The organism is Streptomyces sp. NPDC047043 (assembly GCF_040644055.1).
In the GTDB taxonomy this organism is placed as follows: domain Bacteria; phylum Actinomycetota; class Actinomycetes; order Streptomycetales; family Streptomycetaceae; genus Streptomyces.
On the sequence record NZ_JBEYVO010000031.1, the window covers coordinates 1 to 112,870 of the forward strand.

At 70.4% G+C, this 112,870-nt stretch carries 104 protein-coding genes, 6 tRNA genes, 1 other RNA gene and 2 pseudogenes (1 of these 113 cut by a window edge); 56 read left to right on the plus strand and 57 right to left on the minus strand.

Annotated elements, in window-relative coordinates; all coding sequences use genetic code 11:
* Positions 1–88: 88 nt before the first annotated feature.
* The gene (locus ABZ880_RS39320) at positions 89–463 is read right to left on the minus strand and encodes a cyclophilin-like fold protein (RefSeq protein WP_361273549.1); all 375 of its coding nucleotides are present in this window, start codon (positions 461–463) and stop codon (positions 89–91) included.
* A gap of 232 nt (positions 464–695) precedes the next feature.
* On the opposite strand from ABZ880_RS39320, the gene ABZ880_RS39325 reads away from it, so the two are divergent.
* The 5 genes from ABZ880_RS39325 (at position 696) to ABZ880_RS39345 (ending at position 9,684) form a co-directional block, all read left to right on the plus strand.
* Positions 696–2,204: a cytochrome ubiquinol oxidase subunit I gene (locus ABZ880_RS39325; protein WP_361273552.1), complete on the plus strand. Its 1,509-nt coding sequence runs from the start codon at positions 696–698 to the stop codon at positions 2,202–2,204.
* An 18-nt stretch (positions 2,205–2,222) separates the two neighbouring features.
* Positions 2,223–3,227: a cytochrome d ubiquinol oxidase subunit II gene (gene cydB, locus ABZ880_RS39330; protein ID WP_361273555.1), complete on the plus strand. Its 1,005-nt coding sequence runs from the start codon at positions 2,223–2,225 to the stop codon at positions 3,225–3,227.
* 71 nt (positions 3,228–3,298) lie between these two features.
* Positions 3,299–6,799, plus strand: a complete 3,501-nt coding sequence (gene cydD / locus ABZ880_RS39335) for a thiol reductant ABC exporter subunit CydD (RefSeq protein ID WP_361273557.1) — start codon at positions 3,299–3,301, stop codon at positions 6,797–6,799.
* 62 nt (positions 6,800–6,861) lie between these two features.
* Positions 6,862–8,547 (plus strand): GAF domain-containing protein, encoded by a 1,686-nt coding sequence (locus ABZ880_RS39340; protein ID WP_361273560.1) that lies wholly within the window; start codon positions 6,862–6,864, stop codon positions 8,545–8,547.
* A gap of 78 nt (positions 8,548–8,625) precedes the next feature.
* On the plus strand, positions 8,626–9,684 hold the full coding sequence (locus ABZ880_RS39345) for a peptidoglycan DD-metalloendopeptidase family protein (RefSeq protein WP_361273562.1): 1,059 nt from the start codon (positions 8,626–8,628) through the stop codon (positions 9,682–9,684).
* 33 nt (positions 9,685–9,717) lie between these two features.
* Here the strand turns inward: ABZ880_RS39345 and ABZ880_RS39350 are convergent, their stop codons facing one another.
* From ABZ880_RS39350 to ABZ880_RS39380, 7 genes are all read right to left on the minus strand, one after another.
* The gene (locus tag ABZ880_RS39350) at positions 9,718–10,605 is read right to left on the minus strand and encodes an HAD hydrolase family protein (protein WP_361273565.1); all 888 of its coding nucleotides are present in this window, start codon (positions 10,603–10,605) and stop codon (positions 9,718–9,720) included.
* A 76-nt stretch (positions 10,606–10,681) separates the two neighbouring features.
* Positions 10,682–11,584 carry an LLM class flavin-dependent oxidoreductase gene (locus tag ABZ880_RS39355; protein WP_361273568.1) on the minus strand — a complete coding sequence of 301 codons (903 nt, stop codon included), beginning with the start codon at positions 11,582–11,584 and terminating at the stop codon, positions 10,682–10,684.
* Positions 11,585–11,636: 52 nt separating this feature from the next.
* Positions 11,637–12,095: a hypothetical protein gene (locus tag ABZ880_RS39360; RefSeq protein WP_361273571.1), complete on the minus strand. Its 459-nt coding sequence runs from the start codon at positions 12,093–12,095 to the stop codon at positions 11,637–11,639.
* Between the two features lie 7 nt (positions 12,096–12,102).
* Entirely contained in the window at positions 12,103–12,651 is a 549-nt protein-coding gene (locus ABZ880_RS39365) for an RNA 2'-phosphotransferase (RefSeq protein ID WP_361273573.1), read from the minus strand.
* Positions 12,652–12,773: 122 nt separating this feature from the next.
* Positions 12,774–13,712, minus strand: a complete 939-nt coding sequence (locus tag ABZ880_RS39370; RefSeq protein WP_361273939.1) for a MerR family transcriptional regulator — start codon at positions 13,710–13,712, stop codon at positions 12,774–12,776.
* Between the two features lie 130 nt (positions 13,713–13,842).
* A complete protein-coding gene (locus tag ABZ880_RS39375; RefSeq protein WP_361273575.1) occupies positions 13,843–15,618 on the minus strand; it encodes an SDR family oxidoreductase in 1,776 nt (591 codons plus the stop codon).
* Positions 15,615–16,457: a M24 family metallopeptidase gene (locus ABZ880_RS39380; protein ID WP_361273577.1), complete on the minus strand. Its 843-nt coding sequence runs from the start codon at positions 16,455–16,457 to the stop codon at positions 15,615–15,617. Before ABZ880_RS39380 ends, ABZ880_RS39375 begins: the two co-directional genes overlap by 4 nt.
* Before the next feature lie 236 nt (positions 16,458–16,693).
* On the opposite strand from ABZ880_RS39380, the gene ABZ880_RS39385 reads away from it, so the two are divergent.
* From ABZ880_RS39385 to ABZ880_RS39410, 6 genes are all read left to right on the plus strand, one after another.
* Complete coding sequence (locus tag ABZ880_RS39385) at positions 16,694–17,659, plus strand: ABC transporter ATP-binding protein (protein WP_361273942.1); 966 nt, start codon at positions 16,694–16,696, stop codon at positions 17,657–17,659.
* A complete protein-coding gene (locus ABZ880_RS39390) occupies positions 17,649–18,557 on the plus strand; it encodes an ABC transporter permease (RefSeq protein ID WP_361273580.1) in 909 nt (302 codons plus the stop codon). The genes ABZ880_RS39385 and ABZ880_RS39390 overlap by 11 nt, the downstream gene beginning before the upstream one ends.
* Positions 18,554–19,465 carry an ABC transporter ATP-binding protein gene (locus ABZ880_RS39395; RefSeq protein WP_361273582.1) on the plus strand — a complete coding sequence of 304 codons (912 nt, stop codon included), beginning with the start codon at positions 18,554–18,556 and terminating at the stop codon, positions 19,463–19,465. The genes ABZ880_RS39390 and ABZ880_RS39395 overlap by 4 nt, the downstream gene beginning before the upstream one ends.
* 10 nt (positions 19,466–19,475) lie before the next feature.
* Positions 19,476–20,195, plus strand: coding sequence for an ABC transporter permease (locus ABZ880_RS39400; RefSeq protein ID WP_361273584.1), 720 nt, complete (start codon positions 19,476–19,478; stop codon positions 20,193–20,195).
* 126 nt (positions 20,196–20,321) lie between these two features.
* Entirely contained in the window at positions 20,322–20,522 is a 201-nt protein-coding gene (locus ABZ880_RS39405) for a hypothetical protein (protein ID WP_361273586.1), read from the plus strand.
* Positions 20,523–20,804: 282 nt separating this feature from the next.
* A tRNA-OTHER gene (locus ABZ880_RS39410) sits at positions 20,805–20,909 on the plus strand.
* 40 nt (positions 20,910–20,949) lie between these two features.
* Here ABZ880_RS39410 and ABZ880_RS39415 read toward each other — a convergent pair.
* From ABZ880_RS39415 to ABZ880_RS39455, 9 genes are all read right to left on the minus strand, one after another.
* The gene (locus ABZ880_RS39415) at positions 20,950–21,768 is read right to left on the minus strand and encodes an HAD family hydrolase (RefSeq protein ID WP_361273589.1); all 819 of its coding nucleotides are present in this window, start codon (positions 21,766–21,768) and stop codon (positions 20,950–20,952) included.
* Positions 21,765–23,042: a serine--tRNA ligase gene (serS, locus tag ABZ880_RS39420; RefSeq protein ID WP_361273592.1), complete on the minus strand. Its 1,278-nt coding sequence runs from the start codon at positions 23,040–23,042 to the stop codon at positions 21,765–21,767. The genes ABZ880_RS39415 and serS overlap by 4 nt, the downstream gene beginning before the upstream one ends.
* Positions 23,043–23,573: 531 nt before the next feature.
* Entirely contained in the window at positions 23,574–24,506 is a 933-nt protein-coding gene (gene pheA / locus ABZ880_RS39425; protein WP_361273595.1) for a prephenate dehydratase, read from the minus strand.
* Between the two features lie 84 nt (positions 24,507–24,590).
* Positions 24,591–25,889: an iron uptake transporter deferrochelatase/peroxidase subunit gene (gene efeB, locus ABZ880_RS39430; RefSeq protein WP_361273597.1), complete on the minus strand. Its 1,299-nt coding sequence runs from the start codon at positions 25,887–25,889 to the stop codon at positions 24,591–24,593.
* An 8-nt stretch (positions 25,890–25,897) separates the two neighbouring features.
* Complete coding sequence (locus ABZ880_RS39435; protein ID WP_361273600.1) at positions 25,898–27,880, minus strand: copper resistance protein CopC; 1,983 nt, start codon at positions 27,878–27,880, stop codon at positions 25,898–25,900.
* 11 nt (positions 27,881–27,891) lie between these two features.
* Positions 27,892–28,314 (minus strand): copper chaperone PCu(A)C, encoded by a 423-nt coding sequence (locus ABZ880_RS39440; protein ID WP_361273944.1) that lies wholly within the window; start codon positions 28,312–28,314, stop codon positions 27,892–27,894.
* 26 nt (positions 28,315–28,340) lie between these two features.
* Positions 28,341–28,994, minus strand: coding sequence for an SCO family protein (locus ABZ880_RS39445; RefSeq protein WP_361273602.1), 654 nt, complete (start codon positions 28,992–28,994; stop codon positions 28,341–28,343).
* A gap of 80 nt (positions 28,995–29,074) precedes the next feature.
* Entirely contained in the window at positions 29,075–29,815 is a 741-nt protein-coding gene (locus ABZ880_RS39450) for a YcnI family protein (RefSeq protein ID WP_361273605.1), read from the minus strand.
* A 150-nt stretch (positions 29,816–29,965) separates the two neighbouring features.
* Positions 29,966–30,802: a hypothetical protein gene (locus tag ABZ880_RS39455; protein WP_361273608.1), complete on the minus strand. Its 837-nt coding sequence runs from the start codon at positions 30,800–30,802 to the stop codon at positions 29,966–29,968.
* 246 nt (positions 30,803–31,048) lie between these two features.
* Between ABZ880_RS39455 and ABZ880_RS39460 the strand changes: the two genes are divergently transcribed.
* From ABZ880_RS39460 to ABZ880_RS39470, 3 genes and pseudogenes are all read left to right on the plus strand, one after another.
* Positions 31,049–31,495 carry an ATP-binding protein gene (locus ABZ880_RS39460; protein WP_361273611.1) on the plus strand — a complete coding sequence of 149 codons (447 nt, stop codon included), beginning with the start codon at positions 31,049–31,051 and terminating at the stop codon, positions 31,493–31,495.
* A gap of 130 nt (positions 31,496–31,625) precedes the next feature.
* Positions 31,626–32,563 (plus strand): annotated as a pseudogene (locus ABZ880_RS39465) (intradiol ring-cleavage dioxygenase).
* A gap of 9 nt (positions 32,564–32,572) precedes the next feature.
* Complete coding sequence (locus ABZ880_RS39470) at positions 32,573–33,412, plus strand: triphosphoribosyl-dephospho-CoA synthase (protein WP_361273615.1); 840 nt, start codon at positions 32,573–32,575, stop codon at positions 33,410–33,412.
* Here ABZ880_RS39470 and ABZ880_RS39475 read toward each other — a convergent pair.
* The 4 genes from ABZ880_RS39475 to ABZ880_RS39490 form a co-directional block, all read right to left on the minus strand.
* Entirely contained in the window at positions 33,381–34,613 is a 1,233-nt protein-coding gene (locus ABZ880_RS39475; RefSeq protein ID WP_361273618.1) for an MFS transporter, read from the minus strand. The genes ABZ880_RS39470 and ABZ880_RS39475 overlap by 32 nt on opposite strands.
* 136 nt (positions 34,614–34,749) lie before the next feature.
* The gene (locus ABZ880_RS39480; protein WP_361273621.1) at positions 34,750–36,117 is read right to left on the minus strand and encodes a PLP-dependent aminotransferase family protein; all 1,368 of its coding nucleotides are present in this window, start codon (positions 36,115–36,117) and stop codon (positions 34,750–34,752) included.
* A gap of 151 nt (positions 36,118–36,268) precedes the next feature.
* Positions 36,269–37,735: an aminopeptidase P family protein gene (locus ABZ880_RS39485; RefSeq protein ID WP_361273624.1), complete on the minus strand. Its 1,467-nt coding sequence runs from the start codon at positions 37,733–37,735 to the stop codon at positions 36,269–36,271.
* 82 nt (positions 37,736–37,817) lie between these two features.
* Entirely contained in the window at positions 37,818–39,329 is a 1,512-nt protein-coding gene (locus ABZ880_RS39490) for a PP2C family protein-serine/threonine phosphatase (RefSeq protein ID WP_361273947.1), read from the minus strand.
* Between the two features lie 495 nt (positions 39,330–39,824).
* On the opposite strand from ABZ880_RS39490, the gene ABZ880_RS39495 reads away from it, so the two are divergent.
* Together ABZ880_RS39495 and ABZ880_RS39500 are read left to right on the plus strand one after the other, a co-directional pair.
* Positions 39,825–40,490: a bifunctional DNA primase/polymerase gene (locus ABZ880_RS39495; RefSeq protein WP_361273627.1), complete on the plus strand. Its 666-nt coding sequence runs from the start codon at positions 39,825–39,827 to the stop codon at positions 40,488–40,490.
* A gap of 56 nt (positions 40,491–40,546) precedes the next feature.
* Complete coding sequence (locus ABZ880_RS39500; RefSeq protein WP_361273630.1) at positions 40,547–41,110, plus strand: hypothetical protein; 564 nt, start codon at positions 40,547–40,549, stop codon at positions 41,108–41,110.
* Positions 41,111–41,354: 244 nt separating this feature from the next.
* Here the strand turns inward: ABZ880_RS39500 and ABZ880_RS39505 are convergent, their stop codons facing one another.
* The 3 genes from ABZ880_RS39505 to ABZ880_RS39515 all read right to left on the minus strand — a co-directional run bounded on the left by ABZ880_RS39505 (position 41,355) and on the right by ABZ880_RS39515 (position 44,043).
* Positions 41,355–42,320: a DUF5926 family protein gene (locus ABZ880_RS39505; RefSeq protein ID WP_361273633.1), complete on the minus strand. Its 966-nt coding sequence runs from the start codon at positions 42,318–42,320 to the stop codon at positions 41,355–41,357.
* A gap of 91 nt (positions 42,321–42,411) precedes the next feature.
* Positions 42,412–43,059, minus strand: a complete 648-nt coding sequence (locus tag ABZ880_RS39510; protein ID WP_361273635.1) for an ATP-binding protein — start codon at positions 43,057–43,059, stop codon at positions 42,412–42,414.
* A gap of 156 nt (positions 43,060–43,215) precedes the next feature.
* Entirely contained in the window at positions 43,216–44,043 is an 828-nt protein-coding gene (locus ABZ880_RS39515; protein ID WP_361273637.1) for a glycerophosphodiester phosphodiesterase, read from the minus strand.
* Positions 44,044–44,300: 257 nt separating this feature from the next.
* Between ABZ880_RS39515 and ABZ880_RS39520 the strand changes: the two genes are divergently transcribed.
* Positions 44,301–45,776, plus strand: a complete 1,476-nt coding sequence (locus ABZ880_RS39520) for a trypsin-like peptidase domain-containing protein (RefSeq protein ID WP_361273639.1) — start codon at positions 44,301–44,303, stop codon at positions 45,774–45,776.
* Between the two features lie 94 nt (positions 45,777–45,870).
* On the opposite strand, the gene ABZ880_RS39525 is transcribed toward ABZ880_RS39520, so the two are convergent.
* A complete protein-coding gene (locus tag ABZ880_RS39525) occupies positions 45,871–47,085 on the minus strand; it encodes an acyltransferase (RefSeq protein ID WP_361273641.1) in 1,215 nt (404 codons plus the stop codon).
* Positions 47,086–47,351: 266 nt separating this feature from the next.
* Between ABZ880_RS39525 and ABZ880_RS39530 the strand changes: the two genes are divergently transcribed.
* Positions 47,352–47,438: transfer RNA gene (locus tag ABZ880_RS39530), tRNA-Ser, on the plus strand.
* 80 nt (positions 47,439–47,518) lie between these two features.
* Here the strand turns inward: ABZ880_RS39530 and ABZ880_RS39535 are convergent.
* The 4 genes from ABZ880_RS39535 to ABZ880_RS39550 form a co-directional block, all read right to left on the minus strand.
* Positions 47,519–47,863: a hypothetical protein gene (locus ABZ880_RS39535; RefSeq protein ID WP_361273643.1), complete on the minus strand. Its 345-nt coding sequence runs from the start codon at positions 47,861–47,863 to the stop codon at positions 47,519–47,521.
* Positions 47,864–47,886: 23 nt separating this feature from the next.
* Complete coding sequence (locus ABZ880_RS39540; RefSeq protein ID WP_361273646.1) at positions 47,887–48,453, minus strand: DUF6232 family protein; 567 nt, start codon at positions 48,451–48,453, stop codon at positions 47,887–47,889.
* A gap of 215 nt (positions 48,454–48,668) precedes the next feature.
* Positions 48,669–49,100 (minus strand): hypothetical protein, encoded by a 432-nt coding sequence (locus tag ABZ880_RS39545; RefSeq protein ID WP_361273649.1) that lies wholly within the window; start codon positions 49,098–49,100, stop codon positions 48,669–48,671.
* A 63-nt stretch (positions 49,101–49,163) separates the two neighbouring features.
* On the minus strand, positions 49,164–50,030 hold the full coding sequence (locus ABZ880_RS39550; RefSeq protein WP_361273652.1) for a bifunctional DNA primase/polymerase: 867 nt from the start codon (positions 50,028–50,030) through the stop codon (positions 49,164–49,166).
* Positions 50,031–50,408: 378 nt separating this feature from the next.
* Here ABZ880_RS39550 and ABZ880_RS39555 point away from each other — a divergent pair, with 378 nt between their 5' ends.
* The 6 genes from ABZ880_RS39555 (at position 50,409) to ABZ880_RS39580 (ending at position 55,988) form a co-directional block, all read left to right on the plus strand.
* Positions 50,409–50,720 (plus strand): hypothetical protein, encoded by a 312-nt coding sequence (locus ABZ880_RS39555; protein ID WP_361273655.1) that lies wholly within the window; start codon positions 50,409–50,411, stop codon positions 50,718–50,720.
* 262 nt (positions 50,721–50,982) lie between these two features.
* Positions 50,983–51,903: an OB-fold domain-containing protein gene (locus tag ABZ880_RS39560; protein WP_361273658.1), complete on the plus strand. Its 921-nt coding sequence runs from the start codon at positions 50,983–50,985 to the stop codon at positions 51,901–51,903.
* Complete coding sequence (locus ABZ880_RS39565; RefSeq protein WP_361273660.1) at positions 51,900–52,304, plus strand: MaoC family dehydratase; 405 nt, start codon at positions 51,900–51,902, stop codon at positions 52,302–52,304. The genes ABZ880_RS39560 and ABZ880_RS39565 overlap by 4 nt, the downstream gene beginning before the upstream one ends.
* Positions 52,301–53,467 (plus strand): lipid-transfer protein, encoded by a 1,167-nt coding sequence (locus ABZ880_RS39570; RefSeq protein WP_361273663.1) that lies wholly within the window; start codon positions 52,301–52,303, stop codon positions 53,465–53,467. Before ABZ880_RS39565 ends, ABZ880_RS39570 begins: the two co-directional genes overlap by 4 nt.
* A gap of 159 nt (positions 53,468–53,626) precedes the next feature.
* Positions 53,627–54,187 carry a SigE family RNA polymerase sigma factor gene (locus ABZ880_RS39575; RefSeq protein WP_361273665.1) on the plus strand — a complete coding sequence of 187 codons (561 nt, stop codon included), beginning with the start codon at positions 53,627–53,629 and terminating at the stop codon, positions 54,185–54,187.
* Between the two features lie 124 nt (positions 54,188–54,311).
* Entirely contained in the window at positions 54,312–55,988 is a 1,677-nt protein-coding gene (locus tag ABZ880_RS39580; RefSeq protein ID WP_361273668.1) for a long-chain fatty acid--CoA ligase, read from the plus strand.
* Positions 55,989–56,064: 76 nt separating this feature from the next.
* Here ABZ880_RS39580 and ABZ880_RS39585 read toward each other — a convergent pair whose 3' ends face one another.
* The gene (locus ABZ880_RS39585; RefSeq protein WP_361273670.1) at positions 56,065–57,264 is read right to left on the minus strand and encodes an MFS transporter; all 1,200 of its coding nucleotides are present in this window, start codon (positions 57,262–57,264) and stop codon (positions 56,065–56,067) included.
* A gap of 126 nt (positions 57,265–57,390) precedes the next feature.
* Here ABZ880_RS39585 and ABZ880_RS39590 point away from each other — a divergent pair, with 126 nt between their 5' ends.
* Positions 57,391–57,969, plus strand: a complete 579-nt coding sequence (locus tag ABZ880_RS39590; RefSeq protein WP_361273673.1) for a TetR family transcriptional regulator — start codon at positions 57,391–57,393, stop codon at positions 57,967–57,969.
* 13 nt (positions 57,970–57,982) lie between these two features.
* On the opposite strand, the gene ABZ880_RS39595 is transcribed toward ABZ880_RS39590, so the two are convergent.
* Together ABZ880_RS39595 and ABZ880_RS39600 are read right to left on the minus strand one after the other, a co-directional pair.
* On the minus strand, positions 57,983–62,101 hold the full coding sequence (locus ABZ880_RS39595; protein WP_361273675.1) for a PAS domain-containing protein: 4,119 nt from the start codon (positions 62,099–62,101) through the stop codon (positions 57,983–57,985).
* 267 nt (positions 62,102–62,368) lie between these two features.
* The gene (locus tag ABZ880_RS39600; protein ID WP_361273678.1) at positions 62,369–62,857 is read right to left on the minus strand and encodes an SSI family serine proteinase inhibitor; all 489 of its coding nucleotides are present in this window, start codon (positions 62,855–62,857) and stop codon (positions 62,369–62,371) included.
* A 167-nt stretch (positions 62,858–63,024) separates the two neighbouring features.
* On the opposite strand from ABZ880_RS39600, the gene ABZ880_RS39605 reads away from it, so the two are divergent.
* From ABZ880_RS39605 to ABZ880_RS39615, 3 genes are all read left to right on the plus strand, one after another.
* Positions 63,025–63,115: transfer RNA gene (locus ABZ880_RS39605), tRNA-Ser, on the plus strand.
* 320 nt (positions 63,116–63,435) lie between these two features.
* A tRNA-Arg gene (locus ABZ880_RS39610) sits at positions 63,436–63,508 on the plus strand.
* Positions 63,509–63,841: 333 nt separating this feature from the next.
* Positions 63,842–64,708: a hypothetical protein gene (locus ABZ880_RS39615; protein WP_361273680.1), complete on the plus strand. Its 867-nt coding sequence runs from the start codon at positions 63,842–63,844 to the stop codon at positions 64,706–64,708.
* A gap of 107 nt (positions 64,709–64,815) precedes the next feature.
* On the opposite strand, the gene ABZ880_RS39620 is transcribed toward ABZ880_RS39615, so the two are convergent.
* The 3 genes from ABZ880_RS39620 to ABZ880_RS39630 form a co-directional block, all read right to left on the minus strand.
* Positions 64,816–65,085 (minus strand): hypothetical protein, encoded by a 270-nt coding sequence (locus tag ABZ880_RS39620; RefSeq protein ID WP_361273682.1) that lies wholly within the window; start codon positions 65,083–65,085, stop codon positions 64,816–64,818.
* A 130-nt stretch (positions 65,086–65,215) separates the two neighbouring features.
* On the minus strand, positions 65,216–65,725 hold the full coding sequence (locus tag ABZ880_RS39625) for a hypothetical protein (protein ID WP_361273685.1): 510 nt from the start codon (positions 65,723–65,725) through the stop codon (positions 65,216–65,218).
* A 248-nt stretch (positions 65,726–65,973) separates the two neighbouring features.
* Positions 65,974–66,180, minus strand: coding sequence for a hypothetical protein (locus tag ABZ880_RS39630; RefSeq protein WP_361273949.1), 207 nt, complete (start codon positions 66,178–66,180; stop codon positions 65,974–65,976).
* 170 nt (positions 66,181–66,350) lie between these two features.
* Here ABZ880_RS39630 and ABZ880_RS39635 point away from each other — a divergent pair, with 170 nt between their 5' ends.
* Complete coding sequence (locus tag ABZ880_RS39635) at positions 66,351–67,082, plus strand: aminoglycoside phosphotransferase family protein (protein WP_361273688.1); 732 nt, start codon at positions 66,351–66,353, stop codon at positions 67,080–67,082.
* On the opposite strand, the gene ABZ880_RS39640 is transcribed toward ABZ880_RS39635, so the two are convergent.
* Positions 67,037–67,567: a hypothetical protein gene (locus ABZ880_RS39640; RefSeq protein ID WP_361273691.1), complete on the minus strand. Its 531-nt coding sequence runs from the start codon at positions 67,565–67,567 to the stop codon at positions 67,037–67,039. The two genes, ABZ880_RS39635 and ABZ880_RS39640, sit on opposite strands and share 46 nt — an antisense overlap.
* A gap of 146 nt (positions 67,568–67,713) precedes the next feature.
* The gene (locus ABZ880_RS39645) at positions 67,714–68,190 is read right to left on the minus strand and encodes a MarR family transcriptional regulator (protein WP_361273693.1); all 477 of its coding nucleotides are present in this window, start codon (positions 68,188–68,190) and stop codon (positions 67,714–67,716) included.
* A gap of 127 nt (positions 68,191–68,317) precedes the next feature.
* Between ABZ880_RS39645 and ABZ880_RS39650 the strand changes: the two genes are divergently transcribed.
* From ABZ880_RS39650 to ABZ880_RS39695, 10 genes are all read left to right on the plus strand, one after another.
* Complete coding sequence (locus ABZ880_RS39650) at positions 68,318–68,707, plus strand: HGxxPAAW family protein (RefSeq protein ID WP_361273695.1); 390 nt, start codon at positions 68,318–68,320, stop codon at positions 68,705–68,707.
* 59 nt (positions 68,708–68,766) lie between these two features.
* Positions 68,767–69,651: a DUF2797 domain-containing protein gene (locus ABZ880_RS39655; protein ID WP_361273698.1), complete on the plus strand. Its 885-nt coding sequence runs from the start codon at positions 68,767–68,769 to the stop codon at positions 69,649–69,651.
* Between the two features lie 102 nt (positions 69,652–69,753).
* Entirely contained in the window at positions 69,754–70,110 is a 357-nt protein-coding gene (locus tag ABZ880_RS39660; RefSeq protein WP_361273700.1) for an antibiotic biosynthesis monooxygenase, read from the plus strand.
* On the plus strand, positions 70,103–70,996 hold the full coding sequence (locus tag ABZ880_RS39665) for an amidohydrolase family protein (RefSeq protein WP_361273703.1): 894 nt from the start codon (positions 70,103–70,105) through the stop codon (positions 70,994–70,996). The genes ABZ880_RS39660 and ABZ880_RS39665 overlap by 8 nt, the downstream gene beginning before the upstream one ends.
* 199 nt (positions 70,997–71,195) lie before the next feature.
* Complete coding sequence (locus tag ABZ880_RS39670) at positions 71,196–71,936, plus strand: response regulator transcription factor (protein ID WP_026179246.1); 741 nt, start codon at positions 71,196–71,198, stop codon at positions 71,934–71,936.
* The gene (locus ABZ880_RS39675; protein ID WP_361273706.1) at positions 71,933–73,555 is read left to right on the plus strand and encodes a HAMP domain-containing sensor histidine kinase; all 1,623 of its coding nucleotides are present in this window, start codon (positions 71,933–71,935) and stop codon (positions 73,553–73,555) included. The genes ABZ880_RS39670 and ABZ880_RS39675 overlap by 4 nt, the downstream gene beginning before the upstream one ends.
* Before the next feature lie 14 nt (positions 73,556–73,569).
* A complete protein-coding gene (locus ABZ880_RS39680) occupies positions 73,570–75,096 on the plus strand; it encodes a glycosyltransferase (RefSeq protein ID WP_361273708.1) in 1,527 nt (508 codons plus the stop codon).
* Positions 75,093–77,342 (plus strand): glycosyltransferase family 39 protein, encoded by a 2,250-nt coding sequence (locus ABZ880_RS39685; protein WP_361273710.1) that lies wholly within the window; start codon positions 75,093–75,095, stop codon positions 77,340–77,342. The genes ABZ880_RS39680 and ABZ880_RS39685 overlap by 4 nt, the downstream gene beginning before the upstream one ends.
* Positions 77,343–77,411: 69 nt before the next feature.
* On the plus strand, positions 77,412–78,824 hold the full coding sequence (locus ABZ880_RS39690; RefSeq protein ID WP_361273713.1) for an MFS transporter: 1,413 nt from the start codon (positions 77,412–77,414) through the stop codon (positions 78,822–78,824).
* Between the two features lie 153 nt (positions 78,825–78,977).
* Positions 78,978–79,736 carry a TetR/AcrR family transcriptional regulator gene (locus ABZ880_RS39695; RefSeq protein ID WP_361273716.1) on the plus strand — a complete coding sequence of 253 codons (759 nt, stop codon included), beginning with the start codon at positions 78,978–78,980 and terminating at the stop codon, positions 79,734–79,736.
* Positions 79,737–79,745: 9 nt separating this feature from the next.
* Here ABZ880_RS39695 and ABZ880_RS39700 read toward each other — a convergent pair whose 3' ends face one another.
* The 4 genes from ABZ880_RS39700 to ABZ880_RS39715 form a co-directional block, all read right to left on the minus strand.
* Entirely contained in the window at positions 79,746–80,216 is a 471-nt protein-coding gene (locus tag ABZ880_RS39700) for a PPOX class F420-dependent oxidoreductase (RefSeq protein ID WP_361273719.1), read from the minus strand.
* A 61-nt stretch (positions 80,217–80,277) separates the two neighbouring features.
* Entirely contained in the window at positions 80,278–81,099 is an 822-nt protein-coding gene (locus tag ABZ880_RS39705) for a YceI family protein (protein ID WP_361273722.1), read from the minus strand.
* A 117-nt stretch (positions 81,100–81,216) separates the two neighbouring features.
* The gene (locus ABZ880_RS39710) at positions 81,217–83,751 is read right to left on the minus strand and encodes an MFS transporter (RefSeq protein WP_361273725.1); all 2,535 of its coding nucleotides are present in this window, start codon (positions 83,749–83,751) and stop codon (positions 81,217–81,219) included.
* Positions 83,752–83,764: 13 nt separating this feature from the next.
* Entirely contained in the window at positions 83,765–84,268 is a 504-nt protein-coding gene (locus tag ABZ880_RS39715; RefSeq protein WP_361273728.1) for a MarR family transcriptional regulator, read from the minus strand.
* Positions 84,269–84,463: 195 nt separating this feature from the next.
* Between ABZ880_RS39715 and ABZ880_RS39720 the strand changes: the two genes are divergently transcribed.
* Positions 84,464–84,661 (plus strand): hypothetical protein, encoded by a 198-nt coding sequence (locus tag ABZ880_RS39720; RefSeq protein WP_361273731.1) that lies wholly within the window; start codon positions 84,464–84,466, stop codon positions 84,659–84,661.
* A gap of 6 nt (positions 84,662–84,667) precedes the next feature.
* On the opposite strand, the gene ABZ880_RS39725 is transcribed toward ABZ880_RS39720, so the two are convergent.
* The 9 genes from ABZ880_RS39725 to ABZ880_RS39765 all read right to left on the minus strand — a co-directional run bounded on the left by ABZ880_RS39725 (position 84,668) and on the right by ABZ880_RS39765 (position 89,819).
* Positions 84,668–85,378, minus strand: a complete 711-nt coding sequence (locus ABZ880_RS39725; protein ID WP_361273734.1) for a hypothetical protein — start codon at positions 85,376–85,378, stop codon at positions 84,668–84,670.
* Positions 85,379–85,432: 54 nt separating this feature from the next.
* Positions 85,433–86,323, minus strand: coding sequence for an RNA polymerase sigma factor SigF (locus ABZ880_RS39730; RefSeq protein ID WP_361273736.1), 891 nt, complete (start codon positions 86,321–86,323; stop codon positions 85,433–85,435).
* Positions 86,324–86,637: 314 nt separating this feature from the next.
* A complete protein-coding gene (locus ABZ880_RS39735; RefSeq protein ID WP_361273739.1) occupies positions 86,638–87,477 on the minus strand; it encodes an RNA polymerase sigma factor SigF in 840 nt (279 codons plus the stop codon).
* A gap of 169 nt (positions 87,478–87,646) precedes the next feature.
* Positions 87,647–87,940 (minus strand): Dabb family protein, encoded by a 294-nt coding sequence (locus ABZ880_RS39740; RefSeq protein WP_361273742.1) that lies wholly within the window; start codon positions 87,938–87,940, stop codon positions 87,647–87,649.
* 31 nt (positions 87,941–87,971) lie between these two features.
* Positions 87,972–88,148: a hypothetical protein gene (locus ABZ880_RS39745; RefSeq protein WP_361273744.1), complete on the minus strand. Its 177-nt coding sequence runs from the start codon at positions 88,146–88,148 to the stop codon at positions 87,972–87,974.
* Positions 88,149–88,231: 83 nt separating this feature from the next.
* Positions 88,232–88,316: transfer RNA gene (locus ABZ880_RS39750), tRNA-Ser, on the minus strand.
* A 58-nt stretch (positions 88,317–88,374) separates the two neighbouring features.
* Positions 88,375–88,800, minus strand: a complete 426-nt coding sequence (gene tadA, locus ABZ880_RS39755) for a tRNA adenosine(34) deaminase TadA (RefSeq protein WP_361273747.1) — start codon at positions 88,798–88,800, stop codon at positions 88,375–88,377.
* A 47-nt stretch (positions 88,801–88,847) separates the two neighbouring features.
* Positions 88,848–89,384: a hypothetical protein gene (locus ABZ880_RS39760; protein ID WP_361273952.1), complete on the minus strand. Its 537-nt coding sequence runs from the start codon at positions 89,382–89,384 to the stop codon at positions 88,848–88,850.
* A gap of 249 nt (positions 89,385–89,633) precedes the next feature.
* On the minus strand, positions 89,634–89,819 hold the full coding sequence (locus tag ABZ880_RS39765; RefSeq protein ID WP_361273750.1) for a hypothetical protein: 186 nt from the start codon (positions 89,817–89,819) through the stop codon (positions 89,634–89,636).
* Between the two features lie 95 nt (positions 89,820–89,914).
* Between ABZ880_RS39765 and upp the strand changes: the two genes are divergently transcribed.
* Positions 89,915–90,550, plus strand: a complete 636-nt coding sequence (gene upp, locus ABZ880_RS39770; protein ID WP_361273753.1) for a uracil phosphoribosyltransferase — start codon at positions 89,915–89,917, stop codon at positions 90,548–90,550.
* A gap of 86 nt (positions 90,551–90,636) precedes the next feature.
* Here the strand turns inward: upp and ABZ880_RS39775 are convergent, their stop codons facing one another.
* The 6 genes and pseudogenes from ABZ880_RS39775 to ABZ880_RS39800 all read right to left on the minus strand — a co-directional run bounded on the left by ABZ880_RS39775 (position 90,637) and on the right by ABZ880_RS39800 (position 93,791).
* Positions 90,637–91,278 (minus strand): LytR C-terminal domain-containing protein, encoded by a 642-nt coding sequence (locus ABZ880_RS39775; protein ID WP_361273756.1) that lies wholly within the window; start codon positions 91,276–91,278, stop codon positions 90,637–90,639.
* Positions 91,279–91,377: 99 nt separating this feature from the next.
* The gene (locus ABZ880_RS39780; RefSeq protein WP_003999914.1) at positions 91,378–91,674 is read right to left on the minus strand and encodes a type II toxin-antitoxin system VapB family antitoxin; all 297 of its coding nucleotides are present in this window, start codon (positions 91,672–91,674) and stop codon (positions 91,378–91,380) included.
* Positions 91,675–91,830: 156 nt separating this feature from the next.
* Positions 91,831–91,953 carry a hypothetical protein gene (locus ABZ880_RS39785; protein WP_361273759.1) on the minus strand — a complete coding sequence of 41 codons (123 nt, stop codon included), beginning with the start codon at positions 91,951–91,953 and terminating at the stop codon, positions 91,831–91,833.
* Between the two features lie 58 nt (positions 91,954–92,011).
* Positions 92,012–92,326: a hypothetical protein gene (locus ABZ880_RS39790; protein ID WP_361273761.1), complete on the minus strand. Its 315-nt coding sequence runs from the start codon at positions 92,324–92,326 to the stop codon at positions 92,012–92,014.
* A gap of 112 nt (positions 92,327–92,438) precedes the next feature.
* Positions 92,439–93,138, minus strand: a pseudogene (locus ABZ880_RS39795) (HdeD family acid-resistance protein).
* A gap of 59 nt (positions 93,139–93,197) precedes the next feature.
* Positions 93,198–93,791, minus strand: a complete 594-nt coding sequence (locus ABZ880_RS39800) for an HhH-GPD-type base excision DNA repair protein (RefSeq protein WP_361273764.1) — start codon at positions 93,789–93,791, stop codon at positions 93,198–93,200.
* Positions 93,792–93,914: 123 nt separating this feature from the next.
* Between ABZ880_RS39800 and ABZ880_RS39805 the strand changes: the two genes are divergently transcribed.
* The 11 genes from ABZ880_RS39805 (at position 93,915) to ABZ880_RS39855 (ending at position 107,278) form a co-directional block, all read left to right on the plus strand.
* Positions 93,915–95,990, plus strand: a complete 2,076-nt coding sequence (locus ABZ880_RS39805) for a penicillin acylase family protein (protein WP_361273766.1) — start codon at positions 93,915–93,917, stop codon at positions 95,988–95,990.
* Positions 95,983–96,555: a GNAT family N-acetyltransferase gene (locus ABZ880_RS39810; RefSeq protein WP_361273769.1), complete on the plus strand. Its 573-nt coding sequence runs from the start codon at positions 95,983–95,985 to the stop codon at positions 96,553–96,555. Before ABZ880_RS39805 ends, ABZ880_RS39810 begins: the two co-directional genes overlap by 8 nt.
* A 9-nt stretch (positions 96,556–96,564) precedes the next feature.
* Positions 96,565–97,032, plus strand: coding sequence for a cupin domain-containing protein (locus tag ABZ880_RS39815; RefSeq protein WP_361273771.1), 468 nt, complete (start codon positions 96,565–96,567; stop codon positions 97,030–97,032).
* Positions 97,029–97,784, plus strand: a complete 756-nt coding sequence (locus ABZ880_RS39820; protein WP_361273774.1) for an SDR family NAD(P)-dependent oxidoreductase — start codon at positions 97,029–97,031, stop codon at positions 97,782–97,784. Before ABZ880_RS39815 ends, ABZ880_RS39820 begins: the two co-directional genes overlap by 4 nt.
* 146 nt (positions 97,785–97,930) lie before the next feature.
* Complete coding sequence (locus ABZ880_RS39825; protein WP_361273776.1) at positions 97,931–99,667, plus strand: copper resistance protein CopC; 1,737 nt, start codon at positions 97,931–97,933, stop codon at positions 99,665–99,667.
* Between the two features lie 240 nt (positions 99,668–99,907).
* The gene (locus ABZ880_RS39830) at positions 99,908–101,218 is read left to right on the plus strand and encodes an extracellular solute-binding protein (protein ID WP_361273779.1); all 1,311 of its coding nucleotides are present in this window, start codon (positions 99,908–99,910) and stop codon (positions 101,216–101,218) included.
* Positions 101,218–102,198 (plus strand): sugar ABC transporter permease, encoded by a 981-nt coding sequence (locus ABZ880_RS39835; protein ID WP_361273782.1) that lies wholly within the window; start codon positions 101,218–101,220, stop codon positions 102,196–102,198. Before ABZ880_RS39830 ends, ABZ880_RS39835 begins: the two co-directional genes overlap by 1 nt.
* Positions 102,195–103,079: a carbohydrate ABC transporter permease gene (locus ABZ880_RS39840; protein ID WP_361273785.1), complete on the plus strand. Its 885-nt coding sequence runs from the start codon at positions 102,195–102,197 to the stop codon at positions 103,077–103,079. The genes ABZ880_RS39835 and ABZ880_RS39840 overlap by 4 nt, the downstream gene beginning before the upstream one ends.
* 56 nt (positions 103,080–103,135) lie before the next feature.
* Complete coding sequence (locus ABZ880_RS39845; RefSeq protein ID WP_361273788.1) at positions 103,136–104,449, plus strand: glycoside hydrolase family 36 protein; 1,314 nt, start codon at positions 103,136–103,138, stop codon at positions 104,447–104,449.
* Positions 104,446–106,452 carry a beta-galactosidase gene (locus tag ABZ880_RS39850; RefSeq protein ID WP_361273791.1) on the plus strand — a complete coding sequence of 669 codons (2,007 nt, stop codon included), beginning with the start codon at positions 104,446–104,448 and terminating at the stop codon, positions 106,450–106,452. The genes ABZ880_RS39845 and ABZ880_RS39850 overlap by 4 nt, the downstream gene beginning before the upstream one ends.
* A gap of 37 nt (positions 106,453–106,489) precedes the next feature.
* Positions 106,490–107,278, plus strand: coding sequence for a DNA-formamidopyrimidine glycosylase family protein (locus tag ABZ880_RS39855; protein ID WP_361273793.1), 789 nt, complete (start codon positions 106,490–106,492; stop codon positions 107,276–107,278).
* A 95-nt stretch (positions 107,279–107,373) separates the two neighbouring features.
* On the opposite strand, the gene ABZ880_RS39860 is transcribed toward ABZ880_RS39855, so the two are convergent.
* Positions 107,374–107,461 (minus strand) — tRNA-Ser (locus tag ABZ880_RS39860).
* A 73-nt stretch (positions 107,462–107,534) separates the two neighbouring features.
* Between ABZ880_RS39860 and ffs the strand changes: the two genes are divergently transcribed.
* The 4 genes from ffs to ABZ880_RS39880 all read left to right on the plus strand — a co-directional run.
* An RNA gene (gene ffs / locus ABZ880_RS39865) (signal recognition particle sRNA small type) lies at positions 107,535–107,631 on the plus strand.
* Positions 107,632–107,865: 234 nt separating this feature from the next.
* The gene (locus ABZ880_RS39870; RefSeq protein ID WP_361273796.1) at positions 107,866–110,190 is read left to right on the plus strand and encodes a DNA polymerase III subunit gamma and tau; all 2,325 of its coding nucleotides are present in this window, start codon (positions 107,866–107,868) and stop codon (positions 110,188–110,190) included.
* Positions 110,191–110,361: 171 nt separating this feature from the next.
* Complete coding sequence (gene purD, locus ABZ880_RS39875; protein ID WP_361273798.1) at positions 110,362–111,612, plus strand: phosphoribosylamine--glycine ligase; 1,251 nt, start codon at positions 110,362–110,364, stop codon at positions 111,610–111,612.
* 357 nt (positions 111,613–111,969) lie between these two features.
* On the plus strand, positions 111,970–112,870 hold the beginning of the coding sequence (locus ABZ880_RS39880; RefSeq protein WP_361273955.1) for a hypothetical protein. 926 nt of this gene lie beyond the right edge of the window; the window shows 901 of its 1,827 coding nt (coding positions 1–901); the start codon lies at positions 111,970–111,972; its stop codon lies beyond the right edge, outside the window.

The following is a 112,870-nucleotide window of genomic DNA, read 5'->3' on the forward strand; positions in this document are numbered from 1 at the left end:
CTACGAGAAGACAGCCACCATCTACCTGGCCGGACTCCACATCGCAGGCATCTTCCTCTGGTCCGCCCGATGATCCAAACGAAACCGCCTAGCCGTCAATCAACTCCACGCGCACGGGGTCGCCGTCGCGGACCGTGGCGAGGAGCCGTGGGTCGCCGTCGAGGCGGCCCAGGAGGTTGCACGGGCTCGCGAGGCGGCACTCGTCGCCCCGCGAGATCGGCGTGGGCCCGTAGGGGAGTGCGAGGGCGTCGCCGTCCGTCCAGAAGGCCACGGTGCCCGGCTCCACGACCTGTTGGGCGGTTGTTTCACGTGGAACCGAGACACCTACGTCGAAGTAAACCTCCTCGCCCCAGGTGCGGGCGGTGGAGGCGAGAGGAAGCGCCTTGGCGAGGGCCTGGGCGGTCGTGGTGTCGTCGAGGGTTGCGGCGAGGTGGCCGGCGGGCCACGAGATCCGTATCTGCACGGCAGGCAATTCAACAAGATGTTGAAGCCGTCGCCAAGAGGAGTGCCGAACGGCCCAAGCGGGACGTCCTTGAGGCCTATGGGGGACCCCCCTTCGAGCTTCGACAATCAGTGCGTCATAATTGCTTGTGAATGTGAACGCGTTCACAAGCGTGTCCCGGTTGCTCCAATGATGTGTGTGACATAAGGGGCAAACTGCCGCTGTATCACGGCGACCGAAGGAGACTGACGACGTGGACCTGGCTCTGGCGCCGGAGACACTGGCGCGATGGCAGTTCGGCATCACCACCGTCTACCACTTCCTCTTCGTCCCTCTGACGATCTCGCTGGCAGCCCTCACGGCCGGCCTGCAGACCGCCTGGGTGCGTACGGAGAAGGAGAAGTACCTCAGGGCGACCAAGTTCTGGGGCAAGCTCTTCCTGATCAACATCGCCATGGGTGTGGTCACCGGCATCGTGCAGGAGTTCCAGTTCGGCATGAACTGGTCCGACTACTCGCGCTTCGTCGGTGACATCTTCGGTGCCCCGCTCGCCTTCGAGGCCCTGATCGCCTTCTTCTTCGAGTCGACCTTCATCGGTCTGTGGATCTTCGGCTGGGACAAGCTGCCCAAGAAGATCCATCTGGCCTGCATCTGGATGGTCTCGATCGGCACGATCCTGTCGGCGTACTTCATCCTCGCGGCCAACTCGTGGATGCAGCACCCCGTCGGCTACCGGATCAACAAGGCCAAGGGGCGTGCCGAACTCACCGACTTCTGGCATGTGTTGACCCAGAACACGGCGCTGGCCCAGGCGTTCCACACGCTCACCGCGTCCTTCCTGACCGGTGGCGCGTTCATGGTCGGCATCGCCGCCTTCCATCTGTTCCGCAAGAAGCACATCACCGTGATGAAGACCTCGCTGCGGCTCGGTCTGGTGACCGTGGTCATCGCCGGCCTGCTCACCGCGATCAGCGGCGACACTCTCGGCAAGGTCATGTTCAAGCAGCAGCCCATGAAGATGGCCGCTGCGGAAGCCCTGTGGGACGGTCAGGACTCCGCGCCGTTCTCGGTGTTCGCATACGGCGACGTCAGCAAGGGGCACAACACGGTCGAGCTGTCTATCCCCGGGATACTGTCGTTCCTCGCCAACGACGACTTCAGCTCCTACGTCCCCGGCATCAACGACACCAACAAGGCCGAGCAGGAGAAGTACGGCCCGGGCGACTACCGGCCCATCATCCCCGTCACCTTCTGGGCGTTCCGCTGGATGATCGGCTTCGGCATGGCGTCCTTTGCGATCGGCATCGTCGGACTCTGGCTGACCCGCAAGAAGTTCATGCTGCCGCAGCATCTGAGGGTGGGTGAGGACGAGGTGCCGCATCTGGTCCTCTTCCGGAACAAGGCCCTCAACCCCAAGCTCAGCAAGCTCTACTGGCTCGTGGCGATCTGGACCCTGGGCTTCCCTCTGATCGCCAACTCGTGGGGCTGGATCTTCACGGAGATGGGCCGACAGCCGTGGGTCGTCTACGGCGTTCTGCAGACGCGTCAGGCGGTCTCCCCCGGCGTATCGCAGGGCGAGGTCCTCACCTCGATGATCACCTTCACCGCCCTGTACGCCATCCTCGCCGTCGTCGAGGTGAAGCTGCTCGTGAAGTACGTCAAGGCCGGCCCGCCCGAGCTCACCGAGGCCGACCTCAACCCGCCCACGAAGATCGGCGGCGACGACCGTGACGCCGACAAGCCGATGGCCTTCTCGTACTAGGCCGAGGGAGATCGAGTCATGGAACTTCACGACGTCTGGTTCGTGCTCATCGCCGTCCTGTGGACCGGCTACTTCTTCCTGGAGGGCTTCGACTTCGGGGTGGGCATCCTCACCAAGCTGCTTGCCCGCGACCGGCTGGAGAAGCGCGTTCTGATCAACACCATCGGACCCGTCTGGGACGGCAATGAGGTCTGGCTGCTCACGGCGGGCGGTGCGACCTTCGCCGCCTTCCCCGAGTGGTACGCCACGCTCTTCTCCGGTTTCTACCTGCCGCTGCTGATCATCCTGCTCTGCCTGATCGTGCGCGGTGTCGCCTTCGAGTACCGGGCTAAGCGGCCCGAGGAGAACTGGCAGCGCAACTGGGAGACCGCGATCTTCTGGACCTCACTGATCCCGGCGTTCCTGTGGGGCGTGGCGTTCGGCAACATCGTGCGGGGTGTGAAGATCGACCGGAACTTCGAGTACGTCGGCAACTTCTGGGATCTGCTCAACCCGTATGCGCTGCTCGGCGGTCTGGTGACGCTGACGCTGTTCACCTTCCACGGCGCGGTGTTCACGGCGCTCAAGACGGTCGGTGACATCCGGGAGCGGGCGCGCAAGCTGGCGACGGTGGTCGGTCTTGCCAGCGCCGTGGTGGCGCTGATCTTCCTGCTGTGGACGCAGGTCGACAGCGGCGACGGCAAGAGCCTGGTCGCGCTGATCGTGGCCGTGGCCGCATTGGTCGCAGCCCTGGTGGCGAATCAGGCCGGACGCGAGGGATGGTCGTTCGCACTGTCCGGAGTCACGATCGTGGCCGCTGTGGCGATGCTCTTCCTGTCGCTCTTCCCGAACGTCATGCCGTCGTCGCTCAATGAGGACTGGAGCCTCACGGTCACCAACGCCTCGTCGAGTCCGTACACCCTGAAGATCATGACCTGGTGCGCGGGGATCGCCACGCCGATCGTCCTGCTCTACCAGGGGTGGACCTACTGGGTGTTCCGCAAGCGGATCGGTACGCAGCACATCGCCGAAGCCGCTCACTGAGTCCGAGAGGGAGGGTGGTTCACGGTGATCCACGCTGTTTCACGTGAAACACCCTCCCTGGGCCGAAGGGCATGTTTCACGTGAAACCAATCGATCCACGACTGCTCCGGTACGCCCGAGCCACCCGCCTCTTCCTGGTAGCGGTCGTCGGCCTGGGTGCCGTCGGCGCCGGACTGGTCATCGCCCAGGCGATGCTCATTGCCGAAGTGGTCGTGGGCGCCTTCCAGCACGGTCTGTCCGTTGCTGAGCTCGGCACTCCCCTGCTGCTGTTGACGGCGGTCGCCTGTGGCCGCGCGCTGGTCTCCTGGCTCACCGAACTCGCGGCGCACCGGGCGAGCGCGGTGGTGAAGTCGGAGCTGCGGGGGCGCTTGCTGGAGCGTGCGGTCGAGTTGGGACCCGGATGGCTGAGCGGGCAGCGGACCGGATCGCTCGTGGCCCTGGCCACCCGTGGTGTCGATGCCCTCGACGACTACTTCTCGCGCTATCTGCCGCAGTTGGGGCTGGCGGTGGTCGTGCCGGTGGCGGTGCTGGCCCGGATCGTCACCGAGGACTGGGTCTCCGCGGCGATCATCGTGGCGACCCTGCCTCTCATCCCCGTCTTCATGGTCCTGATCGGCTGGGCAACGCAGTCCCGAATGGACCGTCAGTGGCGGCTGCTGTCCCGTCTGTCCGGCCATTTCCTGGACGTCGTCGCGGGACTGCCGACCCTGAAGGTGTTCGGGCGGGCCAAGGCGCAGGCCGAGTCGATCAAGCGCATCACCGGCGAGTACCGGCAGGCGACCATGCGGACGCTGCGGATCGCCTTCATCTCGTCCTTCGCGCTCGAACTGCTCTCCACGCTCTCGGTGGCGCTGGTCGCCGTGACGATCGGCATGCGGCTGGTCCACGGGGAGATGGACCTGTACATAGGCCTGGTCATCCTTGTCCTCGCGCCCGAGGCGTATCTGCCGCTGCGCCAGGTCGGGGCGCAGTACCACGCGGCGGCGGAGGGGTTGGCGGCGGCCGAGGAGATCTTCGCCGTCCTGGAGACGCCCGTGCCGGCGTCGGGTACGGCGGCTGCACCGACGGGGCGCATCGCATTCGAGGGGGTGACGGTCCAGTATCCCGGGCGCTCCGAGGACGCCGTGGCGGATGTGTCCTTCGCCGTCGAGCCCGGGGAGACTGTCGCGCTGGTCGGGCCGAGCGGTGCGGGCAAGTCGACTCTGCTGAGTGTGCTGTTGGGGTTTGTGCCGCCGACCGCGGGGCGGGTGCAGGTCGGCGGAGCCGATCTCGCGGACGTCGATCCGGAGCAGTGGCGGTCTCGGATCGCCTGGGTGCCGCAACGGCCGCATCTGTTCGCCGGGACGATCGCCGAGAACGTACGGCTCGCGCGTCCCGACGCCGATGACGCTGCCGTACGGAAAGCACTCGGGGATGCCGGGGCGCTGGAGTTCGTGGACGCGCTGCCCGACGGGGCCGGTACGGCGCTCGGTGAGGACGGTGCCGGGCTGTCGGCCGGGCAGCGGCAGCGGCTTGCGCTGGCCCGGGCGTTCCTCGCGGACCGGCCCGTCCTGCTCCTCGACGAGCCGACGGCCGCGCTGGACGGGGCCACCGAGGCCGAGGTCGTGGAGGCCGTGCGGCGGCTGGCGGTGGGGCGGACGGTGCTGCTGGTGGTGCACCGGCCGGCGCTGTTGGGAGTGGCGGACCGGGTGGTGCGGCTGGAGGAACCGACGGTTCCCGCTACTGCCGTGAGCAGGACGCCTGCAGTGCATCGGGCCGCACTGGAGGCGCTCGGGGGCGCCGCTCCGCGCGAGTCCGCAACCACTGGGCTCGCGCAGGGCGGCGGCAGTGTCCTCGCCCGGGTCCTTGCCATGTCCGGGCCCCGCCGCAGCCGTCTCACCCTTGCCCTGCTGCTCGGCAGCCTCGCGCTCGGGAGTGCCGTCGGGCTCATGGCCACCTCCGGGTGGCTCATCTCGCGGGCCTCGCAGCAGCCGCCCGTGCTGTATCTGATGGTGGCCGTGACGGCGACGCGGGCCTTCGGGATCGGGCGGGCCGTCTTCCGGTACGCCGAGCGGCTCGTCTCGCACGACGCCGTGCTGCGGATGCTCGCCGACACCAGGGTCGCCGTCTACCGGCGACTGGAGCGGCTCGCGCCCGCCGGACTGCGCAGTACCCGCCGGGGCGACCTGCTGTCCCGGCTCGTGGCCGACGTGGACGCCCTGCAGGACTACTGGCTGCGCTGGCTGCTGCCCGCCGGCGCCGCCGCGATCGTGTCCGCGGGATCCGTCGCCTTCACGGCGTGGCTGCTGCCCGAGGCGGGCGCCGCCCTCGCGGTCGGCCTGGTGGCCGCCGGCGTCGGTGTCCCGCTGGTCACCAGCGCCGTGGCCCGGCGGGCAGAGCACAGGCTGGCCCCCGCCCGAGGGGTGCTGGCGACGCGCGTGACCGACCTGCTCACCGGCACCGCGGAGCTGACCGTCGCCGGCGCCCTGCCCGCCCGTACCGCCGAAGCACGGCGCGCCGACGGCACACTCACCCGGATCGCCTCGCGGGCTGCCACCGCCACCGCGCTCGGCGACGGACTCACCGCGCTGATCTCGGGCCTGACGGTCGCCGCCACGGCACTCGTGGGCGCCCAGGCGGTCGCCGACGGGCGGCTGGGCGGCGTGACGATGGCCGTCGTCGTCCTCACCCCGATGGCCGCCTTCGAGGCCGTACTCGGGCTGCCGCTCGCCGCGCAGTACCGGCAGCGGGTGCGCAGGAGCGCGGAGCGCGTGTACGAGGTCCTGGACGCGCCCGAGCCGGTACGGGAGCCGGAGCGGCCGCGGCAGGCGCCCGCATCCCCCTTCCCGGTCGTCCTCAACGGCCTGACCACCCGGCACGCCGGGCAGGACCGGGAGGCGCTCGCCGGCCTCGACCTGACGCTCGACCAGGGGCGACGGATCGCCGTGGTCGGGTCGTCCGGGTCCGGCAAGACGACCCTCGCTCAGGTGCTGCTCCGCTTCCTGGACGCGGACGCGGGCTCGTACACACTCGCCGGTGTGGATGCGTACGCGCTCGACGGCGACGACGTACGACGGCTGGTCGGGCTGTGCGCGCAGGACGCGCACCTCTTCGACAGTTCGGTGCGGGAGAACCTCCTGCTGGCGAAGAAGGACGCCACCGAGGACGAGTTGCGCGACGCGCTGAAGCGGGCCCGGCTGCTGGACTGGGCGGACAGCCTGCCCGAGGGGCTCGACACGCTGGTCGGCGAGCACGGGGCGCGACTGTCCGGCGGGCAGCGGCAGCGCCTCGCGCTGGCCCGCGCGCTGCTCGCCGACTTCCCCGTCCTCGTGCTCGACGAGCCCGCCGAACACCTCGACCTGCCCACGGCCGACGCGCTCACCGCCGACCTGCTGGCCGCCACCGAGGGCCGTACGACACTGCTCATCACCCACCGGCTGGCCGGTCTGGAGGCGGTGGACGAGGTCGTCGTACTGGACGAAGGAACTGTCGTGCAGCGCGGGACGTATGCGGAACTGGCCGCGGTGCCCGGGCCCCTGCGAGGCATGGTGGAGCGGGAGGCGGAAGCGGAGTCGCTGGTGGCAGCGGGGTAGCGGCAGCACACGCCGACGGATCTCAAGTTTCTGTATCAAAAGGGACTAATTACGCTCGGAGTATGTCCGGCGCACCGCTCTCCGGCCCCGAGTCGCCCGCCACGGGTGTCTCGGCCGAACTGGCCGCGCACGTGCCGCAGCTGTTGGAGGCGGTGCGGTCCCTCGGCAGCGGTCTGGAGCTGCACTCCACGCTGGACCGGATCTGTGAGATCGCAGCGGCCCTGACGGGTGCCCGGTACGCGGCCATCGGAGTCGTCGACGAGGACGGTGACGGACTCGCCGACTTCGTCTACCACGGCCTCGGCGAGGAGACCGCCCGCAGCATCGGACGGCTGCCGGATGGACGCAAGGGGCTGCTCGGTGCGCTGATCCGCGACCCGGAGCCGGTCCGGCTCGTCGACCTGACAGAGGACTCGCGTTCTTGCGGCTTCCCCGCGGACCATCCGCCGATGCGGGGCTTCCTCGGGCTGCCCATCCGGGTCCAGGGCCAGATCTTCGGGAACCTGTATCTGACGGAGAAGCGCGGCAGCGAGCCGTTCAACGACCACGACCTCGACATGGCCCGGGTGCTGGCCATCGAGGCGGGCATCGCCGTGGGCAATGCCCGCCTGTACGAGGCCGCCAAGCAGCGCGAGCGCTGGATCGACGGATCGGTCGCCGTCACGACCGCCCTGCTGTCGGGCGGCGACGCCGACGACGCCCTGCAGGTCGTCGCGGAACAGGCCCGTCGGCTGTCCGGATCGGCGGCCGGGATCGTGCTGCTGCCCGCCGACGAGGGTGGTCTGGAGATCGTGGCCGTGGCCTCGGACCGGCCCTCGCACATGCTCGGCGCGGTGATCCCGCCGGAGAGCGAGATCGTGGCCGAACTCCTCGGCGGACAGGCCGTGTTCGTCGATGACACCGCCGACGACCTGCGCATGATCACCCAGCAGGTGCACGAGTACGGCCCGACCATGATGCTGCCGCTGCAGAGCGACGGCCGCGTCCTGGGCGCCCTCGTCACGCCGCGCAAGTGTGGGGAGCGACCGTTCACGAGGACGGAGCGCACGCTCGCCGTCCAGTTCGCCTCGCAGGCCGCGCTCGCCCTGATGATGGCGGAGGCGCAGCGCGACCGGGAACGGCTCGCGGTGTACGAGGACCGCGACCGTATCGCCCGTGACCTGCATGACCTGGTGATCCAGCGGCTGTTCGCCACCGGGATGATGCTGGAGAGCGCCCAGAGCAGACCGGTCGTGCCCGAGGTGCGGGACGGCGTCGGCAAGGCCGTCGACGAACTCGACGTCATCATTCAGGAGATCCGTACCGCGATCTTCGCGCTCCAGCAGGGTCCCGCCGAAGTCCCCTCCGGGCTGCGTACGCGCGTGCTGCACGAGATCAACACGGCTGCCGTGCCGCTCGGCTTGAAGCCCTCGCACCGTTTCGTCGGCCCGGTCGACGCCCTCGTTGGCGACCTCACCGGCAAAAACCTCATCGCCGCGCTGCGGGAGGCCCTCTCCGACGCCTTCCGGCACGCGGAGGCGTCACGGATCGACGTCGTCGTCGACGCGACCGCGACCCTGCCGGACGGGCGCCCCGGTGTACGGCTGACGGTCGCGGACGACGGTGTCGGCATCCCCGAGGGTGGCCGGCGCAGCGGCCTGAAGAACCTCCAGCGGCGTGCCGAATCCCTCGGCGGCGACAGCCGGCACGGCCCGGGCATCGGGGCAGGCGGCGGTGGCACGACGGTGGTGTGGCAGGCGCCGTACTGAGCCATCCGTGGCAACGGGTCCCCCAGCCGAATGACTTGAACAGGACTGTGGCAGCAGCACCGGGCCAGGATCGCTGACATGCGCTCATCCCGCCGACGTCGGCTGCTTGTTCCGGTGCTGTTGTGCGCGCTCGCCGTGTTCGCCACTGTGCCGACCGACGCGATGGGCGACGACGACGGCAGCGGCGCCGGCTCCGGGATCAGTGCCCAGGTCGCCAGCCTCTACGAGGACGCGGCCCTGGCGGCGCAGCAGTACGAGGCGGGCCGGCAGGAGGCTGATGTGCAGCGGGCTCGGGCCGAGCGGACCGAGGCGTTGCTGAACCGCCAGCGGCGGGAGATCGCCGTTCTGCACGAGGATCTGGGCCGTATCGCGCGTGCCCAGTACCGCGACGGCGGCGGCCTTCCGGTGGCCGCGCAGCTCGTCCTCGCGGACACTCCGGACGCGCTGATGCGCGGTCAGCACATCTTCTCGCAGGTGAATCTGGGCCTCGCCAACTCCCTCGGCAAGAACCGCCGGGCCGAAGCACGGCTCGCCGCGGACGAGTCGAAGGCCTCGGCGGCATGGCAGGCGCTGGAGCAGCGGAACAACGAACTCGCCACCTTGAAGGCCACCATCGAGCAGAAACTCGAGGAGGCACAGGGCCGACTGCAGGGTGAGGCGAACGCCTCGGTCGCGGCCGGCAGTTGCCGCGGCGCGGTCCGGCTCGACCAGCCGCAGACCGCCTTCACGCAGCCGTGGGTCGCTCCAGTGGAGACGTACCAACTGTCCGCCGGATTCGGCAGCGGCGGCGAACGGTGGGTGAACCGGCACACCGGGCAGGACTTCGCGGTGCCCATCGGGACGCCGGTGCGCGCGGTCGGCGCTGGACGCGTGGTGAGCGTGGCGTGCGGGGGGCCTTTCGGCATCGCGATCGTGATCCAGCATGCGAACGGCTACTGCACGCAGTACGCCCATCTCGCCGCCGTCACCGTCGACCAGGGAGAACAGGTGCGCACCGGGCAGTGGATCGGCCAGTCGGGCACCACCGGCAACTCCACCGGGCCGCATCTGCACTTCGAGGTGCGGGTCACGCCGGAAGCGGGCTCCGCGGTGGATCCGGTGCCGTGGCTGGCGGCACGAGGCGTTCCCGTCGGATGACCGTTACCGTCGGACGACCGAAGGGCCGGCGGACTACAGCCGCTCGGCCAGCATCCGCTCGATCACGACCGCCACACCGTCGTCGTTGTTCGCGACCGTCCGGCCCGAGGCCGCGGCGATGACGTCCGGGTGCGCGTTGCCCATTGCGTACGACTGGCCGGCCCAGGTGAGCATCTCGACGTCGTTCGGCATGTCTCCGAACGCGACGACCTCCTCGTGCGAGATACCGCGCTCGGCGCAGCACAAGGCCAGCGTGCTGGCCTTGGAGACGCCGGGGCCGCTGATCTCCAGCAGCGCGCTGGGGCTGGAGCGGGTCACGTTGGCGCGGTCGCCGATGGCGAGACGGGCGGCGGTGAGGAAACCGTCCGGGTCGAGCGAGGGGTGGTAGGCGAGGATCTTGAGCACGGGCTCGGCGGAACCGGGGCCGTCCGGCGCCAGCAGCTCCTCGGCCGGCGCGAGGTTGTCCGGGATCTCCATGTGCAGCTTCGGATACTCCGGCTCCTGATGGAAGCCGTATGTCTGCTCCACCGCGTACACCGTCCCCGGTGCCGCGTCCCGCAGCAGCCGTACGGCGTCCAGCGCGTTGTCCCGCGCCAGCTCCCGCACCTTCACGAACCGGTGGGCTCCGGGGCCGCCGTGCAGGTCGACCACGGCCGCGCCGTTGCCGCAGATCGCAAGCCCGTGGCCGTGCACGTGGTCGCTGACGACGTCCATCCAGCGGGCCGGGCGGCCGGTGACGAAGAAGACCTCGATGCCCGCCTCCTCGGCGGCGGCGAGGGCGGCCACCGTGCGCGGGGAGACCGACTTGTCGTCCCGCAGCAGGGTGCCGTCGAGATCGGTGGCTATGAGCCGAGGGGGGACGGCGGCGGCCGGGGTCTCGGGCTGTCGAGTCGCTGAGGTCACCCGGCCATTCTCCCGCATATGCCCGCACGGCCGTGCAGGAGTCCGCGCATGTGAGTGGCTGCCGTCCTCATCTGCATGATCGCTTCCCTCCGGCTCAGTCGAGCTGGACCGGGGCCTCCATGGCGATCTGCTCGAAGACCTTCTCGTCGGCGGCGAAGGGCGAGTCGGGGATCGGCCAGTGGACGACGATCTCGGTGAAGCCCAGTTCCCGGTGCCGGCCCGCGAAGTCCACGAACGCGTCGAGCGACTCCAGCGGCCGGCCGCGGTCCGGCGTGAAACCGGTCAGCAGGATCTTGTCCATCGCGGCCGCGTCCCGCCCGATCCCGGCGCAGGCGTCGGCCAGCTTCTCGGCCTGTGCGCGAATGGCTTGAATCGATTGTTCAGGAGTGCCGTTCTCGTACAGCTTCGGATCGCCGGTGGTCACCCACGCCTGTCCGTGCCGTGCCGCGAGCCGCAGCCCGCGCGGACCGGTCGCAGCGATGGCGAAAGGGAGGCGGGGGCGCTGCACACAGCCGGGAATATTGCGTGCCTCATGCGCTGAGTAGAAATCGCCCTCGTACGACACCGAGTCCTCGGTGAGCAGCCGGTCGAGCAGCGGTACGAACTCGGCGAGCCGGTCTGCCCGCTCGCGCGGCGTCCACGGCTCCTGGCCGAGCGCGGTGGCGTCGAATCCGGAACCACCCGCGCCGATGCCGAGCGTGACCCGGCCGCCGGAGATGTCGTCGAGCGAGATCAGCTCCTTGGCGAGCGTCACCGGATGCCGGAAGTTCGGCGAGGTCACCAGCGTGCCCAGGCGCAGATGGTCGGTGACGGCCGCGGCGGCGGTCAGCGTCGGCACGGCACCGAACCACGGGCCGTCCCGGAAGCTGCGCCAGGACAGGTGATCGTAGGTGTACGCGGTGTGGAAACCGAGTTGCTCCGCGCGCTGCCATGCCTCACGCGCCCCCTCGTGCCATCGGCGGTACGGGAGGATCACAGTGCTCAGACGCAGACTCATGCCCTCGAGCGTAAGCGGCCGAATGGGTTTCACGTGAAACAGTCACCGACGGTCATCGCACACGGCCGCTGAGCCACGGGGTGAGGCTCAGCATCGGCATGTACTCCCGGTGCGTACGGTCCTCGGGCAGCGGCACGATCAGGAAGCGGCCGGGCGGGAAGCGGCGTGCCTTCACGAAGGCGCGGTCGTCGAAGACGGAGCGAACGAAGGCGAGCACGTCGTCACGTGCGACGTCGGGGCACTCGACGCCCTCGACGGTGATCAGCGCGTCGTCGTCGGGGTAGAGGCGGACGCTCACCCGAGGCAGGCCGCCGAACTCGACGTAGGCCTCGTGCGGGAGGGAGCCGTCCGGGTCGGCGGTGACGCCGACGCCCGCGGCGCTGCGGCGGGAGGTCTGGTCGGCGCCGATGTCGTGGGTGACCTCGATCTCGCGCGCATACTCCGCAGCGATGGCGCGCAGGGCGGTGACTGCGGCCTCGGTGGTGGGCAAGTGGTCCATACCACTGATCATGCCTGGGTCAGTGCGACTCGGGGAACCGTAGGTACTGCGGCGGTACGGCCTGCGTCAGCCACACCCCGTTCGCGCTGACGTGGAAGACATGGCCGTCGCGGTGCATGGCGCCCGCGTCGACGGAGAGCACGACCGGGCGGCCCCGGCGGGCACCGACACGTGTCGCGGTCTCACGGTCGGGCGAGAGGTGCACGTCGTGCCGGTTCATGGGGCGCAGCCCCTCGGTACGGATCGCATCCAGGTTCCGGATCACGGTCCCATGGAAGAGGTACGCCGGTGGGGTCGCCGGGGGCAGTCCGAGCTCGACCTCGATGCTGTGGCCCTGGCTGGCGCGGATCCGGGTGCCCTCGATCGCGAAGCGCTTCTTGTCGTTGGCGGCGACCACGTGGTCCAGCTCGTCCCGGGTGATGCGGAAGTTGTGCGCGGCGGTCGCGGCGAGCAGTTCGTCGATCTCGACCCAGCCGGCCTCGTCGAGCGTCAGCCCGATCCGCTCGGGCTGGTGGCGCAGGTGCTTCGAGAGGTATTTCGACACCTTCACGGTGCGTCTTTCGTCCATCCGATCAGCATGACGGGCGAGACGGGGATCACGCATTTTGTTTTGGTGCGGAGGTTTGATCCACAACCAACTATAGTTATCCACAGGCTAGTTGGCGGTTCTGTGGACAACTCCCCGACATGTCAGCCCCGTTCGTCAAGGTCGCCCGGGGGCACCTCTCTTGACGTGAGCGCGTCCAACGCCCTTGCCCGTACCTCCCGTTCAGCCGCCAGCCCGATGAACTCCCCCGCCCGCTCCGGCCCAACCAGCCGCTCCACTTCCCGCATTGTCTCCTCGGCCACGGACACGGAGCGTGACTTTTGGCGGGTTTGTGACGGATCCCCGGTGCCAAGGTGCTGCCTCAGCTGCCGGACCGCCAACAGCCGCATCGCCCGCGCCAGTTCGGCGTCCACCGTCTTCTGCGCGAGCGGTCGCAGCCGGCGTACGAGTGCGGCCGCTTCGGTCGCTTCCGCGTCGCTCGGACGGTGCGGTCCCTCCAGGTAGCGGGCGAAGACGTGCTCGGTGGTGAACTCCAGGAAACGGGCCGCGATGTGCTCGACCTGGCCCCTCAACTCCCGCAGATGGCCTGAGATCGCGGACAGCGGGACGCCCGCGGAGTGCAACTCGACGGCCACGGCGAGCTCTTGGGGGCTCGGCACGAGGAAGGAGTCCGCGTCGCCGGGCACCGGCTCGAGCACGCCGAGCTCGACGGCATCGGCGACCGCCGCGTCGTCGGGGGAGCCGCCGAAGCGCTCGTCCAGCTCGGCGCGGGAGATCCGTACCGCCTCCTCGTCGGTCCAGGGACCGTCGACCTCGACGACCAGCCCGAGCACCCCGCCGAGGCCGCGGCCCGCGTCCCAGGCCTCCAGGAGCTCCTTGATGGAGGCCAGGGTGTAGCCGCGGCTGAGGAGGTCGGCGATCCGGCGCAGGCGGTCGAGGTGGGCGTCGGAGTAGAGGTTGGCGCGGCCGCGGCGCTCGGGGCGGGGGAGGAGGCCGCGGTCCTGGTAGGCGCGGATGGTGCGGACCGTGGCGCTGCTGAGATGGGCCAGGTCCTCTATCCGGTAGGCGGCCGCCTCGCTCACGCGGCTGCCCTCGCGGCCGGTGAGCTGCGTCGATGGGAGTCCGCCGCCGACCTGGGCCACCGGAAGCAGCGGACCGCGCCGCGGTCGCAGCGCTGCTCCCGTGCGCTCACGACGGCGACCCCTCGCGCGTTCACAGTGGCGGCTCCAGCCGTGCGATCGCCCGCAGTGCGCGCGGAGTGAAGCGTGACATGAGGTGGGCGCTGCGGGCCTCCGGAGTGACCGGTACGACGGCCTCGTTGCGCACGACCGCCCGCAGGATCGCGTCGGCCACCTTCTCCGGCGGGTAGTTCCTGAGGCCGTACAGCCGCGCCGACTTCTTCTGCCGCCGCTTCTCCTCGTCGGCGTCCACGCCCGCGAAGCGTGCGGTCGAGGTGATGTTGGTGTTGACGAAGCCGGGGCATATCGCGCTCACGCCTATCCCCTGCCCGGCCAGCTCCGCGCGCAGGCACTCGCTGAGCATCAGCACGGCCGCCTTGGACGTGCTGTAGGCGGGCAGTGCCTTGGAGGGCTGATAGGCCGCCGCGGACGCGGTGTTGACGATGTGGCCGCCCTGTCCCCGTTCGGCCATCTGCTTGCCGAAGAGGCGGCAGCCGTGGATGACGCCCCAGAGGTTGACGTCGAGGACCTTCTTCCAGTCCTCCGGGCTGGTGTCGAAGAAGGAGCCGGACAGGCCGATGCCGGCGTTGTTCACCAGGACGTCCACCACGCCGTACTCGGTGGCGACCTTGTCGGCGAGCTTCTCCATGGCCTGCTCGTCGGAGACGTCGGCGGTCTCCGCCCAGGCCTCGGGGGCGCCGAGCAGGCGGGACAGCTCGGCGGTGCGGGCCGCGGCCTCGGCATCCCGGTCGACGGCCACCACGCGCGCGCCGGCCTCCGCGAAGGCGAACGCGGTGGCCCGCCCGATGCCGCTGCCCGCGCCGGTGACCAGGACGAGCTGCCCGCCGAACCGGTCGGCGTACTTGCCGGTGGCCGTCACCTCGCTCTTGCCTCCCTCGACGGATGTCACGAACTCGGTGATCCAGGCGGCCAGTTGGTCGGGCCGGGTGCGCGGTATCCAGTGCTTGGCCGGGAGGGTGCGGCGGGTCAACTGCGGAACCCAGGACTCCAGTTCGTCGTAGAGCTTCTCCGACAGGAACGCGTCTCCCAGGGGCGTGATGAGCTGCACGGGCGCGTGTGCGTACGCGTCCGGGCGCGGTCGGCGTAGCCGCGCGCGTACGTTGTCCCGGTACAGCCACGCCCCGTGCGCCGCGTCCCGGGGCAGTGAGGCGGTCGGGTAGCCGCCGCCGGGGACCTTCTCGAAGCGCTGCAGGATGCGCGGCCAGCGCTTGCCCAGGGGGCCGCGCCAGGCCAGTTCGGGCAGCACGGGCGTGTGCAGGGCGTACACGTACCAGGACTTGGCGCCCTGGCCGAGGAGTTGGCCGACGCGGCGCGGGGTGGGCTTCTTCAGGCGCCCGTTGATCCAGTGACCGAAGTGGTCGAGGGACGGCCCGGACATCGACGTGAAGGAGGCGATGCGCCCTTCGGTGCGTTTGACCGTGACGAACTCCCAGGACTGCACCGAGCCCCAGTCGTGCCCCACGACGTGCACGGGCCGGTGCGGGCTGACCGCGTCGATCACCGCAAGGAAGTCGTCCGTCAGCTTCTCCAGGGTGAAGCCGCCGCGCAGGGGCTGCGGCGCCGTCGACCTGCCGTGCCCCCGGACGTCGTACGACACGACATGGAAGCGGCGGGCCAGCCGCGACGCGACCTCGGACCACACCTCCTTGCTGTCCGGGTAGCCGTGCACCAGCACCACCGTCGGTTGCCCGGGGTCGCCCAGTTCGGCGACGCACAGCTCGATGCCGCCGGTCCGCACCCGGCGCTCCCGCGCGCCCGTCAACCCGTCGTCCTCCCGCGCCACCGTCACTTGTCCTCCGCCCAGCGCCGCACGTGCGGCAGATCGTCGTCCAGCCAGAAGGCGCTCTCCCCGGGGTCCTTGGAGTCGGTGACGACCAGGATCTCCTCGAACTTCGCACCCGTGCCCCGGAAGCCGAGGTGGGGTTCGACCGCCCACAGGCCCGGCTGCGGCGGATGGTCGGAGAAGCGGTAGGGCGACCACAGCGGGGACCAGCCGTCGCGGTGGCCGTGGAGAGCGTCGCTCGCGAGCCCCTTCAGGGACTGGGCGCCGAATCCGAACAGGTGGGGTGACCAGCGGCGTTGCCTGATCCGGTCGACCTTGTGGGCGATCACGCCGAAGGGGTAGGCGCGGTGCCGGTTGGCGTATCCCTGGCGGACCATGAGGCGGTCGACGTCCTCGTAAACGGACCGCAGCGGACGCCGTTCGCGCACCTCGCGGAGGATCAGCTCGCGGTGTGCCTCCAGGTCCGCCATGAGCTTGTCCTGTACGGGGTTGATCCCCAAGGACCCCGAGTAGCCGATGTCCGCCGTACAGCCCTCGTGGACAGGGGCCATGTCGAGGATGAAGGGCATCCCGGGCTCGAGGCGCCGGTTCGTCGGGAAGAACTGGAGCGGGATGCGGAAGTTCACGAACGCCGTACGGTCCCCGAACCAGGCGAAGGGCAGATGGAACCAGTCCCGCACGCCCCGCTCGCGCAGCCAGGCCCGCTGCATTCCGGCGGCTTCGCGCTCGGTCACGCCCGGTTGCAGCTGGGCGGCGACCGCCTCCGCGCACTCGTAGGCGAGGCGTTGCACCTGCCTGAACCCCCGCAGCTGCGCGGAGAGTTCACCTGCCACTGCCGTCGTCATGCCACCGCCCCACCCTCGTCCACGTCGACTGCGGTACGTGCCCGTAACTTGACACTGGCGAATGTGACAGTTGTTAGAGGCTGCGTCAATAGGCGGGGTCCGGGCTGTGGATAACTCTGCGTAGCTCTCAGGTAGGGGTTTCCCCTACGGACCCGTACATCTGGAGTCTGAGGAGAAGACAGCTCTGCGGTCTGACGACTGGCGTGGTCCAGGTCACTACCTTCGAAGACGTGACTGTGATCGCGACCGAAAGCCTGAGCAAGCGGTTCCCCAGGGTGACCGCGCTTGACCGGCTCTCCGTGGACGTCGGGCCCGGTGTGACCGGACTCGTCGGAGCCAATGGAGCCGGCAAGTCCACACTGATCAAGATCCTGCTGGGTCTGTCCCCCGCCTCCGAGGGCCGCGCCGAAGTGCTCGGACTCGATGTCGCCACCAAGGGCGCCGACATCCGCGAGCGGGTCGGGTACATGCCGGAGCACGACTGCCTGCCGCCGGACGTCTCGGCGACCGAGTTCGTCGTCCACATGGCGCGCATGTCCGGCCTCCCGCCCACGGCCGCCCGCGAGCGCACCGCGGACACCCTGCGCCACGTCGGTCTGTACGAGGAGCGCTACCGCCCCATCGGCGGCTACTCGACGGGCATGAAGCAGCGAGTGAAGCTTGCGCAGGCCCTGGTCCACGACCCGCAGCTGGTCTTCCTGGACGAGCCGACCAACGGCCTCGACCCGGTCGGCCGCGACGAGATGCTCGGCCTGATCCGCCGTATCCACACGGACTTCGGCATTTCGGTCCTGGTCACCTCGCACCTGCTGGGCGAGCTCGAGCGCACCTGCGACCACGTCGTCGTCATCGACGGCGGCAAGCTCCTGCGCTCCAGCTCCACCACGGACTTCACGCAGACCACGACCACCCTCGCGATCGAGGTCACCGACACCGACGAGCACCCGGACGGCACGCGCGCGGTGCGCGAGGCGCTCGACGCGCGCGGGGTGGAGGTTCTCGACGGCAGCAACGGCCTGCCGGGCGCCGGACACATCCTGCTGCTCACCGCGCAGGGCGACCAGACGTACGACCTCGTGCGTGACGTCGTCGCCGACCTGGGTCTCGGCCTGGTGCGCATGGAGCAGCGCAGGCACCACATCTCCGAGGTCTTCAAGGACAGCGACGAGCAGCGGAAGGAGGCCGTCGGCCATGGCAGTTGAGCACCCGGTCACCGCCCCCTCGGGCGACCAGACCCGCATCCACAACATCGGCTACCGCAACTACGACGGGCCTCGCCTCGGCCGCTCGTACGCCACCCGCTCCCTCTACTCGCAGTCCCTGCGCGGCTCCTACGGCCTCGGACGCTCCATCAAGTCCAAGGTGCTGCCCATGCTGCTGTTCGTGGTGATGTGCGTGCCGGCGGCCATCATGGTCGCCGTCGCGGTCGCCACGAAGGCCAAGGACCTGCCGGTCGACTACACGCGCTACGCGATCATCATGCAGGCCGTCATCAGCCTGTACGTCGCCTCGCAGGCACCCCAGTCCGTCTCGCGCGACCTGCGCTTCAAGACCGTGCCGCTGTACTTCTCGCGGCCGATCGAGACCGCAGACTACGTACGCGCGAAGTACGCGGCGCTGGCCTCCGCGATGTTCATCCTGACCGCGGCCCCGCTGCTCGTGCTCTACGTGGGCGCGCTGCTGGCCAAGCTCGACTTCGCCGACCAGACCAAGGGATTCGCGCAGGGACTCGTCTCCGTGGCACTGCTGTCACTGCTCTTCGCCGGCATCGGCCTGGTCATCGCCTCGGTGACCCCGCGCCGCGGCTTCGGCATCGCGGCCGTCATCGCCGTCCTGACCATCTCCTACGGCGCCGTCTCCACCCTCCAGGCCATCGCCGAGAACCAGAACAGCTCGAGCGCCATCCCCTGGATCGGCCTCTTCTCGCCCGTCACGCTCATCGACGGAGTCCAGTCCGCGTTCCTCGGCGCGAGCTCGGCGTTCCCCGGAGCGGTCGGCCCGAGCAACGGCGAGGGCGCGGTCTACGTCCTGGTCGTCCTGGGCCTGATCGCCGCCGGCTACGGCCTCCTGATGCGCCGCTACAAGAAGGTGGGCCTGTGACCACGCTCTCCATCGACCACGTCTCCCGCTGGTTCGGCAACGTGGTCGCCGTCAACGACATCACCATGACGATCGGCCCCGGCGTCACCGGCCTGCTCGGCCCGAACGGCGCCGGGAAGTCCACCCTCATCAACATGATGGGCGGCTTCCTCGCCCCCTCCACCGGCACCGTCACCCTCGACGGCCGGCAGGTGTGGCGTAACGAGTCGATCTACAAGCACATCGGCATCGTCCCCGAGCGCGAGGCGATGTACGACTTCCTCACCGGGCGCGAATTCGTCGTCGCCAACGCCGAGTTGCACGGCCTGGGCGCCAAGGCTGCCCAACGTGCCCTGGCCACGGTCGAGATGGAGTACGCGCAGGACCGCAAGATCTCGACGTACTCCAAGGGCATGCGCCAGCGCGTGAAGATGGCGTCCGCCCTGGTCCACGACCCCTCGCTGCTCCTGCTGGACGAGCCCTTCAACGGCATGGACCCGCGCCAGCGCATGCAGCTCATGGAGCTGCTGCGGCGCATGGGCGACGAGGGCCGCACGGTCCTCTTCTCCTCCCACATCCTCGAAGAGGTCGAGCAACTCGCCTGGCACATCGAGGTCGTGGTGGCCGGACGGCACGCGGCCAGCGGCGACTTCCGCAAGATCCGCCGCCTGATGACCGACCGCCCGCACCGCTACCTGGTGCGCTCCAGCGACGACCGCGCCCTCGCGGCCGCGCTGATCGCCGACCCGTCGACGTCGGGCATCGAAGTCGACCTCGCGGAGGGCGCGTTGCGCATCCAGGCCGTCGACTTCGGCCGCTTCACGGTCCTGTTGCCCAAGGTCGCCCGCGACCACGGCATCCGGCTGCTGACGGTCTCGCCGTCCGACGAGTCCCTCGAGTCCGTGTTCTCGTATCTGGTCGCGGCGTAGGAGGCCGAAGATGTACGACCCCACAGTCGCCCGACTCACCTACCGGGCTTTGCTCGGCCGTCGCCGGGCCCTCATCCTGGGCGCCCTGCCCCTGCTGCTGATCGCGATCTCCGTGGTCGTACGCGGCCTCGCGGGCGCCGACGACCAGACGGCCTCCGACCTGCTGGGCGGGCTCGCGCTCGCCACGATGGTGCCGATCATCGGCGTCATCGCCGGCACGGGCGCGATCGGTCCGGAGATCGACGACGGCTCGGTCGTGTACCTGCTGTCCAAGCCGCTCAAGCGGCCGACGATCATCTTCACCAAGCTGATCGTGGCGATCGCGGTGACCATGGTGTTCTCCGCGCTGCCCACCCTGATCGCCGGCTTCATTCTCAACGGCAACGGCCAGCAGATCGCCGTCGCCTACACGGTCGCGGCGCTGGTCTCCTCCATCGCCTACGCGGCTCTGTTCCTGCTGCTGGGCACGGTGTCCCGGCACGCGGTGGTCTTCGGGCTCGTGTACGCGCTCGTCTGGGAGGCGCTGTTCGGCTCCCTGGTGCCCGGTGCGCGCACGCTCAGCGTCCAGCAGTGGTCGCTGGCCGTCGCCCACAAGGTCGCCGGCGGGGACCTGGTCACCTCGGACGTCGGACTCACCACCGCGACCGTGCTGTTGGTCGCGGTGACCGTCCTGGCCACCTGGTACGCGGGACAGAAGCTGCGGTCGCTGACGCTGGCCGGGGAGGAGTGACAGTTCCTGAGGGGGGCGCCCGGTTCCTGTGAGGGCGCCCCCGGTCTTGACGGAGGCTTCACCCCTGTACGGGCACACTGGGCAAAACGGAATGCTGGGCTGAGAGGAACGCTGAGAGGAACGGGGATGGAAGACGACTTCGACGACCTCGTCCTGGACGAGGACTTCATACGAGGCGCCGAGACCTCCGAACCGTCCGCCCGGGCCCGCATGCTCGCCGCCCGCTGGCGCAACGAGGAGCCCGAGCCTCAGCCGTGGCGCTCCGACGAGCCGCCCGCCGGGTGGTTCTTCAGCAAGGGGCGCCGCCGACGGTGGCGGCGCCGCTGACCTCGTACGGCCGATTTATTCGGTGGCGTCCAACTCGTCGTACAGGCACAGTGGTTGTGTCCACACCGCCGGACGCCCGTACTTTCGGATGCTGCTCCGGCGCCACGTTCTGGGAGAGGAGCCGGGCGATGTCCATGCACGACAGTACGTCCAGCTCCCGTCAGGGCAGCCCGCGGCGGGCTCCGGTGTAGTTACCCCACCGTCGAACCCGCTCCGCACCCGGAGCTGCCCGGGGCGACCGCTTCGAGCACGCGATGTCGCTCTCGCGTGGGTCGCCCACCCGGAGGATTGGCCGAGTGGCAAGGCACTGGCTTGCGCTGTGTTCGATTCAAAGCGAGCCATGGTCGGGGGTCGCACCCCGCGCACGTTCGATCCGTGCATCCTCCGCAAGTAGTCCCGAGCGCTCAGGCACAGAGAACCGCGAAGCTCAGGCGAGCAACCGCTCCAACACCACCGCGATCCCGTCCTCCTCGTTGGACGACGTCACCTCGTCCGCCACCGCCCGCAGTTCCTCGTGCGCGTCGGCCATCGCCACGCCCCGGGACGCCCACGCGAACATCGGGATGTCGTTGGGCATGTCGCCGAAGGCGATCGTGTCCGCTGCCTTCAGCCCCAGACGGCGGGCCGCCAGGGAGAGGCCCGTCGCCTTCGACAGGCCCAGCGGCAACAGTTCGACGATGCCCTCGCCCGCCATGGCGACCGTGACGAAACCGCCCGCGGCCTCGCGGGCCGCGTCCGCGAGCTCGTCGTCGGACAGCTGAGGGTGCTGAATGTAGATCTTGTTCAGCGGAGCCGCCCAGAGGTCGGACACGTCCCTGAGCGGGGTCGACGGGAGCGTGCCGGTGACCGCGTAACCCGGGCCCACCAGCACCTCGCCCTCCAGGCCGTCACGGCCGGCCGCCAGGTACAGCGGGCCGATCTCCGCCTCGATCTTGGCCAGGGCCACACCCGCCAGCTGCCGGTCCAGGGTCACCGACGTCAGCAGGCGGTGCGCACCCGCGTCGTACACCTGCGCACCCTGACCGCAGACCGCGAGACCCTCGTAGCCGAGGTCGTCGAGGATGTGCCGGGTCCACGGGACCGCGCGGCCGGTGACGACGATGTGCGCGGCGCCCGCCGCGGTGGCCGCGGCGAGGGCGTCACGGGTGCGCTGCGAGACCGACTCGTCGGAGCGCAGCAGCGTTCCGTCGAGGTCGGTCGCGATCAGCTTGTACGGGAACGTGCCGGAGGGAGACGCGGCGCTCACTTGGCGACCGGCTCCAGGACCTCCCGGCCGCCCAGGTACGGGCGCAGCACCTTCGGCACGTACACGGAGCCGTCGGCCTGCTGGTGGTTCTCCAGGATCGCCACGATCGTGCGCGGTACGGCGCACAGCGTGCCGTTGAGCGTCGCCAGCGGCTGCACCTTCTTGCCGTCACGCAGTCGCACCGACAGCCGGCGGGCCTGGAAGCTGTCGCAGTTGGAGGCCGACGTCAGCTCGCGGTACTTGCCCTGCGTCGGGATCCACGCCTCGCAGTCGTACTTGCGGGAGGCCGACGCGCCCAGGTCGCCCGAGGCCACGTCGATGACCTGGAAGGGCAGCTCCAGGCCGGTCAGCCACTGCTTCTCCCACTCCAGGAGGCGCCGGTGCTCGTTCTCCGCGTCCTCGGGGGCGACGTAGGAGAACATCTCGACCTTGTCGAACTGGTGCACGCGGAAGATGCCGCGGGTGTCCTTGCCGTACGTGCCCGCCTCGCGGCGGAAGCACGGGGAGAAACCGGCGTAGCGCAGCGGCAGCTTCTCGGCGTCGAGGATCTCGTCCATGTGGTACGCCGCGAGGGGGACCTCGGAGGTGCCGACCAGGTAGTAGTCGTCCTTCTCCAGGTGGTACACGTTCTCCGCGGCCTGGCCGAGGAAGCCCGTGCCCTCCATGGCGCGCGGGCGGACCAGCGCCGGGGTCAGCATCGGGATGAAGCCGGCCTCCGTGGCCTGCGCGATCGCCGCGTTGACCAGCGCCAGCTCCAGCAGGGCGCCGACACCGGTGAGGTAGTAGAAGCGCGAGCCGGACACCTTGGCGCCGCGCTCGACGTCGATGGCGCCCAGCGCCTCGCCGAGCTCCAGGTGGTCCTTGGGCTCGAAGCCCTCGGCGGCGAAGTCACGGATGGTGCCGTGCGTCTCCAGCACGACGAAGTCCTCCTCGCCGCCGACCGGGACGTCGGGGTGCACGAGGTTGCCCAGCTGGAGCGCGAGACGCTTGGTCTCCTCGTCGGCCTCCGTCTGTTCGGCGTCGGCCGCCTTGACGTCGGCGGCGAGCTGGCTCGCCTTCCTCAGCAGCTCGGCCTTCTCGTCACCGGAGGCCTTGGGAATGAGCTTGCCGAGCTGCTTCTGCTCGGCACGCAGCTCGTCGAAGCGGACGCCGGACGACCTGCGCCGCTCGTCGGCAGACAGGAGAGAGTCGACGAGCGCGACGTCCTCTCCACGGGCGCGCTGGGACGCGCGCACACGGTCGGGGTCCTCACGGAGCAGGCGAAGGTCAATCACGCGGTCAAGGCTACCGGTGCGGGGATACGGCCCACGACTCACCATTCCCAGCCGTTCCGAAATGAGGCTTACGTTCAGTTATGAGGGAATTGCCGAGCGTGTCAATAAAAAGTGTCTCACTCCCTGGGACGAGGGAGGCTGCGGGCGCTGGGTTGACCCGATTCCCTTGTGGAGAACGGGACTTGGCGCCTGGTTGTCCACAGCGATCCACACCCTCTCAAGAGTTATCCACAGGGTGTGTGGATGATCTGTGGACTTCGGAATTGATCAATCCGAAACGTGGACGCGAACCCGAGGATTCCCAGGGCAAACCGTATTTACCCTCACTTTCGAGTGTAAATAGGTCACCCCAAAGGATTGCTCAAAGGAAAAGAGTGGACGAAGGGTGATGTGCACGCCGGTGAACCCGAGGGTGGGCTGGGGGCCGATTTGTCGACAGGGTCATGCTCCACTGTCGACTTGTCCCCAGGTCGAGAAGCAAACCTGTGGATAACTTCTGTGGATAACTAAAATCTGCAGGTAAGACCGGGGTCAGAACCGGCCGTCCTGGCAGCGCGCGACCCAGTCCGAGGCCGTGACGAACTCCTCGTCCGAGGTGCCGAGCCGCGGTGCGCTGACGTCCTCGACGCCCACGTCCGCGCGCGGGTACGAGCCGAGGAAGCGCACTTCCAGACAGATCCGCTTGAGCCCCATCAGGGCCTCGGCCACCCGGCGGTCGGAGATGTGACCCTCGGCGTCGATGCAGAAGCAGTAGTTGCCGATGCCGGCGCCGGTCGGGCGGGACTGCAGCAGCATCAGGTTGATGCCGCGGGTGGCGAACTCGCCCAGCAGATCGCGCAGACCGCCGGGGTGGTCGTCGCGCTGCCACAGCACGACGGACGTCTTGTCCGCGCCGGTCGGCGCCGCGGGCCGGGCGGGCCGTCCGACCAGCACGAAGCGGGTCTGCGCGTTCTCGGCGTCGTGGATCCCGGTCTCCAGCGCCTCCAGGCCGTAGCGGGCGGCCGCGAACTCGCCGGCGAACGCGGCATCGTACTGGCCCTCCTGGACCAGGCGCGCGGCGTCCGCGTTCGAGGCGGCCGACTCCCAGTGGGCGTCCGGGAGGTTGCTCTTGAGCCAGTTCCGCACCTGGGGCTGGGCGGCCGGGTGTGCGGAGACCGTCTTGATGTCCGACAGCTTCGTGCCCGGCCTGACCAGCAGCGCGAAGGTGATCGAGAGCAGCACCTCGCGGTAGATCATCAGCGGTGCGCCCGCGACGAGTTCGTCGAGGGTGGTGGTGATGCCGCCCTCGACGGAGTTCTCGATCGGCACGAAGGCGGCCTCGGCCTCGCCGGCGCGGACCGCGTCGAGCGCGGACTGCACGGACACGTAGGGGATCAGTTCCCGGGTGGCTGCTTCGGGAAGGGTGCGCAGGGCGACTTCGGTGAAGGTGCCCTCGGGGCCGAGATACGCGTAGCTCGCTGGCATGACCTCACCCTAATGGGCTTGCGGAACCGAGGCTCACGCATCTCACGAGAGCCCTCCCGACCGGCCCTGGCGAACGCCGGGGTCTCACGCCTCCAGCAGCTTCTGCCCCACGTACTCGCCCCTCGCGGCCCCGCCCGGCACCGCGAACAGGGCGCTCGCCTCGTGGCGGATGTACTTGGACAGGGCGTCGCCGCGGTCGAGCTTGCGCTGGAGCGGCACGAAGCCGCGCAGCGGGTCGGCCTGCCAGCAGACGAAGAGCAGACCGGCGTCCGGGACACCGTCCGCGTCGAAGCCGTCGTGGTACGAGAACGGGCGGCGCAGGATCGCGGCACCGCCGTTCTGGTCGGGCCGCGTGATCCGGGCATGGGCGTTGATGGGGACGAGGTACTCGCCCTTGGCGTCCGCCTTGTCGAGGTCCATCGCGGTCGTCTCGGAGCCGCCGGACAGCGGCGCCCCGTTCGACTTCCGGCGCCCGATGACGTTCTCCTGGGCCTGGAGCGACAGCTTCTCCCAGTCGTCGAGGAGCATGCGGATGCGGCGTACGACGGCGTAGGAGCCGTTCGCCATCCACGACGGGTCGTTCGAGCCGGTCGCGGGCACGAAGATCCGCTTGTCGAAGTCGGAGTCCGTCGGCTTCGGATTGCGGGTGCCGTCCAGCTGGCCCATGAGGTTGCGGGCCGTCATGGGGTGGGCCGTGGCGCCCGGCGTGCGGTTGAAGCCGTTCATCTGCCAGCGGATGCGGGCCGCGCTGCCTGCGTCCTTCTGGATCGCGCGCAGGGCGTGGAAGGCGACGAGGGAGTCATTGGCGCCGATCTGCACCCACAGGTCTCCGTTGCTGCGCGCCTTGTCGAGGTGGTCGGAGGAGAAGTCGGGCAGCGGGTCGAGGGAGACGGGCCGCTGCTTCTCCAGGCCGGTGCGGGCGAAGAAGCTGTGGCCGAAGCCGAAGGTGAGGGTGAGCGAGGACGGGCCCGCGTCCAGGGCGACGTCCGTGTCGTCGTGCGCGGCCGCCTCGCCCGCCATCAACCGCTCGGCCGTGGCCGACCAGCGGCGCAGCAGGGCGGCCGCCTCCTTGCGGCCGGCGCCCGCCGTCAGGTCGAAGGCGACGAGGTGGCCCTTGGCCTGGAGGCCGTCGGTGATGCCGGGCTGATGTTTCCCGTGAAACATTGCCATGTCCGCGCCGAGGGAGCTGAGCGGAGTGGCCTCGGAGGGTGCGGCGGCATAGCCCACGGCCCCACCGGCCGCGCCGAGCACGAGGCCGGTGGCGCCGGCGGTGCTCAGGAGCGTGCGGCGTGAAATGCCGTCCTTGGAGGGCGTGTTCGGGGGGACGGGCTCCTGCGAGGGCACCTCGGGACTGCGTGCCTCCGGGATGGACTGGTCAGCCATGGTGCGGTTCAGCCGATCTGCGCGTTCTTGGAGACGGTCACCTGGTCGATGTCGGAGGTCCGCACGGTCACGGCGACCTTCCAGTCGCCGGCCATGGGGATCTGGACCCCGTTCGCCGTCCAGTGTCCGGTGGTGACGTGGTCGGGGTTGACGGGCAACGGCCCGATCTTCTTGGCCTCGAGGGTGAAGGCGACCTTCACCTCGGGGACGTCGAAGGCGCGGCCGTTGGGCCGCTGGACGTAGACGTGCATCTCGTTGCCGCCCACGCGCGCGGGGTCGAGGTCGACCGAGACGACGCCCTTGCCGTCCGTGCCGCCCGTGTTGAAGGACATGGTCAGCGTGAGTGCCCCGGACGACGAGTCGGACGTGGCGGAAGAGGAGGACGAGGACGAGGTGGCCGCCTTGGCCTCCTGTTCGGTGCGTCCCGGCTCGGTCTGGGTCAGCACAGTGGTGACGGCGAGCAGCACGACGGCGACGCCGGCCTCGGCGAGCACGGTGCGGCGCAGTCCGAACCGGTCGGGGTCGGCGTCGCGCTGCCGCTTCTGGCGGGCGGTGTCGATCGCGGCCCGCTGCCGGGCGAGTTGGGCGGCGCGCTGGGAGCCATCGCCGGATGCCGGGCCGTCCGAGGTCTTGGCGGACGCGGACTTCTTGGCCGTTGCGGCACCGGTGCGCGCGGCGGCGTGCTCCTTCTCGCCCGGGGCGTCGCGCTCGGCCGAGTCCTGCGTCTCCTCCGTCCTCTTTGTCTTGTGCGGCTTCGCGACGGCCGTGTCCGCCAGCCGTCCCGTCCAGCGCCGCGAGATCGAGGCGATGCCCACGAGCAGCGCCACGAGCCCGATCTTGACGAGGAGCAGTTGCCCGTACGCGGTGTCGGTGAAGGCCGACCAGGAGCCGAGCTGCCGCCACGACTGGTAGACACCGGTCGCGACCAGCGCGAGGACGCTGTAGAAGGCGACCTGTGAGAAGCGTCGTACGGCTGCCGCCTCGATCGGGGCGTCGGACCGGTACAGGGCCACGAGGAGCGCGGTGAGTCCGCCCAGCCAGGCGGCGACGGCCAGCAGGTGGACGACGTCGACGGGCATGGCGATGCCCGGCTGGAGCCCGGTGGAGGCGTGCTCGGCCATGGCCCAGCTCGCCGCGAGACCGGCGGCCACGACGAATCCGCCGATCGCCAGCCCGAAGGTCAGGTCCCGCTTCTCCTCGTCCTCACGCTTGTCGTAGGCGCCGAAGAGCACGGCGATGAACAGTGCCGCCGCGGCGAGCAGCAGCAGCCGGGAGACGAGTGCCGCGCCCGACTTGGTCTGCAGCACCTGGCTGAGCAGGTTCAGGTCGAAGATGTCGCCGACCTTGCCGGTACTGGTGTAGGAACCACGCAGGAGCAGCAGCATCAGGGTCGCCGAGGTGAGCGCGAGCCACCCGGAGACGACGAGCCGCTGCAGAGCCTTGACGCCGGAGCCGCGCTGCCAGCAGGCCAGTACGAAGGCGGCGCCGCCGACCATGACGATGAAGCCGGCGTACGACACATACCGGCCGAATCCGTACAGCCAGCCGACGACCCCGCCGCCGATCTCCTGGCCGGAGGCGGCGACGGTGGTCTTGGAGGGGGCGCCGATCGAGAAGGTGAAGGCCCCGGCGACGGGGTGGCTGTCCGCCGACACGACCTGCCAGGCCACGGTGTAGGTGCCGTCGGCCAGGCCGCTCTTCAGTTGCACGGCGTACGTCGTGCCGCTGACGTCGGTCGGTTTGCCGTTGTCGACGCGCTTGCCCTTGGGGTCGAGCACGCGCACCGAGTCGCCCGAGGTGGCGACCTTCTCGGAGAAGGAGAGCGAGACCTGGGTGGGCGCCTTGTCGACCACCACCCCCTGTGCGGGGTCGCTGCCGGTCAGCGCGGCGTGAGCGGAGGCCGGTGCGGCACCGGCGAGAAGCGCTCCGACGACAGCCAGGAACAGCAGCACCAGGGTCCGCACACGGCGGGGGGTGATGGTCTGCGTCACGGTGGTCTCCCTCAGTGGCCGGTCGCGGGGTTGTACGTGGCCGACTTGACCGGCATCTCAACCTTGATCGGGCCCGACTTGGCGAAGTGCAGTTCGACGGTGACCGTCGCGCCCTGCTTCAGCTTCCGCTTCAGGTTCTCGAACATCAGGTGGTTGCCGCCGCTCTTGAACACGAGTTGACCATGTGCGGGGACGTCGAGGGACTCGACCTCCTCCATGGTCTGCCCGACGGTCCTGTGCATGGTGACGCTGCCCGCCGCGCCGCTGGTGACGGAGGTCAGCTCGTCCTTGGCGCCGCCCTTGTTGGCGACGGTGAAGAAGCCCGCGGCCATCTCCTCCGTCACCGGCTGGGGCATGTAGGAGGCGCTGACGGCCAGTTCGGGCCTGTCGTCGCCGGAGCCGCCGCAGCCGGCGAGGGCGAGGGCACCGGTCATCACCAGAGCTGTGGGGGCGAGCCGCCTCACGGGTTCTGCCCCTTGACGATCTTGGGGAGATCCTTGGTGTAGTCGTCGACGCCGGCGTCCTCGCCGTAGAGGACGTAACCGCCGTCGGTCTTCGGCGAGAAGGCGATGACCTGGGTGCCGTGCACCGAGACCGTCTTGCCGGTCTTCTTGTCCTTGTGGGTCGGCTCGATGGAGATGCCGAGGGTGCGGGCGCCGGCCTGGATGGTGGAGAAGTCGCCGGTCAGGCCGATGAACTGGGGGTCGATGCCCTTGAGCCACTTGCCGAGTTCGGACGGGGTGTCGCGCTTGGGATCGGTGGTGACGAACACCACCTGCAGCTTGTCCTGTTCGGCCTTGGGCAGCTGCTTCTTGGCGACGGCGAGGTTGCTCATCGTCGTCGGGCAGATGTCGGGGCAGTGGGTGTAACCGAAGTAGATCAAGGTCGGCCTGCCCGCCGTCTCCTTGCGGAAGTCGTACTTCTTGCCCTGCGTGTCGGTGAGCACGAGGTCCGGCTTCTCGAAGGGCCGGTCGAGGATCGTCGCGGCCTTCTGCGAGGTGTCCTCGGAGACCACGGCGACGGGCGAGTTGCTGTCGTCGCCGCTGCCGCAGGCGGAGAGGGTCAGGGAGGCTGCGGCGAGCAGGGCGGCCGCGGCGAACGTCTTCTTGCGCATAGAAAAATGTCCCAGATGTGAGAGCTCCGGTGTGCACCGGGGTCCTGCGACCCCGGTGCAGCACACGGAAGGAACGGTCCTCAGGCGTCGCTGCGTCGACGGCCGGCGAGCACGCCGTACGCCACGCCCAGCGCGCCGACGACGATGCCCACGACGCCCAGCACGCGCGCGGTGGTGTCGCTGCTGTCGGCGGAGACGGAGGTGTCGGCGGCGGTGTTCTCGGTGTCCTTCGAGTCGTCACTGGCCTCTTCGGCGCCCGACGAGCCGTGCGAGTGCTCGTCGTCGGAGGCGGCGGACAGGGCGAGGACCGGGGCCGGGTTCTCGGGCTCGTCCTGGCCCTCCTTCGTCTCCTCGATCCAGCGCACGACCTCCTTGTTGTCGTACGTCTGGAGCGCCTTGAAGACGAGCTGGTCGGCGTCCTCGGGAAGGGTGCCGACGGAGACCGGGAACTTCTGGAAGAAGCCGGGCTTGATGCCGTCGCCGCTCGCGGTCCAGGTGATCTTGGAGACGGCTTCGTTGATCTTCTCGCCGTGCATCTCGATCGGCTTGGCCAGCTTGGCCTTGGTGACCTTGATGTCCCAGCCGTCGATCGGCGCCGGCATCGCCGAGGCCAGCGGGTGGTCGGTCGGGAAGCTGACCTCGAGCTTGGTGGTCGAGGCGTTGTCGCGCTCGTTGGGGACCTTGAAGTCGACGACGGCGTAACCACCCTTGGCGGCCGTGCCCTCGGGCTGCACGCTGACGTGCGCGAAGGCGGGCGAGGACAGGACGACGACGGCAGAGGCGGCGACGGCGCCGGTGGCGGCGAGACGGGAAGCCTTCATGAACGGATGCACTCCACTTCGAGTGAGGTCTGGTGCTGAAGAGGGGTACGCGTGCGTGGAGATGACCTGTCGGTCGGCAACGGGCACGCGCGTGTGCCGCGCGACGGCGGCCCCTCGACCCCGGAATCACGGAGTGGCGGTCGCGTCGCGTCAGGCGGCGAGAACGAGTGCGGCGGCGGGCGGCGGGCCGCGCCTGATCACCGTGTGCTGGAGTGCGCAGCCACGGGGCTTCGGCGGTACGAACAGGGCGGTGCGCGGCGGTCGCGGGCCCGCCCCCGGCGCTCCCGGGAGCCCGGCACGCAGGGCGCGCACCAGCGCGAGCGCCCCGCGCAAGGACCGTACGAGCGCCCCTTCGGCGACCGAATGCGCCGACAGTGCGGACAGTTCGACGAGCCGCAGCAGCGCCAGGTCCCCGCGGCGCAGCAGCCAGCCGGCGGCGATCGCCGCGAGGACGTGGCCGAGCAGCATCGGCAGGGACGGCAGCAGCGAGGCCGGGGAAGTCGCGGTGGCGGAGACGGCGTCCGCCGAGTGGTGCATGGAGCCCATGTCCATGGCCGTGTCCGGGGAGAGCCGGGCGTCGGCGAGGATCCTGCGGGCCTGGGCGGGGCTGATCGCCGCCGCGGTGGTCCCGCACACGAGCCGCGCCGCCCGCTCGACCAGGGAGGCGTCGGACACCGACGGCATCGACATCGTGCCGGCCGACATCGTCGTGTGCTGCCCCAGCCCGAACAGCGTGTGCAGCACGGTCTGCCCGCCCGCGAGCAGCGCCGCGATCCCCGGCAGCGAGCGTGCGCGTCCGGCGAGCGGCACCACGACCAGGGCGGTCCCCGCGAATCCCGCGCCGAGCGTCCACAGTGGCACCGTGGCGCAGGAGGCGAGCGTGTGACCGGCCGCGGCCAGCACGACGCAGACCGCGGCGAACACCGCGGCCCTCAGTATCCGGAGATCCTTTCCGGAGCGCGCCGTGCGCTGGTGGGGGGCAGTCATGGCGGGCTCATCATCGCACTGGCCTTGTGGGTGCCATACGGCAGGTCCGCAAGATGCCGTACGAACCGGAAGATCACTTTATGGTGGGAACCACCCGCACATGCGCCGGTTCCGTTCCGGCGCATACACCGATTCCGTTCGGGACGCATCGCCCATATGGGCGGCATCACGTCAACTCCGTGCTTACACCCGGCCACTCGCGGCAATAAGAAACGGTATGTCGAGTCGCGGCCGGGAGGCTGGAGCATGAGCATCTGGTGGTCACTCCATCTCCGGCGTGAAGCTGCGAGCGTCCCGCTCGCCAGACGCCTGCTGCTCGGCACCATGGAGACGGCGGGCGTCGACCCCGACATCTCCTACGACCTCTCCGTCGCCCTCAGTGAGGCCTGTGCGAACGCCGTGGAGCATGGCGCGGTCGGCGCACACGGCATGCCCTCGGAGGCGTACCGGGTCACCGCCTACCTCGACGGCGAGAAGTGCCGTATCGAAGTCGCCGACTCCGGCCCGGGGTTCGCGGCCGCCCTGCCGCCGCGTCCCGCGCGCGCCGACGCGGAGCACGGCCGGGGGCTGGGCCTCATCCGGGAGCTCGCCGATCATGTCCACATCGGCAACAAGCCGGGGCGGGCCGGTGCGGTGGTGAGCTTCGACAAGATCCTCAAGTGGCGGGAGGACGCACCGCTGATGGCGGTGTGAAGCATGCAAAGGCAGGCAAGAGCTGCACAACGGTCCGACGGTAACCGGAACTTCAGCTTCCTTAGCATTCACAGCTCCTCCTAAGGCCCGCCATACACCCCTGACGGCCGGCGTCCATACGTTCCGGATCATGACGGGAAACCACAGAGACAAGTCGATCAGCCGGCGCCGCGCCATCGCGGTGACCGGCGGCACGGTCGCGGCGGGCGGGCTCGCCGTCGCCGGTTACCAGTCGGCGTTCGCCGACACGACCACGGACGCCGAGGCCACCGCGTCGGCGACCTCCACCAGCAGCGAGTGCATGACGCTGATGACCAGCGTCACCGAGGGCCCCTACTACCTCGACGGCGCGCTCGTGCGGAAGGACATCACCGAGGGCAAGGCCGGCGTCCCGCTGACGCTGCGTCTGACCGTCGTCGACGCCACCGACGGCTGTACGCCGGTCTCCGGCGCGGCCGTGGAGATCTGGCACTGCGACGCCTGGGGCTACTACTCCGGCTACACCACCGCCAACCCCGGCGGCTCCGCGCCAGCGGAGAGCGAGGAGGGCGACTCCGCCAACGACAACACCTACCTGCGCGGCTACCAGATCGCCAACGCCAATGGGGTCGTCAAGTTGAGACGATCTTCCCCGGCTGGTACACCCCGCGCACCTGCCACATCCACGTGAAGGTGCACACGGGCGGCGAGAAGGAGGACGGCACCTACGAGGGCGGCAAGGTCAACTACACGGGCCAGCTCTTCTTGGACGACGACATCGCCGAGGAGATCTTCACGCTCGAGCCGTACTCCAAGCACACCGGCAGCTACACCGTCCTCGCCGACGACATGGTCTACGACGGCGGTGGCGCCTCCAGCGGTCTGCTGACCCTCAAGGCCGTGCACAAGAAGGACCCGTCCAAGGGTTACAAGGGCTTCCTGACCCTCGGCATCGACCCGGACGCCGAGAGCACGGGCGCGGGCAGCGGCGGCGGTGGCACCCCGCCGAGCGACGCTCCGACGGGTACGCCGCCCAGTGACGCCCCGAGCGACAGCACCAGCCCCTCGGCCTCGGCGTCCTCCTCGTAGGGCGCGCCCATGAGCAGCCGAGAGGACGAGACGCTTGCGCAGGCCGCCGTGACGGCGCTGACCGGGCAGCTGGCCCTGGCTCCCAAGCCGGGCCTGCCCGACCCACGTGACCTCGGGGTACCCGCCGGACGTCGAGATCACTGTTCCCTGCGCTGGTCGGCCAAGGCGCTGGCCCCCGGCCTCGCGGCGATGGCCGCCGCCGCCCGCCGCACCGGCGAGCCCACCCCGCAGCTGCGCGCGGAGCTGGGCTCGATCGGGCGGTCCACCGAGCACTCGGTGGGCCTGGCGGGCGGCGGCCACCGGGGCGCCCTGTGGGCGCTCGGCTTCCTCGTCGCGGCGGCCGCGCTCAACCCCCGCGCCGGAGCGCGGGACGTGGCCGCCGCCGCGAAGAAGATCGCCGCCTTCAACGACAAGGGCGCTCCGCGCAGGCCCTCGCGCGGTTCGTCGATCTCCGCGAAGTACGGCGCCGCGGGCGCCCGCGGTGAGGCCCGCGCCGGATTCCCGCACGTACGGCGGGCGTTGGACGCGCTCGCCGCGGCCCGCTCGGCCGGCGCCACCGAGGCACAGGCGCGGCTGGACGCCCTGCTCACCGTGATGTCCACCCTCCAGGACACGGAACTGCTGTACACCGCGGGCCCGTTGGGGCTGCGGCACGTCCAGGCGGGCGCCCGGGGCGTGCTCGAAGCGGGCGGTGCGGCGACCGAGGCGGGCGCGCAGGCGCTGGTGGCCCTCGACGCCGACCTGCACGCGCGCGCGTGGAGCCCGCGGGGGAGTGCGGGCCTGCTCGCCGGAGCCCTGTTCCTGGACTCCCTCCCCCTCAGCGCACAAGCGTGGGCTCGGGCTGCCTGACGGCCCGGTCCGACCGGCCGGCGGCCCTGCGCGCCGCCGGCCCCATCGCGTACGACGCCACCACCGTGACGCCGCCCAGCAGGAGCCACCCCGGGGTCCCCCAACCCACCAGCAGCGAGGTCAGGACGAGCGGTCCCAAGGTCCGCGCCACCGTCACCCCCGTCCCGAAGAACCCCTGGTACTCGCCCACCCGGTCGGTGGGCGCGAGGTCGAAGGACAGCTGCCAGGAACCCGCCGACTGCCCCATCTCGGCGACGACCTGCAGCACCGCCCCGCCCCCCAGGGCGCCCACCGCCACCCACGGCGACACTCCGGCCGACAGCGCGAACACCGCGCACGCCGCGAGCATGACCCACCCCGACCGCCGCACCGCACGTGTGGCGGACGCGAGCCCGGTGACACCCCGCGCCATCCGCACCTGGAACAGCATCACCGCCCCGGTGTTGAGGACGAACAGCGCGGAGACCAGCCAGGCCGGAGCCGCGGTCCGCTCCGCGATCCACAGCGGCAGCCCCAGACTCAGCAGCGGCATCCGCAGCAGCAGAACGGTGTTGAGCAGCGCGACCACCGCGTAGGGCCGGTCGCGGAGCACTCCGCGCGTGTCCCGCTTCCGTACGGTGACGGGCGCCACCGCCGGCAGCCGCGACAGCACGCCCGCGCACACCAGGAAGCTCACGGCGTCCAACGCGAACACCCCGAGATACGCCGCCCGTGTCCCGGCCTGCAACGCCAGCCCGCCGAGCCCCGCGCCCACCGCCAGCCCGGCGTTGAGCGTCGACTGCAGATGCGCGAGCAGCCCCGTCCGCTCCCCGGCCGTCACCAACCCCGCCAGCAGCGCCTGCCGGGCCGCCGCCAGACCCGACTGCGCCGTCGCGTAAGCGCAGGCGGCGAGGACGAACGGAACGAACCCCCGCACCACCAGGAACGAACCGACCGCCGCCGCAGTTCCCAGCGCCAGCAGTACGGCCGTCCCACGCGGCCCGCGCCGGTCGGCGAGCCGCCCGAGCGGCACCCCCGCCACCGACCCGACCGCCCACGCGACGGTCAGCCCGAGCCCCACGTGCGCGGGGGCGAGTCCGACGACATGCGTGAAGTAGAGCGCCGAGGTCACGTAGTAGGCGCCGTCGCCGATGGAGTTCGTCAACTGGGCGAGAGCCAGGACGCGTTGTGGGCCCGCGGGCGGGACGAGGCGATTGGTCATGTCTACGACGCTAGAAGCACATTGGGTCGGTCGGCAGGCCCAATGGGTGAGCATTTCACTGGCCCAATTCAGCTTGCCGAGCATCTGATTCAGCGATCGCCCGGCCCCTGATTCAGCGGTCGCCCAGCCCCTTGGTTCAGCTGTCGGCCAGCACCTTCCCCAACACCTCCAGCGCCTCCGGATACGCCCGCTCCCGGGGTGTCCCGTACCCGACGACGAGCCCTTGCGGGCGTCCCTCGCCGGGCGTGTGCCAGTGGTCGCCCAGGTGTCCGACGGCGAGTCCCTCGGCCTCGGCCCGCTCCAGCACCGCCGCCTCGTCGGCGACCTCCACGAGCGCGTGCAGCCCGGCGGCGATCCCGCGCACGGTGCGCCGACCGCCGAGCCGGTCCAGGAGCTGGTCCCGGCGTCTGCGGTATCTGAGCCGGCACGCGCGCACGTGCCGGTCGTACGCATGGCTGTCGATGAGCTCGGCGAGCGCCAACTGGCCGATGGACTCGGTGTGGTGATCGCTGTGCAGCTTGGCGTCGGCGACCGCGTCGACCAGGTGCGGCGGCAGCACCATCCAGCCGAGCCGCAGCGCGGGCCCCAGCGTCTTGGAGGCCGTACCGAGGTAGACGACCTGCCCGGGCGCCATCCCCTGCAGCGCCCCGACGGGCTGGCGGTCGTAGCGGAACTCCCCGTCGTAGTCGTCCTCGACGATCAGCCCGCCACGCGCGCGTGCCCAGCCAGTGAGCGCCCGCCGCCGCTCGGGGTGCAGTGTCACGCCGGTCGGGTACTGGTGGGCGGGAGTGACGACGACGGCCCTGAAGTCGCCCAACTCCCCCGCGCACAGCCCCCGTTCGTCCACCGGGACCGGCACCGGACTCCCCCCGTTGCGCCGCACCACCTCCCGGTGGAACGGCAGCCCCGGGTCCTCCATGGCGATCTCGGCGCCGTCCAGCACGCGCGTGAGGAGCGCGAGACCCTGCACATACCCCGAGGTGATCACGATCCGCTCGGGCGGCGCGATGACGCCGCGCGCCCGCCCCAGATACCCCGACAGCGCCGTGCGCAGCTCGATACGGCCGCGCGGATCCCCGTAGTCGTACGCAAGCAGCGGTGCCGTGGCGATGGCCCGGCGCAGCGCCCGCAGCCAGGCCGCCGCCGGAAACGCCCCCACGTCCGGACTCCCGGGCCGCAGATCAAAACGCGGAGTACGCGCGCGTGCGGCCGCCTCCGGCGCATCGGCGTCAACGGACGGCAAGGAGGCGACCTGGGTCCCCGACCCCTGCCGAGCGGTCAGATACCCCTCGGCAACAAGCTGGTCGTAGGCGGCCTTGGCGGTCCCCCGAGAGACGCCGAGTTCGGTGGCGAGCCGCCGGGTGGCGGGCAGCCGCGTCCCGGGCGCCAGCCTCCCGTCCCGCACGGCATCCCGAAGGGCCCGCTCGAGCCCGACCCGGCGCCCGTCTCCGGGATCCGGCTCCAGATGCAGATCGACACCAACGCCGGACCAGAAGTCGTTCACGAATCTCCCCCGTGAGTGGACGCGCCCCGAAGGGGCGCGGGGCTGCATACATGTGCGGCTCCGCCGCGCGGGCGCGACCAGCCCCCCACCTACCCGCAGACCGCAAACCAATGGCCGGGCACCCACTTCGTACCCGGCCATCGATCCGACGTCAGCTCTTCAAAGAAGCCATCCAGCTCTCGACTTCGTCGGACCGCCGAGGCAGCCCCGCGCTGAGGTTCCGGTTCCCGTCCTCGGTCACCAGAATGTCGTCCTCGATCCGAACGCCGATCCCCCGGTACTCCTCCGGCACCGTCAGGTCATCGGCCTGGAAGTACAGACCGGGCTCAACCGTGAGAACCACCCCCGGCTCCAGCGTCCCGTCGACATACGACTCCACCCGCGCGGCAGCGCAGTCGTGCACGTCCATCCCGAGCATGTGCCCGGTCCCGTGCAGCGTCCACCGCCGCTGCAGCCCGAGCTCCAGCACCCGCTCCACGGGCCCCTCGACCAGCCCCCACTCGACGAGCCGCTCGGCCAGCACCCGCTGCGCGGCGTCGTGGAAGTCCCGGTACTTGCCGCCCGGCTGCACGGCCGCGATCCCGGCCTCCTGGGCGTCGTACACGGCGTCGTAGATCTTCTTCTGGATCTCGCTGAAGCGCCCGTTGATCGGCAGCGTGCGCGTGACGTCGGCGGTGTAGTACGTGTGCGTCTCGACGCCTGCGTCCAGGAGCAGCAGTTCACCGGAGCGCACCGGCCCGTCGTTGCGCACCCAGTGCAGCGTGCACGCGTGCGGTCCGGCGGCGGCGATCGTGCCGTAGCCGACGTCGTTGCCCTCCACGCGCGCGCGGAGGAAGAACGTGCCCTCGATGTAGCGCTCGGAGGTCGCCTCCGCCTTGTCGAGGACCTTCACGACGTCCTCGAAGCCGCGCACGGTCGAGTCGACGGCCTTCTGCAGCTCGCCGATCTCGAAGTCGTCCTTGACGAGACGCGCCTCGGAGAGGAAAACGCGCAGCTCCTCGTCGCGCTCGGCGGTGACCTTGTCGGTGAGGGCCGCCTCGATGCCCGCGTCGTAGCTGCGCACGACCCGCACCGGACCGGTCGCCTCGCGCAGTGCATCCGCCAGTTCGCGCACGTCGGAGGCCGGGATGCCGTACAGCTTCTCCGCCTCGGTGAGCGAGTGCCGGCGGCCGACCCACAGCTCGCCCTGGCCGGAGAGCCAGAACTCGCCGTTCTCGCGGTCGGAGCGCGGCAGGAGGTAGATCGTCGCGTCGTGGCCCTCGGCGTTCGGCTCCAGGACGAGGACGCCGTCCTCGGTCTGGTTGCCGGTGAGGTACGCGTACTCGACTGACGCCCGGAAGGGGTAGTCGGTGTCGTTCGAGCGGGTCTTGAGATTGCCCGCCGGGATCACCAGACGCTCACCGGGGAAGCGCGCCGACAGCGCGGAGCGCCGTGCGGCGGTCTCGGCGGCCTGGGCGATCGGCTGCAGGTCGTGCAGCTCCGTGTCGGCCCAGCCGGACTTCATGCTCTCGGCCAGCTCGTCGGACACGCCCGGGTACAGGCCGTTCTTGCGCTGCTTGATCGGCTCTTCTGCGCTCTCTTCCGGGGTCTCCGGGGTGAGCTCGTCGGCCACGGTCATCCTCCTCGATACGGCACTGGACCCCCTCCATCGTACGGTCGTACGGAAGGGGGCCCTGGGGCGGAAGACCTGTTACCGGTTCCTACTCGAAACGCGCCGCCAGCAGGACCACGTCCTCCTCGCCGTCGGCCGCGTCGAGCCCGTCCGGCAGCACCGTCCGCAGCACGTGGTCGACGATCGCGTCGGGGTCGTGCCGCAGCGCCCTGGGCACTCCGGCCGCCGCCGCGTGCAGCCGCGCGAAGGCACGGTCGGTGGCGTCGCCGGTGCGGTGCAGCAGGCCGTCGGTGTAGAGCAGCACCGTCTCGCCGGGCTCCACCTGGAACTCCACGCTCGGCGCCTCCCAGCAGGCGAGCATGCCGAGCGGCGCGGACACGGACGTCTCCACGAACTCGATGCGCCGATCGCCGATCAGCAACGGCGGGCTGTGCCCGGCACCGGCCAGCGTGATCTTGCGCAAAGAAGGCTCGCAGTAGGCGAACAGGGCGGTCGCGGAGCGGGCGGGCTCGGTGAGGCGGAGCAGCAGCTCCAGGTCGGACAGGACCGCAACCGGATCCTCGCCCTCCATCACGGCGTACGCCCGCAAGGAGGCCCGCAGCCGTCCCATCGCGGCGACCGCGCTCGGCCCGGAACCGGTCACCGAGCCGACCGCAAGGCCCAGCGCTGCGTCCGGCAGCGGCAGTGCGTCGAACCAGTCGCCGCCCCCGCGCGGGCCGGTGCGGTGCCGGGCGGCGAGCTGCACTCCGGCGACGCGGGGGAGCCGGGACGGCAGCAGCTCCTCGGCCATCGTCGCCATGCACGCGCGCGTACGCTCCAGTTCGACCAGCCGGGCCAGGTGTTCACCGGCGTAACGGGCGTACAGCCCGACCAGGTGCCGCTGGCGCTCGACCGGCTCGGCGGGCTCGTCGTACAGCCACACGGCGGCGCCGAGACGGTCCGCGGACTCGGTGGCCAGGGGGAGCGCGTAGCAGGCGGCGTAGCCGAGGCGGGCGGCCACCTCGCGGTGCCGGGGATCGAGACCGTCCTCGGCGAACAGGTCCGGCTGTGCGATCTCGCCGTCCGCGCCCGGCAGTCCGTCCAGGATGCGGCCGTACGACATGGCACTGCGCGGCACGGTCTCGATGTGACCGAGGTCGGCACGGGCGAGGCCCAGGCCGATCGTCGTGTCCGGACCGAGCCCGTCGCCCGGTTCCAGCACGACGAGACCGCGCCGGGCACCCACGAGGGCGGCTCCGGCGTGCAGCAGTTCCGTCAGGGCGTCGGCTAGTGAGTCCGTGCGGGCCAGACGTTCGGTGAGTTCGTGAAGTGTCGTGAGGTCCGAGACCCAGCCGGCGAGCCGGTCCTGGAGCAACGCCCCCGGTGGATGCGGCGGGGAGACCGGAGAGGAGCCCGAGGCGGGGGGCGCGGGCGCGACAGTGTGTGCGGGCGATGGAACCGTTGAATCGATTCCGGCCACTTTCGGAGCGTGAGGGGCGTTCATGGCGTCCGGCTTTCCGACCGGTGCGTATTGCTCAAAAGCATCGCAAACCCCCATGTCATTCTGCGCCGCTAGCAGTGTCTCCACATGTACACGCACTCGTGAGGGGATGTCCAGCATTGTCCTGCCGGGATTCCTGGTGTCCATGGGTTACCAGTGGTCCCCTTGCCAAAAGGCAAAGTTGGCTTAAAACTGACTCGGGTAACGGGGTATTGCGGTCGACTGGGCTTGCTCCACAGAGCGTCACAGCGGTCGTGATGGGTACGTACTCGGAGAAGACCAGGGGTGGTTGACAGCCACCCGGAACCTGGTGACCGACCCGGGCGTCTTAGCCACCGACGACCGTGCCCCATCCTCCCGTGGCGGAGGCGAAGAGAAATACGCGGGACGGCAAAACGCCAGACTTCGCCACCCCCACGCCACGCCCATGCTTTTGATGGATGCAGCATGGACGAGGCTGCCGCGGATGCAGTCAACGTTCGACCCATAGGGGTTCCCCTTGCCTCCGGCAGGGGTGTGATGCGCCAACAGGTACGCACAGTGAAGTGATCGACACATGGTGTGATGTGGCCCCCACGGTGTTGCCAGCGGTGCAACGGAAAGGAACGAGCGCTCATGCGCGAGATCCTCGGAAGGCGACGCAGGCTCCTGTCCAAGCGCAGCGACGGAAGGCCTGAGTTGATCAGCGCGGCCCTGACCTTCGCGACGGAATGGCAGTGGCCCGTACTCCCGGGTGTGGCGGCGGACCCGCAGGGGCGTTCCCGCTGCGGCTGCCCCGACCCCGAGTGCACGGTGCCCGGCGCGCACCCCTTCGATCCCGGCCTCCTCGCGGCCACGACCGACGCCCGCATGGTGCGCTGGTGGTGGGCCAACCGGCCCGCCGCGCCGATCGTCCTGGCCACCGGCGGCAAGGCCCCCTGCGCGGTGAGCCTGCCGGCCCTCGCCGCCTCGCACGCGCTGACCGCGCTCGACCGCATGGGCATGCGCCTCGGCCCGGTCGTGGCCTCGCCCAGCCGCTGGGCGATCCTGGTGAAGCCGTACTCCATGGAGCAGTTGGGCGAGCTCCTCTACGCCAAGGACTTCGTCCCCGGTTCCCTCCGCTTCCACGGCGAGGGCGGCTATCTGGCCCTGCCCCCGTCCGAGACCGGCGAGGGCGAGATCCGCTGGGAGCGTGCTCCGCTGCCCGGCTCCGCCTCCCCCTGGGTGCCCGACGTCGAGCCCGTGGTGGACGCCGCCGTCGAGGCCCTCACTCGTACGGGTGTGAGCGCGCCCGAGTTGTAGGGGTGTCGGGCGCGCACGGAACGGCGCGCCCGGTTGCGGTCGTTATCTTCCGGAGTATGAACCTCCGTCTGCCCGCTCTCGCGGGCATCGTGGTGTGCGCGGTTGCGCTGCCGCTGGCCGTGGCATCCGCGGGACCGGTGGGTGACGAAGGCCGCGTCGTCGTACGTGCTCCCGCTCGCGAAGCCGTACGTGCCTCCCCGCGCGACGAGGACGCCAAGGCACCCTCCCTCACACCCACCGCCTCCGCCGCCCTGCAACTCGGCCTGGGCCTGGCCACCGCCGCCCGCTGCGGCCCCCAACTCACTTCCCCCGACGGCATCGAGGCGCAGACCTGTGTGCTGACGCAGGGTGAGGAAACCTGGGCGCGCACCTACTACCGCAATGCGACCGGTGGCGCTCTGGACTCCGCACTGAGCCTCATGGGACCCGGTGGCCGCACCCTGCAGATGAACTGCGACGTGAGCGCCGGGGACGAGCCGGAGATGTGCGAGACACCGCGCAGGCGCACCCAGGGTTCGCTGGACGCCTACACGGCGGTGGCGGAGTTCGCGGCACGGGGCGGGAGCGGGCCGCTGCTGCTGCGATCCGGGAGCAACTCCGGGGAACCCGGGGGCAGTTGACGGACGGCTGCGTTCCGTCAAGGGACCGTGCACATGAAAAGACCCGGTTGCTGGCGACGGGGGATGCACCAGCAACCGGGCTACTGGAACGGTAACAAGAGATCGGCGGTTCGCAAATTCGATCCGGTCTTTCCAGTCACGTATTTGCTTGTTCCCAGCGGGACTTGTGACCGGACCCACCGATTCCGCAAGATCCGGTTCGGCTGACCGGTCGGTCAGCCGAACCGAGTCGCGTCACCGTCTGTCAACTGAGCGTGACCTGGCGGTTGGTGAGACCGCCGCGCGCGCGGCGCTCGTCGGGGGTCAGCGGCGCGTCCGAAGCGAGGGCCGCGGCGAGGCGCTCGGCGAATTCGGCCGCCGGCTTCTCGATGTCCTCCGCCGAGACCCCGCTCGGCAGGTCCCAGACCGGGACGGTGAGCCCGTGAGCGCGGAAGGAACCCACGAGGCGCGTTCCTTCACCGAGGTTCGACCGGCCCGCCGCGTGCAGTCGCGCAAGGGCGTCCAGAAGCTGCTCCTCCGGGTGCGGCATGACCCAGCGCAGGTGGTTCTTGTCCGGCGTCTCGCACCAGTACGCGGCGTCCACGCCCGTGAGCTTCGCGGTCGGGATGGCCGCGGCGTTGGCCCGCTCCAGGGAGGCGGCCACTTCCGGGGTGGCGTTCTCGGAGTCCGGGACCCAGAACTCGAAGCCGCTGTGCACAACTGGCTCGAACGCGCCTTCGGGGTCGAGCAGATCCTGCAGTCGCGGACCGTCGGCGGGAGCGCGGCGGCCCTCGACCGGGGTGCCCGGCTCGGCGGTCAGTGCGCGCTGGAGGGTGTCGGCGAGGTCGCGGCTGATGTCTCCGGACGCCGTGTCGTTCTGCAGGCCCAGCAGTACCGAGCCGTCGTCACGGCGCAGGGCCGGCCAGGCCATCGGCAGCACCGTCGCAAGCGTGACCGAGGGAACGCCCTCGGGGAGCCCGCCCTTCAGCGGCAGCTCGACGGTCGCCGCCGGCACCAGCTCACGCAGCGCCACCCAGTCGCACTCGCCCGCAAGTCCCTCGAAGGGGCGGTGCACCAGCTCGGTCACGGCGTGCGCGGCGGCCCGTCCATGACAGGCCTTGTAACGGCGGCCGCTGCCACAGGGGCAGGGCTCACGTGCGCCGACAACCGGGATCTCTCCATCCGTGATCTGCGGGCGCTTGGCCTTCGTCTGAGGTCGCTTCTTGGCCATCGTGGGTGTCTCCCGGTTACGGCTCGTCTCGTACGTCGGGAGCCTAGCCGTTCACGCCGTGACCCACGGGGACCTGTGGACAGCCAGGTGTTCAGTCCAGATCGTCGAACGCGTCCGCGAAGTCCAGGCCCGGCATGGCCGGAATCCTCGAGACCGACGGGGTCGTGACGCGCGTAGCGAAGGTGTCACGGATGCGCCCGGCGTCCGGATCATGAACGTCGTCGTGCACGACGACCCATACCGTGACCTCGCCCCGGGTGTCGTCGCGGACGCCCCAGTCGTCGGCGAGCGCGGTGATGATGTTCAGCCCGCGGCCGCCGTGCGCGGTGACCGAGGGCGTGGCCGGAGCCGGGCGGGTGGGCCCGCCGCCGTCCGTCACCTCCACCGTGAGCCGACCGCCCACGTCCACGCGCCACGCGGCCCGTACGTCTCCGTCCCCGGCGAGGGCGTCGCCCAGTGGCCGGCCGTGCTTGCACGCATTGCTCAAGAGTTCGGAAAGAATCAGTACGGCATCGTCGATGACCGCTTCCGAGACGCCGCCCGTGCGCAGTTGCTCGCGCATACGGTGTCTCGCCTCCCCCACGCCCGCAGGGCCATGGGGTACGGCCATGCTCGACGACGTGGGCACCTCCTGTGCCACCACCAACGCCACCCCCGAGACCTCCTTTGCCCCACGCCACGGTGTGGATGCCCCATTGGCCTGTACCGGAAACCGGCCAATCCAGGTCCGGTGACGCATTCGCAACGATCGAATACGGACCGAACGCGCCGGAGCACTCCCTGTAGTCGTGTGGCTGGTTTTCGACGGTGTCCGGAATCGGAGGATGATGCCAGTGGGGTGGAAGGGTCAAGAGTTCTTCACAGGTCTTTACCAGTGACACATGTCAATGACCGGTCAACGGCCGAGTTGGCGCAGCACCGCGCGCGGGCGGTTGGTGATGATGGCGTCGACGCCCAGGTCGACGCAGAGGTCCACGTCCTCGGGCTCGTTCACCGTCCACACGTGCACCTGGTGGCCGGCCCGTTTCAGACGCTCGATGTACGCGGGGTGATTGCGCACGATCCGGATCGAGGGGCCCGCGATCCGGACACCGGCCGGCAGTCGCCCGTCGCGCAGCCGGGGCGAGACGAACTGCAGCAGGTAGACCGTCGGCAGCGTCGGCGAGGCGGCACGCACGCGATGCAGCGACCGCGCCGAGAAGCTCATCACGCGCACGGGCGACTCGGCGGCGGAGGCCGGGGCGTCCAGCCCGAACCGCTTGAGCAGCATCATCAGCCGCTCCTCCACCTGTCCCGCCCACCGCGTCGGGTGCTTGGTCTCGACGGCCAGCTCCACCCGCCGCCCCGCGTCCGCGACCAGCTCCAGCAGCCGCTCCAGGGTCAGTACGGAGGTGTCCTCCCGGTCCTCGGGCCGGAACTCCCAGTCGGGCTCCTCGTCGCGGTTGCGCCAGAACTCCCGCGTCTTGCGCGAGCCGAAGTCCAGGGCGGCGAGTTCGGCGAGCTCCAGCGCCGAGACCGCTCCCCGCCCGTTGGACGTACGGTTGACGCGTCGGTCGTGAACACAGACGAGATGGCCGTCCGCCGTCAGACGTACATCGCACTCGAGGGCATCCGCACCGTCCTCGATCGCCTTCTTGTACGCGGCCAGGGTGTGCTCGGGGGCCTCTTCGGAGGCTCCGCGATGGGCGACGACTTGAATCCGGTGCTGCCGTGCGTGGGTCACCGCGTCATGGTGCCACCGCGAGGGGGTAGTCGTGCGACCGGAGGAGCAGAGGTTGCGTCCCTTTTGCCTGTCATGGCCTATATAAGGAAAGGCCCCGGACCCACAGGCACCGCTTATGGTGCCCTGACGGCGCATGGGAAAAGCTGACGGCATACAAAGGGAACATGCACAGCTGCAGCGCACGGACCGTCGACCAACGTGAACGGGCGTGACGGAGTGCGACCGAGAACAACAGCCGTGGATCGAGGAGAGAAGCTGTGAGCACCGAGAACGAGGGCACCGCGGTACCCCCGGCCCCGTCTGCACCCCCCGTGCCGGTGGACGCTCCCGCTCCCTCGGCACCCGCCGCCCCCGAGGGTGGCGCGCCGACCACCCCACTCCCGGCGACGCCTCCGGGCGCCCCCGGCGCCCAGGAGCAGGAGCTGGTACACGCCGGGCACGCGCCCGCGTACGCGTCGACGGAGTCCGGTGGCGCCCAGCAGGGCTCCGGCGGATCGGCCCCGGACGCCTCCTGGCCGCCCCCGCCGCCCGCGACCCCGTCGTACGCCGACGGCGGCGGCGGCTCGAACTCCGGCTGGGGCTCCTCGTACCAGCAGCAGCCGTCCTCCCCGAAGTCCGGCCGCGGCGGTCTCGTCGCCGCGATCCTGGTGGCCGCGCTGGTCGCCGGCGGCCTGGGCGGCGGTCTCGGCTACACGCTGGCCAAGAACAACGACAACAACACCGGCTCGACGACCGTCTCCGCGTCCGACAGCGGCGGCTCCGTCAAGCGCGACCCGGGCACGGTCGCGGGTGTGGCCGCCAAGGCGCTGCCCAGCACGGTGACCATCGAGGCCGAGTCCAACAGCGGCGAGGGCGGCACCGGCACGGGCTTCGTCTTCGACACCCAGGGCCACATCGTCACCAACAACCACGTCGTCGCGGACGCGCTCGACGGCGGCAAGCTGACGGCGACCTTCCCGAACGGCAAGAAGTACGACGCCGAGGTGGTCGGCCACGCCCAGGGTTACGACGTCGCGGTCATCAAGCTCAAGAACCCGCCGTCGGACCTCAAGCCCCTCACCCTGGGCGACTCCGACAAGGTGGCGGTGGGCGACTCGACGATCGCCATCGGAGCCCCCTTCGGCCTGTCCAACACGGTGACCACGGGCATCATCAGCGCCAAGAACCGCCCGGTGGCCTCCAGTGACGGCACCGGCAGCAACGCGTCGTACATGAGCGCCCTGCAGACCGACGCCTCGATCAACCCGGGCAACTCCGGCGGCCCGCTGCTCGACGCCTCGGGCAATGTCATCGGCATCAACTCCGCCATACAGTCGACCAGCAGCGGCGGCCTCGGCGGCACCAGCCAGTCCGGCTCGATCGGCCTGGGCTTCGCCATCCCGATAAACCAGGCCAAGTACGTGGCCCAGCAGCTGATCAAGACCGGCAAGCCGGTCTACGCGAAGATCGGCGCGTCCGTCTCCCTGGAGGACTCCTCCGGCGGCGCGAAGATCACCGACCAGGGCACCGGCGGCGCCTCCGCGGTCGAGTCCGGCGGCCCCGCCGACAAGGCCGGCCTCAAGCCCGGCGACGTGATCACCAAGCTCGACGACCATGTGATCGACTCCGGCCCGACCCTCATAGGCGAGATCTGGACCCACAAGCCCGGCGACAAGGTCACGATCACCTACGAGCGCGGCGGCAAGACCCACACGGTCGAGCTCACCCTGGGCTCGCGCACGGGCGACAGCTGACCCGCCCGCGGATCGATCCGGCACGTCCCTCCCCGCGCCGCCGATCAGTCGGCGGCGCGGGTGCGTTGCCCGAGCCCCCCCGAGGCCGGGCCTGTCACCTTCCCGCTCCTGCACCTGCGCGCAAGTAATGCTCGCTCGCCGCAGCCGAGTCCGGCATCGGCGTCTGCGGGGACCGGTTCACCCCGGGGCTCGTCGCCCACTCGGCACGCGCGCCTGTACGGCCCGCCGAGAGCATCGACTTCCAGGACCTGTTTCGCTTGAACGGCATCTCGAAGATCTCGGCGAACAGCCATGCCGCAAAGACCGATGCGGGCAGCGCCAGAATCAGCGTGAAACAGAATGTGGGCAGTCCGGCCGACATGTAGTCCGGGGCGATTTTCCGGACGACGATCATGACGATCGGCAGGTGGATGAGATAGAGGCTGTAGGAGAAGTTGCCGAGGCTGCGCATGGGCCGGGTGGCGAGGAACCGCATCAGAAAGGCGGGGCGCCCGGTGGCGACCGCCGCGATGAACATCGCCATGGCGGGCGCGATGACCAGGTCCACCCAGAAGTAGTGATTCACCGTCCACGCCGATCCCTTGACGGCAATGAGTGACAGCACCGGAATCACGGCCAGGGCGGCGAGCCAGTGCCAGGGCAGGCGCCGGATCCTCTCCCGCGCGACAAGGACTCCCGCGCCGACCAGGCCGGCGACGAATACGGGGGCGAGATTCGGGGTCAGCCAGTAGTCGCCCTCGACCGGGGTGCCGTCCTCCGCCGTCAGCCCCCGTACGACCGCGAACAGGGTCACGCCGGTGACCAGGAACACCGCGCCCAGGCGGCGCCGGACGAAGAGCAGCAGCGGGAAGAGGAGATAGAGCTCGGCCTCCACGGCGATCGACCAGAACGCACCGTTCGGTGTGTGTGCCGGGAACAGGTCCTGGGCCAGGAAGCCGTACACGAGAACTGTTCTGTCGGTCGGCGGACCGTGATGCGAGGCGGGTACCACGAAGACGGCGATGATCAGGCTCAGTGCGAGTGCCGCCCAGTACGGCGGAAGGATTCGCCAGGCGCGCCGCCGCAGGAACCGGGAAATGCTGCCCTGGTGCCAGCCGTGGCGTGCCGGAGAGATGGCCAGCGAGAATCCGGACAGCACGAGAAAGAAGACGACGGCGAGACGGCCGTACATCAGCCAGCCCAGCCAGGACGGGCCCGAGTTCTCGGGAAAGCCCGAGAAGCTCAGCAGCCAGCAGTGAAAAAGGACCACGTACAGTGCGGCCAGACCGCGGAGTCCGTCCAGACCCTGCACCTGGCTGGTGCCGTTCATTTCCTGAGAAATTGTTCGGCCCTTCCTCTCGGCACCTAGGTGACCCTCCGGGGCGGCCGCTGCGCCACCCATCGTGACTCGTACGTCGCACGGAGCGAGGAGGTTCACCTCTGGCGAGAAGGTTGCACCCGTATGACCAATTACGGACCCTGTACCAAATCGGGCGCAAGTCCGTGCCGGTCGGACCTCATCCGGACCACGCCGCCCACGGCCCGCCGTGATCCCGGTACGCTGTACCCGCTCCGCCCCAGGTGGGCGGCGGCGGAGGTGGGTTGCCCGAGCGGCCTAAGGGAACGGTCTTGAAAACCGTCGTGGCAGCGATGTCACCGTGGGTTCAAATCCCACACCCACCGCTGGTCGCAGAGCTGGGGTGCCGGAACGCTTCCGGCACCCCAGCTGTCTTGTGTCGGGAGGGCCCAAGACGCGCGCCGTCTCAGACCTTCCCCACGAGGGCCGCGACCAGTGCCGCCACCCCGCCCTGCACGATCGACAGGACCGCGTCCTTGGCGCCGCCGGCGATGGCGCTGCCGAGCGCCTGGAAGCGGCCCGGCTGCGAGTTCACCGCGGCGACCACCGCGCCGGGATCGGTGACGCTGCCGTCCGGGGCGACCAGACCGGCCCGGGTCAACTCGGCCACGAAAGAGCGCAGTTCGGCGACGGCGGCGTCCAGCTCGGCCCGGGAGACGCCTTCCGAGTGCCGGACCGACTGGACGTTGCGATCGCCGACCTGCTTGTACTGATCCCGGCCGACTTTGTCTCCGTACACGAAGTCAGACATTTCTTAAGGCCTTTCGAGGCTCGTCAGGTGAACATGCGATTTCCGGGTCCGCTCTGCTTGTACTGATCCCGGCCCACCTTGTCGCCCATCACGACATCGCCCCGCACCTGTACGTGCATTGCCTGGAAGGGCGGATTCTCGATGGCGTCGACGATGATGCTCTTGATGCGCTGGATCTCGGTGAAATCGGTTCCTGTGAGAGCGGTGTACTGGGTTCCCGCCGTCTCGATGACGAGGGCATAGCGGCGCTTTCTGAACAGGAGCCGGTAAAGGAAGACCGCCAGATGGAACGTCATTGCCGCGCCGGCCAGCCCGGCGACAATGACGGCGAACTGGTGGGCCAACTGCTCGATGTCGGGATCGGTGCCGGCCGGGAGCTCGGGCGGCACCAGTACGGCTGCCGCGACGACCACACCCGCCACGACGGCCACCGAGAGCATCCGGCGCAGGGGGTGGAAGGTGGCGAGTCTGCCGCCCCAGCGGACCTCCAGCAGCTGGACCCGGGAGATATTCGCCAGCGGGTACACCTCGTGCCCGATTTGAACAACTCTTCGACTGATGACGATTTCACCGACGCGCCTCTTGGCCATACGACGTCACCTTCGGGCGGGAGCGGCGCAGGGCAGGGCTGATCTGGATGAAGTGTTCGGCATGAGATCCCCCGTCGCGCGGAGCGCACTCGGCTCCGGAATTCGATGCCGAGCAGTGTGCTCCGTTGATATTGGCCCAACAAGCCTTATCCGGAAGGTCGGTGAGGGAGAGTCAGCAGGGTCGGAAGGGGTGACGCACTGGCGCGAAATGCAGACTAGAGTTCGCAATCCCGCGCCAGCTCGTCCCAGTCCAGCTCGCGCAACGAAGCCTCCGCATCGCACTCGGACGGGATCCGGGTCGTCGGCTGGAACCAGATCACCGTGAGGGCCGAGCGGTACAGCAGCGGATCATGGGCCGGGTCCAGTGCCGTGGAGCGGAACGTGCCGACGCACGCGACGGACGGCAGCACCTCGACCGGGCCGAGGGCACCGGCGTACTGGTGCGGGTACTCGCGCGGCGGCGGGACGAGGTGGACCGGGGTGGCGGGGCAGGTGCGTTCGGCGGCCCGGATCAGGCCCTTGATCACCATGTCGTTGACCGGCCTGCAGGGGTAGCCCTCCGGCATTCCCCCGTACGTCGACGCAAGGCGCAGGTCGGCGAGGTCGACGCAGCGGCCGGAGGCGAGGACCACGCGGGACAGCGACATGGTCCGCACTCTGGGGCGGTGGTGCATGCAGTTCCTCTGTTCAGTGCTGCGGGTGCCCCGGTCTCACGGCCGGTGCCCCGTCATCCGTGCCGCCGACGCGATCGTCGCGCGCGCCTCGCGTTCGGTCAGGCCCGTGTTGAGGGCGGCCTCGACCAGGGGATCGACCAGGGCCGGGCCGATGCCGTCCTCGTAGGCGCGGCAGGCCGCCCAGAACAGGCGGGTGTTGCGCTGCCCCTCGTGCGCGGCCAGGACGAACTGGACCAGGCCCTGGCCGTGGTCGCCGCTCGTCTGCGGTGTGGGCTGCTGGGCGCGGGGCGGCGGCAGCAGCAGGCGCAGCAGGGCGGGCGGGCAGGCCGCGGGGGCGAGGTGGGCTGTGCCCGGCGCCGTGCCGTAGACGCCGTGGTCGGTGCGGGAGCCGGGGCCGACGAGGTAGCCGCCGGCGCCGCGGATGTCGATGCCGGGGGCGAGGCGGCCCGCCGAGTTGGGGACGACGATGTCGGGCGGGCCGCTCAGCCAGAGGTGGCGGCCGCCGCTGGGGGTGAGGACGACCACCGTGTCGGGGATCGTGAATAGATGGCGCAGGGCCAGTTCGCGCAGGGCGGCGGAGGAGTCCGTGCCCGACTTCGTGTCGAGGTCGATGCCGATCAGATGGTGGGGCGGAAGGCCGCACGCGATGCCGTAGCCGGTCGCCCAGGGGGCCGCGGTGAACAGTTCGCGGATGCGCGCCGGGTCGGTCGAGGCGTCGTACACCCCGTGGCCGAGACGGCCGCACTCGCCGTGGCAGGGCTTGGGATCCGGGTCTTCGCGGTGCGGGGAGCGCAGGGCCGGCAGCTTCGTCCGGGACAGGGGAATGACGGCCAGTCCGCGCTCGGCGGCTGACAGGGCGTGTGCGAGGGCCAGCGTCGTGGCCTGCCGGTCTGTGGTGGCCATGCCTCCATTTTCGTACGCATGTTCGAAAAATGGAAGAGGAATCGGCGGCGACGCGCCGGGCCGGGAGGATTGGCCGGAAACGTGCCGGAACGCTTCGGCCCTTGCGGCACTTGCGATGGAGGCGTCCGTACTGGCCTGATCTGTTGCTGTCTGGGAGTTAGAAGTCGCGATAGGGGTTTATCGACTTGTTGTAGCACTTGAGGGCGAATCGCCTCGTCCGGGGTGGTTCGCCGGGGATTCGGTGGGCAACTCTGATCTTGCGACGTCGTGCACAGCACCGAGGCGGTCGGCCAACTGCCTTGAAAACAGCCGTAGTTCACGTACTACAAGCGCTTCCGGCCAGCAGCCGGTGCGTACTTGGTGTTCTGGAGGAACAACATGGCAAGCATCCGTACCGCCCGCGTCATCGCCGCCGTCTCCGCCCTCCCGCTGGCAGCCGCCCTGTTCACCGGCGTCGCGGCGGCGGACAACGGCGCCTTCGCCGGCGACGGATCGAACGCGGGTGTCGCGAGCATCGTCGGCAGCGGTGTCGGGCACGACAACAACGGCAACTCGTCCACCACGCAGCAGAGCGCGGTCGGCTCCGGCGCCTCGAACCAGAGCAACACCGCCCAGGTCAACGGTTCCGCGTTCACCTCCATCAACCAGGGGAACAAGAACGTCGCCGTCAACTTCACCGAGCTGTGGTGAGCCGACGGCCCTGACTCTCCGGGAGTTCTGGGGCGTGCTCCGTGGGGTGCAAGGCGTCTGCGCGGCGGTACTTCGGTGCCGCCGCGCAGGCGTTTTCGTGTACGGCCGCGAGCTTGACGTTCGCCTGCGGTCACGTCCTTGACAGTGCACCGTATCTGACGGACAGTCAGAAACTCCCGTCGAGATCGTGGGAACCCGCTCGGCGGCAGCGGTGTACCAGAAGTGTCAATGCGATGCGGCAGGAGATGGCGAGGGGGCGGCGGTGAGCGAAGAGCCGGGAGCGAGCGAGGAGTTGGGGAGTCGGCTGAAGGCCTACGAGGGGCGGGCGGCGGCCGTCGCCGGAGTGGGCAGGGACCCCGTCAACCTGCCGATGATCCGGCACTGGTGCGAGGCCATGGGGGACACCAGCCCTGCCTATGTCGGGCCCGACGCCATAGCGCCCCCCACCATGCTCCAGGCCTGGATCATGGGCGGCCTCTCCGGGCATGAGGGGCGCACGGACGCGTACGACGAGCTGCTCGCCCTGCTCGACGAGGCGGGCTGCACCTCGGTCGTCGCCACCGACTGCGAGCAGGAGTACGTACGGCCACTGCGCCCCGGGGACGAGGTCACGTTCGACACGGTGATCGAGTCGGTGTCGGAGCGAAAGACGACGAAGCTGGGCGCGGGCTACTTCGTCACGACGCGGACGGACATCCGGGTGGGCCCCGACCTCGCGGGCACACACCGCTTCCGCATCCTCAAGTACGCCCCCGCACGCCGCGCACCGAAGCCGACGGCCCGCCGCCCCCGCCCCGTCGTCAACCGCGACAACGCCGGCTTCTGGCAGGGCGTCGAGCGCCACCGCCTGCTCATCCAGCGCTGCACCGACTGCGCAACGCTCCGTTTCCCCTGGCTTCCGGGCTGCAACACCTGTGGCTGCCCGGACTGGGACACGGTGGAGGCGAGCGGCGAGGGCACGGTCCATTCGTACGTCGTCATGCACCACCCGCCCTTCCCGGCTTTCGCCCCTCCTTACGCGGTCGCGCTGATCGAACTGGCGGAAGGGGTGCGGATGATCAGCAACGTGGTGGGGACGCCCTACGACAAGGTGCGCATCGGCATGCCGGTCCGGCTCGAATTCCAGTCGTACGACGAGGAGTTGGTGCTCCCCGTCTTCCGCACCCTGGAGGACGCGGCATGAAGCCCGGCGACGCGCTCCCTCCTCTGGAGATCCCGATCACCCGCACTCTGATCGTCGCCGGCGCCATCGCCTCCCGCGACTACCAGGACGTGCATCATGACGCCGAGCTGGCCCGGAAGAAGGGCTCCCCGGACATCTTCATGAACATCCTCACGACGAACGGCCTGATCGGCCGCTACATCACCGACCACTTCGGCCCGACGGCCGTGCTCCGCAAGGTGGCCATACGGCTGGGGGCGCCGAACCACCCCGGGGACACGATGGTGTTGACGGGGCGGATCGAGGAGGTCGAAGGCGAGACGGCGACGGTGCGCGTGGTCGGGGCGAACGGGATCGGCAACCACGTCACGGGCACGGTGACGGTGACCGTCCCGGCCGAAGGACCGGGGGGTGCGTCATGAGCGTCCGCACCCGCGACAGCCTCGGCGGCCGGGCGGCGGTGGTCGGCATCGGGGCCACCGAGTTCTCCAAGGACTCGGGGCGCAGCGAGCTGCGGCTGGCCGTGGAGGCGGTGCGGGCCGCGCTGGCGGACGCGGGACTGACACCGGGCGATGTGGACGGGCTGGTCACGTTCACGATGGACACCAGCCCGGAGATCACCGTTGCCCAGGCCTGCGGGATCGGCGAGCTGTCCTTCTTCTCCCGGATCCACTACGGCGGCGGGGCGGCCTGTGCGACGGTCCAACAGGCGGCGCTCGCGGTGGCGACGGGCATAGCTGAGGTCGTCGTCTGCTACCGCGCCTTCAACGAGCGGTCGGGACGGAGATTCGGCTCCGGGGTGCAGCACCGGGAGCCGTCCGCGGAGGGCGCGGCGCTCGGCTGGTCCCTGCCGTTCGGTCTGCTCACCCCGGCCTCATGGGTGGCGATGGCGGCCCAGCGCTATCTGCACACGTACGGGCTGACCCCGGAGGCGTTCGGGCATGTCGCCGTGGTCGACCGGAAGTACGCGGCGACGAACCCCGCGGCGTACTTCCACGGGAGACCGATCACCCTCGCCGACCACGCGGCCTCGCGTTGGATAGTGGAGCCACTGAGACTCCTGGACTGCTGCCAGGAGACGGACGGCGGCCAGGCGATCGTCGTCACGTCGGTGGAAAGGGCCCGTGACCTGCCCCGTCCGCCCGCCGTCATAGCGGCCGCCGCCCAGGGAGCGGGCCGCGGACAGGAGCAGATGACGAGCTTCTACCGCGACGACCTGACCGGCCTGCCGGAGATGGGAGTGGTGACCCGCCAGCTGTGGCGCACCTCGGGGCTGACGCCGGCCGAGGTGGACGTGGCGATCCTGTACGACCACTTCACCCCGTTCGTGCTGATGCAGCTGGAGGAGTTCGGGTTCTGCGGGAAGGGGGAGGCGGCGGAGTTCGTGGCCGGGGAGACGTTGCCGATCAACACGCACGGAGGGCAGCTCGGGGAGGCCTACCTCCACGGGATGAACGGGATAGCGGAGGGGGTGCGTCAGCTGCGCGGGACCGCTGTGAACCAGATACCGCGGGCAGGCAGGGTCCTGGTCACCGCGGGCACGGGGGTCCCCACATCGGGCCTGGTCCTGGCCGCGGACGGCTGAGCTCCCCGGTGGGCCCTAGGGGGTCGTCCCGCAGTACCCCCGACCCGCTCGTCCACCTTCAGGAGGTGCAGCTAGCTCCACCCCTACAACCTGAGGCGGAGTCTGCTTCGGGACCTGCGGCCGATCCGCCGGAGGTGGGTGCGCTCATAGCGTGGAGCCATGACCACGACCGTCTGCACCAGCGCTTCGACCGCCGCCGATCCGGCGACGCAGACCCTTGCCTACCCGTCGTTCGCGTCGTACGTGAGGGCCCGCCAGCCGGTGCTGCTCCGTACCGCCCGGTCGCTGACCGCGAACCCGAGCGACGCGGAGGACCTGCTGCAGACCGCGCTCACCAAGACCTATGTCGCCTGGGAGCGCATCGAGGACCACCGTGCACTCGACGGCTATGTGCGCCGGGCGCTGCTGAACACACGCACGTCGCAGTGGCGCAAGCGCAAGGTCGACGAGTTCGTGTGCGAGGAGCTGCCCGAGCCGGAGCCCGTGCCCGGTGGGGACGACCCGGCCGAGCAGCAGGCGCTGCACGACGCGATGTGGCGGGCGATCCAGAAGCTGCCCGCCCGGCAGCGGGCCATGGTCGTCCTCAGGTACTACGAGGACCTCAGCGAGGTTCAGACGGCCGAGGTGCTGGGAGTGTCGGTCGGGACGGTGAAGTCGGCGGTGTCGCGGGCGCTCGGCAAGCTGCGGGAGGACCCTGAGCTGGGACTTGTTCGACAGTGAGGTGTAGTGGGCGGTCCGTGGGGCGTCCATGTGGGGCAACGTGACCTGATCGATCACCGGCACCTAGTGACATACCGCGCGGTATGTGCGCAGAATCGGCCCAGCCCTTACTGCCGCGTAGGCAATGTCGCCCCGGGAGGACGCCGTGCTGAGCACGATGCAGGACGTACCGCTGCTGATCTCGAGGATCCTGGCCCACGGGTCGACGATCCACGGAACATCGCAGGTCACCACCTGGACCGGCGAGGGCGAGCCGCATCGCCGCTCCTTCGCCGAGATCGGCGCCCGCGCGGCCCAGCTGGCGCACGCCCTGCGCGAGGAACTGGGTGTCACGGACGCCGACCGTGTGGCGACTCTTGCCTGGAACAACGCCGAGCATGTCGAGGCGTACTTCGCGATCCCCTCCATGGGCGCGGTGCTGCACACCCTGAACCTCCGCCTCCCGGCCGAGCAGCTGGCCTGGATCGTCAACCACGCGGCCGACAAGGTCGTGATCGTCAACGGTTCGCTGCTGCCACTGCTCGCCCCCCTGCTGCCGCATCTGAAGCCGGTGGAGCACGTGGTGGTGTTCGGACCGGGCGACCGCACCCTGCTCGCGGACGCCGCGCCGCAGGTGCACGAGTACGAGGAGCTGATCGCCGGCAAGCCGACCACGTACGACTGGCCCGAGCTGGACGAACGCCAGGCCGCCGCCATGTGTTACACCTCCGGCACCACCGGCGACCCCAAGGGCGTGGTGTACAGCCACCGTTCGATCTATCTGCACTCCATGCAGGTCAACATGGCGCAGTCGATGGGCCTGACCGACCAGGACACCTCGCTGGTCGTGGTCCCGCAGTTCCACGTCAACGCCTGGGGCCTGCCGCACGCCACGTTCATGACCGGCGTCAACCTGCTGATGCCGGACCGCTTCCTGCAGCCGGCCCCGCTCGCCGAGATGATCGAGTCGGAGCGCCCGACTCACGCGGCCGCCGTGCCCACCATCTGGCAGGGCCTGCTCGCCGAGCTCAACGCCAAGCCCCGTGACGTCTCCTCCCTCACCCAGGTCACCATCGGCGGCTCGGCCTGCCCGCCCTCTCTCATGTCGGCCTTCGACAAGCTCGGCATGCGGGTCTGCCACGCCTGGGGCATGACGGAGACCTCCCCGCTCGGCACGATCGCCCGCCCGCCGGCCCATGCGATCGGTACGGACGAGGAGTTCGCGTACCGGCTGACCCAGGGCCGTTTCCCGGCCGGCGTCGAGGCCCGCCTCAGCGGCCCCGGCGGCGAGCGCCTCCCCTGGGACGGCGAGTCGGCCGGCGAGCTGGAGGTGCGGGGCAACTGGATCGCGGGCGCGTACTACAACGGCCCCGACGCCGAACCGCTGCGCCCGGCCGACAAGTTCAGCGAGGACGGCTGGCTGAAGACGGGCGACGTCGGGACGATCTCCCGCGAGGGCTTCCTCACCCTCACCGACCGCGCCAAGGACGTCATCAAGTCCGGCGGCGAATGGATCTCGTCGGTGGACCTGGAGAACGCGCTGATGTCGCACCCCGACGTCGCCGAAGCGGCCGTGGTCGCCGTCCCCGACGAGAAGTGGGGCGAACGCCCGCTGGCCACGGTCGTGTTGAAGGAGGGCTCCACCGCCGACTTCGAGAGCCTGCGTGCCTTCCTCGCCGACGAGGGCCACATCGCCAAGTGGCAGCTTCCTGAGCGCTGGACGATCATCGAGGCGGTGCCGAAGACGAGCGTCGGCAAGTTCGACAAGAAGGTGCTGCGCAGGCAGTACGCGGAGGGCGAGCTGGACGTCACCAAGCTCTGAGGAACGCCCACGGCAGGGTCGTACGGCGGCCTCACCGCCGTACGACCGAGTCCCTTATTGCCGTACGACCAACGCCTCACCGCCGTACGGACGTCGTGGTCCATCCCAGCAGCAGCCACACCCCCGCCACCGCGCACACCCCGCCCCAGCCCCAGTGGCTGAAGGCGAGGCCCGCGAGGGCCGAGGCGGAGGCGCCGCCGGCGAAGCCCGCGACGACGTAGGCGCTGTTGGCGGTGGCCGGGGTCGAGGTGGTGGTCAGGGCGAGGGTCTGGTTGGCGACGTGGGAGGCGACGAGGGCCGCGTGGACGGCGATCGCAGCCACGAACAGCGCCACCAGCACCCGGCCGCCCAGCCAGAACAGCGGGACGGACACGGCGGCGAGCAGATACGCGGACCGTACGACCTTGGCGGCGCCGAAGCGGTCGACCAGGCCACCGGCCAGCGGTGCCACGACGCTCGCCGCGAGGCCGAAGAGGCCGAACAGACCGGCCGTGGCGGTGGAGAAGCCGTAGCCCCCGGCCGTCAGCAGCAGGGCGAGCGAGGTCCACAGCGCGCTCCAGGCGCCGTACATCCCCGCCTGGCGCACGCACGCCCGCCACAGGTCGGGCGACCGGCGGACCACCGACGGCATGGCCGCGAGTCCGGCGAAGAGCGGCCCCTGGCGGCGGCGTGTCTCCGCCGGCAGCACGGACGCGGTCGCCAGGCCCAGTACGGCCGTCAACGCGGCCGCGCCCACGAAGACCACCCGCCAGCCGAAGGCCTGGCCGACCAGGCCGCCGAGCACCCGGGCCGCCACGATGCCGGTGAACAGGCCCGCGATGACGGCGGCGACATGGCGCGCGCGGCGGTCGGCGGGGGCGCGTTCGGCGACCAGCGGGACGAGCAGCTGGGGGACGACGGTGGCCGCGGAGGCGATCAGGACGGCGGCCGCGAGGGCCGTGGTCCCGGCGGCCATGGCGCCCGCGATCAGGGCCACCGTCGTGACGACCGACAGCACGGCGACCAGGCGGCGCCGGCTGACGCTGTCGCCGAGCGGGGCGAAGAAGAGCAGACCGGCCGCGTAGCCGAACTGGGCGACCGAGGCGATCCAGGCCACCGCCGACGGGGTCGAGCCGAAGTCGTGGGCGATCAGGGGGAGCAGCGGTGCCGCGAGGTAGATGTTGGCGGCCGTGACTGCGGTGCAGAGGGCGATCAGGGGAAGGAGGAGATGCTGGGCCGCGTCTTCCGTCTCGCGGACCGGGGCGGCGGCCTCTCGGGTGGCGGTTGTCGAGGACATGAGCTGCGGGACTCCTTCGAGCCGACTCTAGCAACTAACTGGTTGGTTGGAAGGGGGAACAGTCTGCGTCGCCCGTTGATTCCCTGTCAACCAAACGGTTGGTTACAAGCGCGGTACCCTGCCCCCATGGCAGTCAGGGACCCCGCGGCCACCAAGGCCCGGATCTTCGAGGCGGCGGTCGCCGAGTTCGCCCGTCATGGCATCGCCGGGGCGCGCATCGACCGCATCGCGGCCGCGGCCAAGGCCAACAAGCAGTTGATCTACGCCTACTTCGGCAACAAGGCGGAGCTGTTCACCCAGGTCCTCGGCAAGTCCATGGTCGACCTCGCCGTCTCCGTCCCCGTCGACCCGGACGACATCGAGGGCTGGATCGACCGGCTGATGGACTACCACGCGGCCCACCCCGAACTGCTGCGCCTGCTCTTCTGGGAGGGCATGGAGTACGGCTTCACCGAACTGCCCGACGAGGACGAGCGCCAGGAGCACTACCGCCGCAAGGTCGCAGCCGTCCAGGACGGCCAGGACCGGGGCGTCATCACCGACGCGATCCCCGCCCGCGATCTGCTCTTCCTGCTGGTCGCCATCGCCAACTGGTCCACCGTCGTTCCGCAGATGCGCCGCGTCCTGGTGGGCGCAGACGACACCGACACGGACCGCCTGCGCGACTCCATCAAGGAGGCGGCGCGCAGGCTCGTCGCCAAGTGAGCAGCAGAAAGGGCTAGTTGGTCCCGATCCGCGACAGCAGGTCGACGATCCGGCTCTGCACCTCGCCGCTCGTGGACCGCTCGGCGAGGAAGAGGACGGTCTCGCCGGAGGCCAGCCGCGGCAGGTCGGCCTGGTCGACGGCGGCGGTGTAGACGACGAGCGGGGTGCGGTTGAGCTGGCCGTTCGCGCGCAGCCAGTCGATGATCCCGGCCTGGCGGCGGTGCACCTGCATCAGGTCCATCACGACCAGGTTGGGCCGCAGCTGCCCGGCCAGCGTCACCGCGTCCGCGTCGCTCGCGGCCCGCGCCACCTGCATCCCGCGCCGCTCCAGCGTCGCGGTCAGCGCCAGCGCGATCTCCGCATGCTCCTCGATCAGCAGCACCCGCGGCGGGTGCTGCTCGCTGTCACGCGGCGCCAGCGCCTTCAGGAGTACGGCGGGATCGGCACCGTAGGCGGCCTCGCGCGTCGCCTGTCCGAGACCTGCCGTGACCATGACCGGCACCTCGGCGGCCACCGCGGCCTGCCTGAGCGACTGCAGCGCGGTGCGCGTGATGGGCCCGGTCAGCGGGTCCACGAAGAGCGCGGCCGGGAAGGCGGCGATCTGCGCGTCGACCTCCTCGCGTGAGTGCACGATGACGGGCCGGTAGCCGCGGTCGCTCAGCGCCTGCTGGGTCGTCACGTCCGGCGCGGGCCACACCAGCAGCCGCCGCGGGTTGTCGAGCGGCTCCGGCGGCAGCTCGTCGTCCATCGGCACCGGGCGCGGGGTGTCCGCGATCTCCACGGCGCCACCGGGGCCGTCCAGCGGCTCGGGTCCCTCGGCCGCGTTCTCGTCCGGGGCCCCTATGGCGTACGACCGTCCGCTGCCCTCGGTCACCGGCGCGAGCCGGGACTGACCGGCCATCGACGGCTGCGGCTGGGGCTGCGCCGGTACGGGGGCCTGCTCGGCCTGCGGGTGCGGACGCGCCGCCTGCTCCGCGGCCGGAGCCGGGCCGGCGGCATCGGTCCGCGTACCCAGCTTGCGGCGTCGGCCGGAGGCGCTCGGGTTGTGCGGCGCGGGCGTCGCCGTCGGCTGCTGCACCTGTGCGGCCTGGCGCGTGAACGGCACGCCCTGGCCCAGCGTCCGCACGCTGATCGCCCGGCCCTGGGTGGAGTTCGGGTCGACGGGGGCGGCCGGTGCGGCGGCAGCTTCGGCGGGCAGCGGCTGGGCGGCGGGGCGCGCCTGCGCCGGAGCCTGTGCCGCGGGGGCGGCCGGGGTCTCCGGCGGGAGCGGAGTGCCGGGCGCCGCGGCGGGCTGCTCCGGGGCGGGCGCGGGCCGGCCGGGAGCCGGCTGCGCCGGAAGCGGCCGGCCGGCGTTGTCCTGCGCGGGAGTACCCGGCGCCGGAAGCGGCTGAGCGGCCGCGGCCTGGGCGGGCGCCGCGACCTGACCGGTGGCGACCTGGCCCGGGGCGACCTGACCGGTGGCGTTCTGCGCGGGGACGTTCGCGGCCGGGGCGACCTGGGCGGGAACGGTCACCGCCTGCTGGACCTGCACCCCCTGTTCGGCGGTCTGCCCGCCGCTCTCCTGCACCGCAGGCTGCGCCACGGCACGGCGGCGGCGGCCCGTCGGCGCGCTCGTGGGGTGCGGCTGGGGCGGGGTGTGGTCGCCGGACTGGTCGAGCGGAACGGCATCGTGCCGGCCGTCGTCGATCAGGGCGTCGCCGGAGGCGTCCTGGCCGGTCTGTCCGGGGAGCTGCGGCCGGCCCGGAACCTGCGGCTGAGCGGGGGCCGGCGACTGCCCCGGAATCTGGGGCTGCACCGGCACGGGCGCCTGCTGCTGAGCTCCGTCGGGTGTCCGGTCCGCCTCCGCGGGAGGCAGCGCGAACACCGAACGGGGCGCCGCCTCCTGCGCGGCCGCACGGTCGTTCGCGGCGGCCAGGGCACGGCGCCGCCGCCCGGTCGGCTCGGAGCCGTCGGCGAGTACGGGCTGGTTCGCCGGTACCGGCTGCTCGCCCGGAGCGGAAGCGGAACCCGCGGGCAGCGCCGCCGGCAGCGCATGCTGCTCGCCGCCGTGCCGGGCACGCCGTCCGCCGGGCGCGGGCACGCCCTGCGGCGGCACCGTTCCGCCCAGTCCCGTACCGACGGCCGCGGTCCCCGCCCCATGCTCGCCCGCCATGACGACGGCACCCTCGGCGACCCCGTCACCGGCGCCCTCGGCCGACCGCCCGCGCCGCCGCCCGGTACCGCCGGAGACCTCCAGGGCACCCGCGGCAGCGGCGGCCGCCGACTCCTCGACCGCACGCCTCCTGCGGCGCCCGGTGGGCGCACCGCCCTCCGCGTCGCCGGCCTCGGCCGGCTCGCCGGGCTCCTCCGGGGTCTCGCTCTCCAGGAACGCGTCGACGGACGACCGCCGCCCGCGGCGCCGCCCGCCCCCCGAGGTCGTCTCGGAGGAGCCGTCCTCCTCGGCGGCCGGGGCCTCGACCGGAACGGCCCCGGCCCCGCCCCCGATGGGCACCTCCAGCACATACGCGCTGCCGCTCATCCCCGGCACTTCGTGCGTCTGCAGCACACCGCCGTGGGCGCGCACGATCCCGCGCACGATCGGCTCGTGCACCGGGTCTCCCCCGGCGTACGGCCCGCGCACCTCGATCCGTACGACCTCGCCGCGCTGCGCGGCCGCGACCACGACCGTGTTGTCCATGTAACCGCCCGCCGACACGGGCGCGTTGCCGGTCGCGTCGACGCCGGCGACGTCCGCGACCAGGTGGGCGAGCGCGCTCGCGAGGCGCTGCGGGTCGACCTCGGCCTCGATGGGCGGCGCGTGCACGGCGAACTGCACCCGTCCGGGGCCGATCAGCTCGACGGCCCCGTCGACACCGGCCGCGACGACCGCGTCGAGCATGACCTTCGTACGGTGGATCTGCTCGGACCCGGCGTCGAGCAGCTGATAGCCGAGGACGTTGTCGATCAGGGTGGTGATCCGGGAGTAGCCGGCCGACAGGTGGTGCAACACCTGGTTGGCCTCGGGCCACAACTGCCCGGCGTCGTCGGCGGCGAGGGCCGCCAGCTCGCGCCGCAGCTCGTCGAGCGGGCCGCGCAACGACCGCCCCAGCAGGGTCAGCAGCTGGTCGTGCCGTCCGGCGAGCGCCTCGAAGCGGTCCTTCTCACGCTCGCCGAGCGCGGCGTACCGCTCCTCGCCGGCGCCGAGTTCCTCCGCGTGCTGCTCCTGCAGCGCCTCGACCTCGGTGACGTGCTTCTGGCGCAGGGCGGTCAGCTCGGAGGCGTGGTCCTCCTCGATCCGCTCCAGTTCCTCGGCGTGCCGTTTCTCCAGCGCGGCCTTCTCCTCGGCGAGCGCGTCGTACGGCCGCCGGTCGGCGAAGGTCATCACGGCGCCGACCAGCTGGTCGCCGTCGCGCACCGGCGCGGTGGTCAGGTCGACGGAGACCTTGTCGCCGTTCTTGGCGAACACGACCTGCCCGCGCACCCGGTGCTTGCGCCCGGAGCGCAGAGTGTCGGCGAGCGGCGACTCGCCGTAGGGGAACGGGGACCCGTCGGCCCGCGAGTGCAGGATGAGGGTGTGCAGCTCCTTGCCGCCGAGGTCACTGGCCCGGTAGCCCAGGATCTGGGCGGCGGCCGGATTGACGAGCACGATCCGCCCGTCGGTGTCGGTCCCGACCACACCCTCGGACGCGGCCCGCAGGATCATCTCGGTCTGTCGCTGCGAGCGCGCCAGCTCGGCCTCGGTGTCCACCGTCCCGGTCAGGTCGCGCACGACGAGCATCAGCAGCTCGTCGCCGCTGTAGCCGTAGCCGTCGTAGGCCTGCTGGCCGTTCTCGAGGTTGGCGCTGGTGACCTCGACGGGGAACTCGGCGCCGTCGGTGCGGCGCGCGATCATCCGCGTCGGCTTGGTCCGCCCGGCGGGGTCCATGTGGTCGGGCCGCCGCATGGACCCCGGGATGAGCTTGGAGTCGAACTGCGGCAGCAGGTCGAGGAGTCCCCGCCCGACGAGAGCGGTCCCGGGCGCTTCAAAGGCCTCGAGCGCGATCGTGTTCGCGTTGACGACGGTCCCATTGGCGTTGACCAGCACCAACGCATCGGGAAGCGCGTCGAGTATGGCTGCGAGGCGAGCAGCGCCTCGGGATGGCCTGCTGCTCACGAGACGCTTCCTCCCTGTTACCGCACCTTGCCGACCGCTCGGGCCATCTTGCCAACCGGCCCGCGACGTGTCACGCGAGGGAGTCTACGGGCACCGGTTGCGCTCGCGACGCCGGATGAGAGGGAGGTCGCACGACGAAGTGACGTAGAACGTGTGACCGTATGGCGTGGCCTGCGGGACTTTGCGGAGACCGTGTTTTCGCCATGGAAAGCCTGTGCTCGCGATACGCCCCCGTACGCGCGCTTCCGGTCGTTTCTCCTACTACCTTCACACGGGCCCTTGCGGACGCAGATCCGGCAGCAACGGCACGAGCCGGCCCCAGCGGGCGATCTCGCACCCGTCGCTGCGGTCGTACGACGCGTCGACGGGCCGCCCGGCCCAGGTCCCGGTGACATGCGCGGTGGCGGGCCCGCCGTACTGCATGGTGCAGACGCTGCCCTCGGGCACCGGGGCGAAGGTGTCCTTCCCCCACCGCGTGCCGCGATCGAGGGCGTCGCACGCACCGGCGATGTCGGGGTGGTCGCCGGAGCCGGGATGGCAGTGGAGCTCGTACGTCCCGTCCATGCCGTTGCCGGTGTGCCGGACGGTGACGGTGAGGTGATCGCCGGCCCCGTCCTCGTCCTGGACGGGAGGGGGCGCGAGCACGAGGGGCCCGGCGGCGGCGTACGCGGCGGCGGGCACGACGGAAGAGGCGGCGGTGGCGGCGACGACGAGGAGTCGTGCGAGCCGGCGAGGACTGCGGGTGACCTGCAACATGAACAGATCAACGCGACGACCCCCCGGGACGTTGCGCGCCGGGCCGCGGTACAAGCGCTTTGCCCTGCGGCCTGCCTGCCTAGTACCGTGGGAGCCGATTGGTGACACCCCGCTCGACTGTGTCATCATCTGCACGCACCACTCGCGCTCGCGCGGTGGCTGATGTTGGAGGCGTCGCCTAGTCCGGTCTATGGCGCCGCACTGCTAATGCGGTTTGGGCCTTAAAGCCCATCGAGGGTTCAAATCCCTCCGCCTCCGCACCTCGACTCAGGGAGTCCCTGCCGAACGGCACGGGCTCCCTGAGTCGTGTTCACCCCCTGCCCTGCGCTGGGGCAGAAGCGGGTCGGGACAACCGCTTGCCCCTCGTGGCGGTCGCCGGCTGCGACACGAGCCGGGGTGACGCCGGACACCCTGAGCTCGCCGAGCGCGCCACGCCAAGACCATGGCGTTCGATGGTGTTTCCGCAGGTCACAAGCGGTATGGCAAACGGATTTCACATGGCGGCGGCAGTCATGTAATGTTCTTCCTGTCGCCGCGACGGGCCCGAAAGGACCAGGACCGGCGGGAAAACAAAACAAGCACTCGTAGCTTAACGGATAGAGCATCTGACTACGGATCAGAAGGTTGCAGGTTCGAATCCTGCCGAGTGCACACAGGTCAAAGCCCCCTCGGGATCATCCCGAGGGGGCTTTTTCACTTGCTTCGGCATGGACCTCCATCGTCATGACGATCTGAGAGTGCCTCAGGATCCATGGCGCCACCTTGGGACTTATGAGGCCGCTGTGACGCCTTTTCAAGCTCCAACGCTTCTATAGCGAGGCTTCATGGCCTCCCCAAGAGCCGCGTTTCATCCGACTTGGTCGTCGATGGCGCATGTGTCGTGTCCCAGGTCGGCCAAGATCGAAATACTCCAGTGGGGGAACCTTGACGAGAAGCACCATGCCGAGGCGCATACTGGCCCGGACGGTGGGCGTTGTCGCAGCAGTGACAGTCGCACTCACGGCCGCACCGGTCGCGGGCACTGCGCAGGCCTACAGCGCGGCGTCGGGAACGCTGAGCTTCAGCGGCGATCCGGGTGAGCCCATCTCGGGCGGTCAGTCGTACGAGTACACGGCTGGAGCGGTTCAGATGTTCGACGTCCAGGGCAGCAGGGACGAGAACAGCCTTGATGTCGCGATAGATTCCGAACCGGGCACGCTCTGGCGTCTCATCGTCGCCGCCCCCGATGGTCAGAAGCTGACTGAGGGCACCACGTACACCGGTGCCGAGCAATGGCCCTACGCCCAGCCGAGCGATCCGGAACTGGTGTTCAGCGGGATCGACAACGGGACCGAAAAGGGCTGTAACACCAACTCCGGCTCCTTCACCATCGAGCACATCTCTTTCGGCCCTTATGGCTACGTCCGCGAACTCGATGCCACCTTCGAGCAGTACTGCAACGGATCCGCGGTGCCTCTGCGTGGTGCAGTGCACGCGGTCATGCCCGAACCTCCGGTTGAACTCGCCATGGGGATGAACATCGATCCCGAGGGCACGGTTGACGTCCCAGACGGTCGGATCACCGTCGGTGGCACCGTGACGTGCAACAAGCCGGCCAGCGTCTCGCTCGTCGGCCAGGTCTTCCAGATCCAGAAGAAGGGGACGCCCGGCGCGTCCTATGAGACAACCGTGGCCTGCACCCCGGGCGCGCCTGTCCCATGGTCCGTCAGCCTCACCAGCCAGGAACCCGGCACCTCGTTCCAGCCCGGCGTCGCAACGATACGCAGCCGGGCCCGAGCGGATGACCGCGATTACCCGGTGACTGCCGACACCGGACAGCAGGAATCAGAGGTCACGCTCTCCAAGTCCTGACCCCGAGCGACCGCAGGATCAGCTGACATCGCAAAATGGCTGGAGGCCCCGGAGTGATCCGGGGCCTCCAGTGTTTCTATGAGCTACGTGACACGATTTCCAGTCACTCAGTAACCGTGACCGCCGTGGTCGCAGCCCATTTCGGAACCGTTGTGGTTCCATTGCGCACCTGGATTGCCCTCGCCGTTCAGCAGGTTGCCGGCCAGTCCGTTGGCCAGGCCGATCTGGCCGAGGAGGTCGAGGTCCAGATCGTGGGACTTGCACCCTCCTCCACCATGCATGACTGCGGCGCCCTGGGCGTTTGCGGTGCCGGTGGCTATGAAGGTGAGGCTTCCGAGCATGGCGGCCGCGACAGCGGCCTTGTGAAGCTTGCGCATTACTCCTCCTTGGGCTGAGTAGAGCGCACCACTAAAAGATCACTTGGCGCTCAATTCGGAGGCTAATGCGATATGTCCCACACCGCTCATCGGGGCTGCCATACGGGGGCATGGGGGTCCCGTCGTCTCGTCAGACGTAGGTCCAGCGCCACGCGTTCGAGCTGTACGTGCACTTGATGGCCGCGCCGCTCGCGGTGGTCGTCGTGGCCCCGTGGTCGCTGTTGCGGCAGAACTGGCCCGCGGAGTAACAGTTCCCCGAGCTGGAGACGATCGAGCAGGTGCCGGTGGTGTCCTGACTCCCGCTCCCGCCACCGCTGTTGGTGCCGGCGGCCCGGGCTGCGGCGGTCTTGGTGACGGTGACCGTGGGCCGGGGCTTCGCGGCGGCCTTGACGGTCTCGGTGACGGTCGGGCCGGGCTCGGGCGTGGCCGTCACGGTCGAGGTCGCGGTGATGGTCGTCGCGGGCTTGACCTTGGTCTCGACGGGCTGCTGACCGTCGTTCCCGGCGGTGCCGATGAGCGTGCCTGTGACAAAGAGGACCACTCCGCCGATCCACACGCGAGGGCGCCTGCGGAGCGGACGGGTGTCGGGCGGGCGGGGCGCCGGCGGTATCGGCGCGGGCGCGTTGTACGGGTTGGTCATCTCGTCCCCCTGGGTGTTTCAGGTGGAATGACCGTAGTGCCCGGGCAGGTGTTGTGTGGATGGTGTGTGAAATAGGTGATCGCTCTGTGACTTTGGCGGAGTGGGGGGGGGGTAGCGGCGAGAGAGCGCTTCCGGGTGCGAGTGCGTGAAAGGCCCCGGGAGAATCGGTCGATTCCCGGGGCCTCTTGCGGTGCGGCCGGTGCAGTTGTCGGTGGTGGGCCGGGCGGGGCCCGGCCGGATGTGCGGGCTCAAGCCGCCGCCTCGGCCAGCCGGTAGAACGCCTGCGTGGTGCGCGGGTGGGCGATCTCGTCCAGGAGGTGCCGCCACTCCGGGTCGGAGAGGTCCGGGTGCGCCTGGTCCCAGGCGGTGAGGAGCGGGACGAGCTCGGTCTCGCCGGGGGCCTTGGCAAGGGCGTCGAGGGCGGGGTTCGGCTTCGGGGAGGGCAGCGGCTGCATGTTCATGGGAGTTCCCTTCGGGGGCTGTCCATGGGGTCCGTTGTGTTCTGCTGGCTTCTACGATGCCGCGGTCCGGCCGCCGCCACCATGAAGCGTCCTGCCGTATCGAAGGTGTAGGTGGCTGTACCCCGGAGGGGGCTGCACTCCCCCCTCGGGGTATCGGGGGTCGTGTGGAGCGACACGAGGTGCCGTTGGTGGGCGGGCGTATCACCGTCGGCGTCGTCAGGGTCGGCGACACCGTGCGGCGGCCGGTCACCGCGTCGTCCGGCTTCGTCGCGGAACTGCTCGGGCACCTGCAGCGGCAGGGGTTTGCCGGGGCGCCGCGCCACCTCGGCCTCGACGCTCGCGGTCGCGATGTGCTCGGCTACCTTCCCGGCCGGGTGCCCGCCCGCTTCCAGTACTGGAGCGACCGCCAAGTCGCAGCCGCCGGTGCGCTGCTGCGTGCCCTGCACGACGCCACGCGCGGCTGTCAGCTCGCCGGCCGGCGCCCCGTGGTCTGCCACAACGACCCGGGGCCGAACAACGCCGTCTTCTCGGACGACGACGTACCCGTCGCCTTCATCGACTTCGACACCGCTGCTCCGGGCGAACCGCTCGAGGATCTCGGCTGCATGGCGTGGACCTGGTGCGTCGCCTCCAGGGCCGAGGCGCCGCCGGTCGATGTCCAGGCGGCGCAGGTGCGAATCCTCGCCGATGCGTACGGACTTGACGCCGCCGGCCGTTCCGGGCTCGTCGACGCGATGCTCGACAGGCAGGCCCGTAACGCCAGTTGGTGGCGGGCTCGCCTCCCCGGATCCGACGACCCAGAATCCCAGCAGATCGCCGAGCGCATTCGGTGGTCCGAGCGCGAACACGCCTATACGGCGACCAACCACGAGGTATTCGCTGCAGCCTTGCGTTGACGGACACCGCTGGGCTCGTACACGGTCACCGGGGTTGCGGCGGCGCGGCTGCCGGTGGCGAAGACGAACAGGCGCAGGACCAGGAAGCGGCCCACGCCCGCGATCCCGGCCGCGGCGAGGTAGACGATCTGCTCGGTCGGCATGGACGGCGACGACTGCACCGCGTGCAGGACGAACATCGCCGCGCAGGTCACGACGTACGCGGCGACCGCCGATCCTGCTGCCTGCCAGTGCCTGCGCCAGCCGGGACGGCGGCCGGTGCCGAAGGTGAACACGGCGTGCAGCTCGGTGCAGAGGACCGTGGACGCGATGGTGATCACCGCGTTCGACAGGGCCCACGGCATCAGCAGGGCCAGCAGCGGTACGGCGGCGCTGGAGAGGAGTCCGACACCGCCGCCGCACACCACGAACCGTACGAAGGAGGCGAAGGCGCCCGGAGCCGCCGGCGTGTGCCGTACGTCGTTCGACGGGAGCAGCGGCTGCATGGCGGAATTTCCTTCCGGGCAACGGGACTTGATCGGCTGTCTCCAACGATCCCGTCAGCCGCGGCGCGGAACGAGGGGGCACGCTCCCGAAGTGGGGGTGGGGCTGGCTCCACCATGAGGCTCGTGCGCACCCGATCAACAGGGCCTCAGTCCGTGCGGCAGTGCTCCTCCAGGTACCCCGCAGCCAGCGCGCTCGCGCGGGTGAACCAGTCGGTCAGTACGGCGATTTCGGCGGGGGAGTAATCGGCGAAGAGCTCGTGCAGGCGGGCGTAGTACGGCTCGTAGACCTCGCGGACCCGGGCCTCCGCGTCCGGCTGGGCGGCCACGCGGACGCGGCGGCGGTCGGTCGGGTCGGGGCGGCGGGTGACGTAGCCCGCGCGTTCCAGGCGGTTGAGGATTCCGGTCACCGCGCCCGTCGTGACATGGGCGCGGGCTGCCAGGTCGCCGGCCGTGAGCAGGTTCTCGCCGGCCTCGATGACGTAGGCGAAGCAGGTCAGGTCGGTGACGTTCAGCCCGATCCGCTGGGCCATCTCCTGCTGGCCGATCAGGCTGGTCGCGATGAGGTGGTCCATCGCCGACAGCGCCTGGGCCGGGGTGGCGGTCGGGCGCGGCTTGGCTTGCATTCCGGATTCCCTGATTCCCTTAGATCGTGAGAGGTTTATGGGATAAATTTCTTACGTGGTGAGAGGTTCTGCCTTGGGGGGCGAGGCCTTTCAGGGTGAGGTCTATCGGCGAGAGGGAGGCGGGCACATGAGCGCACATCAGTATGACGAGGGGCACACGGTCGCGGGGTGGACCGGTTTCGCGATCGCGACTGTGGGTGCGGTGGTGCTGGGGTTCGGCGTGTGTACGGCGTCGGCCCTGATCCTGGGCGGAGGGCTGGGGATCGTGGCCGTGAGCGTTCTCGTCACCTGGGCGCTGCACCTCGCCGGCTGGGGCAAGCCGCCGGGGCGGCGGCCGCGGGAGCAGTGGGGGTGGCGGGTGCGGGATCTTGCGGCACGGGAGGGGCATGCAGGGTGCGTCGGGTGCCGGCTGGCGGGGCGCGGGCGGGGAGTGCGGAGTACAGCGGAGTCGTACGGCTCCGTGGCCGTGGCCGGCGGTGCGGAGCCGGAGCCGGCCGGCGCTGAATCCGGTCGCTGACCTGGGCGGACGCGATCGCCGGACCTCGTTGTCAGTGGCGCCCTCTACGCTCGGGAGCAATGGCACAGGCATGGAGGTGCTCGGGGCTGCGGTGGGCGGCGAGTGGTCCCGTGCTGGCGTGGGACGGTGGGCGGCGCAGTGCGCTGACCTGGGGGAAGCGAGTGGCCTTCGGGGTCGCGGACGGGGGTGTGCGGACGTGTGTGGGAGCGCGGGGGCATGCGTGTCCGGTGCGGGCGGTCGTGCCGGGGCGGAGTACGGGGGCACGGTGCGAGGAGTGTGCGCGGCTGGACCGGGCGCACTCCGTGGCCGCCGACACGATCGCGGACGACCCGCGGCCGTACCACGTATATCTGGCGTGGTTCGGGCCCGGCATGCTCAAGGTCGGGATCACGGCCGAGGAGCGGGGGTCCGCGCGGCTGCTTGAGCAGGGCGCCGTCTGCTTCAGCTGGCTGGGGGTCGGGCCACTGATGGCGGCGCGGCGCACCGAGGAGCTGCTGCGCGCCGCGCTCCAGGTACCGGACCGGATTCCGTACGTCGAGAAGCGGGCCGTGCGGTCCGGGCTGCCGGGGTCGGCGGCGGAGCGGGCGACCGAGATCGAGGCGCTGCACGGGCGGGCCGTGGGGCTGGCCGACTGGCCGGAGTCGCTGACGCGCGAGCCCTGCCAAGTCGTCGACCACGTCGGGGAATTCGGGCTCGACGGGCTGCCGCCGGCCGTCGGCGAGGTGGGCGAGCTGGTCGCCGGCGGCCGGGTGAGCGGGGAGCTGGTCGCCGCGGCCGGGCCCGATCTGCACCTCGCGACCGAGCGCGGGGTCGTCGTGCTCGACACACGGCTGATGACCGGGTGGGAGATCGTGCCCGCCGGGGAGGGGCGTGAATTCACTGTTCCGGTACGGGAGTTCAGGGATCTGAAGGAGGCTGCGGGGGTGCAGGACGGGCTGTTCTGAACCGCCGTCTCCGGGGAAGCCCGGTCAAGAGTTGGATCCCTTGTGGATCCCTTTCGGCAAGGAGCTGGACGCTGGGTCGGGATCGGGCCGATCGTGGACGACATGAGCGATCATCGTGTTGCACCTGTCGCCGCCCATGAACCTCCCTACTACGCCGTCGTCTTCACCTCGGTGCGCACCGAAGGGGACGGCGGATACGGCGAGACCGCCCGGCGCATGGGTGAGCTGGTGAAGGAGATACCGGGCTTCCTCGGCGAGGACTCCGCCCGTACGCCCGGCGGGCTCTCCGTCACCGTCGCCTACTTCCGGGATCTGGCCGGGATCGAGGAATGGCGCAACCACGCCGAGCACCGGGCCGCCAAGGCGTACGGGCGTGAGCACTGGTACGAGCGATACTCGCTGCACATGGCCAAGGTGGAGCACAGCCACGGGTTCGAGAGGACGCCGGTGCATGACTGAAGACGGCGGGGCGGGCGAGGCGGAAGAGGTCCGGCGGTTCTGGGGGCGGCTCGGGCTGCCCGGGCTGGTCGACGTGCACACGCACTTCATGCCCGAGCGGGTGCTGCGCAAGGTCTGGGAGTACTTCGACGCGCTCGGGCCGCTGACCGGCGGTGTCGAATGGCCGATCACCTACCGGAAGGAGGAAGAGGAACGGGTCGCGCTGATACGGGAGTTCGGCGTGCGCGGCTTCACCGCCATGCTCTATCCGCACAAGCCCGGCATGGCGCGCTGGCTCAACACCTGGGCCGTCGACTTCGCCGCCCGCCACCCCGACTGTCTGCACACCTCGACCCTCTTTCCGGAGGAGGGCGTGGAGACATACGTCCGGGAGGCCCTCGACGACGGCGCGCGTGTGTTCAAGGCGCATGTGCAGGTCGGGGCCTACGATCCGGCGAGCGAACTCCTCGATACCGCCTGGGGGTTGCTCGCCGAGGCCGGGACGCCGGTCGTCATCCACTGCGGTTCCGGGCCGGCGCCCGGCAAGCACACCGGACCCGAGCCCATTGCGCGCGTACTCGCCCGGCATCCGCGGCTGCGGCTGGTCGTCGCGCACATGGGGATGCCGGAGTACGAGGACTTCCTCGACCTCGCCGAGCGGTACGGGGAGGTGCGGCTGGACACGACGATGGCGTTCACGGACTTCAGCGAGCGCTTTGCGCCGTTCCCGCGGCTGGCACTGCCCCGGCTGGCCGGCCTCGGCGACCGGATCCTGCTGGGCAGCGACTTCCCCAACATCCCGTATCCGTACGTCCATCAGCTGCATGCCCTGGAGCGGCTGGGGCTCGGGGAGGAGTGGCTGCGGGCCGTGTGCCATGACAACGGGGCGCGGCTGTTCGGGCTGTGAGGCGAGGCCGCTCAAGATCCCCACAGGGAACCCTTACGCCCTGATCACCATGGACTGACGGATGATGGAGCTGACCCGCGCGCGGAGACCGCAGGTCAGGAGCTTCCCAGGGGTTCCCTGAGAGGTCCCTGTGCGTTTCTTAGGGAAATCACAGGTTCTCGAAAGGGTGCTCTCAGAGGACGCAGACAGTGTGTCCACCATGACCACGACCTCGCCCCAGGGGCGCACCGAACTGCTGAGGCCGGACGGGAGCCCCGTCCGAGTGCTTGTGGTGGACGACGAGTTGTCGATCACCGAGCTGCTGTCCATGGCCCTTCGCTACGAGGGCTGGCAGATCCGCAGCGCGGGGGATGGCACGGGTGCCATCCAGACCGCGCGGGAGTTCCGGCCCGACGCCGTCGTCCTCGACATGATGCTGCCGGACATGGACGGCCTGACCGTCCTGGGGCGCCTGCGCCGCGAGCTGCCCGACGTGCCGGTTCTGTTCCTGACCGCGAAGGACGCGGTCGAGGACCGGATCGCGGGCCTGACCGCCGGCGGCGACGACTACGTCACCAAGCCGTTCTCCCTCGAGGAGGTCGTCGCCCGGCTGCGCGGGCTGATCCGCCGGTCCGGTGCGGCCGACCGCCGCTCCGACTCCGTGCTCGTCGTCGGCGACCTGACGCTGGACGAGGACAGCCACGAGGTCAGCCGGGCCGGGGAGGGCATCCACCTCACCGCGACCGAGTTCGAACTCCTGCGGTTCCTGATGCGTAATCCCCGGCGTGTGCTCAGCAAGGCGCAGATCCTCGACCGTGTGTGGTCGTACGACTTCGGTGGACAGGCCAACGTGGTCGAGCTCTACATCTCGTATCTGCGGCGGAAGATCGACGCGGGACGTGAGCCGATGATCCACACCCGGCGTGGTGCCGGTTACCTGATCAAGCCCGCGGCGTCATGAGCGGGCGACGACGGCCGCATGCGCAGAAGCGACGAGCGGGACAGCCGCGCACACTGCGGACGCGGCTCGTCGTCGCTTCCGTGGTGCTGATCGCCGTGGTGTGTGCGGTGATCGGTACGGTGACGACGCTGGCCCTGCGCTCGCATCTGTACGACCAGCTCAACGACAAGCTGGGCGAGGTCGCGGCGCGCGTGGCCCCCCGGGACTTCGGCGGGCCGCCCGACGGCAAGACCCTGCCCGGCGGGCAGAAGAAGCAGGAGATCCCGGAGACCAAGCTCAAGGACTTCGTCACCAGGGGCGGGCAGCCGGACGGCACGATCGCGGCCAAGGTCGTGAAGGGCGTCATCACCAGCGCCCAGCGCGGTGTGAAGTCCGACTCCTCGGACAACTTCACGATGAACCCCAAGGGGCTCACCGACGCCCAGATGAAGGCGCTCAACTCCGTCACCCAGGACAACAGGACGCACACCGTCGACCTGCCCGGACTGGGCACTTACCAGGTCACCTACGCCAGCAACGACAAGTACTCCTACTACGTGGCCATCCCCACCAAGGAAGCCGACAGCACGATCAACACGCTCATCCTCGTCGAGGTGAGCGTCACCGCCGCCGGCCTCGGCGCCGCCGTCATCGCCGGCTACGTCCTCGTCGGCCTGGCCACCCGCCCCCTGCGGCGCGTGGCCGCGACCGCGACCCGTGTCTCCGAACTCCCCCTCCACACCGGCGAGGTGAACCTCTCCGAGCGTGTGCCCGAGTCCGAGACCGACCCGCACACCGAGGTCGGCCAGGTCGGTGCCGCCCTCAACCGGATGCTGGACCACGTCCACGGCGCGCTGCACTCGCGGCAGCAGAGCGAGATGCGGGTACGGCAGTTCGTCGCCGACGCCAGCCATGAGCTGCGCACACCCCTGGCCTCCATCCGCGGGTACGCCGAGCTCACCAGACGCGGCAGAGAGCAGGTCGGCCCCGACACGCGGCACGCCCTCGGCCGTATCGAGTCCGAGGCGGGCCGTATGACGCTGCTCGTCGAAGATCTCCTCCTGCTCGCCCGGCTGGATGCCGGACGGCCGCTGCAGTTCGAGCAGACCGACCTCATCCCGCTGGTCGTCGACACGATCAGCGACTCCCGGGCGGCCGGCATGGACCACAACTGGCGGCTCGACCTGCCCGACGAACCGGCCCTCGTGTCCGCGGACGCGGCCCGCATCCAACAGGTGCTGGTCAACCTGCTGGGCAACGCCCGCAAGCACACCCCGCCCGGTACGACCATCACCGCACGCATACAGCGGCGCGGACCCTGGATGTGCGTGGACGTCGAGGACAACGGGCAGGGAATTCCGGCGGAGTTGCTGCCGCACGTCTTCGAGCGGTTCGCGCGCGGTGACTCCTCGCGCTCCCGTGCCTCCGGTTCGACGGGCCTCGGGCTTGCGATCGTGCAGGCCGTCGCGACCGCGCACGGCGGTGCCGTGACCGTGGACAGCGTTCCGGGGCGCACGGTGTTCACCGTGCATCTGCCGGCGCTTGCCCCGGCCCTGCCCCGCCCGGCGCCCGAAACGAATTGGCAATCGCACTCACAGGCAGACCACAGTGCCACCACATGGGTGCAACAGGGCGCTTGACCAGAGTCGTTGTCATGCGAACCGACTCTTCTCCCGGCACCCTGCCGGCGCGGGAGCACCTCCCGGCCGGCGACGCCGGTACGCCTGTCCTGGACGTAGTGATCCCCGTCTACAACGAGGAGAAGGACCTCCAGCCGTGTGTGCTGAGACTGCACGACCACCTCAAGCGCACGTTCCCGTACGCCTTCCGCATCACCATCGCGGACAACGCATCGACGGACACCACCCCGCTGGTGGCCGCGCGGCTGGAGGAGGAGATCCCCGAGGTCTCCAACTTCCGACTGGAGCAGAAGGGCCGCGGTCGCGCCCTGCGGACGGTGTGGTCCGCCTCCGAGGCGCCGATCCTCGCCTACATGGACGTGGACCTCTCCACCGACCTCAACGCGCTGCTGCCCCTGGTGGCGCCGCTGATCTCGGGTCACTCGGACCTGGCGATCGGCTCCCGGCTGGCCCGCTCCTCCCGCGTGGTACGCGGGCCCAAGCGGGAGTTCATCAGCCGGGCGTACAACCTCATCCTGCGCGGCTCGCTGCAGGCCCGCTTCTCCGACGCACAGTGCGGCTTCAAGGCGATCCGGCGTGATGTCGCGCAGGTCCTGCTGCCGCTGGTCGAGGACACCGGCTGGTTCTTCGACACCGAGATGCTCGTCATCGCCGAGCGCGCAGGGCTTCGTATCCACGAAGTACCCGTCGACTGGGTCGACGACCCGGACTCCACCGTCCACATCGTGAAGACGGCGACCGAGGACCTCAAGGGCGTGTGGCGGGTGGGCAAGGCCCTGGCCACCGGGTCGCTGCCGCTGGACCGGATCACCCGGCCGTTCGGCGACGACCCGCGCGACCGCGAGATCCAGGACGTGCCGAAGGGGCTGGCCCGCCAGCTCGTCGGGTTCTGCGTCGTCGGCGGTCTGTCGACCCTCTTCTACCTGGTCCTCTACAGCGTCTTCCGCCAGTTCGGCGGCTCGCAGGTCGCCAACGCGCTCGCCCTGCTGGTCTCCGCGGTCGCCAATACGGCGGCCAACCGGCGCCTGACCTTCGGGGTGCGCGGCAGCGGCGGCGCCGTCCGGCACCAGGCGCAGGGCCTGGTCGTCTTCGGCATCGGTCTCGCGCTGACCAGCGGATCGCTCGCCGCCCTGAACGCGGCGACCTCCGACCCGGCGCACTCCACCGAGCTGGCGGTCCTCATCGCCGCCAACCTCGCGGCGACGGTGCTGCGCTTCCTGCTCTTCCGCGCCTGGGTCTTCCCGGACCGGCGCGACACCCCGGCGTCCACCGTGGTCGCCTCGCACAACCCGTCCTCGCCGACCTACTCGGCGGACCGGCAGCCGCAGTACCAGCCGGCCGGCGCCCCGCAGCCGTACCAGTCGTACGCGCCGCAGCCTCCGCTGCCGCAGCGCCCGGCCGCGCACCCGAACATGCAGTACCCCAGCCACCAGACCACCCAGTTCCGCGCCGGTGAAGTCGCGGACCGCAGCTGGGAGGACGCCACCATGCACCTGCAGCCGGTGCGTCCGACCGACAACGATCCGAGGGACTCCCGATGACCACCCACTACGACCGTCCGACCTATCAGGAGGGGGCCCACGGTCCGTCCTCCTGGGGGCCGGAACCGACCACGGCCGTGCAGGAGCCGGTGGCTCCGCCGGCCGCCCCGGCCCCCGAGGCCGGTGAGCCCAAGCAGCCCTTCGTCCACAGACTGTGGAGGGGCCGCCCCGAGGACCCCCGCTGGGTGCGCCCGGCCTTCTGGGGCCTGCTCCTGGCGACCGGCCTGCTCTACCTCTACAACCTGAGCGCCTCCGGCTACGCCAACTCCTTCTACTCGGCGGCCGTCCAGGCCGGCAGCAAGTCCTGGAAGGCCTTCTTCTTCGGCTCGCTGGACGCGGGCAACGCGATCACCGTCGACAAGCCCCCGGCCTCCCTGTGGCCGATGGAGCTGGCGGTCCGGATCTTCGGCCTCAACTCCTGGTCGATCCTGGTCCCCGAGGTCCTCATGGGCGTCGGCGCGGTCGCCGTCGTATACGCCGGTGTACGGCGCCGGTTCAGCCCCGGGGCCGGTCTGATCGCGGGCGCGGCGCTCGCGCTCACTCCCGTCGCGGCGCTGATGTTCCGGTTCAACAACCCGGACGCCATGCTGGCGCTGCTGATGGCTCTGGCCTGCTACTTCACGGTCCGCGGCATCGAGGACGGCAGGACGAAGTGGCTGATGTGGGCCGGTGTCGCCATCGGCTTCGCGTTCCTCGCCAAGACCCTGCAGGCCTTCCTGATCCTCCCGGCCCTCGCGTTCGTCTACGCGATCTGCGCACCGGTCTCGCTGAAGAAGCGGTTCGGCCAACTTGCCGCTGCCACCGCCGCGTTGGTGGTCTCCGGAGGCTGGTGGGTCGCGATCGTCGAGCTGTGGCCCGCGTCCTCCCGCCCGTACATCGGCGGCTCGCAGAACAACAGCTTCCTCGAGCTGACCTTCGGCTACAACGGCCTCGGCCGCCTCAACGGCGACGAGACCGGCAGCGTCGGCGGCGGCGGAGGCGGCGGAGGCGGCGGCACCAGCATGTGGGGCGAGACCGGCTGGAACCGGATGTTCAACTCCGAGGTCGGCGGCCAGATTTCATGGCTGCTGCCCGCCGCGCTGATCCTGCTCGTCGCGGGCCTGGTGGCCACCCGCAAGTACAAGCGGACGTCCGTGACCCGCGCCTCGTTCCTGGTCTGGGGCGGCTCGCTGCTGATCACCATGGTGGTCTTCAGCTACATGGCGGGCATCTTCCACCAGTACTACACGGTGGCCCTCGCCCCCTACATGGCGGCCGTCATCGGCATGGGCGCCGGGATCCTGTGGGAGAAGCGCAAGGAGATCTGGGCGTCGCTCAGCCTCGCGGCCGCGGTCGTGGCGAGCGCCTCCTGGAGCTACGTCCTCCTCAACCGCACCTCGGACTACCTGCCCTGGCTGAAGTACCTGGTCCTCGTCGGCGGCCTGGTCGCCGCGCTCGGCCTGATCTTCGCCGGCCGTATCAACCGCCAGCTCGCCCTCGCGGCAGCCTCCGTGGGCATCCTGGCCTCGCTGGCCGGCCCGACCGCGTACACCATCAGCACCCTGCAGACGGGCCACACCGGCTCCATCGTCACGGCCGGTCCGGCCGGCGCGAGCATGATGGGCGGCGGTCCCGGCGGCGGTGGCCGAGGCGGCTTCGGCGGCGGTGGCATGCCGGGGCAGCAGAACGGCAACGGCAACACCCAGAACGGCAACGGCTTCCCGGGCGGCGGCACCACCGGCAACGGCGGCTTCGGCGGCGGAATGCCCGGCCAGAACGGCAACGGCAGCACCCAGAACCAGCAGGGTCAGGGCCAGAACCAGCAGGGCGGCCCCGGTGGGGGAGGTTCGGCCCTCGGCGACGGCGGCGGCATGGGCGGCGGCGGTGGCGTCGGCGGCCTGCTGAACGGCGCGTCCGTCTCGTCCGAGGCCAAGAAGCTGCTGGAGGCCAACTCCGCCAAGTACACCTGGGTCGCGGCGGCCATCGGCGCCCAGAACGCGGCGAGCTACCAGCTCTCCACCGGCGACGCGGTCATGGCGATCGGCGGCTTCAACGGCACCGACCCGTCCCCGACGCTGGCGCAGTTCAAGAAGTACGTGGCGGACGGCAAGATCCACTACTTCATCAGCAGCGGCACCGGTGGCGGCATGGGCGGCAGCAGCAGCGGCACGTCCTCGCAGATCACCTCGTGGGTCGAGAAGAACTTCAAGAAGGTGACGGTCGGCTCGTCCACCTTCTACGACCTGACACAGAAGGCGAGCAGCTGAGCACCCGGCTGAACAGTTGACGAAAAACGCGTTGTACACCGTATAGCTGCCAGCTATACGGTGTACAGCATGTCTACGTCGTCCACGTCGTCCACGTCCCAAGGCCACCCCCAACGCTGGCTGATCCTCGGCGTCATCTGTCTCGCCCAGCTCACCGTGCTGCTCGACAACACCGTCCTGAACGTGGCGATCCCCTCCCTCACCAAGGAGTTGGACGCGAAGACCTCCGACATCCAGTGGATGATCAACGCGTACTCACTCGTCCAGTCCGGTCTGCTGCTCACGGCGGGCAGCGCGGCGGACCGCTACGGCCGTAAGAAGATGCTGATCGCGGGCCTGGCCCTGTTCGGTATCGGCTCGCTGGTCGCCGGACTGGCGGACACGACCGGTCAGTTGATCGCGGCGCGGGCCGGCATGGGCGTCGGCGGCGCACTGCTCCTGACCACCACTCTCGCCGTCGCGATGCAGATCTTCACACCCGCGGAGCAGCCGAAGGCGATCGGCATCTGGGCCGCGGTGAACGCGCTCGGCTTCGCGATCGGCCCGCTGCTCGGCGGCTTCATGCTCAACCACTTCTGGTGGGGCGCGATCTTCCTGATCAACCTGCCGGTGGTGGCGCTGGGGCTGGTGGCGGTGGTGGCACTGGTCCCCGAGTCGAAGAATCCGCGCGGCGACCGCCCCGACCTCCTCGGCGCCCTGCTCTCCACGATCGGCATGGCCTCGCTGGTGTTCGCGATCATCTCCGGGCCCGAGCACGGATGGGCGTCGGCGCGGGTGCTGGGGACGGCGGCCGTCGCGGTCCTGGTCCTCGGTGCCTTCGCGTACTGGGAGAGCCGGATCCCGTACGCCATGCTCGATCTGCACTTCTTCAGGGACCGGCGGTTCACGGGCGCGGTCGCGGGAGCCGTGCTCATCACCTTCGGCATGGGCGGCGCGCTCTTCCTGCTCACCCAGCATCTGCAATTCGTGCTGGGTTACGGCCCCTTGGAGGCCGGCCTGCGAACGGCGCCGCTCGCTCTGACGGTCGTCGTGCTCAACTTCTCGGGGCTGTCGGCGAAGTGGTCGGGCAGGCTCGGTACGCCGGTGTCCATCGCGCTGGGGATGGTGCTGATGTCGGCCGGTCTCGTCTCCATCGCACTGCTGGACTCCGGCGGTTACGCCGGGACGTTGCTGGGGCTGTTGCTGATCGGCGGCGGCTGTGCGGTCGCCAACCCGGCGATGGCGCACGCCATCATGAGCGCGATTCCTCCGGAGAAGGCGGGGGTCGGAGCCGGGATCAACGGGACGTTGGCCGAGTTCGGGAACGGGCTGGGGGTTGCCGTACTCGGGGCGGTGCTCAGCTCTCGGGTGCCGGCGGTCGGACTGGCCGCGGGGTTGGAGGCGGGGCAGTTGGTGGGGGCCGTGGCTGTGCTGCTCGGTGGGTTGTTGGCGGCGGCGTTGCTGCGTCGGGCGGAGCGGGCAGACTCGGTGGTGGTCGCCTGAGAACTCGGATGGTGCGCAACCAGGCGTCTGCAGGCGGTATGTGGCTTGTCGCGCACACGCGGCGTCAGCCGCATGTCGACACGGCCCCGCGCCCCTTGGGGCGGCTGCCGCCTAGCATCGTGATCAGTGAACGTAAGTCGAGGAAGGTGCGCCATGGTGAGGGCAGCCGAGCGGGCGGCGCGGACCAGCGTGTGGCTGGGGGGCAAGACGCGCCGGGGCGGGCGCGGTGGCGGGCAGCCGTCGGGCCTTGACCGGGACCGCATCACCGAGGTGACCGTCCGGCTCCTGGACGCGGAGGGACTGGCCAAGTTCTCCATGCGCCGGCTGGCCGCCGAGCTGAACGTCACCGCGATGTCCGTCTACTGGTACGTCGACACCAAGGACGACCTCCTCGAACTCGCCCTGGACGCGGCATTCGGCGAGCTGGGCCTGCCCGACCCGGACGCGGACGAGGACTGGCGGGACCAACTGCGCACGCTGGCAAGGGAGTACCGGTCCCTCCTCGTCCGCCACCCGTGGCTGTCCCAGGTGGCCGGCACCTTCCTCAACATCGGCCCGAACAACCTGGCCTTCGCGCGTGTCGTACAGCGTGTCATCCGCCGCACCGGTCTGCCCACGCACGGCCTGGCGGCCGCCATCTCCTCGGTCTTCCAGTTCGTGTACGGCTTCGGCACGATCGAGGGCCACTTCAACGCCCGCAGCGCCGACTTCGGCATGACCCCGGACGAGTACTTCCAGCACGCCATGAGCGCGGTGACACAGGACCCGGAGGCCGCCGAGGTCGTCAAGGAGTCCGAGGACATCATGGCGGCCCGCGGCGGCGACACGGTGCACGAGATGTGGGAACGGGACTTCGACTTCGCCCTGGACCTGCTGGTGGCGGGAATCGAGGCGATGGTCGACCGGGGTTGATGCGGGGCCCTACTCCTCGGAGACCAGGCGGGCCGGGAAGCCGCCGGTCGCGACCGGCCCCCACTTCTCCGGCGTCACCCGGATGATCGACTTGCCCTGCTTCACCATCGCCTCCCGGTACTCGTCCCAGTCCGGGTGCTCACCCGCGATGTTCCGGTAGTACTCCACCAGCGGCTCCACGGACTCCGGCGAGTCGATGACCTCGGCGGTGCCGTCGATCTGGACCCAGGGCCCGTTCCAGTCGTCGCTCAGCACGACGAGGGCGACCCGCTCGTCCCGCTTGGCGTTGCGGGTCTTGGCCCGCTCGGGGTAGGTGGAGACGACGATCCGCCCCGAGTCGTCGACACCGCAGGTCAGCGGCGAGGCCTGCGGGCTGCCGTCGGCCCTGCGCGTGAGCAGGATCGCGCGGTGGCGCGGTCGTACGAAGTCCAGCAGCTCGTCCAGGGAGACGCGGGTGTTGCTCGCGATGTTCGGTGCCATGGCGTCAGCCTAGGGCTACGAAGCGCCGCCGAGCCTGACCCTGACGTGCCTACGCCCACGGTCAGGCCTGAGGCAGCGACTCCCCCTGCACCGCCTGGATGTCCAGCTCCACCTTCAGCGTCGTACCGATGGCGGCGATACCCGCCTGCAGCACCTGGTTGTAGTTCATGGCGAAGTCCTCGCGCCGCAGTTCCGTCGTCGCCCGGAACGCGGCGCGCGTGCCGCCCCACGGGTCGGCTCCCGTCCCCAGATACGCCAGGTCCAGGTCCACCGGCCGTACGACGCCGTGCAGCGTCAGCTCGCCGTGGACCGTCCAGCGATCGTTGCCGGCCGCCGTGAGCCCCGTCGACCGGTAGGCGATCTCCGGGTACTTCTCGACGTCCAGGAAGTCCGGCGAGCGCAGGTGGTCGTCGCGCATGCCGTTGCCCGTGTCGATGGACGCCGCCCGGATGACCGCCTCCACCCGGGACTTCTCCACCTCGTCCGGGGCGATCTCGATCCGCGCCGCGAAGTCGGTGAACCGCCCGTGCACGCTCGAGATCCCGAGGTGCTGGGCGACCGCGCCCACCGACGAGTGCGCCGGGTCGACGGTCCACGGCCCGGGCGGCGGCAGCTCGGTGCCGCCCTGCCGGGCCAGCGTCACGTTCCCGAGCTCGGCCCGTCCGCTCGCCGTGACGAGCGCGCTGGAGGCCACGGGCGCATACCCGACGGCCGTGACGATGACGGTGTACGCCCCCGGGGTCAGCTCGGTGGCGTCCCGTACGGCTCCCTCGGTGTCCGCCTCCGCGCGCAGTACCTGCGTGCCGGTCATGTCGGTCACCGTGACGACCGCGTGCGACACGGCCCATCCGTCCCGCGTACGGATCTTCGCGGTCAGTCCCATCCCGTTTCTCCCTGCAGAACAACTGGTCGTAACTGGTCGTAAAAGAACCGGCCCGTGGCGCCGGGCGCGCACCTCCACTCAGAGTGCGCACACCGTCCGCCACGGGCCGGGGTCCGACTACTCGCCCGGATGGGCCAGTTCGATGTCGTGGTCGTCGACCCCGCGGCCGGTCACGGTCAGCGCGGTCGCCACCGGCGGGTAACCGGTCGCGATGACCGTGTACTCGCCGCCGTTCAGGTCGGTGAAGGCGTACGCCCCGTCCGCCCCGGTGGTCGCGGTCCCCACGACGTTGCCCGCCGCGTCGACCAGCGTGACCCGCGCGTCGGCCAGCGGACCGTACGGCGCGCGTACGACGCCCTGGAGCTGTGCGCCCGAGTCGAGGTCGACCTCGATCCGGGTGACGCCGGCGCCGCCCACCTCGACGGGCAGGGCGCGCGGCCGGTACCCGGCGGCGTTCACCGCGACGGTCACCGCACCCGGCACCAGCTCCGCGAAGGAGAACTCGCCCTGCTCACCGGTGGTCCCGGTGGCCAGCAGGTCCCCGCGCACATCGGTCACGATGACCATCGCGTCCTTGACGGGCAGCGCGTTCTCGGCGGCCCGCACGACACCGTTCAGCCCGCTGGTGCCGCTGAGCAGGATGTCGTACGACACCGGCTCACCGTTCACCACGACCGTGGACGCCTGCGGCTGGAACCCGTCGGCGGCGGCGATCAGGACGTAACTGCCCACGCTCGGCGCCTCGACGGCATAGGAGCCGTCGGCCTGCGCGACCGACCGGCCCAGCTGCCGTCCCGCCGGCGAGATCAGCGTGACGGCGGCCAGCGGCACCGGCGCGCTCTCGTTGCCGCGGACGAAGCCGCGCACCGGGATGCCACCGGAGCCGGCCGACTCCTCGGGCCGCGCGATGGTCGCCACGGCGGCGAGCTTCTGCGTGCCGTCGGTGGCCGTCTCGGTCTCGGAGGACACGGCCCAGCTCGGCACCTTCTCGGCAGCCGGAGCGGCGGGAGCCTCGGCGGCGACCGGAGCGGTCTCCGCTGCGGGCGTCTCGTCCGCGTCCGCGGCCTGCGCCAGCGCGCCCTTGGTCCTCAGCGGTACCTCCTTGATGAACAGGGTGATCAGGAACGCGACGGCCGCGAGGCCGCCGGCGATCAGGAAGACGTCGGCGATGCCGTGGCCGTAGGCGCTCTCCATGAGCGTGCGGATCGGCGCCGGCAGCTTGTCCAGGTCCGGGATGCTGTCGGTGGACGAGCCGGAACCGGCCAGCGCCGCACGGTACTTGGGGTCGAGGGCGGCGATGCCGTCCTTGACGTAGTGCGTGATCCGGTGGGACATCACCGCGCCCAGCGCGGAGACGCCGACCGCACCACCGAGCGAGCGGAAGAAGGTGACCGTGGAGCTGGCCGAGCCGAGGTCGCTCGGGTCGACCTGGTTCTGGGTGCACAGGACCAGGTTCTGCATCATCATGCCGATGCCGAGACCCAGCAGGGCCATGAAGATCGACATCTTCCAGTAGTCCGTGTCGTACCGGATGGTGCCCAGCAGCCCCAGCCCGGCCGTCACCAGCACACCACCGCTGACCAGCCACGCCTTCCACCGCCCGGTGCGGGTGATGAACTGCCCGGAGACGGTGGAGGAGACGAACAGACCGCCGATCATCGGGATCGTCATGACACCCGACATCGTCGGCGACTTGTCGCGGGCCAGCTGGAAGTACTGGCTGAAGAAGACCGTGCCGGTGAACATCGCGACACCGACGAACAGCGACGCGAGCGAGGCGAGCGTGATGGTGCGGTTGCGGAACAGCCGCAGCGGGATGATCGGCTCGCTCGCCTTCGACTCCACGAGCACGAAGATCAGCCCGAGGGCGATCGAGCCACCGACCATCGCGTACGTCTGCCAGGACACCCAGTCGTACTTGTCACCGGCGAAGGTGACCCAGATCAGCAGCAGCGAGACGGCGGCGGCGATGAAGAACGCACCGGCCCAGTCGACCTTCACGTTCCGCTTCACGACCGGCAGGTGCAGCGTCTTCTGCAGCACGATCAGCGCGATGACCGCGAACGGCACACCGACGTAGAAGCACCAGCGCCAGCCCAGCCACGAGGTGTCGGTGATGACACCGCCGAGCAGCGGACCGCCGACGGTCGCGACCGCGAAGGTCGCGCCGAGGTAGCCGGAGTAGCGCCCGCGCTCACGCGGCGAGATCATCGCGGCCATCACGATCTGGGCGAGGGCGGACAGACCGCCGACGCCGATGCCCTGCACGACACGGCAGGCGATGAGCATGCCCGCGTTCTGCGACAGACCCGCGGCCGCGGACCCGAGGACGTAGATGACCAGGGCTATCTGGACGAGCGCCTTCTTGCTGTACAGGTCGGCGAGCTTGCCCCACAGGGGGGTGGCCGCGGTCATCGACAGCAGGGCGGCGGTGACGACCCAGGTGTAGGCGGACTGGCCGCCACCGAGGTCGCTGATGATGTGCGGCAGGGCGTTGGTGACGATCGTGGACGACAGGATCGCCACGAACATGCCGAGCAGCAGACCGGAGATCGCCTCCATGATCTGTCGGTGCGTCATCGGGGCGTACTCGGCGGAGCCTCCCCCGTGCTTGGCATGAGCCCGCACACCGGCTGGTGTGGTCGTTGCCATGGGCTTCCTTCTCTTAAGTGCTTGCGGGTGTACGGGTGATCGGTTCGAGTTCGAGTGCGGGCGGCGGGAGCCGGGGCGGTACGCCGACACGGCTGTCGTCGAAACTGGCGCGCAGCCGCGTCATGAGCCGCGTGAGCTGTGCGACCTCCTCGTCGCTCCAGTCGCTCAGCCGGTCGGCCAGCAGCTGCGCGGTCCGCTCGGAGAGCGTGTCCAGGCAGGCCAGGCCCGCGGGCGTGAGGTGCACGATCCTGGACCGCTTGTCCGCCGGGTCGGGGGACCGGTCGATCCAGCCGCGCTCGGCGAGGTGCGCGACATGGCGGCTGGTGACCGACATGTCCACGGCCAGCAGTTCCGCGAGCCTGCTCATGCGCATGTCGCCGTGGCGTCCGAGAAGGGTCAGAACCGCGGCGCTGCCCGCCGGGCAGTCCGACGGCAGAATCCGCCCGAGCTCCCGCTTCACGGCACCGAAGGCGCTGAACTGACGGATCAGCTCCTCGTACTGCGCCCGCTCGGCCATCACACCTCCCGCATTCGTTGCTTAGGGCAACCATAGGAGTTGTTGGTTGCTGCAGGCAAACAAAATGGGGCCGGTGTCGCTCAAAAACTTGGCAAAGGCAAGTATTGCGAGCGTAAACACACAGGTGGGCGCGGTTCCCCGCACCGGCGGACCCCCACTTGGGCCACAACCACCGATTCGCTAGGGTCTCCAGCTATGGCTAACCCCCAGAACCCCCAGGGCAACTACGACCCCGCCGGCAGCACCCAGATGTTCCGTGCGTTCGTGGACGAGGGCCCGCAGGGCCGTCAGCAGCAGGCGCCCGCGTCCTCCGGCCCCCGCATCGGCCTGATCGTCGGCATCGTCGTGGCCGTGGCGGTCGTGGCCGCGGTGGCGTGGCTGGCGCTCAAGTAAGGCGCACTACTTCCACTGGACGGACACGTCCCGCGTCTCGATGTGCATGCCGAGCGGCACGCGCCACGCGTCGACGCACACCGTCCAGGTCTTCTCCTTTCCTGCGCCGGCCCCGATCGGCACCGGAAGCGCGGCGGTCGACTCGACCGTCCCCCAGTCGATGCCGAGCGCCCCGATGACGTGCGTCTCGAAGGTCACCGTGCCCGAACGCACCGCGGCCCCGCCGGAGTTGGTGAAGACCAGCGTCACGTCCTCGCACCACCGCTTGTCCGTGGCCTTGCGTGTGGGGTCGCTCCAGGTCAGGGCGGCGGGGCCGGTGGGCGCCGCGGAGCCGGGAGTTACTGTGGGGGACGGTGCATCCGTGCTCGTACGACGGGACTTGGCGCCGTCGGCCGAAGGCGCGGCCGGGGCGGCGCTCGCCGTCGCCTGCGGAGCGCTCACCGTATCGCCGCTCCCCGCAGCGGAATTGGCTCCCGGGCGCGCGCTCTCGTCCCGGTCCCCGTCGAGGGGCACCAGCGCCACACTCCCTGTCGGCCGTACCGCCGTACCGGACGCCTGAGGCGCACCACCCACCGAGCCGGTGGCGACGTATCCCTCACGTCCGCCGCCCCCGCACGCGGCCAGTGCCGCGCCCAGGCAGACGACGGCCGCCGACGCGCCGATCAGGGCGCCTCGACGGCCATGTGTCCATGTCGTCCCAGGAGTTCCACGAAGCATCGCGCCATGGTGGCTGACACTCCGTCAAATAGGAACCCTCGGGCGGTGTTCCGCTCAGTCCGAGATGAGGCCCTCCCGCAGCTGCGCCAGCGTGCGGGTCAGCAGCCGGGAGACGTGCATCTGCGAGATGCCGACCTCCTCGCCGATCTGCGACTGCGTCATGTTGGCGAAGAAGCGGAGCATGATGATCTGCCGCTCGCGGGGCGGAAGTTTGGCCAGCAGGGGCTTGAGGGACTCGCGGTACTCGACGCCCTCCAGGGCCGTGTCCTCGTAGCCGAGGCGGTCCGCGAGGGAGCCCTCGCCGCCGTCGTCCTCGGGGGCCGGGGAGTCGAGCGAGGAGGCCGTGTACGCGTTGCCGACCGCGAGACCGTCGACCACGTCCTCCTCGGACACGCCCAGGACGGCGGCGAGTTCGGGGACGGTCGGGGAGCGGTCCAGCTTCTGGGAGAGCTCGTCGCTGGCCTTGGTGAGGGCCAGGCGCAGCTCCTGCAGCCGGCGCGGGACGCGCACCGACCACGACGTGTCGCGGAAGAACCGCTTGATCTCGCCGACGACCGTCGGCATCGCGAACGTCGGGAACTCCACGCCCCGTTCGCAGTCGAAGCGGTCGATCGCCTTGATCAGGCCGATGGTGCCGACCTGGACGATGTCCTCCATCGGTTCGTTGCGCGAGCGGAAGCGGGCCGCCGCGTAGCGCACGAGGGGGAGGTTGAGCTCGATGAGGGTGTCCCGGACGTAGACGCGCTCGGGGCTGTTCTCGTCCAGTGCGGCGAGCCGCAGGAAAAGGGAGCGGGACAGGGTGCGGGTGTCGATGGCCTCCGAGGACGGAAGGGCCGGGGCCTCGGGGACCTCGACGGTCACAACGTCGGCGAGTGCGGCGTCGGTGGGCGCGGACTCGCTCTTCGTGAGCGTGAGCACCTTCGAGCTGCCCTGTTCTGCGGACATGCCACCCCCTCTGGGTCGCGGGACGGTCGTGGCCGAAGCTTCTCGGTCGAGGAGTTCAGCCTTCACCTGAATACCGGAGCCGAAGCCACGGCAAACGCGCTTGGGGAAGAATGTCACATGTCGGCAACACGCTGTAGTGACATGTCGACATGCGAGACGCGAATAGGCCCAGGAAAGAGGGGGTCTGAGGCTTTTTCAGCGCAGAACTGTCGGGAAGAGCCCTGGTGAGCGATTCGCTCGCGCCGGTTACTACTCGATAGTGCTTGCGATCTGGGGTGTTCCGGGCCGTTCCGGCGCGTGCTCCTGTGCGCCTCTTATGCCTCGATGCGATTCGCGGATCGCAGCCGCTGGAAGCTACGCGCGAGTAGCCGCGAGACATGCATCTGGGAGACGCCGAGTTCCGCGCTGATTTGCGACTGGGTGAGGTTGCTGTAGTAGCGCAGGAGAAGGATTCTCTGTTCCCGTTCCGGGAGTTGGACGAGCAGATGCCGTACGAGATCCCGGTGCTCCACGCCGTCCAGGGCCGGGTCCTCGTAGCCGAGCCGGTCGAGCAGGCCGGGCAGTCCGTCGCCCTCCTGGGCGGCCTCCAGGGAGGTCGCGTGGTACGAGCGTCCGGCCTCGATGCAGGACAGCACCTCGTCCTCGGTGATGCGCAGCCGTTCGGCGACCTCGGCGGTGGTCGGGGTGCGCCCGAAGGAGGTGGTCAGGTCCTCGGTCGCGCTGTTGACCTGGACCCACAGCTCGTGCAGCCGGCGCGGGACGTGGACGGTGCGGACGTTGTCCCGGAAGTAGCGCTTGATCTCGCCGACGACGGTCGGCATCGCGAAGGTGGGGAACTGCACGCCCCGGTCCGGGTCGAAGCGGTCGATCGCGTTGATGAGCCCGATGGTGCCGACCTGGACCACGTCCTCCATCGGCTCGTTGCGGGAGCGGAAGCGGGCGGCCGCGTAGCGCACGAGCGGGAGGTTGGCCTCGATGAGCGCCCCACGCACCCGGGTGTGTTCCGGGGTGCCGGGCCTGAGCTCCTTGAGCTCGCCGAAGAGCACCTGGGTCAGGGCCCGGGTGTCGGCGCCGCGACTGCGCGGCGGTGCGGTCTCGGACGGTGCCGGAGCGGCTTCCAGGGGCGGTGCTTGAGGCGCAGTACTGGCCGGCACGGTCAACTCCACCTCGCAATCGATCAAGTCATCGGTCAAAAGCGGTCATAGCATCACAAGACATGTGCACTGTGTGCAAGCACCGCATAACGCCGTGTTGAACGTGAGTTGGGGCGTAAGACGCAGAAGGGCCCTCCGCCGTTCCGGCGGAGGGCCCACTGGGTCCGGCTCAGTACTCGTAGTCGGCGATCACCCAGGTGGCGAACTCTTTCCACAGCGTCACGCCCGCCTGGTGCTCGGGGTGCTCGACGTAGGCGCGCAGCGCGGTCACGTCGTCGAAGCCCGAGTTGATGGCGAAGTCGTACGCGATGGGGCGGTCGCTGATGTTCCAGCCCAGCTCCCAGAAGCGGATCTCGGGGATCTTGCCCTCGAGCGACCGGAAGGCGTCGACCCCCTCCAGGACGCGCGGGTCGTCGCGCTCGACGCCCTCCTCGAGCTTGAAGAGGACGAGATGCCGAATCATGTGCGCTGCTCCTAGCTCCGGCCCCGCGCGGCTACTTGGCCCCGTTGACGAGCCAGGTGAAGAAGTCGCCGATGGCCTTGGCGGCGTCCGATATGCCCTCGAACCCTATCTGGACGTAGTCGGCCGCCTTGGCCGGGTCCGTGACGATCACGTACAGCACGAAGACCACGAGTACGTAGACGGCGATCTTCTTGGCGTTCACCGCCATTGTGGCCTCCTGAGTCACATTTGCCCCAACGAGCGCCCATGATCGCACGAAGGGCCCCGTCTGACGACGGGGCCCATGCGAAGCGGTAGCGGAGGGATTTGAACCCTCGGTGACTTGCGCCACACTCGCTTTCGAGGCGAGCTCCTTCGGCCGCTCGGACACGCTACCGAGGGAGACCTTACAGCACGCCGGCCAGTGCTCTGAAATCGGTATTCGGGGGCTGTGGTCAGCGGGAGCGGAAGAAGTCGGTGAGGAGTCGGGCGCACTCGTCGGCGAGTACGCCCTCGATCACCTCGGGCCGGTGGTTGAGCCGCCGGTCGCGTACGACGTCCCAGAGGGAGCCGGCCGCTCCGGCCTTCTCGTCGCGGGCACCGTAGACCACGCGGTCCACGCGGGACTGCACGATCGCGCCCGCGCACATCGTGCAGGGTTCGAGGGTGACGACGAGCGTGCAGCCGGACAGCCGCCACTCCCCGAGGGCTACGGCGGCCCTGCGGATCGCGAGGACCTCGGCGTGCGCCGTCGGATCGCCGGTGGCCTCGCGTTCGTTGTGTCCGGCCCCGAGCACGGTCATGCCGTCCGGGGCCAGTACGACGGCGCCGACGGGGACGTCCGCGCCCGCCCTCCCGGCCTCGTCCAGGGCGAGCCGCATCGCGGCCCGCCAGCGGTCGCGTACCGGGTCCGGTGTGGCTGCAGCGGTCAGCGGACGGTCTCCAGGACCTCCGAGGCGCCCAGGGCCTCGGCGATCGCGCTCAGCGCGTCCTCGTCCAGGTTGCGCAGTTCCTTGGCGGTGACACCGAGGTCGTCGAGGATCTCGGCGTCGCCCACGGGGCTGTGCGGCACGGACTCGGCGGACGCGCCGTCGTCATCGTCGTCGTCGGCATCGTCGGGCTCGCCGTCCTCCGTGCCGTCGAGGTCGAGGGAGTCCAGGTCGGCGACGTCGTCGTCACCGGGCTCCCGTCCGAGCAGTTCGTCGGTGAGCAGGATCTCGCCGTAACTGCTGCGGGCAGCGGCGGCGGCGTCCGAGACGTAGATACGAGGGTCGTCCTCGCCGTCGATCCGGACGACGCCGAACCAAGCGTCTTCCTGCTCGATCAGTACGAGCACCGTGTCGTCCTCGGCCGAGGCCTCCCGGGCGAGATCGGCCAGATCCGACAGGGTCTCCACATCGTCGAGCTCTGTGTCGCTCGCTTCCCACCCGTCTTCGGTGCGCGCGAGCAGTGCGGCGAAGTACACCGTGACTCTCCCACTGGTCATAGGCGTGCCGGTTGGAGGTCCCCCCGGCGGGGTTCTTGGGCGGGGAGAGCTGTGCTGTTGTGCTCCGAGCCCCACCCACTCGGCATCGTGGCAGAAACAAGGCGTTCAGGGGACGTCTTCGGCTCCCTGTGTCCGCCGCTTGTTGATCGGCCACGAGCGGGATCGTACGCGGCGATCCTTGCGCACACGCACTGGGTTGGCGTTATGCGTGCGTCGTGGCGGCCCCGGCTACCAGCGGAAGGTGCGCATGCGCATGGCGTGGCGCAGGCGTGCGGCCTTGGCGCGTCGGGGCTGGACACGGTCGCGCAGCTCACGGGCTTCGGCGAGGTCACGCAGGAACTGGGCCCGGCGGCGCCTGCGCTCGGCGTCCGTCTGCTGCTGTGGCGCGTCCACTCGGGACTCGGGCTCGGACATAGGCTCACCACCCCCGCTACGTCCCTCCCACTTTCCCTCTGATGGGCGGTTTGATGCCAGAGCGGGGCTCACCTGGGCGCGGTTACTGTTAGGGCATGCGTCTCCATGTCGTCGACCACCCGCTGGTCGCCCACAAGCTCACCACGCTGCGCGACCAGCGCACCGACTCCGCGACCTTCCGCCGTCTGGCCGACGAGCTGGTCACCCTGCTCGCCTACGAGGCCACGCGCGACGTGCGCACCGAAGCGGTCGACATCACGACCCCGGTCACTGCCACCACCGGCGTCAAGCTCTCCCACCCGCGCCCGCTGGTGGTGCCGATCCTGCGGGCCGGGCTCGGCATGCTGGACGGCATGGTCCGGCTGCTGCCGACCGCCGAGGTGGGCTTCCTGGGCATGATCCGCAACGAGGAGACGCTGCAGGCGTCCACGTACGCCTCGCGCATGCCCGAGGACCTCTCCGGCCGCCAGGTGTACGTCCTGGACCCGATGCTGGCCACGGGCGGCACCCTGGTCGCGGCGATCCAGGAGCTGATCAAGCGCGGCGCGGACGATGTGACGGCCGTGGTGCTGCTGGCCGCGCCGGAGGGCGTCGAGGTGATGGAGCGGGAGCTGGCGGGTACGCCGGTGACCGTGGTGACGGCAGCGGTCGACGAGCGCCTCAACGAGCACGGTTACATCGTGCCGGGGCTCGGGGATGCGGGAGATCGGCTTTACGGCGCGGCTGAGTAGAGGCTGCGCCTCGGCGCCGTAGGGGTGCGGTTCGTTCTGCGACAGCAGGCTGTGTTGCGCAGTTCCCCGCGCCCCTGAGGGCGGTTTCAGCAGCTCTTCTTCTTGGACGTGGACGTCGGCTGCGGGCTGGCCAGCGCGGCCAGTGCCTTGTCGGCGTCCGCCTTGCTCGTGAGGGTCTTGAAGCCGTCGCCGATGATCAGGTCGACCGCGGCACCCTTGCGACCCGCATCCGTACGCCGCTCGGCGCCGGTCAGCTGCGTGGCGAGTACCGGCAGCGAGCTGTTCAGGGACGATGCGGGGCCCAGCAATATCCCCGTGCCCTTGACCTTCTTGTCGAATGCCTTCGCCGCGTTGCCCACGTCGCCGATCTTGAACCCGCGCTTCTTCAGCTCGTCCGCGGTGTTCTTGGCCAGACCGCTGCGGGTCGTGGCGTTGAAGACGTTGACCGTGATCTGAGCGGGCTTCGGCACCGGGCCGGTGGGCCCGGCGGACGGGCTCGCCTTGGTCGAGCAGTCCGCCTTGGGGCCGGCCGCCGAGGCCGTCTTGCCGCCGCCGGTGAAGACGTCGATGAGCTGCAGCGTGCCCCAGCCGACCAGGCCGAGCGCGGCAGCGGAGGCCACCATGGCGGCCACGAGCCTGCCGCGCCGCCGACGCTGTCGCATCCGCGGGTATTTGTTCCCCGTGATCCGGTATTTCCCGCCCATGCCCTGGGGAGTCAGCATGCTCATGAGCGCAGCGTAGTGCGCCCGAGCGGCGATGCCTACTAGATGATCATTGGACGCCACACAGGTGAACCCGAAAGGGCCAAGCCTTTGCCGAACGGCGTGTCAGTCCAGCTCGAGCACGCGTGCGTGCAGCACCTGGCGCTGCTGCAGTGCCGCCCGCACCGCGCGGTGGAGGCCGTCCTCGAGATACAGGTCGCCCTGCCACTTCACTACGTGCGCGAACAGGTCGCCGTAGAACGTGGAGTCCTCGGCCAGGAGGGTCTCCAGGTCGAGCTGCCCCTTGGTGGTGACGAGCTGATCGAGGCGGACCGGGCGCGGCGCGACGTCCGCCCACTGCCGGGTGCTTTCCCGGCCGTGGTCGGGGTACGGCCGGCCGTTTCCGATGCGCTTGAAGATCACACGGAAAGCCTACCGGTCATGCCTCTCCGGGCGCAGCCTCCCTGCTCGGGCCGGGCGGGACAAATATGTGCAGATCCCGGTCGTTTTCGGTCAAAGTTGAGCGGATGTGGCACGGCGGAGGCGGTGGGTCCGGGGGACGCCCGCCTCCGCCGCGGGTCAGCGGGCCCGTTCGGTGGGGGGCTGCTTGGGCTCGGTCTTCTTCGGGTCCGGCTTCGGGGCGCTGCGTGCGGCCTCCGCGCGCAGGAGGGCGCGCAGGACGGCGTACGGGTCGATGGGCATGGGTGTGTTCCTCGTGTCTTGCGTTGCGCTGACGTGCCTTTCGCGGAAGCGGGCTCTGTCAGCAGCGCAGGACCACGGAACGCACGGTGAGCAGTGCGTACGGCGGCTGCGGCGGGGCGGGGAGGAGACGGTCCGCCGGGGCCGCGGGCGCGGGGGCCGGCAGGGGTGCGGGACGCAGGGGTACGGCGGTTCGGCAGACGGCGTCGGCGGGTGGCCGTACGGCGGCGTCCAGGGCGTCGTACTCGACGATCTCCATGGCTGCGACGGGCGTCGCGTGCAGCTCGGCGTGGGTGCCCGGCACCAGCAGGGCGAGCAGCAGCACGAGGCTCCGCAGCCAGACGCGGCTGCGGGGGAGGGTTCGCGCGGTGCTCACGGGGGGTCATCTCCCCGCGACATGAGAGGTGTTCATCATGTCGGCCGCGAGATCCGCCCGATCGGGGGACACGGTTGGGCCTGTTGGGTTGATCCGCCGGCCGCCCCCGGGTTCACAGGGTGCGTGGCAGCTGTCGGGTCCGGCCGCGGATGCCGAGCGCGGTGATGATTTCGACGGCGCCCACCGCGACCAGCCAGATGCCGCCGACCAGGGTGAGGACGGCGACCGACTCGAACGGGGAGTCGATCAGGACGATGCCGCCGATGAAGGTGACGATCCCGAGGAAGATCTGCCATGCGCGGGCCGGCATGTTCCGGTCGGAGGCGGCGGCCAGGGTCTGGGTGATCCCGCGGATGAGCCAGCCGATGCCGATCCACAGGGCGAGCAGCAGGATCGAGCGCATGGGGCCGCGCAGGCAGAACAGGCCGAGCAGGATCGACAGGGCGCCGCTGATGAAGGCCAGGACCCGGAGTGAGGTCGTCATGGGGGTCCCCCCGCTCGAGCGAAGCCGAGAGTGGGGAGGGTGCCGAAGGCGGAGACCAGTTGGAAGACGCCGCTGATGAGGAGGTAGACGCCGAACAGGACGCCGACCGCGAGCAGGGAGGCGCCCGGCCGGACCAGGACCAGGACGCCCAGGACCAGGGAGGTGATGCCGGTGACCAGGACGACCGCCAGGCGGCGCGGGACAGGGCGTGCAGGGGGCCCTCGAAGGGTAGTTCGGGCTCGTGCGGGCCCGGCGCGTGTCCGGCTGAGTGGACCTTGCGGTCGTCGAACGCCGAACTCGGCGGGGAACCGTTCGGTGGCTCGGTCATGCTCCATGCTCGGACCCGCCGCCAGCCCTGGGGGCCACTCGGCTGACGGTGGTTCCCCGCTACTTCCCGGCGGCCTTCGCCGCCTTCGCGGCCGCCTTCATCTCCTGCTTGTGCGCCCGCACTTTGACCAGGGACTCGGGTCCGGTGATGTCGGCGACGGAGCGGAAGGACTTCGGCTCGCCGTAAGCACCGGCCGCCTCCCTCCAGCCCTCGGGCGTGACGCCCAGCTGCTTGCCCAGCAGGGCCAGGAAGATCTGTGCCTTCTGCTTGCCGAAGCCGGGCAGTTCCTGCAGCCGGCGCAGCAGTTCGCGGCCGTCGGTGACGCCCTTCCAGACGAGCTCGGCGTTCCCGTCGTAGTGCTCGACGAGGTACTGGCACAGCTGCTGGATGCGCTTGGCCATGGAGCCGGGGTAGCGGTGCACGGCCGGCTTGTCCGAGAGCAGTGCGGCGAAGGCCTCCGGGTTCTGCGCGGCGATCTCGTGCGCGTCCAGGTCGTCGGCGCCGAGCCGGTCGGCGATGGTGCGGGGGCCCTTGAACGCCCACTCCATCGGGACCTGCTGGTCCAGCAGCATCCCGACCAGCGCGGCGAGCGGGGAACGCCCGAGGAGCTCGTCGGCCTCGGGGTCCTGGGCGAGGTGAAGGGTGACGTCCATGACCCCGATCATGCCGCGTACGGGGGCGGGGCGCCCACTGCCATCGCCCCTTCACTGCTCGCGTACGATTCCACCACGATTTACTAAGGCAAGGCTAACCTAAAGGGGCAGGGGGGTCGCAGCGTGACGACCGAGATCTACCGGGACGCCTGGGGCATCCCGCATCTGCGTGCCGGCAGCGCCCGCGAACTCGCCCGTGTCCAGGGCCTGGTGACCGCCCGCGACCGGGCCTGGCAGCTGGAGGTCGAGCGGCACCGTGCGCAGGGCACCTCGGCGTCCTTCCTCGGTGCCGAGGCCCTGTACTGGGACGTCTTCGCGCGCCGCGCCCGCCTCGACGACACCGCCCGGCGCTGCTGGGCGGCCCTGGAGGAGCGGGACCCCGAGACTGCCGGGTGGGTGCGGGCCTACGTCGACGGCGTGAACGACGGGCTGGCGGTCCCCGCTGCCCCCGAGTTCGCGCGCGTCGGTCTGGCTCCCGGCCGCTGGGAGCCCTGGACCCCGCTCGGCGTCTGGCTGGCCACGCACATCCTCTTCGCCGGATTTCCCGCCAAGTTGTGGCGCGAGGAGGCCGTGCGGCACCTGGGTGAGGAGGCCGTCGGGCTGTTCGCCGTCGACGGGCCCGGCAGCTCCGGCAGCAACGGCTGGCTGGTGAGCGGGGAGCGCACCACCACCGGGCACGCGGTCATCGCGGGCGACCCGCACCGCTTCGTGGAGGACCCCGGTGTCTACCAGCAGATCCACCTGGCCTGCCCCGAGTTCGACGTGGTCGGCCTCGCCGTCCCCGGCATCCCCGGCATCGCCCACTTCGGCCACACCGGCACCGTCGCCTGGGCCATCACCAACGCCATGGCCGACTACCAGGACCTGTACCGCGAGCGGCTGCGGCGCACCGGCGCGGGCGTACAGGCCCTCGGCCCGGACGGCGTCTGGCACCGGGCCGCCCGACACACGGAGACCGTCGAGGTGGCCGGCGAGGAGCCCGTCGAGGTCGAGGTGATCGAGACGGAGCGGGGGCCGGTGATCGCCGGGGGACCGGAGGGCCTGGACGGCACCGCGCCCACCCCGCTGGCACTCGCCCTGCGCTACCCGCCCCGCGTCACCGCCGACCTCGGCTTCGGCGCCCTGCTCCCGCTTCTGCGCGCCCGGAGCGTCGGTGACGTGGACCGTGCCGTCGACCTGTGGGCCGAGCCCGTCAACGTCGTCCAGGCCGCCGACACCGAGGGCGGTCTGCTGCACCGGGTCGCGGGCCGGGTGCCGGTTCGGGCGGAGGCCAACGGCACGCGGCTGGTGCCCGCCTGGGAGCCGGGGCACGAATGGCGGGGCTGGCACGAGATGCCGCGCGCCGCCGAACTGCCCGACGGAATCGCCGTGATGGCCAACCAGCGCGGTCTCGCCACCCCGCTCGGCGTCGAGTTCGCCCCGCCCCACCGCGCCGGGCGCATCGCCGCGCTGCTGCGGGAGAAGGACCACTGGTCGCCCGGTGACATGCCCGCCGTCCACATGGACACCCACCTCGCCTCCGCCGGGCCCCTGCTGGACCACCTGGCGGCCCTGGACGCCCTGTCCCCCGAGGCCGCCGCCCTGCGCGACCGCCTTCTGCGCTGGGACCGCCGTATGGACGCGACCAGCACGGACGCGGCGGTCTACGCGGCGGTGCGCGGCGCGGTCGTACGGCAGCTCGCGGCGCATCCGGCGTTCGCGGCGCTGACCGCCCCGCCCGCCTACCCCGAGGTCTTCCTCCCCTGGCTCGCCCTGCTCCCCCGCATCGGCTTCGCGCTCGAACACCTGCTGCGGGCCGAGGAGTTGTACGGCGCCGACCGTCCGGCGGCCGTCCGGGCGGCCCTGGAAGAGGTGGCCGAACAACCGCCCGCCGGCACCTGGGGCGAGACCCACCGCCTCGCCCCCTGGCGGGCGCTGGCCAGCACCTCGTACGACGAACCCGGTCTGTCCGGCGACCACGACTGCGTGTTGTGCACCTCGGCCGTTCCCGGGCTGACGGATCTGGCCGCGCGAGGGCCGGCCGCCCGCTATGTGTGGAACCTGGCGCGGCGTGAGGACAGCCTGTGGGTGGTGCCGTTCGGGGCCTCGGGCATTCCCGGGTCGGCCCATCACCGTGACCAACTCCCCTTGTGGACCGAGGGGGATCTCGTCCCGGTCGTCACCGACTTCGACCGGCTCACCAAGGAGAGCGATGTCTGACGTCCACGAGGAAGCCGTCGGCGGGTTCGGCACCGTCCGGATCCGTCCCCTCGATCCGTCCGCCGACGCCGAGGTCGTCCACCGCTGGGTGAGTGAGGAACGGGCCCTGTTCTGGGGCATGAACGGCCTCGCTCGGGACCAAGTGGCCGAGATCTACGCCCACATGGCCACCCTCGACACCCACCACGCCTTCCTCCTCACCAAGGACGGCGAACCGGTCGCCCTGCTGCAGACCTACGAGCCGGAGGCCGACCGCGTGAGCGAGTGCTACGAGGTGCGGGACGGCGACATCGGCATCCATGTCCTTCTCGCGCCCGCCGGTCCGGGTGGTGCGCGGCCCGGCTGGACGGCGGCGCTCTTCGGCGTCATCACCTCCTATGTGCTGAAGGGCCCGGGCCGTCGCCGCGTCGTGGTCGATCCCGACGTACGGAATGGGAAGGCCGTCGCGCGTTTCCTGCGGCAGGGGTTCGTGGCCGGGCCGGTGGTCGTGCTGCCGGAGATCGATCTCCCGGACGTGTACCTGCCCGAGAAGAAGGCCCAACTGGCGTTTCTGGAGCGGAGGTAGCCTGCCCGGGTGACTCCCGAAGACCTCATCGCGCACTACGGACTGGAGCCGATCCCGCGTGAGGGCGGTCTGTTCCGCCGCACGTGGGCGGGGCCCGAGCAAGCAGACGGGCGGCCGGAAGGCACGGCGATCGTCGCCCTCCTCACCCCGGACGACTTCTCCGCCCTGCACCGCCTGCCCGCCGACGAGATCTGGCACTTCTACCTCGGCGACCCGCTCGAACTGCTGCTCCTCGCCCCCGACGGCACGTCCTCCACGGCCGTCCTCGGACCGGACGTCCTGGGCGGACAGCACCCGCAGCTCACCGTCCCCGCCGGGACCTGGATGGGCGGGCGGACCCTCGGGGCGTGGTCGTTCTTCGGGTGCACGATGGCTCCCGGCTTCACCTACGAGGGCTACGAGCACGGGGACGCGGCCGAGCTCACGGCGCGGTATCCCGCGCGGGCCGCCCGGATTGCGGAACTGTGCCGCCCATGAGGTTGCTCGAAGGACAGGTCGCCCTGGTCACCGGGGCGAGCGGCGGCATCGGCCGCGGTGTCGCGCTGCGGTTCGCGGAGGAGGGCGCGGCGGTCGCCGTGCACTGCCGTACGGCGGTGGAGGCGGCGCACGAGGTGGCGGGCCGGGTGCGGGAGTCGGGTGCTCGGGCCGTCGTGGTGCAGGGCGATCTCACCGACGAGGACGCTTGTGCGCGGGTGGTGGGGGAGGCCGCCGAGTGGGGTGGCGGGCTGGACGCGCTGGTCAACAACGCCGGCGTGCAGCCGGTCCGGGAGCTGCCCGGGATGACGGCCGCCGAGTGGCGGGCGGTCGTGGACGCCAACCTGTCGAGCGTCTTCGCCTGTACGCAGGCCGCCGCCGAGGTCATGCGGGAGCGCGGGGGTTCGGTGACGCACATCGCCTCCATCGAGGGGCGGCAGCCCGCGCCCTCGCACGCGCACTACAGCGCCTCCAAGGCCGCCGTCGTGATGCACGCGCGGTCGGCGGCCCTGGAGTACGGGGCGTACGGCATCCGCGTCAACAGCGTCTCGCCCGGGCTGATCGATCGGGAAGGGCTGACGGAGGCATGGCCGGAGGGGGTCGGGCGGTGGCATGCGGCGGCACCGCTCGGACGCCTGGGGCGGCCCGAGGACGTGGGGGACGCGTGCGTGTTCCTGGCCTCGCGGCTCGCGTCCTGGGTGACCGGGCACGATCTGGTGGTGGACGGAGGGGTGTCCGCCCGGCCCACGTGGTGAGTACACGAGGGCTCGCGTCCGTACGTATCCGGAAGGTGGCAAGGCGACGACGGAGAGACGACGTGGGGTGTGACGGTGCAGACAGCGGACGGCGAGGGCGCCAGGGTCTCCGCCGACCCGGCGGACGGCGGGGACTTCAAGGGCTGGTGCTGCTGGGCGCCGTGCTGGTCCTGCTCGTCCTCGGCGGCGCGGGACCCGCGTCGGCCCACGCGGCCCTCAAGTCCACCGACCCCGAGGACGGAAGCGTCCTCAAGTCCGCCCCCCGTTCCATCACCCTGACCTTCACCGAGTCCGTCGGCCTGCTCGACGACTCCTTCCGCGTCCTGGACCCCGACAACCGGCGCGTGCACATCGGCGAGGCCGAGCACGCGAAGGGCCGCTCCGACACGGCGAGCGTGACCCTGCCGAAGAAGCTCGCCAAGGGCACGTACGTGGTGGCCTGGCGGGTCGTCTCCGCGGACAGCCACCCGGTGGGCGGCGCGTTCACCTTCTCCGTCGGCAAAGCCTCCGCGACGGTCGCCTCGGTCGACACCGGCCCGGTCGAGAACCCGGCCACCGCCAGCCTCTACAACATCGCCCGCTACCTGGCCTACCTGGCGGTGGCCCTGGTCGTCGGTGCCGCTGCCTTCGTCGCCCTGTGCCGCCCGGCAGACCGCGGCCCGCTCCGGAAACCCCTGGTGGCGGGCTGGTGGGTCCTGTTGGGTTCGACCCTGGCCCTGCTGGTGCTGCGCGCCCCGTACGAGACCGGCACGGGCCCGGCGACCGCCTTCGACTCCGCCGCCTTCACCCGCACCCTCACCGGCCGACCAGGGCTGGCCCTGCTGGCCCGGCTCGCCCTGCTGCTGATCGCCGCCGTTTTCGCCGTACGACTGAGCAAACGCGACGCATGGCCGCGCCCGCTCCTCGCCGCCGGTACCGCCCTCGCCGTCGCCCTCGCGCTCACCTGGGCCGCCTCCGAGCACGCCTCCGCGGGCATCCAGGTGCCCGTGGCGATGGTGTCCTCGGTGCTGCACCTGCTGGCCATGGCGGTCTGGCTCGGCGGTCTCACGACCCTGCTGATCCTGCTCTACCGCACCGAGCTCGCCCCGGCCGCCGTGGCCCGCTTCTCCCGGATCGCCTTCGTCTCCGTGACCGTCCTGGTCGGCACCGGCGTCTACCAGTCCTGGCGGGGCCTGGGCTCCTGGGACGCGCTCACCGGGACGACGTACGGGCGCCTGCTGGTCGCCAAGCTGGCCGCGGTGGTGCTGCTGCTGACGGCCGCGGGGTTCTCGCGGCGCTGGACGGCGCGGCTGGTGACCGTGGACGCCGAGACGGTCGTACGGGAACGGGTGCCGGAGACCGTCGGAGGGCCGCCCGCGAGCGGTCCGAAGGAGCCGGTCGTCCCGGGCGCCGGGAGCGCGAGCCGGCGCAACCTGCGCCGCAGTGTGCTCGCCGAAGTCGCCGTCGGTGTCGTGGTGCTGGTGATCACGACCGTGCTCAGCAGCACGCTGCCGGGGCGTGCGGCCGCCGAGGCGGCTCAGGCGCCCACGACGGCCGCCGGACTGCCCGCCGCTTCGGTCACCACGATCCCGTTCGAGGTCGGCCGTGCGCGCGGCAAGGTGCAGATCACCCTCGACCCGGGCCGCGTCGGCGACAACACCGTGCAGGCGGTGGTCTTCGGGCCCGACGGCGGCATCGTCACCGTCCCCGAGCTGCGGCTCTCCCTCACCCTGCCGGCCCAGAAGATCGGTCCGCTGGACGCGAAACTGACTGACCAGGGCGGCTACTGGGGCACGAATTCCGTCACGCTCCCCATCGCCGGGACCTGGACGATGAAGGCCACGGTCAGGACCTCCGAGATCGACCAGGTCAGTGTGACGAAGTCGGTCCGCATCTCCGGCTAGCGACGACGCGAAACCGGCATTTAGTCTCAACCCCGGCCGGCATCGTTCGATCACTCGGACGGAAACGATCACGAACGTGTCGGTTACGTTTCCACAAAGGTCCCTGACGGCTCTTGACGCATGACCGGACAAAGGGCTGATATAAGCGCCACGATGTTCGGTCGAGTTGATTTATGGTCGGTTTCGACTTTTTTCGACGTGGCGTAGTTGTGGCCGAACCCCTGCCCTCAGGAGCCGTACATGGACCTCTCCCCCTCGGGTCTCTCCCTCCCCGCGACGAGCCGTCGCAGTCTGCTGCGCGGTGTCGGTGGCGCCGCCCTTGTGGCGGGTGCCGGGATACCGCTGCTGTCCGCCTGCGGCAGCAGCAGCAGTTCGTCGGACCCCAAGACCGTCAGTGTCGGCTCCAACGACTCGGACGCGGTGCCGAAGAAGGCGTACGCGGCCGTGTACGCGGACTTCAAGAAGCAGTCCGGCATCACCGCCAAGGTGAACACGAAGGACCACAACACCTTCCAGGAGCAGATCAACTCCTACCTGCAGGGCACCCCGGACGACGTGTTCAAGTGGTTCGCCGGCTACCGCATGCAGTTCTTCGCGGCCAAGAACCTCGCCTCGCCGATCGACGACGTGTGGGAGAAGATCGGGGGCAACTTCCCCGACGCGATGAAGAAGCTGTCCAAGGGCGCGGACGGCAAGTACTACTTCGTGCCGATGACCACGTACCCGTGGGCGATCTTCTACCGCAAGAGCGTCTTCGCCAAGCACGGCTACAAGGTCCCCACCACCTGGGACGAACTGGTCGCCCTGTGCAAGCAGATGAAGAAGGACGGCCTGGTGCCGATCGCGTTCGGCGACAAGGACGCCTGGCCGGCCATGGGCACCTTCGACCAGATCAACTTCCGGCTCAACGGCTACGACTTCCACGTCGAGCTGATGGCCGGCAAGGCCGCCTGGACCGACGCCAAGGTCAAGGCCGTCTTCGACCACTGGGCCGAGATCCTGCCCTACCACCAGGACGGCTTCATGGGCCGCACCTGGCAGGACGCCGCGCAGACCCTGGTCTCCAAGAAGGCCGGCATGTACCTGCTGGGCACCTTCGTGGCGCAGCAGTTCACCAACAAGGCCGACCTGGACGACCTCGACTTCTTCGCCTTCCCGGAGATCAACTCCGCGTACGGGCAGGACACGGTGGAGGCCCCCACCGACGGCTTCATGGTCTCCAAGTCCCCCAAGAACCACGACGGGGTCGTCAAGCTGCTGGAGTACCTCGGCTCCCCGGCCGCCGAGGAGCTGTACCTCAAGGGCGACCCGAGCGTGGTGGCCGCCTCCAACAAGGCCTCCACCGCCGCCTACTCGACGCTGCAGAAGAAGGCGTTCGAGATGATCGGCAGCGCCAAGAGCCTGACCCAGTTCATGGACCGCGACTCCCGCCCGGACTTCACCTCCACGGTGATGCAGCCCGGCCTGCAGAAGTTCCTCCAGAACCCCAAGGGCGTCGACAGCCTGCTGTCCTCGATCGAACGCCAGAAGAAGACGATCTTCGCGTCCTGATGAGCCCCGACACCACCACGAAGACCCCGGAGGCGGCCGCCGCGCCGCCTCCGGGGCCCGCGCCTGTCAAGCAGCGGATTCCGCAGGGGCACAAGCGCCTGCTGACCCGCCGCGACCGCATCACGCTCGCCTTCATGGCCGGCGTGCCCACCGTCCTGCACGTGGCCCTCGTCTGGGTCACCGCCATCGCCTCCATCTTCCTGGCCTTCACCAGCTGGGACGGCATCGGCTTCGACTCGATCAAGTGGGTCGGCCTGGACAACTTCCATCAGTTGTTCACCGACAACCCGCAGTTCTGGCCGGCCGTCCAGCACAACATCATCTGGTTCGTGGTGCTCATCCTGATCCCCACGCCGATGGGCCTGTTCCTGGCCGTCCAGCTGGACAAGAAGATCCGCTTCAGCCGGGTCTACCAGACCGCGTTCTTCCTCCCGGTCGTGGTCTCGCTGGCGGTCACCGGGTTCGTGTGGCAGCTGGTCTACAACCCCGACACCGGCCTGATCAACAGCCTGATCGGCGCCAACAAGCCCGGCCACTACATCGACTGGATCGGCAACCCGGACCTCAACCTGTGGGCGGTGCTGATCGCCGCGTCCTGGCGGCACACCGGCTACATGATGATCCTCTACCTGGCCGGCCTGAAGGGCGTCGACCCCTCCCTGCGCGAGGCGTCCGCCCTGGACGGCGCGAACGAGTGGCAGACGTTCAAGAACGTCATCTTCCCCACCCTGCGCCCGACCAACACGGTCGTGCTGGTGGTCACCATCATCGAGGCGCTGCGCGCCTTCGACCTGGTCTTCGTCTTCAACAAGGGCGCTCAGGGCACCGAGTTGCTGTCGATCCTGATCACCAACAACATCATCGGCGAGTCCAGCCGGATCGGCTACGGCTCCGCCATCGCCGTCGTCCTGCTGGTCATCTCCCTCGCGGTCATCATCCCCTACCTGATCGCTACCTTCCGGAAGGAGCGGCGCGCATGAGCACGGCTGTCATCGCGAAGAAGCGCACTCCGGTCCGCCCCGCCCGGATCCTGCTGCACACGTTTCTCGTGGTCACCTCGCTGGCCTGGCTCGCCCCGCTGCTGTGGGCGGTCTTCGCCGCGCTGCGGCCCTACAGCGAGACCAGCAACAAGGGCTACGTGTCCTGGCCGGACAAGCTGAACTTCGACAACTTCAAGAACGCCTTCGTGCAGTCGGACATGCTGCACTACTTCGGCAACACGCTGATCATCGCGGTGCCGGCCGTACTGATCACGCTGCTGCTGTCGTCGATGGTCGCCTTCTACGTCAGCCGCTTCGACTTCCGCCTCAACATCTTCCTGCTGCTCGTCTTCACCGCCGGCAACCTCCTGCCGCAGCAGGTCATCATCACCCCGCTGTACCGGATGTACCTGCTCATCGACCTGCCCGGCATCACCATGAGCGGCAAGCTGTACGACTCCGCGCTCGGCCTGGTCCTCATCCACGTCGCCTTCCAGTCCGGCTTCTGCGCCTTCGTGCTCAGCAACTACATGCGGATGCTGCCGCACGAACTGACCGAGGCCGCCCTCGTCGACGGCGCCTCCGTGTGGCGCATGTACTGGCAGATCGTGCTGCCGCTGTGCAAGCCGGCCATGGCCGCCCTGGCCACCCTGCTGTCCATCTGGATCTACAACGACTTCTTCTGGGCGATCGTGCTGATCTCCACCGGCGAGAACATGCCGATCACCTCCGCCCTGAACAACCTCTCCGGCCAGTACTTCACCGACCCCAACCTGGTCGCCGCGGGCGCCCTGCTGACCGCGATCCCCACCCTGATCGTGTACTTCGTGCTGCAACGGCAGTTCGTCAGCGGCCTCACCCTCGGCGCCAACAAGGGCTGACCGGTCCGCAAGAGCTGAACAGCCCTTTCTCGAAAGCTCCTTGAAAGAGAACCACCGTGCCCCACCCCTTCACGCCCGTCGCCTCCGTGCCCGTGGACCCGGTCAACGCCCGTGTCCACGAGGAGGGCTGGCAGTCCTGGAGCCCCAGCGGCGCCTACGCCCTCGGCGACAGGCCGTACCGCCCGACCAACGACAACTGGGCGACGGTGTGTTACCGGCCCGGAGTCACCGTCCCCGAGGGCGCCTTCCAGGGCGAGGGACTGCTGGCCCTGGACCCGGGCGACGGGTCACCGGTCCGTCTGTGGGCGGCGGCCGAGCCCACCAGCGCGGTGCCGTCGATCCGCCTGCTCGTGACGGAGGGCGTGGCGGAGGTCACCGCCGACGGGCCGGTGAAGGAGTGGACCGGCGCCGACATTCAGTCGGTGCTGGCCGACTGGGCCGCCGCGCTCGGGCCGGCGGGCCCGCGCCCGGCGCCCACCGTCTGGTGCTCCTGGTACGAGTACTTCACGAACGTCACCGAGGACGACATCCACGAGAACCTCCGTGCGATGGACACGCTCGACCTGCCCGTCGACGTCGTACAGATCGACGACGGCTACCAGTCCGCCCTCGGCGACTGGCTCACCCTCTCGGGCCGTTTCCGCTCCCGAGAGGGCATCGCGGACGCCATCCGGGCCCGGGGCAGAAGGGCCGGCATCTGGACGGCCCCCTTCCTGGTCGACCCGGCGAGCGAGCTGGCCACCGAGCACCCCGACTGGCTGGTCCGCGACGCCGACGGCGGCTTCACGCACGCCGGCCGCAACTGGGGCCACGACCTGCGCGTCCTGGACACCACCCACCCGGAGGCGGCGGCCTACCTGACGGACGTCTTCCGCACCCTGCGCGCCGAGGGCTACGACTACTTCAAGGTCGACTTCCTGTACGCGGGCGCGCTGGACGGCGTACGGCATGAGTCGGTGGACGCGCTGACCGCGTACCGCGAGGGCATTCGGCTGATCCGGAACGCCATCGGACCGGACTCGTACCTGCTGGGCTGCGGTGCGCCCATCCTTCCCTCCATCGGACTGTTCGACGCGATGCGCGTCAGCCCCGACACGGCCCCGCACCGCCGTCCCGAGGCCGACGACCACAGCCAACCCGGCCAGGACCCGGCCGAGTTCACCGGCGTCGGACGCCAGTGGCAGCACGGCCGCCTGTGGGTCAACGACCCCGACTGCCTGATGGCCCGCCCGGCCGTCGAGACGCGCGAGCGCTGGGCGGCACACGTGGAGGCGACCGGCGGCCTGATGGCCTCCAGCGACCGCCTGCTGTCGCTGGACGAGTGGGGCGTGGAGACAACTCGCCGCCTTCTCTCGGGGGTCGGCCGATGACCACCCGCGCCCTGAAGGTTCCGGGCATCGCGTACGGCGGCGACTACAACCCCGAGCAGTGGCCCGAGGAGGTCTGGGCCGAGGACATGCGGCTGATGGCCGAGGCCGGGGTCACCATGGTCAGCGTCAACATCTTCTCCTGGGCGCTGCTGGAGCCGTCCGAGGGCGCGTACGACTTCTCGCGCCTCGACCGCATCCTCGACCTGCTCCACGCCCACGGGATCGCCGCCGACCTGGCGACCCCGACGGCCGCGCCGCCCGCCTGGTTCTTCGTCGAGCACCCGGACGCGCTGCCGGTGGACAAGGACGGCCGGCGACTGTCGTACGGCAGCCGTCAGACGTTCTGCCCGTCGAGCCCCGCCTACCGCGAGGCGGCCCTGCGGATGGTCGGCGAACTGGCGCGGCGCTACGCCGACCACCCGGCGGTCGTGATGTGGCACGTCCACAACGAGTACGGCTGCCACAACGCCGAGTGCTACTGCGACGTGAGCGCGGAGGCGTTCCGCGCCTGGCTCCAGGACCGGTACGCGAGCCTGGACGCACTCAACCACGCCTGGGGCACCACCTTCTGGAGCCAGTGGTACTACGACTGGGACCAGATCCTGCCCCCGCGCGCCACGGGCGCGGTCCCGAACCCGACGCACCAGCTGGACTGGCGCCGCTTCTGCAGCGACGCACTGCTGTCCCTGTACGAGGCGGAGCGCGACGTGCTCCGGGAGGCGGCACCGTCGACCCCCGCCACCACCAACTTCATGGTGATGTACAACTTCGACGCCCTCGACTACTGGCGCTGGGCCCCGCAGCTGGACATCGTCTCCAACGACCACTACCTCCAGTCCGCCGACCCGGAGTCGCAGATCGACATCGCGCTCAGCGGCGACCTCGTACGCTCCCTCGCCGGCGGCCCCTGGCTGCTGATGGAGCACTCGACAGGTGCGGTCAACTGGCAGCCGGTCAACCGGGCCAAGACGGCAGGGGAGTTGCGGCGCAACGCTCTCGGCCATGTGGCGCGCGGCGCCGACGGCATCGCCTACTTCCAGTGGCGGGCGGCCAAGGCGGGCGCCGAGCAGTGGCACTCGGCGATGCTCCCGCACGCCGGAACCGACAGCCGGATCTGGCGGGACGTCGTCCAACTGGGCGCGGACCTGCGCGCGTTGGAGGAGGTGCGCGGCAGCGTCGGTGCCGCCGAGGTGGCGATCGTCTGGGACTGGAACGCCCGCTGGGCGATGGAGCTCCCGTCCCAGCCGAGCGGCGAACTGCACTTCCAGGACCTGGTCAGGGCCTGGTACGAGCCGCTGTGGCGCGCGGGCGTCGCCGTGGACTTCGTCCGCCCGGACTCGGACCTGTCGTCGTACCGTCTGGTCCTGGCTCCCTCCGTGTATCTGATCGACGACGAGGGCGCGGCGAACCTCACGGGCTTCGCGGAGCGCGGCGGCACGCTGGCCGTCGGCTTCCACAGCGGCATGGTCGACGCGAACTGCCATGTGCGGCTGGGCGGTTACCCGGGGGCCTTCCGGGAGGCACTCGGCGTGCGCACGGACGAGCTCTTCCCGCTGCTGCCGGGCGAGTCGGTGGGCCTGACCGGCGGTGGTACGGGCGTCCTGTGGTCGGAGCGGGTGCGGCTGGCGGGCGCCGAGGCGGTGGCCTCGTACACCGACGGACCGCTGAGCGGCGTACCCGCCGTGACGCGCAACTCCCATGGTGCGGGCTCCACTTGGTACCTGGCCACCCAACCCGACCCGGCCACCCTCGCCGGCCTGCTGGACCTGATCCGCCGCGACGCGGGCGTCGAGCCGGTGCGCAAGGCACCCGAGGGCGTCGAGGTGGCGCTGCGGAGGGGAGCCGAGGCCGACTACCTCTTCCTCATCAACCACGCCGGGCGGGATGCCGCGGTCCCGGTGGCTCCGGGGGCGGTCGAACTGCTCACGGGGAAGCCGGTCGCCGGGTCGGTGACCGTCGCGGCGGGCGAGGTGGCGGTCGTGCGGGAGCCCCGGCAGGGCTGAGTGGCCGGGCGGACCCGGGCGTGCTGTCCTGGGTGACATGCCTGAGCTGCCGGACGTCGAGGGATTCCGCCGGGTGCTCGAGTCCTGCGCGAAGGGCAGGGTCGTCCGGCGGGTCGAGGTGCGTGACGCGGGCGTCCTGCACGGGGTGAGCCCGCGCCGTCTGCGCGACGCGCTGGAGGGCCGGCGGTTCACGGAGCCCGAGCGGCACGGGAAGTGGCTGCTCGCGCACACCGGCGGCCCCACCCTCCTGCTGCACTTCGGCATGACCGGCCTGCTGCTCTGCGCCCGCCCCGAGGACGCGGTCGAACCCCACGACCGCGTCCTGTTCACCCTGGGCGCCGGCCGTCAGCTCCGCTACCGCGACCAGCGCAAACTCCGGGGCTTGTGGCTGGCCGACGACGAGACGGACGTCGCACGGCTGCTCGACGACCAGGGCCCGGACGCGCTGGCGGTCGACCGGGCGGAGTTCGAGACGGCACTCCACGCACGCCGCGGCCGCGTCAAGACCGTCCTCACCGACCAGTCCGTCCTGGCCGGACTCGGCAACCTGCTGGCCGACGAGATCCTGTGGCGGTCCGGGCTCGACCCCTCCCACCGGGCGAGCGACCTCACCGAGGCCGAACTCAGCCGCCTCTACACACACATGCGGCGCACCCTGCGCTCCGCGGTCACCGCGGGCCGCGTCCCGCCCCGCAACTCCTGGCTCACCGGCCACCGCGACGCCCCCGACCCGACCTGCCCACGCTGCGGCACCCACCTGCGACGGTCCCGTATGGCGGGGCGCGGGACGGTGTGGTGTCCGCGGTGCCAGGGGGACGGGGGCTGACGTACGTGATGCGGCTCACGTGAGATCTCCCCGCCACCGCTCCGAACCGAGAACACCGAAGGGCCCGAACCGCTCTGCGGCTCGGGCCCTTGTGATGGCGGAGGATACGAGATTCGAACTCGTGAGGGGTTGCCCCCAACACGCTTTCCAAGCGTGCGCCCTAGGCCTCTAGGCGAATCCTCCGCCGGAAACATTACATGACGTCGGAGGGTGCTAGCGAACTCGTTCGGGCGCCCGGCGATCAGGTAGGCTGGGGCTCAGCCCCTCACGCGGCGCTATCTGACTGAACTCCCCCAGGGCCGGAAGGCAGCAAGGGTAGGTCGGCTCTGGCGGGTGCGTGGGGGGTCTTCTCATGCCCGGACGCCGTCGGTGCCGCCGCCGGGGACAGCTCCCGCCGATGCGGGTGCAGGAAGATCCGCTCGTCGCCGTAGACCGCAAGCGGGATCAGGGCCAGACCGCCCAGCCAGTTCCAGTTCGTGCTGCCGTTTCCATGAAGTACCTGTCAACAAACGCTTACGTTTCTTCCGTCGGACGTCCCGGCATCGGGGCGGTCCGCGTTGTCAGTGGGCGCCTATAACCTCGTAGGCGTGTCGTCTCTCGCGCTGTACCGCCGCTATCGCCCGGAGTCGTTCGCCGAGGTCATCGGGCAGGAGCATGTAACCGACCCGCTGCAGCAGGCGCTGCGCAACAACCGGGTCAATCACGCGTACCTGTTCAGCGGGCCGCGCGGATGCGGCAAGACGACGAGCGCGCGCATCCTGGCCCGCTGCCTGAACTGCGAACAGGGCCCTACGCCGACACCGTGCGGGGAGTGCCAGTCCTGCCGTGACCTGGCGCGCAACGGACCCGGTTCGATCGACGTCATCGAGATCGACGCCGCTTCGCACGGTGGCGTGGACGACGCACGTGAGCTGCGCGAGAAGGCCTTCTTCGGGCCAGCCGCCAGCCGCTACAAGATCTACATCATCGACGAGGCCCACATGGTCACGTCGGCCGGTTTCAACGCCCTGCTGAAGGTCGTCGAGGAGCCCCCGGAGCACCTCAAGTTCATCTTCGCCACGACCGAGCCCGAGAAGGTCATCGGGACGATCCGCTCCCGGACGCACCACTACCCCTTCCGGCTCGTGCCCCCGGGGACCCTGCGCGAATACCTCGGCGAGGTGTGCGGGCGGGAGAACATCCCCGTCGAGGAGGGCGTGCTCCCGCTGGTCGTGCGCGCGGGAGCGGGCTCCGTGCGTGACTCCATGTCCGTCATGGACCAGCTGCTCGCCGGAGCGCGGGAGGAGGGTGTGACGTATGCCATGGCCACATCCCTCCTCGGCTACACGGACGGTTCGCTGCTCGACTCCGTGGTCGAGTCGTTCGCGACCGGTGACGGCGCCGCGGCCTTCGAGGTCGTCGACCGCGTCATCGAGGGGGGCAACGACCCGCGCCGCTTCGTCGCCGACCTCCTGGAGCGACTGCGCGACCTGGTGATCCTCGCCGCGGTGCCGGACGCCGCGGACAAGGGGCTCATCGACGCCCCGGCCGATGTCGTCGAGCGCATGCAGGCCCAGGCGGGCACCTTCGGCGCGGCCGAGCTCAGCCGCGCCGCCGACCTCGTCAACGAGGGCCTGACCGAGATGCGCGGCGCCAACTCGCCCCGCCTCCAGCTCGAGCTGATCTGCGCGCGCGTGCTGCTGCCGGCCGCATACGGGGACGAGCGCTCGGTGATGGCCCGCCTGGACCGCATCGAGCGGGGCGTGAACTTCTCCGGGGGCGGCGGCATGCCCGCGATGGGGTACGCGCCGGGTCCCGAGGCCCACGGGGGAGCGATGCCCGGTCCGGCCGGTGGCTCGGGCGGCGGGCAGGTTCCACCGGGCGGCGGCCCCGCTGCGGCACGGGCTGCGGTACGGGGCTCGGGAGCGCCGTCGGCAGGTACGCCAACCGCTGGTGCTGGCGTCGGCACAGCGGCGCCGGTCGGCCCGGGAACACCCACGGCCGCCGCACCCCCGACCACCCCCGCAGAGCCTGCCGCACCGGTCGCCCCACCACCGCCCGCTGCCCCGGCCTCCCCCGCTCCCGCCCCGACTCAGGCCCCGGCCGCCCCCGGCGCCTGGCCCACCGCGGCCTCAGCAGGCAGCGGCCGACGCCCCGGCGGCTGGCCCACGGCAACACCGGCAGGCGCCGGCCAGCCTCCGGCCGCGCCCAGCGCACCGGCACCCGCACCGGGACCCGCGCCCACCCCGACCCCCACCCCCGCCCCGCAGGCGGCGGCGTCCGCGTCCCCGGCCCCCACGTACGCGCCCCCGAGCGGCGGCCTCGACCCCCGCATGCTCTGGCCGAACATTCTGGAGGCGGTCAAGAACCGCCGCCGCTTCACCTGGATCCTGCTCAGCCAGAACGCCCAGGTGGCCGGCTTCGACGGCACGACCCTGCAACTGGGCTTCGTGAACGCGGGCGCCCGCGACAACTTCGCGAGCAGCGGCAGCGAGGACGTACTGAAGCAGGCGCTGGCCGAGCAGTTCAGCGTCCAGTGGAAGATCGAGGCGATCGTCGACCCGTCGGGCGGCTCCGCCCCTCCGCCCCCGGGCGGCCCCTCCGGCTTCAACGGCGGCCAGGGCGGAGGCGGCACGACCGGCTACGGCGGCGGCGCCCCCGGCGGATACGGATCGGCTGCGCCCGCCCAGCGTCCCGCGTCTCCCCAGCCCACGCCCACGACACCCACGCCGCCCCCGTCAGCCTCGGCGCCCCCGATCACCCCGGCCCCCGCACCCCGGCCCACGGCCCCCGAGCCCCCCGCCCACGTCTCCATCGAGGACGACATCCCCGAGGACGACGACCCCGACCTCAACGAATCGGCCCTCTCCGGGTACGAACTGATCGTGCGGGAGCTGGGGGCGACGGTGATGGAGGAGTTCACCAACGAGTAAGGGGGTTCGGCCGGGCAACGGTTCGTCCGGGCAAAGCCACTTCCTCACGCCGGTCCGCATCACTCAGGGACGCCGGTCCGCATCACTCAGGGCGCGGTTTGGAGGAACGCACAGCTCACCAACCCCCGGCCCCTCGGAACCCCGCACAAAAACCCCGTTAGGCTGACCCCCGTGAAGGTCCTCGTCATCGGCAGCGGCGCCCGCGAACACGCCCTGTGCCACTCCCTGTCCCTCGATCCCGACGTCACCGCGCTGCACTGCGCCCCAGGCAACGCCGGCATCGCCGGGGTCGCCGAGCTGCACCAGGTCGACGCCCTGGACGGCAAAGCCGTATCCGCGCTGGCCGCGGAACTCGGCGCCGACCTCGTGGTCGTGGGCCCGGAGGCACCCCTGGTCGCCGGGGTCGCCGACGCCGTGCGCGAGGCGGGCATCCCCGTCTTCGGCCCCTCCCAGGAGGCCGCGCAGATCGAGGGCTCCAAGGCCTTCGCGAAGGACGTGATGGCCGGGGCCGGTGTCCCCACCGCCCGCTCCTACGTCTGCACGAACCCCGCCGAGGTCGAAGAGGCCCTCGACGCCTTCGGCGCCCCCTACGTCGTCAAGGACGACGGCCTCGCCGCCGGCAAGGGCGTGGTCGTCACCGCCGATCTCGAGGCGGCCAAGGCGCACGCCAACTCCTGCGAGCGTGTCGTCATCGAGGAGTTCCTCGACGGTCCCGAGGTCTCCCTCTTCGCCATCACCGACGGCGAGACGGTCGTCCCGCTCCAGCCCGCCCAGGACTTCAAGCGGGCCCTCGACGGCGACGAGGGCCCGAACACCGGCGGCATGGGCGCGTACTCTCCGCTCCCGTGGGCCGACCCGAAGTTGGTCGAGGAGGTCATGCAGACCGTCCTCCAGCCGACCGTCGACGAGATGCGCCGCCGCGGCACCCCCTTCTCCGGCCTGCTCTACGCCGGTCTTGCGATCACCTCGCGCGGCGTACGGGTCATCGAGTTCAACGCCCGCTTCGGCGACCCCGAGACCCAGGTGGTCCTCGCCCGTCTGAAGACCCCGCTGGCCGGCGTCCTGCTCGCCGCCGCGAACGGCACCCTCGCCGACCTGGAACCGCTGCGCTGGAGCGACGACGCCGCGGTCACCGTGGTCGTCGCCTCGCACAACTACCCCGGCACCCCGCGCACCGGCGACCCGATCACCGGCCTCGACGAGGTGGCCGCCGAGGACGCCCCGCACGCGTACGTACTGCACGCGGGCACCAAGCACGACGGCGACGCGATCGTCAGCGCCGGCGGCCGCGTCCTGTCCGTCACGGCCATCGGCAAGGACCTCGCCAAGGCCCGTGACCGCGCGTACCGGGCCGTCTCCCGTATCCGCCTGGACGGCTCCCAGCACCGCACGGACATCGCCGCGAAGGCGGCCGACGCCTGACCGCCCGGCCGCTCGGATGAACCGCACAGGCCCCGGATCCGTCTTCGGATCCGGGGCCTGAATGCTGCGCCCACCTCCGAGAACCCGCATGAGAACCCGAGTCAAGAACAGAGGCCTGATCTTCGCATTCCGTCATGCACCTCTGACCAAAGCCATTCCATCGAGTGAGCGCTGCCCCATACGGCTGACGGGGCTCAAGGCCCCAACTAGGGTGCGGCGCAAGCGGTCCGGCACTTGGCCCACCGGCATTGCGATGTCAGTGGCGGGTGCCACAGTGGGGGAGTGAGCAACGCCAGGAGAGCCGGGCAGTCAGTACAGCTGGGGAGGGGGTGAGGACCGGTCGTGACCGGTACCGGTATGGGTGTGGAAGCAGGTGCGCAGGCAGCGCGCTCCAGGGCTCTCGCCGTGCTGCGCATCCGCAGCCGGGCGCTGGCCGTGGCCCTGCTGCCCGCGGCAGCCGCCGTGATCCTGCTGGCCGGTGGTTCCACGGACCACCTGGTGGGCCCGTTCTGGCATGCCGCCCGCTGGGTCCTGACCCCGCTGGCCATTCTCGTGCTGCTCGCCGCCGGCGCCATCGCCCTGGTCGTGGCCCGCGCCCGCCCCGCGGTGAGCCCGACGGTCCCGATCGCCGAGGAGGCGGCCCCGGACCTGTACCGGATGGTGCGCGACCTCGCAGACCGCCTCGACGTCCCCGCCCCGTCCGCGATAGCGCTCACCCCGGACTGCGACAGCTGGCTGGAGGACCGCACCCACCCGGCCCACGGCCCGCCCCCGCCCGAGAACCGCGACGAGATAGCGGGCGCACGGACCGGGCACCGCCGGGCGACCGCGGCACCCGTCCTGGTCATCGGCTCCCCGTTCCTGTGGTGGATGCGCGTCGGCGAACTGCGCGCGGTCCTCGCCCCGGTCGTCGCCGGTACGGGCCCCTCGGCGCACCCGGACATAGCCGCGGCCCGCCGTTTCGTACGGGGCCTGGACGCGGCGGTGGCCGTCGCCGCCACGCCCGGCCGCTGCCCGCTGACCCGCGCGGTGTGCGCGGGCGTCGGCTGGGTGGCCCGACTGCTGCTGCGCAGCTGCCGGGAGCACGCGGGCCAGATGGAGCGCGGGGTCGCGGCCGCGGCCGCCGAGCGTGCACAGGCTGTGGACTACGGTCTGCGGATCGTCGCCCAGGAGCAGGTGGGCCTGGCCTACGCCGGCTGGGACCGCCTCCTGACCCGCGTCGCGCTCCCCGCCTGGCGGATGGGCCGCTGGCCCTCGC

Bases quoted from the DNA above. Each gene is read 5' to 3' on its own strand.
- ABZ880_RS39630 (WP_361273949.1), bottom strand. From the start codon at position 66,180: ATGCAGCCGCTGCCCTCCCCGAAGCCGAACCCCGCCCTCGACGCCCTT.
- ABZ880_RS39645 (WP_361273693.1), bottom strand. From the start codon at position 68,190: ATGCAAGCCAAGCCGCGCCCGACCGCCACCCCGGCCCAGGCGCTGTCG.
- ABZ880_RS39455 (WP_361273608.1), bottom strand. From the start codon at position 30,802: ATGACTGCCCCCCACCAGCGCACGGCGCGCTCCGGAAAGGATCTCCGG.
- ABZ880_RS39540 (WP_361273646.1), bottom strand. From the start codon at position 48,453: ATGGCCAAGAGGCGCGTCGGTGAAATCGTCATCAGTCGAAGAGTTGTT.
- ABZ880_RS39350 (WP_361273565.1), bottom strand. From the start codon at position 10,605: ATGCGGGAGAATGGCCGGGTGACCTCAGCGACTCGACAGCCCGAGACC.
- ABZ880_RS39400 (WP_361273584.1), top strand. From the start codon at position 19,476: ATGTACGACCCCACAGTCGCCCGACTCACCTACCGGGCTTTGCTCGGC.
- ABZ880_RS39440 (WP_361273944.1), bottom strand. From the start codon at position 28,314: ATGACCGGTGCCCTCGCCCTCGCCGGCTGCGGCGGCTCCGGCGACGAC.
- ABZ880_RS39580 (WP_361273668.1), top strand. From the start codon at position 54,312: ATGTCGCCCCGGGAGGACGCCGTGCTGAGCACGATGCAGGACGTACCG.
- ABZ880_RS39365 (WP_361273573.1), bottom strand. From the start codon at position 12,651: ATGGACGAAAGACGCACCGTGAAGGTGTCGAAATACCTCTCGAAGCAC.
- ABZ880_RS39680 (WP_361273708.1), top strand. From the start codon at position 73,570: ATGCGAACCGACTCTTCTCCCGGCACCCTGCCGGCGCGGGAGCACCTC.
- ABZ880_RS39470 (WP_361273615.1), top strand. From the start codon at position 32,573: ATGAGCAGCCGAGAGGACGAGACGCTTGCGCAGGCCGCCGTGACGGCG.
- ABZ880_RS39710 (WP_361273725.1), bottom strand. From the start codon at position 83,751: ATGGCAACGACCACACCAGCCGGTGTGCGGGCTCATGCCAAGCACGGG.
- ABZ880_RS39535 (WP_361273643.1), bottom strand. From the start codon at position 47,863: ATGTCTGACTTCGTGTACGGAGACAAAGTCGGCCGGGATCAGTACAAG.
- ABZ880_RS39690 (WP_361273713.1), top strand. From the start codon at position 77,412: ATGTCTACGTCGTCCACGTCGTCCACGTCCCAAGGCCACCCCCAACGC.
- ABZ880_RS39670 (WP_026179246.1), top strand. From the start codon at position 71,196: ATGACCACGACCTCGCCCCAGGGGCGCACCGAACTGCTGAGGCCGGAC.
- ABZ880_RS39450 (WP_361273605.1), bottom strand. From the start codon at position 29,815: ATGAAGGCTTCCCGTCTCGCCGCCACCGGCGCCGTCGCCGCCTCTGCC.
- ABZ880_RS39695 (WP_361273716.1), top strand. From the start codon at position 78,978: ATGGTGAGGGCAGCCGAGCGGGCGGCGCGGACCAGCGTGTGGCTGGGG.
- upp (WP_361273753.1), top strand. From the start codon at position 89,915: ATGCGTCTCCATGTCGTCGACCACCCGCTGGTCGCCCACAAGCTCACC.
- ABZ880_RS39775 (WP_361273756.1), bottom strand. From the start codon at position 91,278: ATGAGCATGCTGACTCCCCAGGGCATGGGCGGGAAATACCGGATCACG.
- ABZ880_RS39405 (WP_361273586.1), top strand. From the start codon at position 20,322: ATGGAAGACGACTTCGACGACCTCGTCCTGGACGAGGACTTCATACGA.
- ABZ880_RS39850 (WP_361273791.1), top strand. From the start codon at position 104,446: ATGACCACCCGCGCCCTGAAGGTTCCGGGCATCGCGTACGGCGGCGAC.
- ABZ880_RS39715 (WP_361273728.1), bottom strand. From the start codon at position 84,268: ATGGCCGAGCGGGCGCAGTACGAGGAGCTGATCCGTCAGTTCAGCGCC.
- ABZ880_RS39835 (WP_361273782.1), top strand. From the start codon at position 101,218: ATGAGCCCCGACACCACCACGAAGACCCCGGAGGCGGCCGCCGCGCCG.
- ABZ880_RS39830 (WP_361273779.1), top strand. From the start codon at position 99,908: ATGGACCTCTCCCCCTCGGGTCTCTCCCTCCCCGCGACGAGCCGTCGC.
- ABZ880_RS39620 (WP_361273682.1), bottom strand. From the start codon at position 65,085: ATGCGCAAGCTTCACAAGGCCGCTGTCGCGGCCGCCATGCTCGGAAGC.
- ABZ880_RS39495 (WP_361273627.1), top strand. From the start codon at position 39,825: ATGCGCGAGATCCTCGGAAGGCGACGCAGGCTCCTGTCCAAGCGCAGC.
- ABZ880_RS39600 (WP_361273678.1), bottom strand. From the start codon at position 62,857: ATGTTGCAGGTCACCCGCAGTCCTCGCCGGCTCGCACGACTCCTCGTC.
- ABZ880_RS39460 (WP_361273611.1), top strand. From the start codon at position 31,049: ATGAGCATCTGGTGGTCACTCCATCTCCGGCGTGAAGCTGCGAGCGTC.
- ABZ880_RS39500 (WP_361273630.1), top strand. From the start codon at position 40,547: ATGAACCTCCGTCTGCCCGCTCTCGCGGGCATCGTGGTGTGCGCGGTT.
- ABZ880_RS39475 (WP_361273618.1), bottom strand. From the start codon at position 34,613: ATGACCAATCGCCTCGTCCCGCCCGCGGGCCCACAACGCGTCCTGGCT.
- ABZ880_RS39625 (WP_361273685.1), bottom strand. From the start codon at position 65,725: ATGACCAACCCGTACAACGCGCCCGCGCCGATACCGCCGGCGCCCCGC.
- tadA (WP_361273747.1), bottom strand. From the start codon at position 88,800: ATGCGGCTCGCCCTGGACGAGGCCGGGAGGGCGGGCGCGGACGTCCCC.
- ABZ880_RS39655 (WP_361273698.1), top strand. From the start codon at position 68,767: ATGGCACAGGCATGGAGGTGCTCGGGGCTGCGGTGGGCGGCGAGTGGT.
- ABZ880_RS39490 (WP_361273947.1), bottom strand. From the start codon at position 39,329: ATGCTGGACATCCCCTCACGAGTGCGTGTACATGTGGAGACACTGCTA.
- ABZ880_RS39685 (WP_361273710.1), top strand. From the start codon at position 75,093: ATGACCACCCACTACGACCGTCCGACCTATCAGGAGGGGGCCCACGGT.
- ABZ880_RS39345 (WP_361273562.1), top strand. From the start codon at position 8,626: ATGCGCTCATCCCGCCGACGTCGGCTGCTTGTTCCGGTGCTGTTGTGC.
- ABZ880_RS39765 (WP_361273750.1), bottom strand. From the start codon at position 89,819: ATGTCCGAGCCCGAGTCCCGAGTGGACGCGCCACAGCAGCAGACGGAC.
- ABZ880_RS39675 (WP_361273706.1), top strand. From the start codon at position 71,933: ATGAGCGGGCGACGACGGCCGCATGCGCAGAAGCGACGAGCGGGACAG.
- ABZ880_RS39640 (WP_361273691.1), bottom strand. From the start codon at position 67,567: ATGCAGCCGCTGCTCCCGTCGAACGACGTACGGCACACGCCGGCGGCT.
- ABZ880_RS39585 (WP_361273670.1), bottom strand. From the start codon at position 57,264: ATGTCCTCGACAACCGCCACCCGAGAGGCCGCCGCCCCGGTCCGCGAG.
- ABZ880_RS39665 (WP_361273703.1), top strand. From the start codon at position 70,103: ATGACTGAAGACGGCGGGGCGGGCGAGGCGGAAGAGGTCCGGCGGTTC.
- ABZ880_RS39445 (WP_361273602.1), bottom strand. From the start codon at position 28,994: ATGCGCAAGAAGACGTTCGCCGCGGCCGCCCTGCTCGCCGCAGCCTCC.
- cydB (WP_361273555.1), top strand. From the start codon at position 2,223: ATGGAACTTCACGACGTCTGGTTCGTGCTCATCGCCGTCCTGTGGACC.
- ABZ880_RS39545 (WP_361273649.1), bottom strand. From the start codon at position 49,100: ATGTCGCTGTCCCGCGTGGTCCTCGCCTCCGGCCGCTGCGTCGACCTC.
- ABZ880_RS39840 (WP_361273785.1), top strand. From the start codon at position 102,195: ATGAGCACGGCTGTCATCGCGAAGAAGCGCACTCCGGTCCGCCCCGCC.
- ABZ880_RS39390 (WP_361273580.1), top strand. From the start codon at position 17,649: ATGGCAGTTGAGCACCCGGTCACCGCCCCCTCGGGCGACCAGACCCGC.
- ABZ880_RS39340 (WP_361273560.1), top strand. From the start codon at position 6,862: ATGTCCGGCGCACCGCTCTCCGGCCCCGAGTCGCCCGCCACGGGTGTC.
- ABZ880_RS39730 (WP_361273736.1), bottom strand. From the start codon at position 86,323: ATGTCCGCAGAACAGGGCAGCTCGAAGGTGCTCACGCTCACGAAGAGC.
- ABZ880_RS39380 (WP_361273577.1), bottom strand. From the start codon at position 16,457: ATGACGACGGCAGTGGCAGGTGAACTCTCCGCGCAGCTGCGGGGGTTC.
- ABZ880_RS39705 (WP_361273722.1), bottom strand. From the start codon at position 81,099: ATGGGACTGACCGCGAAGATCCGTACGCGGGACGGATGGGCCGTGTCG.
- ABZ880_RS39650 (WP_361273695.1), top strand. From the start codon at position 68,318: ATGAGCGCACATCAGTATGACGAGGGGCACACGGTCGCGGGGTGGACC.
- cydD (WP_361273557.1), top strand. From the start codon at position 3,299: ATGTTTCACGTGAAACCAATCGATCCACGACTGCTCCGGTACGCCCGA.
- ABZ880_RS39355 (WP_361273568.1), bottom strand. From the start codon at position 11,584: ATGAGTCTGCGTCTGAGCACTGTGATCCTCCCGTACCGCCGATGGCAC.
- ABZ880_RS39360 (WP_361273571.1), bottom strand. From the start codon at position 12,095: ATGATCAGTGGTATGGACCACTTGCCCACCACCGAGGCCGCAGTCACC.
- ABZ880_RS39550 (WP_361273652.1), bottom strand. From the start codon at position 50,030: ATGGCCACCACAGACCGGCAGGCCACGACGCTGGCCCTCGCACACGCC.
- ABZ880_RS39700 (WP_361273719.1), bottom strand. From the start codon at position 80,216: ATGGCACCGAACATCGCGAGCAACACCCGCGTCTCCCTGGACGAGCTG.
- ABZ880_RS39725 (WP_361273734.1), bottom strand. From the start codon at position 85,378: ATGCTTCGTGGAACTCCTGGGACGACATGGACACATGGCCGTCGAGGC.
- ABZ880_RS39660 (WP_361273700.1), top strand. From the start codon at position 69,754: ATGAGCGATCATCGTGTTGCACCTGTCGCCGCCCATGAACCTCCCTAC.
- ABZ880_RS39745 (WP_361273744.1), bottom strand. From the start codon at position 88,148: ATGGCGGTGAACGCCAAGAAGATCGCCGTCTACGTACTCGTGGTCTTC.
- ABZ880_RS39740 (WP_361273742.1), bottom strand. From the start codon at position 87,940: ATGATTCGGCATCTCGTCCTCTTCAAGCTCGAGGAGGGCGTCGAGCGC.
- ABZ880_RS39575 (WP_361273665.1), top strand. From the start codon at position 53,627: ATGACCACGACCGTCTGCACCAGCGCTTCGACCGCCGCCGATCCGGCG.
- efeB (WP_361273597.1), bottom strand. From the start codon at position 25,889: ATGGCTGACCAGTCCATCCCGGAGGCACGCAGTCCCGAGGTGCCCTCG.
- ABZ880_RS39590 (WP_361273673.1), top strand. From the start codon at position 57,391: ATGGCAGTCAGGGACCCCGCGGCCACCAAGGCCCGGATCTTCGAGGCG.
- ABZ880_RS39510 (WP_361273635.1), bottom strand. From the start codon at position 43,059: ATGCGTCACCGGACCTGGATTGGCCGGTTTCCGGTACAGGCCAATGGG.
- ABZ880_RS39570 (WP_361273663.1), top strand. From the start codon at position 52,301: ATGAGCGTCCGCACCCGCGACAGCCTCGGCGGCCGGGCGGCGGTGGTC.
- ABZ880_RS39565 (WP_361273660.1), top strand. From the start codon at position 51,900: ATGAAGCCCGGCGACGCGCTCCCTCCTCTGGAGATCCCGATCACCCGC.
- ABZ880_RS39505 (WP_361273633.1), bottom strand. From the start codon at position 42,320: ATGGCCAAGAAGCGACCTCAGACGAAGGCCAAGCGCCCGCAGATCACG.
- ABZ880_RS39785 (WP_361273759.1), bottom strand. From the start codon at position 91,953: ATGCCCATCGACCCGTACGCCGTCCTGCGCGCCCTCCTGCGCGCGGAG.
- ABZ880_RS39820 (WP_361273774.1), top strand. From the start codon at position 97,029: ATGAGGTTGCTCGAAGGACAGGTCGCCCTGGTCACCGGGGCGAGCGGC.
- pheA (WP_361273595.1), bottom strand. From the start codon at position 24,506: ATGCCAGCGAGCTACGCGTATCTCGGCCCCGAGGGCACCTTCACCGAA.
- ABZ880_RS39485 (WP_361273624.1), bottom strand. From the start codon at position 37,735: ATGACCGTGGCCGACGAGCTCACCCCGGAGACCCCGGAAGAGAGCGCA.
- ABZ880_RS39525 (WP_361273641.1), bottom strand. From the start codon at position 47,085: ATGAACGGCACCAGCCAGGTGCAGGGTCTGGACGGACTCCGCGGTCTG.
- ABZ880_RS39810 (WP_361273769.1), top strand. From the start codon at position 95,983: ATGTCTGACGTCCACGAGGAAGCCGTCGGCGGGTTCGGCACCGTCCGG.
- ABZ880_RS39555 (WP_361273655.1), top strand. From the start codon at position 50,409: ATGGCAAGCATCCGTACCGCCCGCGTCATCGCCGCCGTCTCCGCCCTC.
- ABZ880_RS39800 (WP_361273764.1), bottom strand. From the start codon at position 93,791: ATGGACGTCACCCTTCACCTCGCCCAGGACCCCGAGGCCGACGAGCTC.
- ABZ880_RS39855 (WP_361273793.1), top strand. From the start codon at position 106,490: ATGCCTGAGCTGCCGGACGTCGAGGGATTCCGCCGGGTGCTCGAGTCC.
- ABZ880_RS39720 (WP_361273731.1), top strand. From the start codon at position 84,464: ATGGCTAACCCCCAGAACCCCCAGGGCAACTACGACCCCGCCGGCAGC.